The 83,724-nt window shown below is 69.8% G+C and carries 66 protein-coding genes and 4 pseudogenes (1 of these 70 cut by a window edge); 31 read left to right on the plus strand and 39 right to left on the minus strand.

Annotated features, from left to right (window positions below; translation table 11 throughout):
- A protein-coding gene (locus tag C503_RS0122140) for a tetratricopeptide repeat protein (protein ID WP_018684413.1) crosses the window boundary here: on the plus strand, positions 1–1,761 show its 3' portion. It extends 351 nt beyond the left edge of the window; the window shows 1,761 of its 2,112 coding nt (coding positions 352–2,112); the start codon falls outside the window, past its left edge; it ends in the stop codon at positions 1,759–1,761.
- 5 nt (positions 1,762–1,766) lie between these two features.
- Here the strand turns inward: C503_RS0122140 and C503_RS40335 are convergent, their stop codons facing one another.
- The 5 genes from C503_RS40335 to C503_RS40340 form a co-directional block, all read right to left on the minus strand.
- Positions 1,767–3,491: a TIR domain-containing protein gene (locus C503_RS40335; RefSeq protein ID WP_018684414.1), complete on the minus strand. Its 1,725-nt coding sequence runs from the start codon at positions 3,489–3,491 to the stop codon at positions 1,767–1,769.
- Between the two features lie 206 nt (positions 3,492–3,697).
- Positions 3,698–4,783 (minus strand): M20 family metallopeptidase, encoded by a 1,086-nt coding sequence (locus C503_RS0122150; protein WP_033400919.1) that lies wholly within the window; start codon positions 4,781–4,783, stop codon positions 3,698–3,700.
- 26 nt (positions 4,784–4,809) lie between these two features.
- Complete coding sequence (locus tag C503_RS0122155) at positions 4,810–6,318, minus strand: hypothetical protein (RefSeq protein WP_156893383.1); 1,509 nt, start codon at positions 6,316–6,318, stop codon at positions 4,810–4,812.
- 150 nt (positions 6,319–6,468) lie between these two features.
- Entirely contained in the window at positions 6,469–8,091 is a 1,623-nt protein-coding gene (locus tag C503_RS0122160) for a carbohydrate binding domain-containing protein (protein WP_026316574.1), read from the minus strand.
- A gap of 566 nt (positions 8,092–8,657) precedes the next feature.
- On the minus strand, positions 8,658–9,149 hold the full coding sequence (locus C503_RS40340; RefSeq protein ID WP_018684418.1) for a MarR family winged helix-turn-helix transcriptional regulator: 492 nt from the start codon (positions 9,147–9,149) through the stop codon (positions 8,658–8,660).
- Positions 9,150–9,209: 60 nt separating this feature from the next.
- On the opposite strand from C503_RS40340, the gene C503_RS0122170 reads away from it, so the two are divergent.
- Complete coding sequence (locus C503_RS0122170) at positions 9,210–10,421, plus strand: MFS transporter (protein ID WP_018684419.1); 1,212 nt, start codon at positions 9,210–9,212, stop codon at positions 10,419–10,421.
- A gap of 121 nt (positions 10,422–10,542) precedes the next feature.
- Here C503_RS0122170 and C503_RS0122175 read toward each other — a convergent pair whose 3' ends face one another.
- The 10 genes from C503_RS0122175 to C503_RS46880 all read right to left on the minus strand — a co-directional run bounded on the left by C503_RS0122175 (position 10,543) and on the right by C503_RS46880 (position 31,039).
- Positions 10,543–11,553: a Dyp-type peroxidase gene (locus tag C503_RS0122175; protein WP_018684420.1), complete on the minus strand. Its 1,011-nt coding sequence runs from the start codon at positions 11,551–11,553 to the stop codon at positions 10,543–10,545.
- Between the two features lie 218 nt (positions 11,554–11,771).
- Positions 11,772–15,548: a S8 family peptidase gene (locus C503_RS43485; RefSeq protein ID WP_084477256.1), complete on the minus strand. Its 3,777-nt coding sequence runs from the start codon at positions 15,546–15,548 to the stop codon at positions 11,772–11,774.
- A gap of 51 nt (positions 15,549–15,599) precedes the next feature.
- Positions 15,600–15,920 (minus strand): hypothetical protein, encoded by a 321-nt coding sequence (locus C503_RS0122185; protein ID WP_018684422.1) that lies wholly within the window; start codon positions 15,918–15,920, stop codon positions 15,600–15,602.
- The gene (locus C503_RS0122190; RefSeq protein ID WP_018684423.1) at positions 15,920–16,234 is read right to left on the minus strand and encodes a hypothetical protein; all 315 of its coding nucleotides are present in this window, start codon (positions 16,232–16,234) and stop codon (positions 15,920–15,922) included. Before C503_RS0122190 ends, C503_RS0122185 begins: the two co-directional genes overlap by 1 nt.
- The gene (locus C503_RS0122195) at positions 16,224–16,481 is read right to left on the minus strand and encodes a hypothetical protein (RefSeq protein WP_018684424.1); all 258 of its coding nucleotides are present in this window, start codon (positions 16,479–16,481) and stop codon (positions 16,224–16,226) included. The genes C503_RS0122190 and C503_RS0122195 overlap by 11 nt, the downstream gene beginning before the upstream one ends.
- A complete protein-coding gene (locus C503_RS43490; RefSeq protein ID WP_018684425.1) occupies positions 16,478–17,053 on the minus strand; it encodes a hypothetical protein in 576 nt (191 codons plus the stop codon). The genes C503_RS0122195 and C503_RS43490 overlap by 4 nt, the downstream gene beginning before the upstream one ends.
- Before the next feature lie 67 nt (positions 17,054–17,120).
- Positions 17,121–17,588 (minus strand): hypothetical protein, encoded by a 468-nt coding sequence (locus C503_RS0122205; RefSeq protein WP_018684426.1) that lies wholly within the window; start codon positions 17,586–17,588, stop codon positions 17,121–17,123.
- Positions 17,589–17,604: 16 nt separating this feature from the next.
- Positions 17,605–18,117, minus strand: a complete 513-nt coding sequence (locus tag C503_RS0122210; RefSeq protein WP_018684427.1) for a DUF4265 domain-containing protein — start codon at positions 18,115–18,117, stop codon at positions 17,605–17,607.
- 48 nt (positions 18,118–18,165) lie between these two features.
- On the minus strand, positions 18,166–30,492 hold the full coding sequence (locus C503_RS40355) for a DNRLRE domain-containing protein (RefSeq protein WP_020608208.1): 12,327 nt from the start codon (positions 30,490–30,492) through the stop codon (positions 18,166–18,168).
- Positions 30,493–30,667: 175 nt separating this feature from the next.
- Positions 30,668–31,039 (minus strand): hypothetical protein, encoded by a 372-nt coding sequence (locus tag C503_RS46880; protein WP_018684428.1) that lies wholly within the window; start codon positions 31,037–31,039, stop codon positions 30,668–30,670.
- A gap of 220 nt (positions 31,040–31,259) precedes the next feature.
- Between C503_RS46880 and C503_RS0122225 the strand changes: the two genes are divergently transcribed.
- From C503_RS0122225 to C503_RS0122250, 6 genes are all read left to right on the plus strand, one after another.
- On the plus strand, positions 31,260–33,281 hold the full coding sequence (locus C503_RS0122225; RefSeq protein ID WP_018684429.1) for a M28 family peptidase: 2,022 nt from the start codon (positions 31,260–31,262) through the stop codon (positions 33,279–33,281).
- Between the two features lie 325 nt (positions 33,282–33,606).
- The gene (locus tag C503_RS0122230) at positions 33,607–34,263 is read left to right on the plus strand and encodes a hypothetical protein (protein ID WP_156893385.1); all 657 of its coding nucleotides are present in this window, start codon (positions 33,607–33,609) and stop codon (positions 34,261–34,263) included.
- A gap of 138 nt (positions 34,264–34,401) precedes the next feature.
- Positions 34,402–34,833, plus strand: a complete 432-nt coding sequence (locus C503_RS0122235; protein ID WP_018684432.1) for a nitroreductase family deazaflavin-dependent oxidoreductase — start codon at positions 34,402–34,404, stop codon at positions 34,831–34,833.
- A gap of 57 nt (positions 34,834–34,890) precedes the next feature.
- Positions 34,891–35,421, plus strand: coding sequence for a pyridoxamine 5'-phosphate oxidase family protein (locus tag C503_RS0122240; protein ID WP_018684433.1), 531 nt, complete (start codon positions 34,891–34,893; stop codon positions 35,419–35,421).
- A 76-nt stretch (positions 35,422–35,497) separates the two neighbouring features.
- Entirely contained in the window at positions 35,498–36,100 is a 603-nt protein-coding gene (locus C503_RS0122245) for a ClpP family protease (protein WP_018684434.1), read from the plus strand.
- Positions 36,097–36,684, plus strand: coding sequence for a ClpP family protease (locus C503_RS0122250; protein WP_018684435.1), 588 nt, complete (start codon positions 36,097–36,099; stop codon positions 36,682–36,684). The genes C503_RS0122245 and C503_RS0122250 overlap by 4 nt, the downstream gene beginning before the upstream one ends.
- A gap of 55 nt (positions 36,685–36,739) precedes the next feature.
- On the opposite strand, the gene C503_RS40360 is transcribed toward C503_RS0122250, so the two are convergent.
- From C503_RS40360 to C503_RS0122270, 4 genes are all read right to left on the minus strand, one after another.
- Complete coding sequence (locus C503_RS40360) at positions 36,740–37,081, minus strand: helix-turn-helix domain-containing protein (RefSeq protein WP_051114907.1); 342 nt, start codon at positions 37,079–37,081, stop codon at positions 36,740–36,742.
- Positions 37,082–37,144: 63 nt separating this feature from the next.
- The gene (locus tag C503_RS0122260) at positions 37,145–38,335 is read right to left on the minus strand and encodes an ABC transporter permease (RefSeq protein ID WP_018684437.1); all 1,191 of its coding nucleotides are present in this window, start codon (positions 38,333–38,335) and stop codon (positions 37,145–37,147) included.
- Positions 38,332–39,003 (minus strand): ABC transporter ATP-binding protein, encoded by a 672-nt coding sequence (locus C503_RS0122265; RefSeq protein ID WP_018684438.1) that lies wholly within the window; start codon positions 39,001–39,003, stop codon positions 38,332–38,334. Before C503_RS0122265 ends, C503_RS0122260 begins: the two co-directional genes overlap by 4 nt.
- Positions 39,000–40,277 carry a peptidoglycan-binding protein gene (locus C503_RS0122270; RefSeq protein WP_018684439.1) on the minus strand — a complete coding sequence of 426 codons (1,278 nt, stop codon included), beginning with the start codon at positions 40,275–40,277 and terminating at the stop codon, positions 39,000–39,002. The genes C503_RS0122265 and C503_RS0122270 overlap by 4 nt, the downstream gene beginning before the upstream one ends.
- Positions 40,278–40,412: 135 nt before the next feature.
- On the opposite strand from C503_RS0122270, the gene C503_RS40365 reads away from it, so the two are divergent.
- Both C503_RS40365 and C503_RS0122280 read left to right on the plus strand, forming a co-directional pair.
- Complete coding sequence (locus tag C503_RS40365) at positions 40,413–40,832, plus strand: peptidase inhibitor family I36 protein (protein ID WP_018684440.1); 420 nt, start codon at positions 40,413–40,415, stop codon at positions 40,830–40,832.
- Positions 40,833–40,926: 94 nt separating this feature from the next.
- Positions 40,927–41,787, plus strand: coding sequence for a hypothetical protein (locus C503_RS0122280; RefSeq protein ID WP_018684441.1), 861 nt, complete (start codon positions 40,927–40,929; stop codon positions 41,785–41,787).
- A gap of 40 nt (positions 41,788–41,827) precedes the next feature.
- Here C503_RS0122280 and fusA read toward each other — a convergent pair whose 3' ends face one another.
- The 5 genes from fusA to C503_RS43495 form a co-directional block, all read right to left on the minus strand.
- On the minus strand, positions 41,828–43,858 hold the full coding sequence (fusA, locus tag C503_RS0122285; RefSeq protein WP_018684442.1) for an elongation factor G: 2,031 nt from the start codon (positions 43,856–43,858) through the stop codon (positions 41,828–41,830).
- 278 nt (positions 43,859–44,136) lie between these two features.
- Entirely contained in the window at positions 44,137–45,042 is a 906-nt protein-coding gene (locus tag C503_RS0122290; RefSeq protein ID WP_018684443.1) for a hypothetical protein, read from the minus strand.
- A 120-nt stretch (positions 45,043–45,162) separates the two neighbouring features.
- Positions 45,163–46,077: a hypothetical protein gene (locus C503_RS0122295; protein WP_018684444.1), complete on the minus strand. Its 915-nt coding sequence runs from the start codon at positions 46,075–46,077 to the stop codon at positions 45,163–45,165.
- 100 nt (positions 46,078–46,177) lie between these two features.
- On the minus strand, positions 46,178–52,246 hold the full coding sequence (locus C503_RS40370; RefSeq protein WP_051114908.1) for an RHS repeat-associated core domain-containing protein: 6,069 nt from the start codon (positions 52,244–52,246) through the stop codon (positions 46,178–46,180).
- A 19-nt stretch (positions 52,247–52,265) separates the two neighbouring features.
- Entirely contained in the window at positions 52,266–56,492 is a 4,227-nt protein-coding gene (locus C503_RS43495) for a LamG-like jellyroll fold domain-containing protein (RefSeq protein WP_018684445.1), read from the minus strand.
- A gap of 395 nt (positions 56,493–56,887) precedes the next feature.
- On the opposite strand from C503_RS43495, the gene C503_RS0122310 reads away from it, so the two are divergent.
- Positions 56,888–58,189, plus strand: a complete 1,302-nt coding sequence (locus tag C503_RS0122310) for a hypothetical protein (protein WP_156893387.1) — start codon at positions 56,888–56,890, stop codon at positions 58,187–58,189.
- Between the two features lie 215 nt (positions 58,190–58,404).
- A pseudogene (locus C503_RS48920) lies at positions 58,405–58,599 on the plus strand (histidine kinase dimerization/phosphoacceptor domain-containing protein); the annotation flags it as partial.
- Here C503_RS48920 and C503_RS48925 read toward each other — a convergent pair.
- The 3 genes from C503_RS48925 to C503_RS40385 are packed head-to-tail and all read right to left on the minus strand — an operon-like array spanning position 58,526 to position 59,991.
- Positions 58,526–58,801 (minus strand): MMPL family transporter, encoded by a 276-nt coding sequence (locus tag C503_RS48925; RefSeq protein ID WP_084477260.1) that lies wholly within the window; start codon positions 58,799–58,801, stop codon positions 58,526–58,528. The pseudogene C503_RS48920 and the gene C503_RS48925 sit on opposite strands and share 74 nt — an antisense overlap.
- 9 nt (positions 58,802–58,810) lie before the next feature.
- Positions 58,811–59,656: an NAD(P)H-binding protein gene (locus C503_RS40380; RefSeq protein WP_018684447.1), complete on the minus strand. Its 846-nt coding sequence runs from the start codon at positions 59,654–59,656 to the stop codon at positions 58,811–58,813.
- Entirely contained in the window at positions 59,653–59,991 is a 339-nt protein-coding gene (locus C503_RS40385; RefSeq protein WP_018684448.1) for a hypothetical protein, read from the minus strand. The genes C503_RS40380 and C503_RS40385 overlap by 4 nt, the downstream gene beginning before the upstream one ends.
- 145 nt (positions 59,992–60,136) lie before the next feature.
- On the opposite strand from C503_RS40385, the gene C503_RS0122325 reads away from it, so the two are divergent.
- The 9 genes from C503_RS0122325 (at position 60,137) to C503_RS0122360 (ending at position 68,441) form a co-directional block, all read left to right on the plus strand.
- Entirely contained in the window at positions 60,137–61,000 is an 864-nt protein-coding gene (locus tag C503_RS0122325; protein WP_033400929.1) for a LysR family transcriptional regulator, read from the plus strand.
- 103 nt (positions 61,001–61,103) lie between these two features.
- On the plus strand, positions 61,104–61,721 hold the full coding sequence (locus C503_RS40390; protein WP_018684450.1) for an FAD-dependent monooxygenase: 618 nt from the start codon (positions 61,104–61,106) through the stop codon (positions 61,719–61,721).
- Positions 61,718–62,035: a hypothetical protein gene (locus C503_RS0122335; protein ID WP_156893388.1), complete on the plus strand. Its 318-nt coding sequence runs from the start codon at positions 61,718–61,720 to the stop codon at positions 62,033–62,035. The genes C503_RS40390 and C503_RS0122335 overlap by 4 nt, the downstream gene beginning before the upstream one ends.
- Positions 62,036–62,213: 178 nt before the next feature.
- On the plus strand, positions 62,214–63,491 hold the full coding sequence (locus C503_RS48015) for a glycoside hydrolase domain-containing protein (protein ID WP_018684452.1): 1,278 nt from the start codon (positions 62,214–62,216) through the stop codon (positions 63,489–63,491).
- Positions 63,492–63,503: 12 nt separating this feature from the next.
- Positions 63,504–64,397, plus strand: coding sequence for a glycoside hydrolase family 25 domain-containing protein (locus tag C503_RS48020; RefSeq protein WP_018684453.1), 894 nt, complete (start codon positions 63,504–63,506; stop codon positions 64,395–64,397).
- Positions 64,398–64,413: 16 nt separating this feature from the next.
- Positions 64,414–65,019 (plus strand): hypothetical protein, encoded by a 606-nt coding sequence (locus tag C503_RS0122345; protein WP_018684454.1) that lies wholly within the window; start codon positions 64,414–64,416, stop codon positions 65,017–65,019.
- Between the two features lie 393 nt (positions 65,020–65,412).
- Entirely contained in the window at positions 65,413–66,162 is a 750-nt protein-coding gene (locus C503_RS0122350; protein ID WP_018684455.1) for a COG4705 family protein, read from the plus strand.
- 307 nt (positions 66,163–66,469) lie between these two features.
- On the plus strand, positions 66,470–67,522 hold the full coding sequence (locus C503_RS0122355; RefSeq protein WP_018684456.1) for a hypothetical protein: 1,053 nt from the start codon (positions 66,470–66,472) through the stop codon (positions 67,520–67,522).
- 136 nt (positions 67,523–67,658) lie between these two features.
- Positions 67,659–68,441 carry a hypothetical protein gene (locus C503_RS0122360; protein WP_018684457.1) on the plus strand — a complete coding sequence of 261 codons (783 nt, stop codon included), beginning with the start codon at positions 67,659–67,661 and terminating at the stop codon, positions 68,439–68,441.
- Positions 68,442–68,492: 51 nt separating this feature from the next.
- Here the strand turns inward: C503_RS0122360 and C503_RS0122365 are convergent, their stop codons facing one another.
- Together C503_RS0122365 and C503_RS0122370 are read right to left on the minus strand one after the other, a co-directional pair.
- Positions 68,493–69,143, minus strand: coding sequence for a response regulator (locus C503_RS0122365; protein ID WP_018684458.1), 651 nt, complete (start codon positions 69,141–69,143; stop codon positions 68,493–68,495).
- Positions 69,140–70,312, minus strand: a complete 1,173-nt coding sequence (locus C503_RS0122370; RefSeq protein WP_018684459.1) for a sensor histidine kinase — start codon at positions 70,310–70,312, stop codon at positions 69,140–69,142. The genes C503_RS0122365 and C503_RS0122370 overlap by 4 nt, the downstream gene beginning before the upstream one ends.
- A gap of 143 nt (positions 70,313–70,455) precedes the next feature.
- Between C503_RS0122370 and C503_RS0122375 the strand changes: the two genes are divergently transcribed.
- From C503_RS0122375 to C503_RS0122400, 6 genes are all read left to right on the plus strand, one after another.
- A complete protein-coding gene (locus C503_RS0122375; RefSeq protein WP_018684460.1) occupies positions 70,456–71,370 on the plus strand; it encodes an ATP-binding cassette domain-containing protein in 915 nt (304 codons plus the stop codon).
- Entirely contained in the window at positions 71,367–72,143 is a 777-nt protein-coding gene (locus C503_RS0122380; protein WP_018684461.1) for an ABC-2 transporter permease, read from the plus strand. The genes C503_RS0122375 and C503_RS0122380 overlap by 4 nt, the downstream gene beginning before the upstream one ends.
- Before the next feature lie 34 nt (positions 72,144–72,177).
- Positions 72,178–73,314 (plus strand): hypothetical protein, encoded by a 1,137-nt coding sequence (locus tag C503_RS0122385; RefSeq protein WP_156893389.1) that lies wholly within the window; start codon positions 72,178–72,180, stop codon positions 73,312–73,314.
- A 203-nt stretch (positions 73,315–73,517) separates the two neighbouring features.
- Positions 73,518–73,655: a hypothetical protein gene (locus tag C503_RS46120; RefSeq protein ID WP_156893390.1), complete on the plus strand. Its 138-nt coding sequence runs from the start codon at positions 73,518–73,520 to the stop codon at positions 73,653–73,655.
- Positions 73,643–74,404: a hypothetical protein gene (locus C503_RS0122395; protein ID WP_018684464.1), complete on the plus strand. Its 762-nt coding sequence runs from the start codon at positions 73,643–73,645 to the stop codon at positions 74,402–74,404. Before C503_RS46120 ends, C503_RS0122395 begins: the two co-directional genes overlap by 13 nt.
- A gap of 219 nt (positions 74,405–74,623) precedes the next feature.
- Positions 74,624–76,603: a methyl-accepting chemotaxis protein gene (locus C503_RS0122400; protein WP_018684465.1), complete on the plus strand. Its 1,980-nt coding sequence runs from the start codon at positions 74,624–74,626 to the stop codon at positions 76,601–76,603.
- Between the two features lie 36 nt (positions 76,604–76,639).
- On the opposite strand, the gene C503_RS42725 is transcribed toward C503_RS0122400, so the two are convergent.
- The 3 genes from C503_RS42725 to C503_RS46885 all read right to left on the minus strand — a co-directional run bounded on the left by C503_RS42725 (position 76,640) and on the right by C503_RS46885 (position 77,885).
- Positions 76,640–76,879, minus strand: a complete 240-nt coding sequence (locus C503_RS42725; RefSeq protein ID WP_156893391.1) for a hypothetical protein — start codon at positions 76,877–76,879, stop codon at positions 76,640–76,642.
- A gap of 123 nt (positions 76,880–77,002) precedes the next feature.
- Entirely contained in the window at positions 77,003–77,389 is a 387-nt protein-coding gene (locus C503_RS0122410; RefSeq protein ID WP_018684467.1) for a hypothetical protein, read from the minus strand.
- Between the two features lie 181 nt (positions 77,390–77,570).
- Complete coding sequence (locus tag C503_RS46885; RefSeq protein ID WP_018684468.1) at positions 77,571–77,885, minus strand: type VII secretion target; 315 nt, start codon at positions 77,883–77,885, stop codon at positions 77,571–77,573.
- Between the two features lie 81 nt (positions 77,886–77,966).
- Between C503_RS46885 and C503_RS0122420 the strand changes: the two genes are divergently transcribed.
- The 3 genes and pseudogenes from C503_RS0122420 to C503_RS48930 all read left to right on the plus strand — a co-directional run.
- Positions 77,967–78,308 carry a hypothetical protein gene (locus C503_RS0122420; RefSeq protein WP_018684469.1) on the plus strand — a complete coding sequence of 114 codons (342 nt, stop codon included), beginning with the start codon at positions 77,967–77,969 and terminating at the stop codon, positions 78,306–78,308.
- 62 nt (positions 78,309–78,370) lie between these two features.
- Positions 78,371–78,700, plus strand: a complete 330-nt coding sequence (locus C503_RS0122425) for a transposase (protein WP_169514595.1) — start codon at positions 78,371–78,373, stop codon at positions 78,698–78,700.
- An 80-nt stretch (positions 78,701–78,780) separates the two neighbouring features.
- Positions 78,781–78,996, plus strand: a pseudogene (locus tag C503_RS48930) (IS3 family transposase); the annotation flags it as partial.
- Between the two features lie 17 nt (positions 78,997–79,013).
- On the opposite strand, the gene C503_RS48025 reads toward C503_RS48930, so the two are convergent.
- The 4 genes and pseudogenes from C503_RS48025 to C503_RS40410 all read right to left on the minus strand — a co-directional run bounded on the left by C503_RS48025 (position 79,014) and on the right by C503_RS40410 (position 80,363).
- The gene (locus C503_RS48025; protein ID WP_026316579.1) at positions 79,014–79,292 is read right to left on the minus strand and encodes a hypothetical protein; all 279 of its coding nucleotides are present in this window, start codon (positions 79,290–79,292) and stop codon (positions 79,014–79,016) included.
- A gap of 59 nt (positions 79,293–79,351) precedes the next feature.
- Positions 79,352–79,603: pseudogene (locus C503_RS48030) on the minus strand (AfsR/SARP family transcriptional regulator); the annotation flags it as partial.
- Between the two features lie 75 nt (positions 79,604–79,678).
- Positions 79,679–79,855, minus strand: a complete 177-nt coding sequence (locus C503_RS48035; RefSeq protein WP_018684471.1) for a hypothetical protein — start codon at positions 79,853–79,855, stop codon at positions 79,679–79,681.
- Between the two features lie 91 nt (positions 79,856–79,946).
- Positions 79,947–80,363: a winged helix-turn-helix transcriptional regulator gene (locus C503_RS40410; protein ID WP_156893392.1), complete on the minus strand. Its 417-nt coding sequence runs from the start codon at positions 80,361–80,363 to the stop codon at positions 79,947–79,949.
- 181 nt (positions 80,364–80,544) lie between these two features.
- On the opposite strand from C503_RS40410, the gene C503_RS48595 reads away from it, so the two are divergent.
- Positions 80,545–80,676 carry a hypothetical protein gene (locus tag C503_RS48595; protein WP_281170528.1) on the plus strand — a complete coding sequence of 44 codons (132 nt, stop codon included), beginning with the start codon at positions 80,545–80,547 and terminating at the stop codon, positions 80,674–80,676.
- Positions 80,677–80,780: 104 nt separating this feature from the next.
- On the opposite strand, the gene C503_RS40415 is transcribed toward C503_RS48595, so the two are convergent.
- The 3 genes and pseudogenes from C503_RS40415 to C503_RS42730 form a co-directional block, all read right to left on the minus strand.
- Positions 80,781–82,358, minus strand: a complete 1,578-nt coding sequence (locus C503_RS40415; protein WP_018684474.1) for an MFS transporter — start codon at positions 82,356–82,358, stop codon at positions 80,781–80,783.
- A gap of 65 nt (positions 82,359–82,423) precedes the next feature.
- Complete coding sequence (gene dmpI, locus C503_RS0122455) at positions 82,424–82,612, minus strand: 4-oxalocrotonate tautomerase DmpI (protein ID WP_018684475.1); 189 nt, start codon at positions 82,610–82,612, stop codon at positions 82,424–82,426.
- 337 nt (positions 82,613–82,949) lie between these two features.
- Positions 82,950–83,721: pseudogene (locus C503_RS42730) on the minus strand (transposase).
- Positions 83,722–83,724: the final 3 nt, after the last annotated feature.

Consider the following 83,724-nt stretch of genomic DNA (forward strand, 5'->3'; position numbering starts at 1 on the left):
GACCGGATGTTGCCCGTGCTGCACGATTTCCTGATCGCGCTGGGGTTGGACCCGGCCGCCATGCCGCACAACGAGGAAGCGGCCAAGGCCATGTTCCGCAGCACCTTGGCCGATCGGGCCGCGCTCCTGGTGCTGGACAACGTGAGCAGGGTCGAGCAGGTGCGCGCTCTGATGCCGAATACGTCGTCCTGCGCGGTGCTGGTGACCAGCCGGGGTCATCTGTCCGGTTTGGACCTCCTGGGCGGGACCACGGTCCGCCTCGACCCGCTGGAAACCCCGACCGCCCAACAGGTCTTCGAGGCGTACCTGGGTGCCGACACGGTCAGCGCGGAACCCGAGGCGACGGAACAACTTCTCACGCACTGCGCCGGACTCCCCTTGGCGCTGGTCATCCTGGCCGCGCGCGCTGCCGAGTACCAGGCGAGCCCGCTGACCAGCCTCGCCGCCGAGCTGACCGATCCGACCAGGCTGGCGGCCTTCGAGACCTCCGACGGTGGTCTCAGCCTGCGCGCCGTCCTGGATTGCGCCGCCGCCGGTCTCGACGCCGACCAGGCACGCACGTACCGCCTTCTCGGTGGCGCGCCCACGGCCGAGGCGACGATCGAGTCCACCACAAGCCTTCTGGCCTCGTCCCCCCGCACCGCCCAGCGGCTTCTACACGCGTTGACGGCACGCAACCTGCTCGCCCAAACGACTCCCGGGCGGTTCCGCATGCACCCACTGGTGCGCGCGCACGCGAGCGAAGGGCTCCGGGACGAACCACCCGCGATCACCACCGAAGCCCTGCGTCGGCTGGTCGACCATTATGTGCACACCGCCTGCGCCGCCGACAGACTTCTCTTCGGCAACCGCTCCCACGCCCAACCGCCATCCCCGCCGACCGGCTGCGCCCCACTCACGTTCGCGGGCGCCGACCACGCGATGCACTGGTTCACGCAGGAACACCGCCAACTCATGGCCATGCTGGACGAGTCGGTACGCCGTGGTTGGCCGGAACCTGTCTGGTATTTGTCCCGCTTCCTCGACACCTACCACTACCGCCGTGGCCACCTGGAGGAGAACGTCAGCACGTCCCGGGCGGGCGTGGTCGCCGCGAGCGAACTCGACTCGCCTGGGTTGAAAGCGGCCGCGCTCCGCCAGCTCGGCCGGGCCTACACCCGCAACCACGAGTTCGACGAGGCGACGCACTGCCTGGACCGAGCGCTGGACCTGCTCACCGCGACCGGCGATCCCACGGAGCTGGCACACACCCACCACGACCTGGGCAGGCTGGCCGCGCGTCAAGGCAATCTCGACGGGGCGCTCCGCCATTCATCCGAGGCGGTCCGGCTATATCGGGCGGCGGGCAACGCGATCGGCGAGTCGCACGCGCTCAACGCGCTCGGCCGGGCGCAGGCGGAGCGGGGAGTCCACGCGGAGGCGGAAACGTGCTGCCGGACGGCGTTGCGGTTGAGCGAGGAGCACGACAACCCGTCCGGGCGGATGGTCGCGCTGGACAACCTGGGCTACCTGGCGTTGGGCACCGGCGCGCTCGACGACGCGGCCGACTACCACTCCCGGGCGGCGGAAGTGGCGGCCGTCCTCGGCGCTCGATCGTTCGAGGCCGAGGCCGTCGAGCATCTGGCGGACGCGCTCATCGCCCGCCGGGCGGATCACCCCGAGGCGGCGGACGCGTTGCGCCGCGCCCACGACCTCTATCTCGCACAGCACCGGGTCGGCGACGCACAGCGCTGTGCGGGCCGCCTCGCGGAACTGTCCTGACCGGCTCAGACGGGTTCCTTCTCCCGCTTCTCCGCCCACGCCCGCGCCTTCTCCGCACGCAGTTCCCGGAGCGCGCGCTTCCAGTTGCGCCTGCCGAACCAGCCGCAGAACCCCTGCCAGGTGGTCCACCGGCGGCCGCGACGGGCCAGCGCGACCCGCTCGGCCGGGTCGAAGCAGAGCCGTTCGATGGTGCGGATGTCGTTGCGGGACAGGCCGAGATCCCGGGGCGTGACCCGGATGCCCAGCCACTCGCTCTCCGCCGCCAACCGGGGCAGGCCGAGCGTGTCGAAGATCTTCTCCGCGGCGGCGGCGGAGACGCGCGCGGGCTGTCGCCGCCACCGGCGCCGGTTCGCGTGCAGCCGGGCGAGGGCGAGGTAGGCGCGGCCGAGCAGCTCGGCGAAGACCCGCTTGTCCACCCTGGGCTTGAGCGCTCGGAGCAAATGGTCCAGCCGGTCGGTCGCCGCCGGGTAGTCGCCCTCTTCTATGTCGATCCTGGCTCGGAGCAGGTTGGCCTCGTGGTGCTTGGCGAGCTGGGTGTCGGAGTAGCAGGCCAGCGCGCGGTCACCCAGCTCGTGGGCCCGCTGCAGGTCCTTGCTCCGACCTGACCGCTGGTAGGTGGTCAGGTGCACCTCGGCGAGCACCAGTTCGGTGGTGGCCCGTTCCTTGCTATCCGCGGCCGACCTGAAGAAGTCGAGCGCCTTGCCCGCGCAGTCCAGGGCGTTGCGCAGGTGCTCGTCGTGCCGGTCCTCCCCGGCGATCTCGGCCAGCACCCGGTGCACCCGGCCGAGCCTGCGCCGGGCGTCCGCCTCCAGGCCGAGGTCGTGCGCCTCGGTGGCCAGCGCCAGCCCGCGCTCGGCCGCGGCCAGCGCCTCCTCCTGCCGGTCCTGGTGGTAGCGGAGCCGGGCCAGGCCGCGGATCAGGTAGCGGGCCGTCGCCTGCTTGGTCTCGTCGTCGAGGTCCACCCGCGCCGCGGCGGCGAGGCAGACGTCGGTGACGTCGCCGAGCAGGTCGAGATCACCGGCGTGCCTGGCGATCACGTCGATCAGCGTGAACGCCCTGACGAACTCGGCGGTGTGCGGCACGTTCGCCGCCCGCGCGCTGTCGATCCAGGCCCGCGCCAGCCGGGGCGCGGTCGAGCAGGCCGGGTTCACCTGGCCGAGGCGGTCGAGCTGCTTGCGCACGGGTGAGGGCACCCGGATGCCCGGCCGGGTGTCGCGGCGCGGTCGGACCGGGGCGGCGCCGGTCTTGGCGGCCCGCGCGAACTCGTGCGCCTGCACGATCCGGGCGTGGATCACCTCGATGCCCTCCCCGGTGACCGGGTCGAACCTCCCGACCTCCAGGCCGCGCAGCGCGAACGGGACGTCGTCGGGGTCGAAGTTCGGCAGGCAGACCGGGATGACCGGGCAGCCAACGGCGCCCTCGTGCTGGTAGAGCTTGCGCAGGACCGCCCGCCACTCGAACGCCGTGCCGAGGTGGCCGTCCGGGTTGTCCGCGCACGCCTCGGTGAACGCCCTGGTCACCAGGCAGATCACGGTCGTGCTCTGCTCGATGCCGCTGCTCATCCACTGCGGCAGCGAGGCGGGGTTGCTCTGTTTGAGCACCGCGTCGTGAACCACGGTGACGCCGCGCTGGGCCAGCAGCTGGGCGAGCACCCGCACGGTCTTGCGGGTGGCCGGTTCGTGCAGCTGGCAGAGGAACACCGACGGTTCGTCGGGGGGAGTGTGTCGCACCGGAGCTCCAATCCAGAGGGGCCGATGGATGTCGCATCCCGCTACCTTCACTTAGCGAGATCGCAGACAGGACACATCATAGGGCCGCCAGCGTTTTGGGACATCCTGTCGCGCGGATACCAGATTGTGGACAAACATGTCGAAGTGAGCGGCGCTCAGCTCGGCCGTCGAATTCTGGAATTGCCAAAGAAATAGAACGGATCCAGTCAGCGGGCGGCCAGGTAGCGCATCAGGGCGCGGTAGTACGGCGCGATCGTGGTGAGGTCGGCGTATTCGTCTGGGCCGTGTTGCCCATCGCCGCCGATGCCGAATATCACGGCGTCGATTCCGCGTGCGGAGTAGAAGCGGGAATCGGCCGCGCCGTACTTGCGGAGGAGGGCGCCGGAATATCCCTCGGCCTGGGCCGCCGCGCGCAGCGTGTGGACGTCGGGGCTGTCCGGGTCGGCGTGGTGCGGGGGTTCGACACGGTCGACGTGCACTGTCGTCTTGTCCGGGCACAGGGCGGTGAGGTGTTCGGCGACCTCGTCCGGGGTGCGGTCGGTGAAGTCCTTGTCCTCGGACGGGAACCGGATGTCCAGCCAGGCGGTCGCCTCGGCGGGGACCTGGTTCAGCGCGGTGTCCCCGGTCACGAGGCGGGCGACGGTGACGGTGGTGCGCCAGGCCACCTCGGTGGCCACCGGGTAGGCGGCGAGGATGGCGTCGATGGCGCGCGTCAGGGTGTGGATCGCGTTGTCGCCGAGCCACTGGTAGGCGCTGTGCGCGGTGCGGCCGTGGGCGGTGACCCGGGCGGTGAGCAGGCCCTTGGACTCGGTGACGAGGCGCAGCGCGCTGTGTTCGCCGACCACCACGAAGTCGGCCGTCACGCCGTGCGCCAGCTGGTGCCGGGTGCCGTGGTGGCCGCCCACCTCCTCGTCGGTGACCAGCTGCAGGCCGACCGGTGCGGCCGGGGTGGCGTCCCGGAACGCCATGGCCTGGGCGAGGGCGGACAGCTTCATGTCCTGGGCGCCGCGGGCGTGCAGGCGGTCACCGGCGCGGCGCGGGCGGAACTGGTCGTCGGTGCCGGGAACGACGTCGAGATGGCCGTTGAGGATCACCCGGAAGTGTGGCCGCGCGTCGCCCCGGTACACCAGCGCGCTGGGTTTGCCGCCTGCCTCGAACCGCTCGATCGTGTACCCGGGGCCGACGGCGTCGAGCACGAACTCCAGCGCCCGCACGAGTTCCCGGGGTCGGTCGGCCGTCGAGCGGATGGCCAGCAGGTCCTCGGCGGCGGCCACGAACTCGTCGACGTCCATGCCGCCCATGCTCCCGCACCGGGCGCTCAGGTCACCAGGGCTCGCGCGCGTGCCCTGGTGTCGTGGTCCGGATCGATCCCGGCCAGTTCGGCGACGCCTGCCACGTGCTCGGTCGACCACGCGTCCCGGGGCCACGCCTCCAGCGTCTCCAGCGCCGCGCGGCGGTTGCGCACGAGCGGGCTGCGCAGCGCCGCCGACACCAGGTCCGCACCGAGACCGGGATGGTCACGCACGCCCCGCACCGCCAGTTCCAGCGCCGAGTGGGCGCGGTAGAGCGGACCGATGCCCAACTCGTCGGCCGGACCTGTGGTGATCTCGGCGAGCGGTAATGCCGTGCGCGCGAGGTCGACCAGCCGGGGCACCGAGGCGGCGTCCACCTGTTCCCAGGCCTCGTACCACCAGGACAGGCTCGACGGATCGCGCTCCAGTTGCCCGAACACCGTCTCCGCCACGTCCACGCCGATCTTGGCGGCGACCTGGACGGCGTGCCAGACCCGCTCCTGTCCGGCCACCGCGACCGCCACCCGGTCACGCCACCTGTCCGGGGCCAGCACTCGCTCGCAGGTCGCGATGAATGCCTCTTTCCCCGCCATCTCGGTGTCGGCACGCTTCAGGTACCGCTGGATGTCCCGCACGGCAAGGAAATCCGTCACCTCCTCGCCTTGGTGCTCCACCAATGCCAGATAGGCGGCCAGCGCTTCCGCGGCTTCCTCGTAGTGGCTCATGTCCTCGGCGGGCCCGCCTTGGGCCAGAGAACGCAGGATGTCGCCCGCGGCGGTCAGGAGATCCCTGTCGATGTCGGGCGCGCGCAGTGCCGCGAGCAGGCCGCCGGTGGTGGCGCCGATGTAGGCGAGGTATTCGTCCATGATGGAGTTACGAAAGCCGGAGCGAAGGATCCAATCGCGGATCTCGGGGTCGGCCGTGTCTTCGAGCCGTTCGACACAGGCGATCCGGCCCCAACCGTCCACGATCTTGGCCAGCTCCCACAGTTCCCGCTCCCCCAACTGGGCCAGTACCACTGCCGCGTACAGCGTGAACTCGTCGTGCGCGCCCAGGACGCGCACGACTTCACGCGGGAAGTCCTCGACCACATCCATCGTCGCGCCGAGCAGGGCGATCCCCAGTTTCACCGGGCCGCGGTCGGGCGCGGTGGTCGCCAACCACCAGCCGATCTCGTGCACGCTCATGGCGGGCGCACCGCCATCCGGCAGCAGCTCGATCAGCGTGTCGACGTAACTCACCACGTCGTCCTCGACCACCGCGGCGTAGAGCGCGCGCAACCGCTCCTCGGACGGCTCGCGACACGCCTCCGACAGGAGCCTCGCCACCTCGACGACCCGCGCGGTCTGCTCACTCGCCGCACCATGGCGACCGGGCACACCGTCCCGCGTGCCCGGTGCCCAGTGGATCTTCGTGGGGTCCCGCTCGTCGTCCGGCAGGTCGACGACCTCGACCAACCGACCGGACGCGTCCAGGAGCGACCGCAGGTGCTCGTAGATCGGTTCGCCGGGTGCGACGACTGGCAGTCCCCTCATGGCCACACGGTCCCACATCGACCGAATCCGAGCACACGGATATCCACAGGTGTCCGATGTGGACACGGCACCGCGCCCCGCCGGGGCTTGGGGCCGGCGGGGCGCGGTGGTCTGTGGGCTACCGGAACAGGTTTCCGGTCGGCTGTCGGGTCAGCCGGTGAAGCCCGCGGTGACCTTGGTGAAGTCCCAGTTCGGCCGGTCGCGGTTGACCGCCCAGAACGTGAACCGTCCGATGTGGTGCGAGTTGGACCAGTCGCGCAGCTGGGTCCAGATGGCCAGGGTGGTGACCTCGCCGGAGTCGCTGTTGCCGTTCATGCCGGAGATGCCGATGTGCGCGTAGGCCTGCGCGTCGGTGTAGCCGAACACGGACTGGACCTTGGCTCGCAGACCCTCGGTCGCCTTCACCGTGTACCCGTACATGTCCGAGCCGCCGCCGAAGTTGAACGGCATGATGGTGAAGTTGTCGATGTCCGCGTTGAGCGCCTTGGCCTGTTCGATCAGCCGGTTGCCCCACGAGTTGGGGCCGGTGTTGAGGGTGGGGAAGGTCAGGATCGTGTGGATCCCCGGGTTGCGCTGCTTGACGATCTTCAGCGCGCCCAGGATGCGGTCCTGCACCGCGTTGCTCTCGAACTCGTCGGTGTTCTCGATGTCGACATCGACCGCCTTGAGCTTGTAGGCGTCGATCACCTTCTGGTACGCCCCGGCCAGGGCCTCGGCGGACGAGCAGTTCGGGCCGAGCTTGTTGCCGCTCCAGCCGCCGATGGACGGGACGACGTCGCCGCCGTTGGCGCGCACGGCCTTGATGAAGGTCTCGTCGGCGCCGCCGATCAGCGGGCGCTGGCTGTCCCAGGCCGGGTTGCAGCCGTTCTGGGCCAGGATGAACGCCATGGTGAACCACTTGGCGCCGGACGGGCGCATCACCTCTGGCGCCGTGGGCGGGTTGCCCCAGCCCAGGTAGACGTAGGGCGCGGCCTGGATGAACCGGGGGCCGGGGTCGCCGCCGCCGCCCTCGGTGGTGGTCGCGCTGACCTGGGCCGAGTCGGGCGAGGCGTTGCCCGCGGCGTCCTTGGCCCGCACGGTGAAGCGGTAGGTGGTGCTGGCGGACAGGCCGCCGACGGTGGCGCTGGTGCCGGACACCGAGGTCACCTGGCCGTCGCGCACGACGTCGTAGCCGGTCACGCCGACGTTGTCGGTCGAGGCGTCCCAGGACAGCGAGACGCTGTTCGCGGACACGCCGGTGACCCGCACGTTGCCGGGCGCGGTGGGCGCCTGGGTGTCGTTGCCGCCACCGCCGCCGGGGCCGTCCAGGTTGACGTCGTCGGCGTTGTAGGTGCCCTGGCCGTACCAGCTGCTCAGGTAGACCTCGGCGGTGGTCTGCGACGCGCCGGTGGTGAAGCTGATGGTGATCTGGGCGTAGTCGCCGGACGAGCTGACCCAGCGCGACGTCCCGCCGGTCACGCCGAGGGTCACGTAGCTGCCGCGCACCCAGGCGGACAGGGTGTACGCGGTGCTCGGCTTGACGGTCGCCGTCTGCGTGCAGCGGGCGATGTCGCTGCCCGCCGCGTTGGCCGCCAGGGCCTTGCTGCCGCCGTGGACGGGGCTGGAGACCGCCGATCCGCTGTTGGCCGAGCACGCCCAGCCGGTGAGCCCGGACTCGAACCCGGGGTTGGTGAGCAGGTTGGCCGCGTCGGCGGCGCCCGGCACGGTGACCAGGCCGACCGCCGTGAGCACGGCGGTGCCCACTCCGGCGAGTACTCGATGTCGGGTACGCACTTGTCCTCCCGGGGCGCTGAATGCTGCAGGATCTGGGAATGCCACTGTGTCTGGGAATGTCGGCCGCCGTGGGACGGTGGTGGCCGTCGGTCCGCACCCCGCCGGTCGGTCGGCGAGAATTGGTCTGGACCAAATGCGGACCACCTGCGATTGAAGTCGGAACCACCCGAAGGTGTCAATAGCCGCGTCATTCACATATCTCGCGGTGGCAACGATCGGCCACACTTTCACCGGCAAGATGAACCGGGCTCATTACTCGACGCCGAAGTATCACGACGGACGACCGCCGACGTTCGATCGACCACTGTGGACTTTGTTGTCCGGCAACGGAAATCTGTGAACGCATTGAACCCGGCGTGGTCGGCGCGGCTCGAATCGTTCGCGCGCAGGGAAAACATTGCCGACCGGTGATACTTTCCGGCGAAGCCACCCGGGAAGCCCGCCATCGAGTGCCGCGAGTTCCTCGATCGCATACCGTCCGACGACGCCAAGGCCATCCGGGACGGGCCCTGCGGCGGACGCGGACAGGCAGCGTGCAGCCCGGGGCCTCTGGAGCTTATTTAGTATCAGTTGATACTATCTGGCCGAGGTTCTGCCGTCTGGTCGCGCACATGTCGTTCGAGCCGTTCGAGCATGTCGAGCAGCAGCATCTTCTCCGCGGCGCCGAGCACGGCGAAGGTGTGCTCGGCGTGGTCGCCGTGCAGGGCCTTGATCTCGGCGAGATGTTCGCGGCCCTTGTCGGTGATCGACAGCCGGGTCGAGCGCCGGTCGTCCGGATCACTCCGCCTGGCCAGCAGGCCCTCCTGCTCCAAGCCGTCGACCAGGGAGGTTATCGACCGCCCAGTGACGCCGAGCCGGGACTTGAGGTCGCCCATGCGGGGTGACCCGACCTCCTCGACGGCGAGCATCAGCAGCACCCGGGGCGTGGACCAGCCGCGTTGCAGGTAGGGCTGGCCCGCGTACCGGCGCAACGTGTGCGTGGCCCGCATGAGCGCGTTCGCCAGGTCGGCGCCGGTCGGGACCCGCTCGCCCCGGCCCGCCGCATTCCCGCTTGACATGCCGCCAGAATACAGTCAACCTCGATAGGCGTAATTGATACTATTTCCCTTGGGGGATCCTTGACCACCACCACCGCGGCCCCGCCCTGGCGGAGCCAGGAGTACCTGCTGCACCTGACCGGCACCGTCATCTCCACCCTGGGCACCGCCGCCGCCCCGGTGGCGCTGGCGTTCGCGATCCTCGACGCGGGCGGCTCCGGCTCGGCCCTGGGCCTCGTCACCGCGGCGGGCACCGCGCCCGCGGTCCTGTTCTTCCTGCTCGGCGGCGTCGTCGCGGACCGGCTGCCGCGCCACCTGGTGATGGTCGGCGCGGGTCTGGTCAGCGCGCTCGCACAGGCCCTGTTCGCCGTCGTGGTGTTCACGCACACCGTCCACGTGTGGGAGCTGGCCGTGTTCGCGGCGATGAACGGCCTGGCGATGGCGTTCTACATGCCCGCGGCGGAGGGCCTGCTGATGCGCGCGGTCGGCGCGGAGTGGGCGAGCACCGCGTTCGCCATCTTCCGGACCGCGCTCACCGGCGCCCAGGTGATCGGCGCCGCCTGCGGCGGCCTGCTGGTCGACGCGGTGGGCCCCGGCTGGGTACTGGTGATCGACGCGGCCTCGTTCGCGGTGGCCGCAGCGCTGCGGGCGTTCATCCGGGTCCAGGGCAACCTACGACCCCGGAGCAGTTTGCTCGCAGAACTCCGAGAGGGTTGGACCGAGTTCACCCGCCACCGCTGGCTCTGGCGCATGGTCATCCAGTTCGCCGTCGTCAACACCCTCAGCGTCGGCGCGTTCGGCGTCCTCGGGGCAATCGCCACCGACCGGGCCCACGGCGGCGCCCAGGCGTGGGGCCTGATCCTCGCCTGCGACGCAGCGGGCATGGTCCTCGGCGGTCTGCTCATGCTCCGGTTCCGCCCGCGCCGCCTGTTGGTCGCGGCCATCCTCGGCCTTACCCTGACCGCACTGCCGCTCGCCGGGTTGGCCGCCCCTGTCCCATTGCTCCTGGTATGCCTGTGCGCATTGCTCGGCGGAATCGGCGTCGAACTCTTCGGCGTGACCTGGATGACCGCCCTACGCCAGGAAATCCCCGCCGACAAGTTCTCCCGGGTCGCCGCCTACGAGACGATCGGGGCATTCGGCCTTACCCCACTCGGAGCAGCCCTGGCCGGACCCATCGCCGACCACCTCGGCGTGACCACCACCCTGTGGCTCGGCTCCGCCGTCATCCTGGCCGCGGGTATGTACGTATTGTCCACATCGGACGTCCGCCGCCTACGCCGAACGCAATAGACTCATTTCCTCCAACAGGCCCGGCACGCCGTGGGTCCGGCCGCCTGATTTCCACTGCTGCGCGAGGAAGGGGGCAGGCTGCGGCCCGCCCTCTTCGTCATCGACCAGACTTCCACGTAGGTCAGGCCAACAGTCCCCGGGTCACGTCGCCGCCGGGCAGCAGGAAGTAGTACCCGCCCCCGAACGGCAGCACGTACCGCTCCAACGCCTCCCCCGCCAACCGCTGCTGGATCGTCTCGAACCGGTCCAGGTCCCGCTGAAAACTGACGAAGATCTGCCCGACATCGTCTGCGGCACGTCGATAGGAATGACTACGCCGGAGAATCCGCTTGTCCCCTTGATTCGCCCGCCGGATATGCGAGTCGAACGGAAGCACCTTCCCATCCGGATCTCCCGCGTAGTCGGGCTCGTCATGCTCGTCCGCACGGCCCAACGGCGCCCCATCATCCTTGCGGCGCCCGAAAACCCGCTCCTGTCGCGCGGTCGACTCAGCGTCCCAAATGGGCATGGCGAGCCGGAACAGCCGAACGACCTGGTAACTACCGCCTACACACCACGCGGGCTCGTCATCCCCGGCATGCACCCAGACATGGCGCCCCTCATCGCTGGCGGCCGGATTCCCCGCCCCTTCCTTGAAGCCGAACAGATTGCGCGCCTGCCCGTCCGGATGGAACCCGGAGATCCGCCAGCGCGGCTCCAGACCAGGAACCGTCCGGGCCAACGCCGCCTCGATCAGCTCGGACTGGTCCGACCCCACCTGCACCAGTACATCGCCGTGGCACCAGGCGGGATCCAACACGTCATTCCGAAACGCGGGCATGGCCACCAACCGCTGCGGCGCCGTCAGCCCGAACCGCCGATCGAACAACGAGGCCCCGACGGCCACAGTCACCGTCGCCCCCGGAATGGGCTGTGCGACTGCCCGCAAGGCCGCCCCGACCCCGGCCCGATCCGACGCCGTCACATCGAACGCGACCAATGCCGTCCGCGCTTGAGCGGGCGACACGACACCGTCCTGGTGCTCACCTGACCGATCGGCCATCGCCTGCTCAGCCCCGCACCCCGCGACCCCGAGCACTCCCATCCCGGCCAGGAACGACCGCCTACCAACAGTCACAACACCCACCCCCATGCCCCGCTCCCACCCGTCCCGGCCTGGTCCGTGTCAAGCACGACGCCGCACCTGTGGACAGTTCACCGGGATGTGGACAACTCGGAGGGGTCCCCCTGATTCCATTCTACCGGGGTGTGACCAGGGCGTGCAGCGGTGTGGATCTTGCCTGTGGATGGACGGCCCCGGCCGGTCCGACGAGGGAGATGTCGGACCGGCCGGGGTGCAGGCGCCCTTGGTCATGGGGTTCGGGTGACGCCGATGGTGAGGGAGCCGGTGCCTGCGACGGCCGGGTCGATGATCAGCAGGTAGGGGCCCGCTGCGGGGAGGGTGGGCAGGTCGTAGACGGTCAGGTCGGTGCGGATGGCGCGGTCGACGAGGCGGGTGCCGTCCGGTTTCACGATCGACAGGGCGAAGGTCTTGTTCGTGAACGTGCTGTTCGCGAACGTCAGCCGGAATCGGTCGCCCACCGCGCCCGTGAAGGACAGGTGGCCGTCCTGGCCGGGGCGGGTCATCGGGAGTGTCAGGGCGGCGCCGCCGATCGTGGCCGTGCCCGCGTCGGCCGGGGTGGACAGGGTGACCGTGACCGAGCCCGTCACCGCTGTGTTGGCCGGGTTCACCACCAGCTCGTAGGTGCCGCCTGCAGGCAAGACCTCCAGTGCCACGCTGTCGGGGACGCCGGTCCAGGTCACGGGGCTCTTGGTGCCGTCGGGGCGGATCAGCTGGACGTGTTCGCCATCGAGGCCCCCGGATGGGCTAGAGAGGCCGACGCTAAGGCGTTGTCCTGCCGTGCCCGTGAACGTGTACCGGGTGTGTTGTCCGGGCTTGCTCGCGCTGGCGGTCCGACCTATACCCGTGGTGGTAAGCGCGCCGCCCGTGTTGTCCTGGGATAGCCATACCGCGAACGATCCCGTGCCGGTGCCCGCGTTCACGAGCAGTTCGTAGGTTCCGGTGCGGGGCAATGTAGGCACGGTGTATACCGAGCCGAGGCCGGTCGGAGTCAGTGCTGTCCCGGCGGGGTCGACGATCGCGTTCGGTGTGCCGGAGGTCAATGTCACGTTCGTATAGGACAGTCCGAGGTGCTGGCCCACGGTGCCGTCGAAGGTGAACCGGATCTGCCTGCCCGGACGGTCCACCGGCACCATGACACCGGACGACACGGTGCTGAGTCGGCCCGCGGCGAGTTCATTGGACAGCCACAGTTTGCCGGTGGCGGGTTCGCCGAAGTAGGTGCCGACCAGTACGCGGTGGCGGCCCGATACCGGCGCCTTGAAGCGGCCGATCGAGCCCGCGCCGAGGAACAGCAGCTGCGAGTCGCCGACGCGCCTGCCTTCCGGGTCGAAGATGTCGATCGAGCGGAACTGGCCGCCGGTGTGGTCGGTGAAGCCGAAGTCATACCAGGCGCCTGCCGCGGCCTCGAAGGAGAGGTCGGCGATCTTGCCTTCGGCGGGCAGATTGTAGGCGTAGCCCTGGTTCGCTGTGTCCGTTGTGCCGGAAAGGTTGCGGGACAACGAGATCGTCGCCGATCCCGTGCCCGCGCCATCGGGGTCGACGATCACCTGATAGGTGCCCGCGGTGGTCGCGGTCGGTAGTGGGATCGTGCGGCCGGAGTCGGTGATGGCGTAGGACGGCCCTTGGTTGGGTTCGAGGCTGAACGGCCTGCCCGTCGGGTCGATCACCCACAGGCGGGCGGACGGACTGATTGCGTTGGCCGCGACGCCGAGGCCGAGGCGGTCGCCTGCCGCCGCGGTGAAGGTGAAGCGGGCGGCCTTGTCGGCGGCGATGGTCGTGGGCACGCCCGCGCCGTCGATTGCCAGCACGCCCGCCTCGATGAGGCTCGCCGGGCCGTTGACGGTGAACGCGTAGGTGGTCGGGGATGACGCGGCGAGACCGTTGATCGCGCGGACGGTCAGCGTCCGAGTCCCGGCGGCGGGTGCGATGGTCACCGCGACGTTGCCGGTGCCCGCGATCTCCCTGGGCTGGGCGTCGGTGTCGAGCTGGTAGGTGTACTTGGTGATCGGTTGCGCGCCGCCGGGTTTGAAGGTGAACACGCCGGTACCGCTCGCCGCGCCATTGGGGTGGCCGTCGGCGGGATAGTCGAAAGAGGACACCAGCGGCGCGGGCGGTGCCTGGTCGGTCACCAGGAACTCGTATCGCACGGCCGCAGATGGGTCACCCGCGGCGTTGAACGCCCGCACGGCCAGTGCGCGCCGACCGCTGGTGGCGGGCGTGATCGTCACGGTCGCCTCGTTGCCGGTGGCCGGGACCTCGATCGGCGCGGCGGTGTCGAGCTGGTAGGAGAACTTGGTCACCGGAACGGAATCGCCTGCATGGAAGGTGAACGATCCGGGGGTTCCTGCGGCGCCGTGCGGTTGGCCGTCAGACGGGTACACAGTGGACGACACGACCGGCGACGCGGCCGAGGCGTCGACCAAGGTCAGCGACCAACCGAGCAGAGCGCCCTCGTCGAAGCCGAAGTTGTCCTGCACCACCAGCTTCCACGTGCCATTGGCATCCACAGTGGTCAGGTCACCGACCTGATAGGTCTGATCGAGGTCCACTGCGGAATCACCGCTGTCTGCTTCCTTCAGCACGCGTTCCGCGTCATTGGGTGCGATCAGCCGCAACGACAGGTCACCACGGCACGGGTGCTGGGCGCGCACCCGGACCCGCGCCGTGCCGGAAACCTTGCGGTCGCAAGCGGACACGTCCAAGGTCGCGGTGACCGCGCCCAAGTCCGGGATCGGCCGCCGGGTGTCGTCGGACACCGAGCACTGCCCGCGCGGCGGTGGCGCGGTGTAGAGGAGACGGTTGGGCGAGCCGGTGCGCAGCGTGTCGGCCTTGAGCACGCCCACCGTCGCGTTGTTGACCAGCGCGGCCGACACCTGGTCCGCCGTCAGGTTCGGCGACTCGCCGAGCAACAGCGCGGCCGCGCCCGCCACGTGCGGGGATGCCATGGAGGTGCCGCGCAGCGTGGCCGTGGCACTGTCGGTGGCACTGTGCGCGGACTTGATGGACTCGCCGGGGGCGAACAGGTCCACGCAACTACCGTAGTTGGACGCGCCGATGACACCGCCACCGGCGTCCTTCCAGTCGCGGGCCCGCTCGTCGACCGGGTTGCTCGCCCCGACCGTGACGGCCCGCGGCGTGCGCGCGGGGCTGACAAGGCAGGCGTCCCGGTCGTCGTTGCCCGCGGCCACGACGTAGGTGAACCCGGCGTCCATGGAGTTGTTCAGGGCGGCATCCTCCAAATCGGACACACCGCCGCCGAGGCTCATGTTTACCACACCCGGCGCCTGTCCGTGCGCGGTCACCCAGTCGACGCCCGCGATGATCTGGCTGACGGTGCCGAAGTCCTCACAGCCCAGCACGCGCACGGACACGATCCGCGCTTTCTTCGCCACGCCATAGGTTTTGCCCGCGATGGAGCCGGATACGTGCGTGCCGTGGCCGTTGATGCTGCAGTCGCCACCGTTCCAACCGTCGTCCACGGCGTCGAAGCCGACACTCGCGCGCCCCTCGAACTCGGTGTGGCCGACGCGGACACCGGTGTCGAGCACGTAGACCGTGACACCCGCGCCCGCGGTGTCGGCGTAACGGTAGTTGTCGTTGAGCACGGTGTCGCGCTGGTCGACCCGGTCGAGATCCCAGGGCGGCAACACCTGACTGCCCGTCGCCCGGACGATCGCGTCCGCCTCCACCCGCTCGACCTGCGGGTCGGCGGCCAGCTTCCGGGCCTGCTCCTCGTTGGCGGACAACGCGAACCCGTCGAACGCGGCCTGATAGGTCCGCTCGACCCGACCCCCGTACTTCGCCGCGACGGCCCCGGCCGCCGAGGTCAGGCCCGGACGGCCCTTCTTGAGCTTGACGATGTACTTGCCCGCCACCACCTGCACCCCGGCAGCCCGGTGCACGACACCCTCCGCCACGGCGGGCGCCGCCACCAAGAGACTCCCCGCGACCCCCAGCGCGACTCCCGCCGCGACCAGCCGCCGTAACCCTGTCCGGACCCGCATCACCACTCCCCAGTCATGGCTTCTCGTGTTCAGTTCCCGCGCAGACGCTTGTCAGTCACCCTCAAGGTGGAGCTCCATGGATTCGCCAGCCGCGCACCGCCGAGCGAGCCGCCGGATGTCGGCGAGCACCTCCCGATCCGGCTTGTCGGCATCGACGGCCACCGCGTCCAGGTCGGCGACGAGACCAGGCATGTCGGCCGCGGTGAGGACCAGGGTCCGGTACGGGTCGACGCGGTTCAGGGTCGGCCGGTCGGCTAGCGCGCAGCTCCGTGCGAACCGGTCCGAGCGATCCAGCACGATCTCGACCTGCGCGAACCGCCGCCGGTTCGTCCCGAGTCGCTCCACCAGTCTCAACACGACATCCACGCCCATCAGGTCTCATCGCCCGCAGTCACAGGGTTCCGGCCCCGGGCCAGTGCGTGGCAGGCGTGCAGCTCCTCGCCGATCGCGTTGAGGAGTCCAGGCCATTCGTCCCGGTCCGCGGCGCTGATGAGCAGCTCCTGCCGCGCCACCCGGCCGCCGACCCTGGTCAGCTCGAAGGTGGTGTAGGTGATGCGGCCGCTCGGCGGTCGGGTGACACCGAGCACCTGGAAGTGCTCGGCATCGGGCTTGCGCCACCCTCGGGACAGTTCACCGAGGTTGTTCTCGAAGTGCGCCAGGTAGCGGTCGGCGAGGTCAGTCACCATCGGCACTCCCGGTAGTGAACTCCGCCAGCCATTCCCAGTCGCCGGGTCTGCGGCGCAGTTGTGCGATCCCCTCGTCCAGGCACGCGGTCATGGTCAGCGACTCCACTCGGATGCCGCCGTCGTCGAGGCCGGACAGCACGAGGGTCCACGGGCGTCCGCCCACGGCCATCCGCTCGTGGTCGGCCTTGAGGAGCACGGTGACACCGGAGTTCGCCAGCAGGTCCATGAGCTGTTCGACGTCGATCACGGCAGCTCCAAGGCAGCCTGCCACTCGGCTTCCTCGTGCTCCCCGCAGGCGGCCGAAAACCGTTCCCGGCTCAGCGCTTGATCCTCGGCTCGTAGCCGCGCGAGCGCTGCGGGCGAGACTTCTCCCATCGCCAGCACCTCCCGCTGGCGCCCGAGTTCGGCGTCCGCCAAGGCGGCTCCCGCGATGTTGTTGTCGAGCAACCCCATCGCCGTCCAGACCACGTGGGCACACGCGGCCGCATGCTCCACGTCCCCGTCGACCCGGTAGGACAACGCGTAGTGCAGGGTCAGGGCGGCTTGGAAGGCGTCGATGTCGGTGTCGTCGGTCAGCTCTTCCTGCGAGACCAGTTCCGGTAGTGCGGCCACCGCCCCAGCGGTCGAGGCGAATCCGGCCTGACCGTCCCATAGCAGGTCGACGGCTCGTACGTACAGCTCGACATCGTCGGCACGCGACGGTATCCCGCCCCGCGAGCCGGTGAAGAACAGCGCCATTCGCTCCGCGCACCCGGCGACGAACGCAGGCCCGACCGCGTCCCGAGACCGCAGGGCGGCGGCGACATCGTCGACTACCACGCGAACCCCTTCCCCGCGTCGCTTGCCGAATCCGCAGGACATGCCCACTTGGCGTACCTGTGCCAGGTCACGGCAGTTCGATGACACCGACCACGTCTGCCAGATACTCGTTCATCTCGTGGAAGACCACGAGTTCGTGGATCGCGTCCCGTTTCTCGGGCGCCACCCCGTTGACGAAAGCCGCCACCGCGGCCGGGCTCGTCTTGGCCAGGGTCAACAGGACGACACCGCTCCGGTCCAGGGGAATGCTCAGCAACGCACCCGCCGCCTGCGCCGCCCCCGCGCCGAACACCTCCGGGGGAAACGACTCCAACGCCCCGTGAGTCGACTCGTAGGCGCCGTGGTCCTGCTCCGCACGCAAGGAGGAGATCAGCGCGACCACCGCCTCGGGCCCCTCGTCCCCGGTGACGGCGTCGACCAGCTCGACGTACCGGTTCCACCGCCGCTCACCCTCCTCCTGCGTTATCGACTCGTCCTCGAACTGCGGCAGGTCCCCCAGCTCGACGACCTCCGCCTTCCAGTCCTGTGTGGACATGCGACCCGGTTCCCGCTCAGTCCCCGGGGGCCCGGAACGGCTCCAGATCACTCCACTCCCAGAGCACCGAACCCGCGTCGATCTCGGCGCGCACCTGGTCGAAGACGACCATCGGGTCGGTGCCCGGCGGGATGTCGATGGCGACGAACCGGTCGCGGTTCCATTCCGCGAGCAAGCCGTTCGCCCGGACCGCCTCGACCACGGCGGGCCGTGCGTCCGGCAGACCGACGGGCGGACGCGGCTCGGTGAACAGCAGCCGCAGCACATGCCTGCCCGACTTCGAGCGGACACCGCGCACGAACCAGTTCTCGTCCAACTCGACCCGGTCCCCCAACGCCAGTCCCGGGGCCACGAACGGGACGCAGCACAGCTCGTACTCCCCCGCCTCGTCCCGGCGGAACCACAGCTGCTCGCGCTGGCCGTCGATCTCGAACGGGGCGAGCTCGACCATCGCCAGGAACGCGGGCTCCGGCCGCCACACCGGATCGGGATGGGAGATGTAGATGAACTCGTCCACCGGACCCGACACCAGGACCCCCAGGTTCGCTCGATCGGCGCTTCCTCCGCCGGACCGGGCTCAAGGGTAGACCCTGGGGTTGGCCACGGTCGCCTGCATGTTGGGCGGCCACCACGCAGGCGGGAACTGACCGGAGAAGTTGCCCGGCGGTGTCTTGGGCGCGTCCCGGTCCCGTTTGGAGCTGTTGCAGTAGGTGCAGGCCGGGGTCAGGTTGGCGTCTTCGAGGTTGCCCCCCTTGGAGCGCGGGTACACGTGGTCCACGGCCTGCGCGGTGTTGGCCCGGCAGTAGGAGCACATCGGGCTCGGCGTGGTGGAGTTGGCCTGCGCGCCGATGTTGTACGTCTTGAGCGTGGACTTCGGGATGCTGTTGTAGGCGGTGGGCCCGCCCATGGAGCCGACCGGGATGTCGTAGATCGGCTCGTTGTTGGGCCCGCAGACGCCCGGGATGGGCGTGTTGGTGTTGTGGACGAGGACCGGCTGCTTCCCCGCCACCACCAGGTAGGTGTGCGGGCCGTCGACGCTGAGGTTGTGCACCCGCAGCGCGGCGATCCGCTTGGCGACCGCGGTGACCTGGACGTAGGTGCCCGCCGAGGTGCGCAGCAGGTCGCCCGAGCGCAGCTCGCCCGCGTCCCGCCACTCGCCGGGGTTCCCGGTCCAGAACGGGTGCCCGTCGGTGGCCGTGATCGTGCTGTCACCGTGCCCGTCGCCGTCGGTGTCGACGGTGATCTCGGTCAGCCGCTTCTGGCCGTCGCCGACGATGGTCGCGGTGACCGTCTGCGTGGCGGTGCGGCCGGTGTCCGGGTCGGTGGCCAGCACCTGGTCACCCGGTCGGATCAGCGCGATCGCCCGGTCCGACCCGTCGGCCATGCGGACCGGGGTGTCGGCGGCGAAGCTGTTGGGGCCGCAGCTGTTGCTGTTGTTCGACGAGGCGGGCTTGAGGCCCATCGGGTCGGTCTGGGTCACCGGCTCGTTCCCGGTGTAGCCGTACCAGTTCGTCCCGCCCTCGAAACCGGCCGGGTCCTCGCTGATGAACCGTTGCAGTGCCGGGCTGTAGTAGCGGGCACGGTAGTGGTAAAGCCCGGTTCCGTCGTCCTCCCGACCGGTGTAGCGGTACGGGTTCCCGCCGTCCGCGCCCGCGACGTATGTGCGCCCGAACGGCTCGTAGGTGTAGGCCGCGCCCGCGCCCGAGCTGTCGACCAGCCCGATCACGCTGCCTTGCGCGTCGGTCAGGAACCTCCGGGCGGCCCCGCCGGACTCCCGGGTGTGGAATCCGTCCAGGCCTGCCGCGGTCAGGTTCGCGGACACCGCGCCGTTCACCTTCTCCTGCACGGGGTTCAGCCCGTCGTACAGGAAGTTGGTGGTGACGCCGTTGACCGTTCGGCCCTGCCTGCGCCCGTCTGCGGCGTAGCTGAAGCTCGCCGTGACGCCCGGGGCGGTCAAGCCCGACAGCTGGCCCCTGGCGTTCCAGGTGTAGGCGGCGACGCCGTCGGTGACGAGGTTGCCGTCCGGGTCGTGGGCCGCCGCGCGGCCGCCGACGCCGACGATCCGGTTGGCCGCGTCATAGGTCGCCGGGCCGAACTGCTCGGGCAGCATCGCTCGGGCGTACGAGCCGTCGACCCGGGTCGGCCTGCCCGCCCCGTCGTAGGTGTAACCCAACTCGCCCAGCACGTTCGTGCCGGACCGATAGGTGATCGACCTGGCCTGCCCGGCGTCGTCGTAGGCGTAGGTCTGCGAGATCCCGCCCGTGGGCGCGCCGACGCGCAGGGCGCGGCCGACCGCGTCCCGGCTGATCGTGGTGATCGTCGAACCGCCCTGCTGGACCTCCGAGAGCGCCCCGACCCCGTCGTAGACCTGGCGGACCGGCGCCTGGCCCGCGACCGTGACGGTCCGGTCGCGCCCGGCGGTGTCGTAGGCGTAGGTGACGCCGCCGTGCGGGGTCGTCTCGGCGGTGACCCGGTCGAGGCCGTCGTAGTCGGCCGTGACGACACCGGACGCCGAGTCATCGGTGCGGCGGAGCCGGTTGCCCGGGTCGTAGGTGTGGGCGACCGTGCTCTCCGCGCCGTAGCGGATCTGCGTCGTGCGGTCGAGCTCGTCGTGGGTGTACTCGGTGATGACATCGCGGCGGCTGGTCTGCCGCGCGAGGTTCCCGGCGAGGTCGTACTCCGCGCGGTCGGACCTGCCCAGCGGGTCGGTCACCCGCGCCAGCCGGTCCATGGTGTCGTACTCGTAGCCGGTCTCGGAGCCGCGGGCATCCACGACCCGGACCTGGTTCCCGTTCGGGTCGAACGCGTACCGCATGGTCCGGCCGAGCGGGTCGGAGGTGGACACGACCTGGTCCGCCGCGTCATAGCTCGCCTCGCTGGTCGCGCCGCGCGGGTCCGCGGTGCCGACCTGCCTGCCGATCGCGTCGAACCAGGCGCGTCCCACCCGCCCGAGCTGGTCGGTCGACCGGATCGGGTCGACACCCGCATAGTCGGTGGTGGTGAACTTGTTCGCGGGATCGGTCACCTTGGTGACCAGGCCGTTGTCGCCGACCTCGTAGGTGACCGTGCGGTTGGCGCCGTCGGTCACCGACCGCACCGCGCCCCGGGTGTCCAGGGTGTAGCGGGTCTCCTTGTTGTAGTTGTCGGTGTACTTGGTCAGCTCCGCATGCGGCCCGGCGCGTTCGAACTTCTCGGTGCGCTGCGCGGGCGTACCTGCCAGCACGGTGAGCTGGCTGACCTGGCCGTTCGCGTCGTAGGCGAACGTCGTCTTGCGGCCCAACGGGTCGGTGGTCGAGGTGAGACGGACCCCGTTGGGTTCGTATTCGTTGACGGTTTGGGCCGCCAGGGCGGTGCCGAAGGCGCGGGTGTCGGTGAGGACCTGGCCCTGGGCGTTGAAGGTAAAGCGGCGGACGTGGTTGAGCGGGTCGGTGATCCGGGTCTCGACGATGTTGTCGCCGGATTCCGTGTAGTCGAAGCGGGTGACCCCGTTGTCGGCCGCGGTCTGGGTCTTGATGCGGCCCTTCTCGTCGTACTCGTTGAGGAGGTAGCGGGTGTTGCGCGGGTCGGTGATGGTCTTGAGGCGGCCGTTCTCCCAGGTGTAGCGGGTGAGGCCGCCGCGGACGTCGGTGACGGTCTCCAGGTGGCCGGTGGGGTCGTAGGTGTAGGAGACGCGGCGGCCGATGTTGTCCTCGACCGAGGTGACGCGGGGTGGGTTGGCCTGGTCGTAGGTGAAGCGGACCCAGCGGCCGCTGGGTGAGGTGATCTGCGTGATCGGACCGTTGGCTCGGACCTTTCCGTCCGTGCCGGGCGGAGCGATCGCGCGGGTGATGGTCGTGGTATTGCCGAACTTGTCTCGGATCTCCTGGAGCGGTGCTTCCTCGCCGATCACCATCACGGTGCCGTCGCGCAGGGTCACGTCCCAGCCGCTGTCGATCCAGCGGACGATGGAACCGTCGTACTTGGTCGGGGTCGGGTCGGCCTTGAAGACCGCGCTGGCGTAGTCCTCACCGGGTGACGTTCGGCGGTAGTGGATGCGGCTGCCGTCCGGCTGGACCAGGTCGAACTCCTGGAACGTGAACTGCCCGATGACGCCCGGCGACCACGGGTACTGGCCATAGTTCAGGCTCGTGCCCACACCGAACGCGCGCACGTCCGGGTCGCCCTGCTGGTAGGTGCGCTTGATCTCGATCGGCGCGATGTCGTCCACGACCAGGTCGGTGGTCTCGTCCACGAGCAGGCCGGTGGACGGGTCGACCGGGTCGCCGACGCGGGCGCCGTTGGGGCGTGGGGCCAGCCGGGGCGGGTTCATGCCCGGCACGGCGGTCATGGCGCCGGTGAGGCGGTAGAAGCGGACGCTCGGGTCGGGGACGATCTGCCTGCCGTCGGCGGAGACGGTGCCGTGGCCGTAGATGTGCCAGCCCTGGCCGTCCGGGTCGTAGTTCCAGAACTCGGTGCGGGTGCCCGGGGCTTCCTTGGTGTAGTTCGGGTAGATGATCCGAGCGCCCTCGGGGAACAGGTAGCTGCCGCCCGGCTGCACGGTGAAGTACACCGGGACCTTGGTCGGGGGCAGCGGGAACGGCGGGCGGTCGATCGGGATCGGGGTCAGGCTCAGCTCGGTGGCCACGTTGCCCGCGCCGTCGCGGACCACGGTGCCCGCGGGCAGGCGTACCTCCAGGCCGGGGATGGCCTTGGTGGTCAGCACCGTCTCGTCGGCGGTCGGGCTCGGGATGCGCACCGCGCTCGCCGGGTCGATCTCCGGGAGGAAGACCGTGTACGGCAGGACGAGCGCCTTGCCCGCCTTGAGGTCGACGCCGAGGTCGAATGCCCCGAAGCGGCGGCCGAGTGCGTTGACCGTGCCGTCGACGCGAACCACGACGTGGCCGTCGGGGAGCCCCGGGAGGGCGAACGCGCCCTTGTCGTCGGTCAGGGCTCGGTGTTCTCCGACGCTGACCGGCACGCCCGCCAGCGGCTGGCCGCCGGTTGACTCGATCTTGCCGATCAGCGCGGTGAAGCCGAGGTCGAACTCCAGCGGCCGGTCCCGGGTGGGGGCCGGGTCGTAGCGGGTGGACCAGTCGGCGCCGTCGAGGTTGGCGTCGTCCGGCTGCCACGGGCAGGTCGTGGCGGGCGGCTCGGGCGCCGGTTCGGTCTCCGGCGCGGTGTCGCCCTGCGCCCGCGCGGGCTTGAGCCTGGGCTGGGGCGGGTCACCTGGCAGGCAGTGCGGGGTGACCGGCTTCGGCTCCTCGAACCGCTGCCCGGCCGCGGCCGCCGCTGCGGGCCTGCTGATCGCCGCGGTGATCGATCCGACGGACGCGGCCGCCGGGTCGAACACCAGCGTGTACGTGCCGGTCTCGGTCAGCGGGGCGAGCCGGAACGAGGAGGAGCTGACGAACAGGCGCCGCGGCGAGATCGTCCCGCTCGGGGCGACCAGGCTGTAGTACATGCCGTAGTTGTTGGGGAAGTCCGAGGTGACGGCCAGCTGCACGACGTCGTTGGTCGCGCCTGCGAAGGTGTACTTCGCGTTCTGCCCGACCCGGCCGATCGCCACCGCCCGCGCCGGGGCGCCGAGCGTCAGCAGGCCACCATCAGCCTCTGTGGACAGTGCGATGTTGACATCGCCGGTGGCGGGCAGACTGCTCCCGTCGATCGGCTCGATGGTGAAGGTGTACGTGCCTGCCACCGGCAGCGGCGACATGTCGTGGCCCGCCGGGCTCTGCAACGTCACCTGGGTGTCCAGAGTGGAGCCGTCCGGCTTGAGCACCTTGATCTTGACGAAGCCGATGCTCTCCGATGTGGTCACGCCGAGCGTCAGCCGCTGGCCGACCTGGCCGGTGAACCGGCCCACCACGGTCTGCCCGGTGATCCGCACCGGCACGTTCGCCACCGGCGCGTCCGGCTGGACCGTGCCAAGGTCGACCGGTTCGGTGACGGCCACCGTCACCTCGCCGGTGGTGGCATAGGTGGGGTCGACCTGGATCCGGTAGCGCCCGGTGTCCGGCAGCGCGGGCACATCGAGCTTGCCGTCGAGGCCGAGCGCGAACTGGGTGCCGTTGCTCGGCCGGAACAGGCGCAGGCTGACCGAGCCGGGCAGGCTGCGGTCGAACCCGGTGACCTTGAGCGGCCGACCGGCCACCCCGTCGTAGTCGAACCAGATGTCCCGGCCGGGCCGGTCGACGGTGACCCGGGTCTGCGAGTTGACCCCGACCAGGCCGCGCTGAGTGGGCGCGGTCAGCCAGATCCTGGCCGAGCCGACCGCCTCCCAACCGGTGAGGAACAGGTTGTGCTCGCCGTCCTTGACGACCGGCACGGTGGTGATGTCGACCGTGCGGCTGCGCAGCTCGACCTGCTTCTCGTCCGGCTCGCTGAGGATGCCGCCGAGCCGACCCGGCCTGCCGTTCTCCCGCAACGTGTTGTCGGTCAGCGCGTAGCGCAGCGACTTGCCCTTCACACCGGTGAAGGCGACCTTGAGCGACTGCCCCGGCCGGTTCACCTTCACCGGCACGCCCGGACCATCCACAGTGACCCGTCCGGCGTCGATCACACCGGACAGCCACACCTTGCCCGCGCCGAGCTGGCCCGGTCCGAAAGTGACACCGACGGTGAACGTGCCGGTCTGCTCGGCGCGGAACACCATGGTCGGGATGTAGAGGTTGAGCGAGGCCTTCCAGGTGTGCGTGGAACGGCCGTCCGGCGAGGTGACCTTCACGTCGAAGGTGTGGCCGGGCATGCTCAGGTCGGTCAGGCCGAAGCTGAGCCACTCGCCCTGGGTGGCGGTGAAGGTCATCTCCGCGCGCTGCTCGGCCACCGACACGGTGAACGGCACACCCGCGCCGTCCCGGGTGAGCTTGTCGCCGGTCAGGTTGTGCGAGGCGGTGACGCGCACCGAGCCCGCCGCGTCGTCGTCGGGGGCGACCACGATCGCGTAGGTGCCGTTGGCGCCGAACACCGGGATGTCCTGGCGCAGCGTGCTGCCCGCCCACAGGTCGAGCGGGTCGCCCATGGTGCGCCGGGCGAAGTCGCCGCCGTGCGGGGTGAACATCCACATCGCCGAGCGGACCGGGACGGTGTTGTTCTCCAGGTCGAGGTGGACCCGCTCGCCCGCCTTGCCGTCCACCAGCACCACGGCGTCCTTGCCCGCCGGGATGGTCAGGTCGAGCGGCTGGCCCAGCTGCAGGTGGCCGCCGTAGACGAGCTTGTCGATGCGAAACCCGCGCGGGGCCACCAGGAAGTCGCTCGGGCTGGTGGCGGTGCCGCCCGCTGTCCGCACGCTGACCCGGCCGGACGCCGACCCGGCCGGGACCTCCACGGTCAGGCTGGTCGGACCGGCCCGCAGCACGCGCGCGACGGTCTGGTGGAACAGCACCACGTTGTGCGTCGGGTCGGTGTCGAACCCGGTGCCGGTGATGGTGACGGTGTCGCCGGGGTCGGCCCGGTCTGTGGACACCGAGCCGAACGTCGGCGCGGGCGTGCCCTGGGTGACCACGAACGGGACGCGGCTGGTCGCGGTCTTGCCGCCCGCGACCACCTTGACCGCGCCCGGGCCCGTCCCGGCCGGGACCACGACCGTGAGCCGGTTTGCCGAGGCGGCGGTGACCTGCGCGGCGACGCCGTCGAAGGTGACCGCGTTGCCCGCCGGGGTGCCCGCGAACCCGGTGCCGCCGATCTCGACCGTGCCGCCGACCGGGCCGCGTGCCGGGACCAGGGCGAAGATCGAGGCGGTGTCGGTGCGGTAGCGGTCGGTGGCCTCCAGGTTCCCGGCCGCGTCGTACCGGTAGGCGGCCGCCTCGCCGGAGTTGTTGGTGACGCCGACGAGCTGGCCCGCCGCGTCGTAGAAGTAGTCGCGCGGGCCTGCTGGGGCGCCGACGACGAAGGTGTACTTGGCGGGCGCGGACAGCACGCCCGCGGCGGTCTTGGCCCAGACGGTCAGTGTGCGCTGGCCGGAGCGGACCGGGGTGAGGGTGATCGCCGCGGTGCCGGTGCCCGCGGGGGCCTCGGCGGGGGCGGCGTCGGTGTCGAGCTGGTAGCGGAACACGTCCGCGGCCACCGAACCCTGCGTGCGCAACGTGAACGTGCCCGCCTGGCCCAGGCTGCCGTGCGGCTGGCCGTCGGCGGGATAGTCCACGGCGGACACGAGCGGGGTCGACGGGGTCGGGGTCGGACCGGCGACGAGGAACGTGTAGGTCACCGGGGCTGACGCGTCGCCGCCGAGGCCGAGGGCCCAGACAGTCAGGGTGTGGGTACCGCCGGTGGGCGGGGTGATCCGGACGACGGTCTCACCGCTGCCGGGTACATCGGTGGTCGTGCCCTCGTCGAGCTTCCAGCGGAAACCGGAGACAGCCGTGGAACCGTTGGGGCGGAGGGTGAACGCGCCTTCCTGACCCGCGTTGCCGTGCGCCTGTCCGTCGGCCGGGTAGTCGACAGAGGACACCTGTGGCGCGTCCGGGCCCTGTCCACCCGCGACCTCGAAGACGTAGTTCGTGGGCGAGGAGACCAGACCGGCGGCGGTGTAGGTGCGCACGGCGAGCGTCTGCGGACCGGCGCGGGTCGGGGTGATCTTCACCAGGACCTTGCCGCTGCCCGCCACATCGGTGGTCGGGCCGCCGTTGAGCTGCCAGCGGTAGCCCGCGACCGCGACGGAACCGGTGGGCCGGAAGGTGAACGCGCCTTCCTTGCCGGGGCCGCCGTGCGGCGCGCCGCCCGCGGGGTAGTCCAGGGACAGCACCTGCGGGGCACCGGGCCCGTTCGGCGGGTCGGCGACGACGAACGCGTACGCGGTGGGCGCGGAGATCGTGCTCTCCGTACCGAGCGCCCGCGCGGTCAGCGTGTGCTGGCCGGGGGTGGTCGGCGTGACCCGGACCTGGACCTCGCCGGAGCCCGCCACGTCGGTGGCCGTGCCGTCGTCGAGCTGCCAGCGGAAACCGGTGACCGGGACGGCGCCGACCGGCTTGATCGTGAACACGCCCTCCTGGCCGGGCAGGCCGTGCGGCTGGCCGTCGGCCGGGTAGTCGGTGGACACGACCTGCGGTGCGGCGGGCGCCTGGGCGGGCGCGGCGACGACGAACGTGTAGACCGTCGGCGGCGACGCCAGCCCGCCCGGGGTGGCCGAGCGGACCGTCAGCGTCCGGGTGCCCGGGGCGGTGGGCGCGAGATTCACCGTGAGCTGTCCGGTGGCCGGGACCTCGGTCGGCAGCGGGTCCTTGTCGAACTGGTAGGTGTACTTGGCGATGCCGACCGCGTCACCGGGGCGGAAGACGAACGCGCCGGGTCGGCCGGGTGCGCCGTGCGGCTGACCGTCGGCCGGGTAGTCCACTGAGGACACCGGCGGCGCGGCGGGCGGGACCGGCGCGGGCGTGCCAGCACCGGCGGCGAACAGGCTCGGCCGGGGTACCTCGGTGCTCAGCGCGAAGTGCCCGTGCCACTGGGCCGCGGTGCCGAAGCGGGCGCCGTCGGAGGCGGCCACCAGGACCTTGCCGTCGGTGCCGCGGGTGTAGGTGGCGATGTCGAACTTGCCGTCGCCGGTGAAGTCGCCGACCCCGGTCAGCTCGCCCACCCCGGCGAAGGCCGCGTGCCACTGGCGAGCCGTGCCGAAGGCCGAGCCGGTGGAGGTCGCGGCGGTCACCTGGCCGTTGCCGAAGGACAGGATGTCGTCCTTGCCGTCGCCGTCGAGATCGCCGACGGCCGCCTTGGCCGCGTCGGGGGCGAAGGCGTCGTGCCACTTGACCGGGGTGGCGGCGAACCTGGTGCCGTCGGACAGGGCGACGAAGACGTCCGCGGACTCGCCGCCGGTGAAGTAGACGATGTCGTCCTTGTCGTCCCCGTTGACATCGCCGACCGCGGGCATCTCGGTCCCGTGCGCGAACGACGCCTGCCACTTGACCGGGGTCGGCGCGAACTTCGCGCCATCGGACAGAGCCACATAGACGGCGCCGTCCGTGTCGCGGGCGAAACTGGCGATGTCGTCGCGGCCGTCGCCGTCGAAGTCGCCGACCAGCGGGATCTCGGTGCCGGTGGCGAACCGGTTCTGCCAGACGCCCGCCGCGGCCGCGAACTTGGTGCCGTCGGACGGGGAGACGATGACCGTGCCGGACGAGCCGCGCAGGAAGGTGACCACATCGGACTTGCCGTCACCGGTGAAGTCGCCGGTCAGCGGGATCTCGTCGTTGATGCCGAAGTAGTCGTGCCACTTCACGCCGTCCTGGACGAACCGCCTGCCGTCCGAAAGGGACACGTAGACCGTGCCAGCGCTGCCGCGGACGAAGTCCACGACGTCGTCCTTGCCGTCACCGTTGAAGTCCGCCTTGGTCTTGCGGTGCCGTGGCGGCTCAGCGACCGAGAACGTGTACACGGCGGCGGGCGAGGACACACCGGTCGCGGTGAACGCGCGCACGGTCAGGGTCCGCGTGCCGGAGGCGGCCGGGGTCAGGTTGACCGTGACCGGACCGGTGCCCGCGACCTCGGTGGGGTTGGTGTCGGAGTCGAGCTGGTAGGTGTACTTCGCGATACCCACGCCGTTGCCCGGCGTGAGGGTGAACGCGCCCGCGCGCCCGGCACCGCCGTGCGGCTGGCCGTCGGCCGGATAGTCCACGGAGGACACGACCGGCGCGGCGGGCGGCGCGGGCGGGGTGCCCAGATAGGACACGGCGAGGTTCGGCCGCAGCATCGGCTCCGGCGCCTCATCGGAGAGCAGGATCGCGCGCTGCTGGCTGGCCGCCTCGTCCCGGGTCTTGATCTCGAAGCCGTTGTTGGTGGCCGGGTTGTTCACCCAGCCCTGCACCATGGCCGCGTTCTCCCAGATCAGCCAGGCGGGTCGGTCGGTGATGCCGGAGACGAAGTCCGAGCGGGTCGCGGCGATGTCACCGCCGGGCGCGGTCCACGCGGTGGCAGTGGACGCGCGGTTCCAGGTGGCCTGGTTCTCCACGAACGGGCGGGACAACGTGTGGCCGTCGAAGGACGCGCCGGAACCGTTGCTGTAGAAGGCCCACACGGACAGGTCCGCGTCCACGATGGTGGTTCCGGCCGGGATCGCGGTGAGACCGTCGAATCGCAGCAGGGCGCGGGTCTTGCCGTAGGTGGCGCCGTTGTTACCGATCTGGAGCCACGGCTGGCCGCCGATCACGTCCAGGTTGGTGTTGGCCTGCGCCGAGGACAGCGTGGTGTCGGCGGCGCCGCGGAAGATCTGCCGGACCTGCCCGGCCTTGGGGGTGCGGGTCAGCTGCGTGGCGCTCGGGATGAGCTGCCCGTCGCGGGTCTTGACGACGATCGAGTAGTAGTAGGCGTTCCAGTCGAGGTCCGGCGCGTTGTCCGGGGTGGCCTGCGCGGTCGTGTCCACGAACCGGGTGGCCTGCGCGCCGACCGAGGTGATCAGCGTGGCGGCCGACGGGGTGTAGACCTGCGAGACCGAGCGGTGCACCTGGTACTCGACGATGTCGTCGGCCGGGTCGCCAGGGTTCGGGTCCGCGTACGGGGTCCAGACCAGCTCGGCGCCGGTGGCATAGGTCTTGGTGATCGGCTGCAGCACCGCGCCGGGGCGGCCGTAGGTGAGCAGCAGCTTCGGGATGCTCTCGGTGTCGCCGTTGTAGTCGCCCTCGGCGGCCTGGTAGACGGCGCCGCCGCGGCGCAGGGTCTCGTCGGTGGCCTTGACCATCAGGCCGTGGTTGGCGGCCGAACCGGACACCCAGGACTGGGCGAGGTTGCGAACGTCCCATTCGGACCATGACTGGGTCGCGTTGGCCCGCTTCACGGCCGTGCCAAGGCCCGCCTCGGCGAAGCCGGCGTTGGCGTTGTTCCAGGTGACGCTGTTCTCCACCCAGGGCGCGGTGATCCGGCGCGCCTCGGTGGTGACGTCGTTGGCGTTGGTGTACAGCTCGTTGTCGTAGTACATCCGCAGCTTGGCCGCGGTGAGGCTGGTACCGGCGGGAACGACCGAGGTGTCGAACTTGACCAGGCTGCGGGCGACACCGGAATCGTCGGTTCCGACCGACAGCTGGTAGCTCGCGCCGTCGGCCCGGTCCGGGGTGTCCGACCAGATCTGCGCGTCCTGCGCGGTGACTGCGTTGGGCTCGATCTTGATGGTCGGGTCGATGACCACCGGGTAGTGCCGGGCCGGGTCGGCCAGCCAGGCCGGGTCGGCGGCGACGGTGATCGTCACGTCGGCGCCGTGTTGCTCGACGGTCTGGGTGACCTTGTCGCTCCACACCTTGTCGTGCGGGGACTTGGCGTCGGTGGTGGCGTCGGTCATGAACGGCCGGGGCAGCACGTAGAGCGGGGGGCCGTCGTCCTTGCCGTGGAAGGCGATGGAGCCGTCGGGGCGCGCGAGCGCGGTGACGCCGTCCAGGTGCAGGGTGAAGCGGTATGCCGGGTCGTCCTTGGGCGGCGCGGAAAGCGTGATCCGCTCCTTCAACGCGCCACGGGTGACCTGGTAGCTCAGCTCGGCGCCGGGGATGGCGTCCGGGTAACGGACGGTGCTGCCGTCCACGATCGCCTTCGCCGGCCGGTGCGCACCGGCGAGCCCCATGTCCACGCGCGTGCCGCCGAGCGCGAACCCGGCGAGCCTGCCGGTGTCGTCACCGAAGGAGCTGGTGAAAGCGTTGGTGTCGTTGGCATAGCGGTAGCCGTCGGCAGGCCGATCGCGCACCGAGGTGTCGATGTCCAGCCACTCGCCGTTCGCGGCGCGGTAATACTGCGGCCGCGCGGAGAGCTCGACCTCCTGCCTGCCGTCGGAGAGCTGGAAGACCTGTGTCGCCGCGGATCTCTGCTCGGTCAGCTCGCGGACCCGGACCGGCGGGCCGCCCGGTCTCGCGGCGCCCGCGGCCGCCCGGTCGCCGCCGCGCGGGAACGGCAGCGACGCGGGCAGGTCCACGGCGATGACCGTGAACACCAAGGCCAGGAGCAGAAAGCGTGAGAGCATGGCGAAACGACGCGGCACGCGCACTGGTCCCCCAAAGACCCCGTGACCCGCGCGCCGTCCCCCCAGACGTTCGACCCGGACGGCGCGTCGGGCTCCTACGTAAAGGCACCGTAACGGGTTCCGCCCGACCGGACATAGGGCCAAACAGTGGATTCCCGCCCGCGCGCGGAATCCGTCAGCCGGTGCCCGCCGCCGACTTGAGACAGTCGAGGATCGCCGCGCGGGCCTGCTGATCAGGCGCGACCCGCTCGATGTCCTGGGCGGCGGTCTCGCCGTCGAGGAAGGCGCGGATCTGTTCCGGCGTCGCATACTTCGTGTACCAGTCGGCGACACAGCCCACGACCCGGTCGGGCGCGCCCTGGGTGCGCGGGTCCTCCTTGAGCCTGGTGATGATGCGGTCGCGGTCGACCGGTTGCTCGGCCGCGCAGGCGTTGAGCGTGGCGGCGACGGCCAGGGCGGCGAGCGCGAGGCCGGTGATGCGTCGATAGTTCTTTGACGGTAGGGACTTCCTCGACGACCGTCCGGTCGTCCGCGCGGCGAACACCATGGGCACAGCGTAGGCGGATGGGCCCGGCGGTCGACCGCCGTCGGGTTGCGCCACCCGGATGGTCCATTGAGGATGGTTGACCCGCCGGTTACCGGAACCGACCCGGAAAACTGGGAACGGCCCCGACGATCAGTGGGTGGTGCTTCCCGGCGCTGCCCGCTTGACTGGCCGTATGCGAATCCTCACCCGTCGTAGTTCGAGGGTTGTCGCGGGTGCGTCGGTGGTGGGTCTGCTCACCACGCTGACCACCGTGCCCGCCGCCGCGCAGGACACCACCCTGCTCGGCTTCACCGCCGCCCATTCGGTCGCGCAGCGGCGGGTGGAACAGGACTTCATGGCCGCCATCGACCCGGCGCAGGCCCACGAGCTGAACACCACCATGTCGTCGCGGCCGCGGCTGGTCGGCACCCCGGGTAACGCGGCGGGCGCCGACTACGCGCTGGGCAAGCTCAAGGAGTGGGGGCTGCCCGCCCGGCACATGCGGTACTCGGTGTACGGGTCGGTCCCCAAGCACATCTCGGTGGACATGACCGCGCCGACAAAGCGCTCCCTGAGCGTGAAGGAGAAGCCGTACCCCGGGCAGCAGCACCTGGACGAGGCCGTCGTCGGCTACAACGCCTACTCGCCAGCCGGCGATGTCACCGGCAAGGTCGTGTACGCCAACTACGGCCTGCCCGACGACTACCAGCGCCTGACCGACCTGGGCGTGGACGTCCGCGGCAAGATCGTGCTGGTCCGCTACGGCGGCAGCTTCCGCGGGGTGAAGGCCGAGGTCGCGCAGGAGCACGGGGCCACCGGCGTGATCATCTACTCGGACCCGAAGGACGACGGCTTCGGCCGCGGCCCGGTCTACCCGGACGGCCCGTGGCGGCCCGCGGACTCGATCCAGCGGGGCAGCATCCAGTACATCTTCCAGTACCCCGGCGACCCGCTGACCCCGGGCGAGCCGTCCGTCCCCGGCACCCGCCGGATCGACCCGAAGGACGCGGACAATCTGCCGCGCATCCCCACCACGCCGATCTCCTACGGCGAGGCCGAGCACCTGCTGCGCGCGCTCGGCGGCCCGGCGGTGCCGACCGCCTGGCAGGGCGGGCTGGACTTCCCATACCACGTCGGCCCCGGTCCCACCGAGGCCCACCTGGACCTGGACATCGACTACCGGCAGCTGCCGATCGACAACATCGTCACCGAGATCAAGGGCCGGTCCCACCCGGACGAGAAGGTCATCGTCGGCGCCCACCACGACGCGTGGGTGTACGGCAGCACCGACAACACGAGCGGGTGGACCTCGGCCCTGCAGATCGCCTACGGCCTCTCCCGGCTGCTCAAGACCGGCTGGCGGCCCGAGCGGACCATCGTGATCGCGGGCTGGGACGGCGAGGAGTACGGCCTGCTCGGCTCGACCGAGTGGGCCGAGCAGCTGGCCCCCGAGCTACGCCGGGGCGCGGTCGCGTACCTGAACATGGACGGCACCGCGGGCCGCTCGTTCGGCACGTCGTCGGTCCCGGCCATGGACGACCTGATCACCGCGGTCACCAAGGACGTGCCCGACCCCGAGCACGGCACGGTCTACGCCAACTGGACCCAGCAGGGCCCGCGCACGCCGAGCAGGCTGGGCAGCGGCTCCGACTACACGACCTTCCTCGACCGCCTGGGCGTGGCGTCCGCGGACATCGGGTTCGGCTCGCCCAACGGCAACTACCACAGCACCATCGACGACCCGCAGTTCATGGACCGCTTCCTCGACCCGGGCTCCCGGTACCAGTCGGTCGCGGCCAGGACCACCGGGCTGGTCGCGCTGCGCCTGGCCCAGGCGGACGTCGTCCCGTTCAACTACTCCGACTACGCCCGCGAGACGCTCACCTACCTGGCGGACGCGGGCAAGCGCGGAGTCGACGTCACCGACGCCACGAAGGCGGCGCAGGACTGGCTGCGCGCGGCCACGGCACTGGAGGCGAAGCGCGACAAGCTGTTGCAGGACAAGAGCTTCGGCGGCGACCTTGCACGGCTCAACCGGGCGATCATCGAGCAGGAACGGGCATTGACCCAGCGTGCGGGCCTGCCGGGGCGGGACTGGTACCGGCACCAGATCTACGCGCCCGGCACGTACACGGGGTACGCGGTGAAGGTGCTGCCCGGCGTGAACGAGCCACTCGACAAGAACGACACGGCGACGGCCGTCCGGTGGCTGACGCTGCTGACCAAGTCGCTCCGGGACGCCGCCCGCACCGCCGATCACTGACCGGGTTCCTCCCCCAGGTGAAACGCTCGGCCGGTTCGCCGGTCGAGCGTTTCACCTGCCGGGTCGAATTGTCCGGACTCGCAAGTTGCCTCAATCGTGCCGAATTTCGATGACCGGAACTGTTAAGGGGACATTTCCGACTACCTCGATCACCGTGCCGATTCACATATCCCGGAACACGGGATCACACTTGCCGTTCAGGCCGCCATTGCACCATTGATCATGCCATCTACCAGCCACTTCCCTGATTTCCCGCCGGTCTGGGATGATGTCGAGGCCAATCGGGCGACGAGCATTGCCGGTATCGTGTGCTACTTTCCCGAGAATGCGCTTACCTTCGACGCACGGTCGTGCAAAGGTGGCCAAGACGCTCGCGGCATCCGCGTGCGTGTTGGCGGTTTCTCTTCTCGGTCAGGGCACGGTCGCGAACGCGTCGGCGCCTGGCGTTCCCCACGGGCACTCGCCCCAGCTGAACTGGACGTGCGCGTCCGCGTCGATCGACGGGTACCAGCAGTGGATCGCGTCCGGCGAGGGCACCACGATCCCGGCCAACGGCAGCATGCTGGTGCGCCGGGGCCGCGGCTACGAGGCCAAGATCCAGTTCGTCAACGCCGAGTGGCACGTGGCCGTGGTGTGGCTGGGCAACCAGTTCGAGGCCCAGGCCGACCTGTCCAGGTCCGGCGGCTTCTGGCTGACCTACAGCGCCACCGACGACCTCTACGTGCAGCTGCGCCCGGCCTCACACTGGAGCGGCGGCGACAAGTGGCTGACCAAGATCCCGTCCACCGGCGGCGCGGTCGTGGACAAGTACTTCAGCTTCGCCCCGGACCAGTGGACGTGGCTGCCCGAGCTGGGCCAGCCGTCCTACTCGTTCGCCTCCGCCATCGCCGAGGCGCGCGGCCTGGTCTTCGTCGGCAAGACCCCGAACAAGCTGGACTTCCGCAGCCTGCGCATCGACGGCTACCGGCCGCCCTGCAAGTAGGGCTCGCCCCGCGGCGCGCGTGGACGTTCGCGCGCCGCGGGCCTGTTCACCCACATCGGTGGTCCGCGGTGGTTCTCGGTGGTCGGGAACGAACGGCGGTGGGGAATGAACGGCAGTGGGGAAGCGTTGGCACCGAGCATGTCCGACGAGAGCGCGGCGTTCAGCCCCACCGACTGGGTGCGGAACCAGACGAAGCAGATCCTGGAGACCGGGACCACCGACGGTATCAAGATCCTCGGCTCCCCCATCGTCCTGCTGACCTTGCGCGGCGCGAGATCCGGCCAGCAGCGCTACACCCCGGTCATGCGGGTCGAGCACGACGGCAGGTACGCGGTGGTGGCGTCCAAGGGCGGCGCCCCCGAGCACCCGGTCTGGTACCACAACATCAAGGCCCACCCCGAGTTCCCGCTGCAGGACGGCACGGTCACCAAGACGTATGTCGCCCGCGAGGTGACCGGGGACGAACGCGCCGAGTGGTGGACCCGCGCCGTGGCCGCCTACCCGTCGTACGCCGAGTACCAGACCAAGACCGACCGCGAGATCCCGGTCTTCGTCCTCGACCCGAAGTGACTTCTCCGGCAGGCGGCGCCCCGCGTCGCCTGCCCGGATCGGGACTATCGTGACACGGTGTACGAGACTCCCGAAGAACTCGACGAGCTCCAGGTTCTGCTCGACGCCTCCCTGACCCGGTCGACCGGCCACCTCCGGTCGATCGTCTCCGGCCGTACGCTCACTGCCGCCCAGCTCACCCGGTTGCTCACCGGCATGTGCACGCTGGCCCTGTCCACGGTCACGGCGGGCGGTGAACCCCGTATCAGCGGCGTGGACGGCCACTTCCTGCACGGCAAGTGGCACTTCGGCACCGCCCGCACCGCCGCCAAGGCTCGCCACCTGGCCGCCCGCCCCGCCACCAGCGCCGCGCACATGCGCGACCAGGATCTGGGCGTCTTCACCCATGGCACGGTCGAGACCCTCAACCCGGCGACGGGCCCGCACGCCCCCGACTGGCCGGATCTCCTCGCCTACTTCAAGGACTGCTACGGCGAAGACCTGTTCGACTGGGACAACGAGGTCGTCTTCTACCGCCTGCACCCGCACTGGATGACCGTCTTCGCCCCCGACCTGGCGAAACTCAACGGAGCTGACAGTCCACAGTAGAGTGTTCTGCTGGGAGCAGCGCTGCTGACAGCAGAGAAAGCGGTGCGCGGCACGGACTCTGGGGCACAGTTGCCGCATGAGCGACACCGAGAAGCGGATATTCACCGACCGGGCCAGGCGTGAACTGTACGAGCGCCGAGTCCTCGTGCTGGACGGCCCGCTCGACGACGACAACGGCACCCTGCTCGCCACCCAGCTGATCGCGCTCGCGGCCGAGGACCCGGCGACGGATATCGCGCTGTGGATCCACTCGCCGGGCGGGTCGGTCCCGTCCATGCTGGCCATCCGCGACGTCATGCGGCTGGTGCCCTGTGACGTGTCCACACTGGTGCTGGGGATCGCCTACAGCGCTGGACAGTTCCTGCTCTCGTCCGGCGCCCCGGGGAAGCGGCGCGCGCTGCCGCACTCGCGCGTCCTGATGCACCAGGGGTCGGCCGGTATCGGCGGCAGCGCCGTCGACATCGAACTGCAGGCCGACGACCTGCGGCACACCCGGGACACCGTGCTCGGCCTGATCGCCCAGGACACCGGACAGCCGGTGGAACGGATCTTCGAGGACTCGCTGCACGACCGGTGGTACACCGCGCGGGAGGCGCTCGACTACGGCTTCATCGACACCATCGTCAGCGACTTCGCCGAGTTCGCCCCGCGCACCACCCCGGAAAGGGACGCCCGATGAGCACCTACACCATCCCCAACGTCATCGCGTCCAACCCCCGCGGCGAACGCATCATGGACGTCTACTCGCACCTGCTCACCGAGCGCGTCATCTATCTGGGCACGGGCATCGACACCGGCGTGGCGAACGCGCTCATCGCGCAGCTGCTGTACCTGGAGGCGGAGAACCCCGACCGCGACATCCAGCTCTACATCAACTGCGAGGGCGGCGACCCCAGCGCCATGCTCGCCATCTACGACACCATCCGCTACATCCGCCCCAAGGTCGCCACCACCTGCGTCGGCCAGGCCGTCGCCGTCGGCGCCGTCCTCCTCGCCGCCGGTGCCGAGGGCCACCGCGCCGCCCTCCCACACACCCGCGTCATCCTGCACCAACCGGTCGCCCAGGGCCGCGGCGCGATCCCCGACCTGATCCTGCAGGCCGACGAGGTCGTCCGCATCCGCGCCGACATCGAGTCCATCCTGTCCCGCCACACCGGCCAACCCGTCGACCGCCTCCGCGCCGACACCGACCACGACCACGTCTTCACCGCCACCGCCGCCCGCGACTACGGCCTCCTGGACGTCGTCATCGAACAGCACTGACGGGGGCGATCGACCGCCCTGCGGTGGCAGCCACGCTCCGGTGACTCGACCGGGCTCAGGCGGCCAGGGATAACGAGGCCCGGCAGGTCGGTCCCCGGCCGCCGCCGCTCCGCAGCCGCTCCGCGATGTCCAAGGTCAGATCGGCCAACGTCACACCCAGCGCGCCGGTGATCGCGGCGATCATCTCGCTGGAGGGCTCCTTGAGCCCCCGCTCGACCTCCGACAGGTACTGCGGCGACACCCCGGCCCGGGTTGCCGTGTCCCCCAACGTCTCGCGCCGGGCATGGCGGAGCTGCCGCAGGTGGCCGCCTAGCACGTTCCGCCACAGCGGCTCCGCACCACGCGCAGGCGCGACCTGCGCCCCACCCGAGACAAGTCGAAGACCCGGTTTGCCCATGGCACCAGCCTAAAACCCACCGCCACCACCCGGCCCGCATTTCCGCCGACAGCAGAAACCCGATCAGGACCGCAGCGCCGCCGCCGGTTCGACCCGCGTGGCCCGCCAGGCCGGATAGAGCCCACCGACAATGCCGGTGACCGTGCCCAGCAACGGCGCCGGGTAGACGAGCAGGGGGTCGAGGATCGGGGTCCACCGCTGCACCAAGGCCGCGACCAGCACCGTCACCAACCCCACCGCCGTACCCACCAGCCCGCCCAAAAGTCCGAGAAATGCGCTTTCCAGGAGGAACTGCGCGCCGATGTGGCGACGTCGGGCGCCCAGGGCGCGACGGAGGCCGATCTCCGAGACGCGTTCGAGGATGGCGACCAGGGAGGTGTTGGCGATGCTGACCGTCCCGATCACCAGGCAGACCAGCGCGAGCCCGAGGAACAGCACATCCAGGTCACCGGTGACCTGGTCGTGCAGGGCGTGTGGGTCCGGCGGCACGACGGCCCGGACCAGCTCCGGCGAGTCGGGCCGCGCGGCGACCGGTGCCTGACGGCCCACCTGCGCGGCGGCCCCGAGATCGGTCTCCACGAGCATCCTGGTCACTGTCCCCGACTTCGGCGGCCCCCACACCCGGCTCGCGGTCGCCGACGGCACCATCACCGACAGCAGCGCGTCCGACGCGCGGTCGACCGTGTCCACGATCCCGACCACGGTAAACGGCTCCGCCCCGATGAACACCGCGGGCTGGGCGTCCACACGGGACACACCCAGCCGCGCGGCAGCCGCCCGGCCGAGCACCACCACCCGTTCGGCGCGCTCCTCGTGGAACCGGTCCAACGGCACCCCGGCGGCCATCGTGGCGTGGATGGCGCGCAGGTAACCGGGCGTCACGGCGGTGACCGCGATGGCGTCCCCGCGATCGCCGGGCCGGGCCGTCACCCGGTCATCACCGACCGGGACGGTCCAGCTGACGCCGACCTCCCGCACACCGGGCAACGCGGCCACGGCGTCCTGCCCGACCTGGGGGAACGCGACCGGGTCCAGCGCGCCCAGGCTCATCCGCTCCAGCGTGACCTCGGTGGCCGCGAGCGCGGTGAACCGTTCGCTGACCTGCCCGCGCGCCGTGGCGGACAGTCCGAGCACGGCCACGAACGCGGCCACCCCCAACGCCGTCCCCAACCCGGTGAGCAGAGTCCGCCCGAACCGCTGCGTCAACCCCGCCACCACCTCGACCCCCAGGTCGACGGGTGTCAACCGGCTCATCCGCACACCAGCCCGTCACGGATGACCACCCGGCGGGGTGCAGCCGCGGCGACGTGCTCGTCGTGGGTCACGATGACGACGGTCTGGCCGTCGCGGTGGACGCCGTCGATCAGGTCCAGCACGCGCTCGGCGCTGCCGCTGTCGAGGTTGCCGGTCGGTTCGTCGCACAGCAGCAGGCTGGGCTCGGCGACCAGGGCACGCGCGATCGCGACCCGCTGCCGTTCACCGCCGGACAGCACGCCCGCCGCCGACTCCGCGCAAGCGGTGAGCCCGACTCGGTCGAGGACCGCCATGGCGGTACTACGGCGGTGGGCACGTTTGCCGCCCTGGTAGAGCAGTCCGAGCATGACGTTCTCCACCGCGCTGCGGTGCGCGAGCAGGTGGAACGACTGAAACACGAACCCGATCCGCCGCGACCGCAGTTCCGTACGCGCCGAGTCGGGCAGCTCCGCGGTGTTCACCCCATCCAACAGATAGTCACCCGTGGTGGGTCGGTCGAGAAGCCCGACGAGGTTCAACCACGTCGACTTCCCCGAACCCGACGGTCCCACGACCGAGACCCGCTCCCCACGTGCGATCACCAGATCGCACGGCCGCAACGCGACCACCTCCGGCGGCCCCTCGTACGTACGCCCGATACCGCGCAGCTCGACCACCGGCGCGGTCATCGGCCGACCACGACCCTGTCCCCCTTGGACAGTCCAGCCGCCACCGGGCGCACCTCGACGAACCCGCCACCGGACACACCCGGCATGACGACCACCCGGCTCTCCCGACCCTCGCTGATCACCACGACCTCCGCCTGCCCGTCCGCCCGCGCGGTCACCGCGGCCAGCGGTACGACCAACACCTCCCCCGCGGTGCTCGCGGCCACGACCGTTACCCGGACGTCCTGGCCTACCAACGTATCCGGGAGCGGCTGATCCGGGTGGACAAAAGCCTCCACCGTCGGGCTCGGCGCCGCTTCCCCCTCGGCGGGTGCGGCAGCGGGACCGATCGAGGTGACCCGGCCTGCGGCGGACACCGCCGTGACCTCGGAGTCCAACCGCGCCTGCATACCCACCCGAACCTGTTGCGCCTGCTGGGGATTGAGCGTTGCCCGCACGCTGAGCGCACCCGAGGACAAGGAGAGGAAGTCCCCGGTCACGTCCGCACCAACGGCCGCTTTCACCTGCTGCACCCGAGCGGGCAGGTCGGGAACGAACGCGACCTCACCCACCGGCACGACCGCACCTGTGCGCGCAACGAGGTCGTCATAGTCCGCCGTCGCATCGACCAACCGCTGCTGCGCGGCGGCCCGCTCCGGCTCCGCCGCGGTCGACACGGCCTGCCGCGCATCCCGCACCGCGCGCTCAGCCTGGAGCAGCTGCCGATCGTCGTCGGTACCAGTGTTCCGGGTCTGGTAGCCGCGCCCCTGATAGAGCTGCTTGACCGCGGCCTTGGTCCCGGACCCGTACTTCCCGGCCCGGTCCTTCCCGGTGCCGAAACCGAGCGCCCGCAGCGCCTCCTGCAACTGCGCCACGTCCGCCCCCTCCGCCCCGGGCACCAGGTCCCGGTACGCCGGACTCGCCCCCGGCAACGCGATGATCGGCCGCCCCGCGATCTCCGCGACGACCGCCCCAGCGGATACGGAATCACCGACGGCCAGCGGCAAACGGGTGACGACCGGCCGCGCACCGGAGTCACCGGCCCTGGGTGCGGTCAACCGCACGAGCCGCTCCGGCCCGACATTCCCACGCAACAACACGGTCGCACTGAGCACCCGCTGCTCGACCAAAGCGGTGACCGGCCCCGCCGCGGGCGGCCGCGCGTCAGCCGCCAGCTGCGCGGGCGAACGCACGAAGGACGCGGCCACCAATGCCCCGGCCCCGAACACGACCGACAGCACTACCACCGCGAACAATGCCCGCGTGCGCTTTCGCGCCAACACCCCCGTGCGCACCGAGTGGCCTCCGTCACGCCATTCCGATCGGAGAATTCCGGCCATCCCCCGCTCCCCACCGCAGTAGCATAGCGACCCGCTGCGATCTTCCGCAGCTGCTGGGGAAATACTCGACTGGTAGGGGGATTTGTTTCCATGCGCGCGAAATCGACCAGACGCAGGCTGGGCCAAGCGGCCCTGGTGCTGGCCGCCGTGACGACGGCATCGATCATCACGGTCCCACCTGCGTTCGCCGACGCGTCCTGCGACCGCGGCGAGTACTGCATCTACGAGGACGCCGGGTTCACCGGGGACGTGTACACGACCGCGGGCTACCTGGCCAACTACGGCAACATCCGGATGACCACCTCCGACTGGCACGGCATCGGCGCGCTCCTGAACAACAGCACGTCGAGCTGGATCAACAACGGCTACACCGGGGCGTACTCCCGGGTCCGGGTCTACCGTGAACCCAACAACGTCGGCGAGATGTGGAGCGGCGTGCCCGGCCAGACCTCGTCCTACGTGGGCAACGGCAACAACGACGACGCATCCTCGCACAGGTGGACCAACTGACGTCCCTGTCCCAGTCGATCGTGGTGGCGCCGCCGGGAGGCGGCGCCACCCGCCCTTGGAGAACTCAGTGACGAACAGGTCGACTGTCGGTGCCGTGCTGGTATCGGTCCTGCTGGTGAGCGGCTGCGCCGGGGGTGACGAGCCCGAGGGCGAGCCGACGCTCGGCACAATCCTCGTGGTGACCTCGGGGTCCGGCATCACGCTCCCCCTGGACTCCTACCGCGAGACACCGACTCAACTGGCCACAGTGGACAGTGCGCGCGACATCCTGGTACGCGACTGCATGGCGGGCTTCGGTTTCGACTGGCCCACCTTCCGGCACGAACCCGACCCAGATCTCGGCAGGCGGTACGGGATCATCGACCGTACCGAGGTGTCCCAGTACGGCTACCGGGTCCCGCCCGAGCTGCAAGGCGGCACGAACGCCCCCGCGCCCGGACTGAACGAGACCGCCGCCTCCCGGGCAGTCCTCTATGGACAGGGCCAGGCCGCGGGCAAGCCGGTCCCCGAGGGCGGCTGCGCGGCCGAGGCGGACCGGCAGCTGGGCTACCAGGTCAAGGTCCTCAAGGACGGGTACCGCGAGGTGCGTGACTTCGTGGGCGAGCTCGATCAGGAGGGGAGCGCGCAACACTACGCCGACTCCCGGGTGGCCGAAGCGAACGCGCGTTGGAGTGAGTGCATGAAGCAGGCCGGGTACGAGTACCGCACCTGGCGCGACGCCAACAACGACGAGCGGTTCTCCCAGGGCGCGGTGGCGGGGCCGGAGGAGCTGAAGGTCGCGACCGCCGATGTCGACTGCAAGACGCGCACCAACCTGCCCGGGGTCAGCCTCGCGGTCGAGACCGCCTACCAGAACCGGCTGATCGAGAAGAACGCGGAAGCGCTGGCGGACGTCAAGCGGCGTCTGGACGACCGCGTGCGCCACGCCACCGAGCTGGTATCCGGCGGGCATTGACGGTTGGCCCCGCCCGAATACGGGCGGGGCCAACCTCGGACTAACCGGCCGTGACGGTGGCCGGGGCCGGGGCGTAACCGGCCGGGCGGGTGGTGAAGGTGCCGCGGCCCTGGGTCCGGCTGCGCAGGCGGTTCGCGTAGCCGAACAGTTCCGCCAGGGGCACGGTCGCCGTGACGACCGCCGTCGCGGCGCGGACCACCGACGCGGCGACCTTGCCGCGGCGGGCGGCGACGTCGCCCAGGACGGTGCCCAGGGCGTCGTCCGGGACCGTCACGACGATCTCGACCACCGGTTCCAGCAGCTGCATCGTGCTGCCCCGCAGGGCCTCGCGCAGACCGAACCGGCCCGCCGCGCGGAACGCCATCTCCGACGAGTCCTTCACATGGATCGCCCCATCCGTGAGGACGACCCGCAGGCCGGTGACCGGGTGGCCGCCAAGCGGCCCCTCGGACAACGCGTCCCGACAGCCCGCCTCGACCGCGCGGACGTACTCGCGCGGTACCGCGCCACCGACCACAGTGGACTCGAACACGAAGTCCCCGGCGCACGGTTCGACGTCCAGCACGACATGCGCGAACTGGCCCGCGCCGCCGTCCTGCTTGACGTGCCGGTAGCGCAGGCCCGCCACGCCGCGCACGACCGTCTCCCGGTAGGCCACCTGCGGCCTGCCGACGGCGATCTCCAGCCCGCGGTTGCGGCGGACCTTCTCCACCGCGACCTCCAGGTGCAGCTCGCCCAGCCCGGACAGCACCGTCTGCCCGGTCTCCGGATCGGTCCGCAGCACCAGCGACGGGTCCTCCTCGACCAGCCCGGCCAACGCGGCCGTCAGCTTGCCGCCGTCACCGGAACGCCGGGACTCGACCGCCACCGAGACCACCGGGTCGGCCGTGACCGGAGGTTCCAGCAGCACGGGAGCCGACGGCAGGCACAGCGTCGCGCCCACCCGGGCCGACTTCGGCCCGGCCACCGCGACGATGTCGCCAGCGACCGCGATGTCCACTTCGGAGCGCCGGTCGGCCTGCACGCGCAGGATCCGGGCGATGCGTTCCGTACGCCGAGCGCCCACATCCCGCACCTCCTCTCCCTTGCGCAGCGTGCCCGAGTAGACCCGCAGGTACGTCAGCCGACCGGTGGCGGTCGCCTCGATCTTGAACACCAGGGCGGCGAACGGCGCGGACGGATCCGCTGAACGTTCCTGCTCCACACCGTCCACAATGCCCCGAACAGGCGGCACGTCCAAAGGCGACGGCAGGTACGCGACGACCGCGTCGAGCAAGGGTTCGATACCGCGGTTGCGATAAGCCGAACCACACAGCACGACCAGACCATCACCATTGGCCGTCAGATCCCGAAGCGCGGCCCGCAAAGTCTGCGCGGAAAGTGTCCCCTCCGCACAGAACTCGTCGAGCGCCGCCGAATGCAATTCCGACACCGCCTCGACCAACCGACTTCGACGCCGATGGGCTTCGTCGAGCAAGCCCTCCGGAACCGGTCCTTCCTGGAGAGAGTCATCCGTCCACACGAGAGCCCGGAACTCCACAAGGTCGACCACACCGGCGAACTCGTCCTCCCGCCCAATCGGCAGCTGGACGACCAACGGCACCGGGTGCAGCCGTCGCCTGATCGAGTCGACGGCGGTGTCCAGGTCGGCACCGACACGGTCGAGCTTGTTGACGAACGCGATACGCGGCACGCCGTGCCGGTCCGCCTGCCGCCACACCGACTCACTCTGCGGCTCGACCCCGGCCACCGCGTCGAACACCGCGACGGCGCCGTCGAGCACCCGCAGCGACCGCTCCACCTCATCGGCGAAGTCGACGTGCCCAGGCGTGTCGATGAGGTTGACGCGGTGCCCGTCCCAGGCACAGCTCACGGCCGCGGCGAAGATCGTGATCCCGCGGTCGCGCTCCTGGGAGTCGAAGTCGGTGACGGTGGTGCCGTCGTGGACCTCGCCGCGCTTGTAGGTGGTACCGGTGACATAGAGAACGCGTTCGGTGACAGTGGTCTTCCCCGCGTCGACGTGGGCGAGAATGCCCAGGTTGCGTACGACGGCGAGCGAGTTGGCACGCATGACTGAACCTTTGCTGACGATCCGGACAGGCAGGCGCGATTCAGCGACGAACAACCTTCCCCAGAACGGGTTCAGGCGCGCGTCACCACGTCCGGTGCGGCCGCGCGGCAGGCACCGGGCGCGGCCAAGACACCAGGATCACCTCGAAACGCGACGGGGAGATGACAGCACTGCACATGGCCGTCCCCCCTCACTCGTCACGTCGGTTCGTGGGGAAGGGTAATGCACCCCTCCCCACATCGGGAAGTGACTTTGGACGCCCCGGGGTCAGGCCCCCGTCAGCGGTAGTCCCCCGCGTTCACCCGCATGATCTTCTGCGGCGGCGGGAACCGGCGTTCCGGCCGAGGCTCCATGGCGGGCAACGCGGGCGCCACGGCCCGGAACACCTTCTCGACCTCCGGCATCCCGTACTCGTCATAGGTCCCGGTCGCCCGCAGCCAATACCCGCCATCCGGCAGCCGGTCGACCTCCAGAAAGGCACCGGTTTCCCGCAGCACCTCGGCCCCGCCGAGCCTGTCGCCGATTTCCCGGGGCAGCACGGTGATCCACCCGTACCCGCGCAGCACCTCGCGCACCTCACGAAGAGTCTCGCGGTGGTCGAGCAGGAACTCCTCCTCGAACTCCGTCCTGTGCAAAGTGGAGTGCGAACACTCCAGGAACACCGGGGTGTGTTCCTCCGCCCACCCGCGCATGAACTCGACCACGGCACCATTCGCGTCGACCTCGCGGAAGGTCTCCTCGTGGACCACGCTCTGCAGGAGCAGCCAACCACCGCCCCCATCGGCCTCATGGATCTCCTGATCCACGTGGACCGACGGCGCGCGCATGCTCATCCGGCCCTTCTCATCGAGGTAGTCGACGATGAACCGAGCGGCGTGCGGCGCGGTCTTCTCCGCCAGGAACTTCGCCCATTCCTTGCTCCCCACCGCCCGCCAGGTCTGCCGTTCCTTCCCATTCACCAACCGGGTGACGAACAACCTGCCGAACGCCGTCCCCGGCTCCCCGCACGGCAAGCTGCTCTTGCGCAACGGCGCGGAGTCACGAACCTCCACACCGAGCACGCTCTCCCGAAACTCGGCACCCAACGTGCGGAGACTGCCATCGAACCAGCCATGAACCGCGGCCGCCTCCGCCGCCCCGTCACCAGTCCGCTCGACCACACACTTCACCGCGACCAGTCTCACGCGAACTCCAACCGACCGAGGACGCCACTCAGGACACGACTCGCCCTTCCCCACGCGGACCGACGGCGCGCCTGCCCAGAGCACGTCCTCTACCGGGCCACCGTCGCCACGGGCCTACCCTCAGCGGTAGTTCGACGCGTCCTCACGGAAGATCTTGCGTGGCGGTTCGGTCCAATCCAGCGGGCCAGGCCCGCCCCGGGGCAGAGCGGGCGCCAGCACCCGGAACACCTTCTCCACCTCGGGCATCTGATACCCGTCGTAGGTCTCGGTCGCCCGCAGCCAATAGACCCCGTTGCGGAGCCGGGCGACCTCCACGAAGGCACCCGAGGCACGCAGCGCCTCGACCCCGCCCAACCGGTCCCCGATCTCCTGGGACACGACCGTGATCCACGAATAGCCGCGCAGCACCTCGCGGGCCTGCCCGAGCGACAACCGGTAGTCCCGCAGGAACTGGTGTTCGAACCCGGTCCGGTGCCCGACCGCGTAGGAGATCTCGGCGTACACCGGGGCGTGCTTCTCGGCGAACTCGCGGAGGAAACCCACCACCGCACCGTCCACATCCGCCTCGGCGAAGGTCTCCTCCAGGACCATGGACTCCAGCAGGACCCAGTCCTCCCGACCCGAACCCGGCTCGGACGGCTGCGTCTCCAGGTCGACGTGGACGAAGGGGCCACCCCGGTCGAACCGGCCGTCGTCACCCAGGTTGTCCACGACGAACAGCGCGGCATGCGGCACGGACTTCTCGGCGAGGAACTTCCGCCATTCCTTGCCGCCCACGGCCCGCCTGCTCTGCCGGGCCTTGCCGTTCGCCATCCGGGTGACGTAGAGCCGCCCGTACGGGGTGCCGGGCGGCCCGCACGGCGTGCGGTTGTCCCGCAGCGGAGCGGAGTCCCGGACCTCGACGGCGAGCAGCTCGTCGCGGAACCCGGCACCCAGCGTGCGCAGGCTGCCGTCGAACCAGTCCCGCGCCGCAGCCGCAGCCGCTGCCTCGTCGGCGGTCCGCTCGACCACGCACTTCACCGCGAACTTGCCCATCCGAGACCCTCCGTCCGATCGACCGTCATTTGTGGTGCGCCCCAGGACGTCGGCCGCGTCTCGACCCGCCGATACACGGCCGACGTCCTGGATCACACCACTAGGCGAGCAAACATATGCCGATGAAGGCGACGACCGTCAAGAATCCCACCCCTGCCGCCTCCCGTTGCTGCTCGGGGCTCATCCGCAGATCGGGAAGCGAGATCGAGGGCGGTGCGGGCGGCGCGGGCGTCTCCTTCGTCGGTTCCTCGGACGGCTGCCGTCCCGGCGTGCGCACCCTCGGCGGTCTGCCCTCACCGGGCGGCTCCTGGTCGTCCTTGTTGTCGGTGACCCGGTAGACCTCGATGCCGGGGGCCTTCCCGGTCCACGCGATCACCGTCCGTTTCGGGTTCGAGGGCAATGGCGCCGACTGCTCGACCTCGATGTCCGGCCCGTGCTGGACGACCGTCGGGTTGTACTCCGACTTCAACCTGATCTCCAGACCGTCGATGTAGCGCTGCAGCTGCGCCGGACCGTTCGCCTCCGCCTGGCCACCTGCGTGCTTGACCTCCCAGACGTAGACGATCCCCGGGACACAGTCCCAGCAGATGATGTCCGCGTAGCCCCCGTTGCCGTTGCCCTTCGCCGAGGCGCCCGGGATGTAGTTGTCGGAGGGTTTGGTGGTCACCTTCGGCACCCTCAGCTCACCGCCGAACGCCTTGCCGCCCCGGCGAGCGTATTTTATCCGGATCGCGGTCGCGCGCAGCTCGACGGTGACGTCGTGCGCCTCCTTGAAGAACTCCCACCAGCGCTTCTCCTCGTCCACGGACAACGACGGCGCGGTCTCGGCATTGCAGCGACCATCCGGACAGGCCGCGATCTGGCCGGAGGGGTCGCTGTAGGTGACCGGGCTGTTGTTCGCGTACGCGTAGGCGTTCCACTGGCGTGGGTCGCTCAGATCGATCAGCGGGTCGACGCTGATGAACCGACCGGTGGCCGGGTCGTACTGCCGGGCGCCGAGCTGCAGCAGCCCGGTCGGGTCCTTGGTGCCGCCGACGAAGGACTTCTCGCCGGGGACGGCGACCGCCGCGCCGCGGGTCCCGCCGAACGGGGTCTGCCTGCCGATCTGCACGGCCAGGGTGCTCGCGTCGATCAGGATCGACGGGCTGCCCTGGTGGTCGCCCAGCACCCACACCACACCCGCCGGGGTCCTGGTCGCGACCAGGGACGAGCCGAACGCGTAGTAGCGGGTGCCGGTGGTCGCGCCGGTCGACTTGGACCAGCGCATGTCCTGGGTGCCCAGGTACAGCGTGGTGCCGGTGGCGTCCCGGCGGAGCAGCCGGTTGCCGTTGGCGTCGAAGAGGAACTCGGTGACCGCGCCACCCGGTTCGGTGATCTTCGCGGGCCTGCCCTCGGCGTCCCACTCCAGGACCTGGTTCTGGCCCGCGAGCTTGCGGCTGGTGGTGTTGCCCGCGGCGTCGTAGCCGAAGTCGTCCGCGGTCGTGCCGGACGCCTTCGTCGTCGTCACCTTGGTGACCGCGTGCGGGCGGACCACGCCGTCGCCCTGGGTCGGGTAGGTGTAAGCGCGGCTGGTGTCGCCCGCGGCCGCGTGCTGGACCTCGGTCAGCCGGTTGCCCACGTTGTCGTAGGTGTAGGAGGACCAGAACGGGGCCGGGCCGCCGAGCGCGCCGGTGCTCGGGTCGGTCGAGCAGGGGGCCGTCGCCGGGGTCCACGCTTCGGTGATCCGGCCGAGGAAGTCGTACCGGAAGCACTGGTTGTCGCCGGTCTTGGTGTCCGAGATGGACGTGGCGTTGCCCGCCGGGTCGCGGACGTAGTTCACCTCCGACACGGTCGACGGCGCGGTCGAGCGAACGGTCGTCGACTTGTCGACCGCCCCGGTGGCGTCGTTGTAGACGTAGCCGCGCTGGGTGATCCCGGTGCCGGTCGACAGGGTGATGACCTCGGCCTGCCCGTACCGGGTGAACGCCGTGTCGGTGACGTAGGTGGTGCCCAGGCTGCGGAGCGTGGTCGGCATGCCGAGCGTGTTGTACCCGTGGCTCAGCGTCTCCGAGGCGAGCCCGCCACCGGCGGGCATCGTCGCGGTCGCCGGGCTGCCGTCACCGTTGTAGGTGGCGCGGAAGATGTAGGTCTTGCCGCCCACCCCGGCCTCCGACGCGGGGATGGTGAACTTGGTCCCGGTGGGCTGATTCAGGTCGGTGTAGCCGAGGAACTCCGTCTTGTACTCGTTGGTGCCGACCCACCGGCTGGTCGAGGTCAGCTGCCCCTTGGCCAGCGTGTCGTAGACCCACTCGGCCCGCTTGGCGCCTTGCTGGGTGCCGTCCCGCAGCGAGATCTTGCGGCCGAGGTCGTCGTAGACCATCGCGGTCGTCTGGTTGCGCGCGTCGGTCGTGGTGACCACCCGGTCGAGGTCGTCATAGGTCGAGCTGGTGACCCCCCGATCGGGGTCCTCCGCCCGGATGAGCCTGCCGCGCAGGTCGTAGGTGTTGCGCCAGGTGTTGCCCAGCGAGTCGACCATGGTGGCGAGCTTGTTGGCGGCGTTGTAGGTGTACCTGGTGGCCAGGTAGGTGCCGGTCGGCGTCGCCGCCTGGTACTGCCGCAGCTCGCTGGTCTGCCCGCGCACGTCGGTGTAGGTCGAGGTCGCGGTACCGCCCGCGGGCGGGGTGACATCGACGTGGTCACCGCCGTAGGCGTTCACCGACTTGGCCTTGACCAGGCCCTTCGACATCAGCGTCGTGGCGGCCACCCGGCCCGCCCCGTCGTAGCTGGTGCGGGTCTGCGACGGCAGCTGGTTCTCGTTGGACAGCATCGGTTCCACGAGCTGCATCTGCGGGGCCTGGTCGTTGTACCAGTTCGCGTTCGCCTTGTAGACGCGGCCGACCGAGTCGTAGACCTTGTCGGTGACCACCCGGCCGCCGCCGACCGCGGGGACCTGGGTCTGCCGCGGCCGCAGTAGCGAGTCGTACAGCTCGTAGGTCTCCGTGACGCCGTTGTCCGGCATGACCTTCTTGGTCTTGACGCCGCTGGTGCCGTCCTTGCGGATGGTGTACTCGAAGGCGTAGGTCGCGACGGCCGCGCGGTCCCGACCGGGCAGCCATACCCCGACGACGCGCCCGAGCGGGTCGTAGCGGGTGTCGGTGACCTTGCCGTTGGGGTCGGTCTCCGTGGTGGGCGACCCCCACTCCGCGGCGAAGGTCTTGGTCGTGGTGTGGCCGAGTGGGTTGGTCACCGTGGCCGAGGTGGGGATGCCGGTGGTCGGGGTGAACGCGGTGGTGGTCTTCTTCTCCAGCGCGTCGTACTGCTCGACCGTCCGGCCATACGCGTCGTAGACCGTCCGTCCCTTCGAGACGAATATCTGACTCGTCGGTGTCCACGAGGCCAAGGACTCCACCTTGGTCGGCTTGCCCCTGGTCGGCGCGGCGGTCCAGTCGGTGGCGCCGTCGTAGTAGTTGCGCACGACGTCGATCACCTGCGCCTCGGTGGTCGGCTGCGCGGCACACGGCAGCGTCTGGCTCTCCACCTTCGCGGGCGTGCTGATGATCCAGCTGGTGGTGTTGCGCGCGTAGGTGGTGCGGGTGCACTTGTCGTCCGCGCCGGTGGACAGGTCGCCCAGGTCCTCGACCTTCTCCGGCAGGCCGTAGGCGTCGAAGGTGGTCGTGCTGCTCGCGCGCCGCCAGCCGCGGCCGCCGTCGAGCTGCGTGCGCTCCCGCTTGGTGGCGACGTCGATGAACCGCGCGTAGGTCGTCGTGGACCCGATCGTGCGGGTGGCGACCGGCGTGGACAGCCACGGGTCGAAGGCGGTGGCCGACACGATCGCCTCGGACACCGCGTCCCGGGTGATCGTCTCCCGGACCGTGCCCTCCAGGCCCGCCGTGTCCTCCAGGGCGTTGCCCTCGGAGTCGGCGACGGACACCACGCGCGGCGTACCGCCGGGGCCGAGGTCGCCGTGCATGCCGCGGAAGTACGTGTTCTCGGTCAGGGTCTGCTCGCCGGCGTCGCCGACGCGGGTGCGGACCTTCTCGTACCCGCGCCACTGCGACCAGGTGCGTCGGGTGGCCGGGACGAGACCGTCATCGTCGTCGTGGTGCCAGGCGGGGTTGCCGAGGTACTCGTAGTCGGTGTAGGTCCGCTTGCCGCCGCCGGTGGTGTCGGTGAGCGACACGGCCTCCACGACGTACTTGTGGAACCAGTCGAGCACCGGCGCCTGGTAGCCCTCCGGCACCCAGTAGCTCGGGTAGCAGCGCAGCGTGTTGTTCTCGGGCGAGGCGGGCATGCGCTGGCCCGCGACGCAGTCGGGCTGGGAGTAGACGACCCCGATCTCGCCGCCGCTCTCCGTGGTGATCTTCGTGAGCCGCTGCCAGTTCATCGACGGCGAGTGGTCCGCGGTGTCGACCCGGTTGTGCATGGCGGCGCCGTCGAAGGTCACCTCCGGCATCGCCGCCGTGCCGCCGACCTTGCCGGTGTGCGTGATCCCGGCCAGCCACAGGCCTGCGCGGGTGCCGTCGCCCGGGTCCGGGTAGGTGTGCCGCAGGGTCCACTCGTCCACCGCGCTGCCCTGCATGTAGGTGGTGACCTTGGCCAGGCGCTTGGTGGTCCAGAACGTGGGCGCGTTCTTGGCGGTGCACGGCGCGGCCGCGCAGTCCCGGTCCCAGGGGGTGTCCGGCCAGTTGACGCCGTGGGTGGCGCAGTTGGTGTCGCAGCGGTCGGCGACGTCGAAGACGACCCTTGCGGGGGCGACGGCGTTGTCGGTGCGGGTGCCGTAGTCGATCTGCCGCAGGTAGCCGCCGCGGTGGTAGGTGGTGGCGTCGGCGGCGTTGTTGTTGCGGCCGTAAAGGTTGGTCTCGGCGACGTACTGGAACGACATGGTGTTGCCGTTCACGTCGATGACCTTGTCCAGGTTCCAGCGCCAGCCCTGCTGGCACCAGGACGCGGCGAAGGTGGCGGCGCGGCACGGTTCCCCGGGGTTGTTGCCGTAGACCGGGACCGTCCAGGTGGATGCGGCGGCGGGCACCGAGCCGAACAGGTACTGGGTGCCGTCGGACGAGGTCAGCTTCCAGTTCTCGCCGTTGTCGTCGCCGTTGGCCGTGCCGAACAGCTGCTCGATCCGGTCGCCGGACTCGTCGACCGCCTCCCAGCGGTTGCCCGCGCCCTTGATCAGCTCGACGGTGCGGCCGTTGAGCGAGAGCACGGCGTTGTCGGTGGACCAGCAGTCGTCGCCGGTCTTGGTCTGGCCGTTGTTGCCGCCCAGGTCCTCGGCGCAGGCCCGGTAGCGGCGCTCGACGAAGCCCGGCGTGTACTCGAAGCCCTCGCCGACGATCGACGGCTGGTTGTTCGACGCGGCGGTGTGGCCGTCGACGGACTGCGAGGAGTAGGACAGCGCGACGTTCGGCACCAGCGACCCTGGCACCGGCGGGACCTTCATCGGGTACGACCAGGTGAACGACCCCGTCGAACCACTCGTACCCCAGGTCGACGAGGCCGCCAGCGGGGAGGCGGTGTAGTCGCCCGCCGGGCCGCCCGCGTCGGCCTGTACGGCCAGCAGGGCCACGCCGTTGCTCGCGCGCTGGGTCTGGAACGCGACCGCGTTGCGGTTCACGTCGTTGTCCGTCGCGAGTGGGACCGGCCGGCATTCAGGTGCGTTCGGTGTGGACAGTGCGCAGTCCGGGAGCTGCTGCGCCCGTAGCCGCGATGCCCAGTCCGCGCCGTAAGCCGCGCGGAAGGACGAGTAGTCCACATCGACCTTGATGGGACCGGTGCCCGGTGCGGCCACACGCAGCAGCAGCCGGTTGTCCGAGCCGCGCGGCACGATCTCCACGCTGGCCTTGCCTGCTGTAACGCCCTCCGGCGCGGTCACCCGAACCGGCAGCGCGCCGACCGAGACAGCCGCCGTCCGGTCCGCCCGCCGGGCCGCGGAGGCCAGGTCGACCTCCGCGGTCCCGGCGGCTGGCCAGGCCACCGCGGCGGGCTTCGCCGGGGTGGGCTGGTCCGTTCGCGTACCGGTGGTGGGGACGGAGCGCGCCGGGATCGGCGGCTCGACCTTCTGTTTGATGGGTTGGAACGCGGATGGTGGCGCCGCGGCGGCGGTGACCGGCATCGCGACCATTGTGGACGCCAGTACCGACACGACGGCCGCGAGCGCGGTCAGCTTGCCGGAAGCGCGTTTCTCGAACATCAGGTCAGTCCCCAGACACTCAGGAAGCGGCGATCAGTTGGATGAGGTTCTGCGGCAACGCGCCGGTGTAGACGCGCACGTCGTCGACGTCACCGGCGAAGCGGCCGAACACGGCGCCGTCGCGCTTGGCGGTGCCCACGCTGAACTGGCCGGTGGTGTTAAACGTCGGCCGGTAGTCCACAGAGGTCTGTGGCGCGCCGTTGACGTAGAGCGTGAGCTTGCCCGTGGCGGCGTTGAACACACCGGCCAGGTGGGTCCACTGGCCGACCACCGGCGCGGCGGCCGACGAAGAGGAGACTCGCGACGCTCCACTTGTGTCCGAAGTGGACGTGGTGAAGGCCCACCGGTCGGTGCCCGGCACGTACTCCAGCACGAACCCGTGCGTCTGCGCGCCCGCCTGGGACACGATCGCCGCCGGGGACTGCTTGTTGTCCAGCTTCGCCCACGCCGTCACCGTGTAGGACTGGTCGGTGCGCACGGCGGGGCCCGCGGTCACCGGGCCGCGGACGGCCCCGTCGCCTGCGCCGAGGTTGCCGGTGGTCCAGGTGGCGCTCGGGATGAGCGTGCCGGAGCGGTCGTTGCCCGAGGAGTCGGACACCGTGTCACCGGCGCCGTCGTCGAACTCCCAGAACAGGGCCGGGTTCTCGGTGTCGCCCGCGGCCACGGTCTGCAGCTCGTCGGCGGCCACGACCCGGTCCCAGACCCGGACGTCGTCGATGTCGCCGTTGAAGAAGCTGCCGTAGGTGCCGTTCCACCACTTGTACTTACCGACCTGCAACGGTCCCGTGGCGTTCCACGCGGGCGAGTGCGGGATCGTGCCCTGCAACACACCGTTCACGTACAGGCTGATGGTGTGCGCGCCCGCGTCGTGCACGGCGGCCAGGTGGGTCCAGGCGCCGACCGTCGGCGGGGCGAGCGACTTGACGAACGCGCCGTTGTTGTTGGCCACGTCGGCGGTCGACATGCTGAACGTCCAGCGGTCGTCGGCCTGGCGGTACTGGAGGAAGAAGCTGCCGACGGTGTTGCCGTCCTTGCTCAGGACGCTGCCGGTGCCGTTCGTGGTCCCCAGCCGGGCCCACGCGGACACGGTGAAGCTCTTGCTCGTGTCCAAGGCCACATTGCTCGCCGCGGCGTTGCTGCTCGTGCCGTTGAACGTGGCCACGCCGTTGCCGACGGTGGCGCCGGACTGCAACGCCAGCGGGTGGTCGTTGCCGCTGCTGTCGGCGACGGACGTGCCGCCGTTCTCCGACATCCGCCACTGACCGGTCGGCGGCGTGGCCGACCCCGCGTTGAACGAGTACGCCTTCCGCGCCGAGACGTTGCCCGCCCGGTCGAGGGACTCGACGTACAAAGTGTTCAGTCCGAACCGGACCGGCGACACCGACACCGAAGTGGACGCTCCCGCCGCGACCGAGACCTCCGTGGTCGGCGGCGTCACCAGGCCGTAGCGGTACTTGACCACGTCACCCTGGCCCGCGGCACCCAGCGTGAAGGTGCCGGGGCGGCCGACACCGCCGTGGATCTCGCCGTCGGCCGGGTAGTCGGTCGACGTCACGGTCGGCGGCAGCGCGGGCGGCACACCGTCCAGTTCGAACTCGCACGCGGGCGACCAGTCCGCGCCCCACCAGCCCAGCGAGTCGCGGCCCGCGGCCTGCCAGGCGTAGCGCCTGCCATCGGCGAGCTCGGCCACGTCGGCGAACTGGTACAGGCCCGGGATCGGGGTGCGTGCGCCGGTGCCGTGGTAGAACCAGGCGGCGTTCGCGGAGGTCGCGCCCCAGTGGCCCATCATGTCCGCGGCGCCGTCACCGTCCACATCGGGCACCGCCTTGATCCACGCGGGCTGGTCCATCGGCCCGAACCCGGTGCCGAGCTGGTGCAGCGTCGGCGTTCCGGTGTACGGCGAGCGGGTGCCGGTGCCCGGGTACAGCCAGAGCACGTGGTACCCGTCCCGGGCGACCAGGTCGGGCTTGCCGTCCCGGTCCCAGTCGACGACACCGGCCAGGGTGTAGTTGCGGGCGGTGAACCCGGTGCCGATGGTCGACGGGGTCGGGTAGACCCACGCGCCCATGTCGGCGTTGCGGGTACCGGTGCCCGAGTAGATCCGGAGGATGCCGGACGCGTCGTCGGCCACGATGACGTCCTGCTTGCCGTCCAGGTCCCAGTCGGCGACGCCTGCGAAGCTCAGCCCGCCCCAACCGGTGCCGATCCGGACCCGCTCCTGCTGCGAGATGCCCATGATGCCCTGGCCGGGGTACAGGTACAGCTCGTTGTTGGTGTTCTGGCGGGTGATGATGTCCAGGTAGCCGTCACGGTCCCAATCGGCGATGCCCGCGATGGTGTACTCGCCCCAGCCGGAGCCGATGCGGTAGCCGCCGTTGAGGTGCACGACGTTCTGCGCGTCCCGGGTGATCGGCTGCGCCCAGATGTGCCCGCCGGGGGTCTTGACGATCGCGTCCGGGCGGCCGTCGTTGTCCCAGTCGCCCACGCCGACGACCATGTCGCCGTACTGCAGCTGGCCGGTCGTCAGCGTCATGTCCAGGTTCTGGCCGTTGAGCAGGCCGTCCTGGGTGTGGTAGCCGATCTGCGCGCCGACGGTGCCGTTGTTGGCGTTCATCTCGTGGAACTTGAGCCAGCCGGTGATCGTCTGCCCCGCGTCCGGGTCGTAGACGGTGGCGCGGGCACGCGGGGTCACCCCGGCGCCGAGGACGGCGCGCGCGTCACCGGTGGCGCAGGCCTTGCCGCTGATGTCGACGTTGGCGGGGATGCCGGGGATGGTGTTGTAGTTGACCGTGAGCTGCGGCGAGGTGTGCGAGTAGCGCTTCCACTCCAGCAGCTCGCCCTCGTTGACCGCACGCATGCCGATGGTCAGGGTGCTGACGTCGTTGGACCCGGCGGCCGCGGTGACCATGTTCTTGACGTCGAACTCCAGGTTGCCCGCGCCGAGGCAGCCGTAGGCGGCGTCGACCCGGCGGTTGCCGGGCGCGGTCGCGGTGTAGCTCTCGTTCCAGTACGGCTGCGCGTTCCAGGTCGTCCCGGGACCGATGTCACCGGTCATCCAGACCTTGGCGCTGGACACCGGGTTGCAGGTGGCCGCGTGCCGCTGCTCGACCCGGAACACCGCGGAGTTGATGATCTTGCCCTCGACCGCGGCGGTGTCCATCTTGAAGAACGAGCGCACGGTGAACTTGGTCGACGGCGTGCAGGAACTGGCGTTGCCGTTGTAGTTGTTGCAGGTCACACCCACCTTGGCCATGCCCTTGGTGGTGTCGCTGCTGGTGTCGGCCCGCTGCCAGTACGAGCCGTTCGGGTTGTTCGACCACACCGAGGTCCACGAGTTGCCCGCCAGGTAGCCGGTCCAGTCCGGGTCGATCTCGACCGGGTACTCGGTGGCCGGGTCGGCCAGCAGCGCGCGGTCCGGCACCAGGGTCAGCCCGGTCCGGTCCACCTCGACGCCCAGCCGGGCCCGCCGCTGCGGCTTGACCTTCACGACCTCGGGATTGGCCGCGACCAGCGCCCTCGCCGACGGGCTCGCCTTGGCCGCGGGGTTGTCCCACATCTCCGGCGCGGGCGCCGCGAACACGGCCTTGCCCGCCTCGTCGACGGCCTGGACCAGGCCGTTGTCCGCGGTGCGGATGGACACACCGGTGGCCGCGAACCCGAGCCGGAGCCTGCTCAGCCGCGGGTCGGCCGCCGCGACCCGGTCGCGCACGACCAGGACGTGCCGGAACCCGGCCGCGGAAACCTCGACCTTGAGGTCGACGCCGGGGAGAACACCGGGGTAGGTCGCGGTGTCACCGTCCAGCACCGGCGCGGGCAGCGCGCCATGCGGCCAGCTCCAGCTCAACGACCGAGATCCCCTGGTCATCGTGGCAAATGGCCCGGTCCCACCCCCGGAGAACTTCACCCCGATGGCCGTCGCACCGGGCACGACCGACCCGTCGGCCGCCTTCCGCAGCCCGGTGTCGACCGGCACCCAGCCGGAACCGGACCGGACCCGCACCGGCAGCACGTCCTGCTCGACGGTGAAACTCCCATCGGGATTGGCCAACACCCGGGAGTTCTCGGTGGTCTTGTCGGCGGCCTCCACGGCACTGCCCTGACGACGCGCCGCCGCACTCGCGGCCTGCTCGTCCGCCGCGGCCGCCACCGGGGTGACGGGCGGGGGCGCGGCCACCGCGGGCAACGGCACCACAGTGGACACCACGAGCCCACCGCTCACCAACAACCCCATCAGAACCGCGCGCATGCGGGCACGCGGCGATACACCGAATGTGTGCACAACTCCCCCAGAGCCGGGCGCTCCCGGACATCAACGACCAACTTCACGAAAACTTTGCCTCGGCGACAATAGAGACGAAATCGGCCGAATGGAACAACTTCTCTCCGTTACTGATCCATTCAGTTGATCACTGTGGACAGTCCATAGCAGCCACCGAGGTCGGGCTCAAGCCCCGCCGACCTGGACTGTGACCAATTGCTGCCACCGGCGCACTTGCCGGAGACTTCCCACCATCGGCGGTATCGCGACGCCCCAGCCGAAGGTGATCCACTTCGCGCGACCCCCGGGCGTAGACTCTGTACGCCATATCACTTCGCCCTTGTGGAAACACGAGAAGCAGGCGGTGGTCGATGCCCGGCAACATGCCCCGACAGAACCGCACCATCGGCCGGGCACTACGCGCGGTCGGATGGACGACACTCTTCCCGGCCGCCCTGATCGGTGTCAGCGGTGAACGCGACCTACGGCACCTGTGGGGCGACCCGGACAGCCTCGCCGCCCGGTACTGGTGGCTCGCCCCGGCCAAGGTGTCGGTGGCGAGCGCACTACTCCTGTTCTCCTGGTGGGCGATCCGCCGAGGCGGCAGGCACCTGACCCCGGTTCTCGACTCGATGTCGACGCTGACCGCGGACACACCGATCGTGCTGCTCCTGCGCGTGTTCCCGGACGACGAGCGCATCGCGGACGTCCCCGCCCGCGCAGGCCGCCGGTCCGGCTGGGGTGCGTTGCCCCGCACAGAGGAGGAACAACTCGCCGCCGCCCTGTCGCCGTTCGGCACCCTCGTCGCCCTCGCCGACCCCACCGAGGACCTCCCCCAGGTCGGCGCCCTGCGCACCCCCGCCGCCGACCACGAGTGGCGCGCGGTCGTGCGCGCCGGGATCACCCGAGCCCGCCTGGTGCTGATCGTGTGCGCCCCTGGCAGACATCTGCGGTGGGAGGCCGAACAGGCCGTGGCCCACGGCGACCCGACGAAACTGGTGCTGGTCGTCCCGGATGAAGCCCGCTACCAGGCGTTCCGCGAAGTCGTGGGCCCGGTGTTCCCCCAGCCACTGCCCGACCACCCGGGCGCCTCATCCGGCATCGAGTCCCGCAGCGTGGTGCGCGCGGCCGTCTGGTTCGAGCCGGACTGGACGCCTCGGCTCGGCGACCTCGACTTCCCCGGTTCCCTCGTGGGCGTGCTCGCCGCCTCCCGTACCCCGGTCCGCACCGGGTTCCCGCTGGCGATCCTCCCGGTGTTCCGGCGCGCCCACCTCACCCCGGTCGGCCTGCCCGACGGCCCACGCCCCCGACCCACCCTCGCCTTGGTCGCTGCGGCGACCGTGGCCGCGAGCTGGTCACCGGTCGTCTGGTGGATGGTCACGACCCGCTTAGGGGGCACCCCGACCGCCACGACGATCCTCGCCGCCACCACCGCTTCCGGCGCCGCCCTGCTGACCGCGCGAACCGCCATGGGCGGCTACCTCTCGCTCAAGATCGCCCGGTGGCTGGCGTCCACCCTGGCGTTGCTGATGCCGTTCGGGATCGTGGCCCGGGGAATCGGTCTGCCTGCCGTGCTGGTCTGGTCGGGTTTCATCATCAGCTTCCTACTGCTGCGCTGCCGCCCCATGCACCACTGGACCGTCAGCCGGTTGTTGTACCCGCCGGACAAACCCGCGCCGACATGACCATCCGGTGCAGTTCTTCGACTACATCGTGCCAGTCCGACCAATACCCCCGGTCCGTTTGGCCCTCGCCGACTCCTACGGCCACTACCCCGGCATCGCCTGATCGTCGCAAAGGCCGCCGCGCCCCGGCCGCCCCTGCGATACCTTGGTGACGTGCGGATCCACGTTCCCCGCCAGGCCACGCCGGATGTCGCCGCCGCCCTCGGTGTCGCCGTATTCCTCGTCGTGGGCAAGGAGTTCGTGCCCCGGGGCCCAGGCGTGGAGATCCCGTTGGACGCACCGGGCCGCACATCGCCCGGGAACTGCACGACAGTCTCACGCACGCGATCTCGCTGCTCAACGTCCAAATCGGACTCGCGGTCCACCTACTGGACCGAGATCCACTCGGATCACGCCACGCATTGAACTCGGCAAAAGAACAGCAGGCCCGGACCGCCGCAACGCCTCCCGCAACGCGTCGTGATGATCCTCGTGCACTGCCAGTTCCTCCCGATACCGGGAAACGAACAGCAGCGCATAGTCCGTCCCGGCACCGTAGGTCAACACCACCAACACAAACGCCGCACCCGAGGTGACCGTCAGCAGGCTATACCGAGCAATGGCGGTCGCCACCGCCTACCATCACCCCCGGATATTCGTTCCACTGTGGTCAGTCCCGAACGCCACCGCGTGCTGCCGCAGGAAGTCGTCCAGACGACGCGGCGGGCGGCCCAGGAGATGAGCGACCGTGTCGTTCGGGTGTTCCGGGTGGGTGATCGCCAAGCGTTGGATCTCCACGACGTGATCCACCAGCCAATCCGGCGCACCCCGCAGGTCCGCGCGCAACTCCTCCGCCGCGACGGCGACGCACCGGGTCGGCCTGCCCAGCGCCGTGAGCCGGGCCGCGACCTCGGGATACGAGACCGCCTCCGGGCCGGTCAGCAGGTGCGTGCCGGTGACCTTCCCTGCCAACGCGGCAACGGCCACGTCCGCCACATCCCGCGCGTCCACCATGTTCAACGGAGTATCACCGGTCATGGCCGGAAACGAGCCGGTGGCGCGGATGCGGTCGGCCTGGAACAACAGGTTCTGAAAGAACGCATACGGCCGCAGAAACGTATGCCCGATCCCCGACTCGCGCACGGCCTCCTCGACCCGGTGATGCAGCCGAGCGATCGCGACCGGCGAGTCGACAGGCCCAGGCGCCGACACCTTGACCAGATGGTCGACACCGGCACGCGCGGCCTCGGCGACCACCCCGAGTTCGATCTCCTCCTGACGCGGCCCATTCCCCATGGCCAGGAAAACCCTGGACACACCGGTCAACGCCGCACGCACTGCACCGAGGTCGCCTGCATCACCGACAACCCGTCCGACGCCCGGCGGCAGGTTGCCCGAACCACGGACGAGTGCCCGGGTCGGCACACCGCGAAGGGCCTGCAGGACAGCGCGACCAGTGGTACCGGTACCGCCGATGACGAGAATCATGATTCCTTCTTCCGATAGGTGCGAGCGGCCGTGATCACGCCACCGATCACGGCGGACGGCACGGCGTCGAGAAACAGGTCCGATCCGAACAGTCCGTTTTGGACCAGGAGGAAACTCACCGCGAAAGCCGAAGCCGCACAAAGCACAGCGGCGACAAGCATCCGGACCAGACGGCCGCCACCACGCGGCGTGAACGTGACGGCCAGCGCGGCGAGTGCGGAGGGAATCGCGATGGTGGTGAGCGAGGCCGCCGCCAACCGTTGGTCGTCCAGGGCCAGTGCGCTCGCGTAGCTCATGATGGCAGGCATGACGTAGGCCAGCACGACATTCACCACGGGGGTTGATCGTTGCACTGTTCGTGGCACGGGTGCGCTCCATGGGGTTGTTCCGTGTGACAGCTCCGACGCTACGAGCGTTGTCCCCGATGCACTAGTGAGCGGAATCTGAACGGACTGTTCCACCCATGGCACAATGGACATCATGGAAGAGCTGGGTGACGTGGCGATCTTCGTTCGGGTGGTCGAGGCAGGCAGTTTCTCCGCCGCCGCCCGAGCCCTGTGGATGCCGAAGTCCTCGGTGAGCCGCCGGGTCGCCCGCCTGGAGAACCGCCTGGGCGTGCGACTCCTGCACCGCACCACGCGGTCACTCGCCCTCACCGACGCAGGCCGCGCCTACCACGCGCGCGTCTCGGTCGCACTGGCCGAACTGGACTCGGCGGCAGGCGCGGCCACCGACAGTCGAGAGGCACCCCGAGGCGTGGTGCGGTTGGCCGCGCCACCGGACGTGGGCGCGGAGGTGCTCCCGGACCTCATGGCGGCATTCCTGGCCCGGTACCCGGAAGTGCGAGTCGAGGTATCCCTGTCTTCGCAAACAGACCTGGTGGAGGGCGGATTCGACCTGGCACTGCGCGGCGGCGCAGGCGGGCAAGGCTCGACCCAACTCCAGGACGCCCGATTCCGACTGTTCGCGTCCCCGGTTTACTTGGCACGCAGGGGAACCCCCCAACGACCGACAGACCTGACAACCCACCTATGCCTACGCTTCGGCGACACCGACCGATGGCTATTGCACGGTTCACGCGGGGAGATATCGGTAGACATAACCGGCCCATTGTCCGCCGACGACATGTCTTTCATCCGACGAGCGGCGATAGCCGGGGCGGGGATCGCCCTGCTGCCCGTACCCTCGGTCGCGCCATCGGTACGGTCCGGGCTGCTGGCACCGGTGCTACCGGACCACCACGCCAAGGGTCGACCACTACACCTGATAGTCCCCTCGAACCGACACCTGCCACTGCGGGTCGCGGTGCTACGGGACTTCCTGGTGGCCAACTTCCCCCACTGACCGGGGCCGACGCCTCCGAGTCCAGATCATCGAGGCGGCTGGTGCGACCATCGACGAAGCCTGGCAGGTATATCTGGGTTGGCTATCGACCTGAGAGGCTGACATGAGCACGGTCTTGATCTCCGGCGCAGGCATCGCGGGCCCCGCGCCGGCGTACTGGCTGCACCGCCACGGCTTCGACGTCACGGTCGTGGAGAAGGCGAGCGCCCTGCGCGGCGGCGGGTACCCCATCGACATCCGCGGCACGGCGCTGGACGTGGTCGAGCGGATGGGCCTGCTGCCGGACCTGCGGGCCGCCCACGTCGACACTCGCCGGATCACCTTCCTGGACCCCGACGGCGACCCGATCACCTCGATGCACCCGGACGGCCTCACCGGCAGCGTCGACGGCCGCGACCTGGAGGTGCGCCGCGGCGACCTCGCCAGGATCCTGCACACCGCGACCCGCGACGACATCGAGTTCCTCTTCGACGACACCATCACCGCGCTCGACGACCACGCGGGCGGTGTCGACGTGACCTTACGCGGCGGCGCGCAACGCACGTTCGACCACGTCATCGGCGCCGACGGCCCGCACTCCGGCTTCCCGTCTTCACCACTCTCGCCCGGTAAGGGACAAAGGGGACGGACGCGGCCGATCACCCGGGCCGTTTCCCCGTGGCGTCGGGCATCCTGGCAGACTTCGGGGTCAGGCGTCCGCGGGGGAAGGTGGTCGGCGTGACACGGTTTCGGGTCCAACTGAAGGTCTGCGCGGTGCTGCTCGCCGTCGCCGCGGTCGGGGCGTATGCGCTGGGGCTCCTGGACTTCCTGGTCAGCGAGGCCGACGAGGCGTGCGCGCGCGGCCTGGTGTACGAGGGCTCGGACTTCCGCGAGATGCGCACCGGCCTGCTGCCGCTGGAGAACACCTGCGTGTTCGTGGACGGCACAACCTACGACGACGTGCCGCCCTGGGTGAACCCGGTGTTCTTCGGCGGTCTCGCGGGCTCGGCGGCCTGTGTGGCGACCTTGGTATGGACCACCCGCAGAACGCGGTGATCCGGCAAAACGTTCACCCGATCGGTGCAGAATCCGGGCCTCCCCGCTCGGTACAGTGGTTGTGACTACTGGGGATCGGCCTGGAGCGCATGGCTCCGGCCGTCATGTTCTGGGGGCTACACGGTGAATGTCGTATTCGGCGCGCCCTGCGCCGCCGCCGAGCGGGCGGGCTGAGCACATGGTCGACGAGAAGGTCCTGCTGGCGCAGCGGTTCATCAACTCCTACAGCGTGGCGGGCATCCCCAAGGTGGAGGAGAACGGCAAGACCGGCTGGCCGGTCATGTACGCGCTCACCCGGATCCTGCAGTACGAGCTGGGCATCACCACCCTGTCCGACTCGTTCGGCCCCACCACACTGTCCACTTTGCAGCAACGGTTCCCGGTCATCGACGGCCGCAACACCTTCGCCGCCATCAACCGCGTCATCGGGTACGGCCTGTACTGCAAGGGCTATCCCGGCGGCGAGCTGAAAGGCGTCTACGACAGCGAGGTCTCGGCCTCGGTCACCCGGCTCAAGCAAGACATGGGTGTCGCGGGCGTCTACCCCGGCGACGGGGTGACCCCCAAGGTGTTCAAGGGTCTGCTGAACATGGACCCGTACGTCGTGGTCGGCAGCGGCAGCACCGAGATCCGCGCCGTGCAGCAGTGGCTCAACCAGAACTTCGTGGCCCGCCGCGACTTCTTCGTCATCCCCTGCGACGGCTACTTCTCCCGCGACGTGCAGAAGGCGCTCCTGCTGGCCATCCAGTTCGAGATCGGCATGAGCGACGACGTCGCCAACGGCAGGCTCGGCCCGGGTACCAAGGCGGGCCTGCGGGCCAACCCGCTCGCGGTCGGCTCGTCCGGGCGCTGGGTGCAGCTGTTCACCGCGGCCATGATCTTCAACCAGCGGCCCGCGGTGGCGTTCTCGCCGTCGTTCACCAGCGCGCTGTCCGCGCAGGTCCGCGACTTCCAGCGGTTCGTCGCGCTGCCCGAGACGGGCCAGGGCGACTACCAGACCTGGGCGTCGCTGCTGGTGTCGTACGGCGACGAGACCCGCAAGGGTACCGCGTGCGACACGGTCACCGAGGTGACCTCCGGCCGCGCCCAGACGCTGTGGAACGCCGGGTACCGGGTGGTCGGCCGATACCTGTGCAATGTCAGCGGTTCTCCGCTGGACAAGATGATCAAACCGTACGAACTGGACAACATCGTCGCCGCGGGCCTGCGGGTGTTCCCGATCTACCAGACCTACGGCGGCGAAGCGGCCTACTTCCGCCGCGAGCAGGGTGCGGCGGACGCGTTCGCGGCCATCTCCTGGGCCCGGCACCACGGGTTCAAGGCGGGCACCCGGATCTACTTCGCGGTCGACTTCGATGCGCTCGACTACCAGGTAACCGACAACGTCATCCCGCACTTCCAGGGGATCAAGGACATCCTGGACGAGCACGGCCCGGAGTACTCGCTCGGCATCTAAGGCGCGCGCAACGTGTGCAGCCGCGTCCGGGCCGCGGGCCTGACCACGGCCAGCTTCGTCTCCGACATGTCCAGCGGCTTCTCCGGCAACCTCGGCTTCCCGATGCCGGTGGACTGGGCGTTCGACCAGATCGCCACCACCACGGTCACCGGCGGCCCGCTCGGCGAGTCGTTCGACGTCGACAACAACATCTCCTCCGGCCGCGACGCGGGCCAGGACAGCTTCGCCCCGGTCGTCCAGTCCGGTGTGGACGTGCGCTTCGACACCACCTGGCGGGACGCCATGCTCCGCGACGTCCAGACCTACCTGGAGTCGATCAGTGTGCCGGAGACCGGCGGACCGGGCGGCGAGGCACTGACGCTGCGCTCCACCACCGAGTCGTTCACCATGACACTCAACGCCGACGTGTTCATCACCGACGTCGCCCGCAGCCTGGGCGTCCGCAAGGCACTCGTGCAGACCCCACTGATGTGGGAGATCCGCAAGCTCAATATCCTCGACCCGGGCGCCGACGAGGCCGTGGAGCAGGGCCTGAAGAACGACAGTAGCACCGGCCTCGGCCAGATCTTCGCCCAGACCGCCATCCGCGCCCGCAACTTCTGCGTCCGCCAGGGCATCATCGGCGGCCGGATCCTGGACTTCGGCAACGACACCGACCGCATGGATGTGTGGACCAGGCTCCGCCACGACGACATCTACAACATCAACACGGTGCCCCTGGTCCTCATCGAAGGCGCCAACGACGTCGGTCTGTCCCGTCCCAACCTCGACTACAGCGAGGCGGACACGCAACAGACCCTGGCCCGCTACAACGGAACCGGCGACGCCGCGGCGAACTACGGCAGGCAGCTGATCGGCCTGTACCGGGTGTTCGAGAAGTACAACAAGCTGCTGCGCGAGCAGTGAGTCCTCGGGGGAAGGCATGAAGATGGACAACACCCTGCACCGCCGCACAGTACTGCGCGCGGGCGTCGGCCTGGCTCTGGCAGCGGGAGTCACCCCGGCTTTCGCGGGCATCGCCCACGCCGATCCCGCCCGGGACAGGCTGGCCCAGGTCCGCCCGGGCCCGGTGAGCGCGAACGGCTGGCCGATCGAACGCGCCCCCGACGCGGGCGGTTCCGTGTGGACACGGGAGATCGAGGGAACGGGCCTCCTGGTGGCCACGGCCATCGGCGACGCCCGGACCGTCCTGACCCACGTCATCCGGCGCTACCACTACGAGATCGCCACCCTGAAACCGGGCGAGGTGATCGGCTTCCGCCCGTACGACCGCCTCCCGCGCGGCTACCAGACCAACCACGCCTCCGGCACCGCCATCGACATCCGCCCCAACGCCTTCCCCGAAGGCACCCGCGGCGGCTTCCTCCAGTCCGAACTGACCGTCATCCACTCCATCCTCGACGACTCCCACGGCGTCCTCTCCTGGGCCGGAGACCGGTCCGACGAGGCCCACTTCCACATCGCGGTCGGCCCGGACGACCCCCGCCTGCCCGCACTGGCAGCCGAACTCCGCCACTACAGGTACTGATCACTAGCCGACAAACATCCTGCAGGCATGCAACCCGATACCGCGCCAAGGAACCGGGGCCCCTGCCGTCTGACGGTGGGGGCCCAGTCCGCCCAGCAGGCACGACCGTGCCTGCCCACCGCGCCGAGGCCGCCCCGGCTGTCGAACGAGCGAGTACTACCCGATCGCAACGTCGACAATGTCTCGATTGACCCTTTATCGCCGGATTGACGGTTTCCTGGAAACACTCGATAGTATTGTCGAACTGGGAAATGGGAATCGGACACACTAGGGTCCGCCAGGGAGCTGGGAAATTCCCGAGCTTGTCCCGCGGCCGCACGGCCACCAGTATTGCGCTGATCTCGACCACCACCTCGGTGCCGTCGGGAGACGAGCGCGAGAGGAGCGGCGGTCATGTCGACGAAACTTCCCCGGATCACCCTGGTGTTCTGGATTCTGAAGATCGCCGCGACGACGCTCGGCGAGACCGGGGGTGATCTGATCGCGCAGACGCTCAACGTGGGTTATCTGACCAGTTTCCTGGTGCTGATCGGTATCTTCGCCGTCACCCTGGTCTGGCAGTTGAGCGTGCGCTCGTTCCAGCCGATCCTGTACTGGACGGTGATCCTGTCCACCAGCATGGCGGGCACCACGCTGTCGGATTTCATGGACCGCACCCTCGATCTCGGTTACCTTCTCGGCGCGGTCGTGCTGGTGAGCGCGTTGCTGATCGTCTTCGCGGTGTGGAAACTCAGCGGGCACCCGTTCCGCGTGACCGATATCGACTCCTTCGGCGGGGAACTGCTCTACTGGATTGCGATCCTGATCTCCAACACGCTGGGCACGGCGTTCGGCGACTTCCTGTCCGACACCTCCGGCCTGGGCTACGGCGGCAGCGCGCTGCTGGTGGCGAGCCTGATCGGGGTGCTGGCGCTGGCGATGAGGTTCACCCCGATCTCCAACGTCCTGCTGTTCTGGATCGCGTTCGTGCTGACCCGCCCGCTTGGCGCGACCGCAGGCGACCTGTTCAGCAAGCCGGTGGAGGCGGGCGGTCTCGGCTACGGCACCTACAGTTCGTCGATCGTGCTGCTCGCCCTGCTGGTCGGCCTGATCATCTTCAGCTACCGGCAGCGCGGCCGGGCGGCGGTCACCGCGCCTGCCTGACCAGCCCGCGCGAGTATTCCGTCGATTGTCGTGGGCCGCTTGCGCGGGCGAATGGACGGTTAGCCGACCATATGTCGGATATACCCGCCGGACCGGACATCGACTTTGAAATGCCGAGCTTGCGCGCCCGTTCTTGCCCTTGCTAGCGTCGAAACTCCCAAGTCGACTGTTGGGAGAGGTCATGAAATCACGACGCTCCATTGTTGCAACAGTTCTCATATTCGCCGGTCTCCTCCTCGCGAATACGATTTCCGCGGCTGCCTCAAGTACGGCGAGCACCGCCATCAAGTGGCATCCCGGTCACTACATGACCAGCGACTGGTGGCACAACGCGGCCACCCCGGCGAGCATGGCGAGTAGCGAGTTACAGGTCGTCAACACGTCACCGAATGTCCGGGGCTGGAAGGGCAACTACTACTGGGCCGCGCTCGAAACCGGCAAGGGTGTATACAACTTCTCGGTCATCGACGCGGAGTTGGCCAAGCTCAACCAGGGCAACCCCACCCCGCGCAAGAAGCTGATCATCGACATCTCCTCCAGCGGTTTCCTGCGCACGCACGACGAGGACCCGGGCGGTTTCCTCAACGCCGTGTTGCCGAGCTATCTGACGACCGACACCGCCACCTACGGGTCCGCGCCCAAGGCGGGCACCAGCGGCTGGTGGTACGGCGGCAGCGGGTTCGCCATCACCGCGGCCGTCTGGCGGCAGGCCGTGACCGACCGGTTCATCGCGCTGCTCCAGGCCGTGGGCGCGCGCTACAACGGCAATCCCGATGTCGAGGGCATCGTGTTGACCGAGACCGCTTCCCAGGTCGGCGAAGGCGGCGGCTACAACGACAACACGCTATTGAGCCAGTTGGAACGCATGCTGACCGCCGCGAAAGCCGCGCTTCCCAACACCAATGTCGTCGTCGAGAACAACTTCATGGGAAACCAGGCGAACACGAGCGCGCTGGTCCTTTTCCAGAACTCACACGCGATCGCGGAAAGCGGACCGGATCTGCTGGGCAAGACCGCGGCCGACAAGACCTCGCCGCCCAAGGAACTCACCTGGGGACAGCAGTGCGTGACGGGTTATCCCGGGACCGGGTGCCCCAACCTGACCGGCAGCATCGCCGTCATCCAGAACATCGACGAGCCCGAACTGCTCGGCACCCAGTTCCAGGGCGCGGGCGCGCCCTTCACCCCGCTCGACATCTACAACAACGGCGAGGACTACCTGCACGCCAGCCATCTCATGTGGACGTACCTGGTCGGTCGGCCGATCAACAACTGGCCCACCGTCGCCTCGATGATCAACGCCCATCCCATCCGCTACACCGCATGCCCGACGGGCTACCCGGGTTGTGACACGCGGTAAGCGAACCCGAGGGCTCCGGCGCGTGCCGGAGCCCTCGGCGGCAGGCCATACCGGACACCCCTCGGCAGCGCCCCGGGCTCCTCGGGAAGGATTCGCGTGTGGATAGTCCCCACCGAACCCGCTAGGAGCTCCACCCGTGAAGACCATCGCCTGGATCGTGCTGCTCATCGGCCTCGGCCTCACCGCCATGTACGTCGCCACCGGCCTGCAGGGCGGCGAGGTCGCCTGGCTCAACGGCTGGCTCGTCGGACCCATCGTGCTCGTGTTCATCGCGCCCACCCTGTTCACGCTGTCCGCCAAGCTCGGCGGCAGCCTCGCCCAACTGCGCGGCGTGCTGCCCTCGGGCTTCCAGGGCGCGCCGATCGGCATGGGCACCGTGCTCTCGGTGACGCGCACCGGCCTCACCGTGAACGACCAGCCGCAGCTGGCCATCGCACTGCGCGTCGACACCGCGGACGGTCGCACGTTCGACGCGACGACCCGCCAGATCATCGACCTCACCCAGTTGGGGACCGTCCAGTCCGGCGCGATGTTGCCGGTGCGATACCTGCCGGACAACAGCGTCACCCTGGCCGTCGACGCCACCCAGGCCGAGCTCCAGGCCGTGGTCAACCAGATCCAGCTGGCCAAGGGCCACATCACCGCAAAACAGCTGCACATCGCCGAACACGGCCTCGACGCCGCCGCGGTCGTGCTGGCCATGGTCCCCACCGGCGAGATCCGCGGCGACCGCGCCGTGGTCGACCTGACCCTGCGGGTCACCCGGGCCGACAACACGATGTTCGACCTGACCCAGCAGAAGGCGATCCCGCCCGCCCTGGTCCCGCGCGTCCAGCCGGGCTCGGTGGTCCAGGTCAAGTACCTGCCGCACGACGAAAGCGAGGTCACCATCATCACCGCGCTCCAGCAGGAACGCTGATCCACAAAACCGTCACTGCTTGATCGGGCGGGAACGACTTCGAAAGCTCGTTCAAGCAGTGACAAGCCCAGCCTGATACGCCAGGATCACCAGATGCACGCGGTCGCGCGCCCCCAGCTTCAGCATGAGGTGCGCGACATGGCTCTTCGCCGTCCCCGCCGTGATATGCAGCCGCAACCCGATCTCGGCATTCGATAATCCACCCGCGACCAGCGCAAGAACTTCCCGCTCCCGCACCGTGATCCCCGCGAGCAGATCCACCCGCGGCCGCAATGGCCCCGGCTGCGCCACGAACTCCGCGATGAGCCGTCGCGTCACGCCGGGAGCAAGCAGGCCGTCACCGGCCGCAACCACTCGAATCGCCGCGATCAGCTCAGCCGAAGGCGTGTCCTTCACAAGAAAGCCACTCGCACCGGCACGCAGAGCCGCGAACACATATTCGTCCAGGTCGAACGTCGTCAACACGAGTACCCGCACCCCGGGCAGTTCCGCACTGATCTGCCGAGTCGCCTCGATGCCATCCATCTCCGGCATCCGGATATCCATCGCCACGACATCGGGCCGGTACTCAGCCGCCAGCCGAACGGCCTCCGCGCCGTTCGCGGCCTCCCCCACGACCTCAAGGTCGTCAGCCCACCCGACGATCCCTCGGAACCCGGCCCGAACCAGCGCCTGATCATCAGCAATGAGTACCCGGATCACCGGCGTCCCCCGTCCGGCAGCCGCGCGACGACCTCGAACCCGCCCGGCACCGGCCCGGCACGCAACTCACCACCACAGAGCGCGGTCCGCTCCCGCATTCCCACCAGCCCGTGCCCGCCCGCACCCGGCACCCCACCGCGGCCGTCATCAGTGATCGTGAGCAGCACCGCGGTCTCCTCATAAACGATCGTGACGCGACACGTCGAGGTCCTCGCGTGCTTGACCACATTGGTCAGGGCCTCCTGCACGATCCGATACGCCGAGACATCGACCCCCGCGGCCAGCGGCCGTGGCGCACCAAGCAACACCACCTCGACATCGACTCCCGCTGCCCGCGTACGCGCAACCAGGTCATCCAGCCCGGCCAACCCCTGCACCGGCCCGAGCTGCCCTCGTGAGTCGTTGTCCCGCAACACACCCAGCATTCGCCGCAACTCCGTCAACGCCGCACGCCCGGTCGTCTCGATGACACCCAACGCCGCAGCCGCAGCCGCAGGCCTGCGATCGAGCACCAACCGGCCCATATCCGCCTGCACGGTAATCACACTCATACTGTGTGCGACCACATCGTGCAATTCCCGAGCGATCCGCAAGCGCTCATCGACGATCAACGTCTCACGCTCACGCTCTCGTTGCACAGCAAGGGTTTCCGCATAGACCCGATACTGTGCCCGCAGTCTCCCCGCGCCCCAACCAATCACCACGACAGCACCGGGAAGCAACACCGAAACCCACTGTCCATTCCATACTGTCGCAGCAGCAACGACGGCCAGGATCACCGCCAACGCCACGTAGGCACGCCGAGCACCCGCGACCGTATACGCGACCAAGGCCATCGGCACCGAAGCGAACGGCACCACCGGCACCACCGACGTCGCCAACGACATCCCGAACGCCGCGGCACCCAGCCAGAACGCCACCCACGGCAGACAACGGCGCAACACCAGCGGCCCGGCAAGAAGCGTGGCGCCGAGCAACCCCACCCACCGCGACACCGACGCCACATCGCTATGCCCGCCGAGCAATGGCCCCGCCCACACGAGCACGACCAGGACACCCGCGACACAGTCGAGCGCGAACCAGTGCCCCGGCCGCAGCCGCCGCAACACCGGTGTACGCACGTCGATCCCCATCTCCCGAACGTAGCCGAGCACGGCCACCACGCGCATCAGCCCACGGTCGTATGCCCACCGGCATACGCCCCAGGGCGCCCGCCCACACGCCGATGACGACATCACCCCCGCCGCGCCACGGTGGACCCGACAGAACAGTGGACCCGACACAACAGTGAACCCGACAGAAGGGAACGCCGATGATCGAAACCGCCGGCCTGACCAAGACCTACGGCCGCCGCCGCGCGGTGGACCGCCTGACCTTCCGCGTCCAACCCGGCCGGGTGACCGGGTTCCTCGGCCCCAACGGCGCGGGCAAGTCCACCACCATCCGGCTGCTCCTCGGCCTGGACGCGCCGACCCACGGCCGCGCGTTGATCGACGGACGCCCCTACCGCGAGCTGGACCATCCACTACGGCAGGTCGGCGCGCTGCTCGACGCGAACGCCGTCCACGTCGGCCGCCGCGCCCGCGACCACCTGCGCTGGCTCGCGCAGACCAACGACATCCCCCGCGGCCGGGTCACCGAGGTGCTGCGGCTCACCGGCCTGGCCGAGGCGGGACACCGGCGGGTCGGCGGGTTCTCGCTCGGCATGAAACAGCGGCTCGGGATCGCCGCTGCCCTGCTCGGCGACCCGGCGGTCCTGATCTTCGACGAGCCGGTCAACGGCCTCGACCCGGACGGCGTGCACTGGATCCGCGGCCTGATCCGGTCGCTGGCCGCCGAGGGCCGCACGGTGCTGATCTCCAGCCACCTGATGAGCGAGATGCAGCTGACCGCCGACCACCTGCTGATCCTCGCCCGCGGCAGGCTGCTGTCCGACTCCGGCATGGCCGAGCTGGTCGGCACCGGCGACATCCTGGTCCGCACCGCGGGCGACACCCCGCTCGCCGCGCTGCTCACCGCGCGCGGAGCGACGGTGTCGCCGCAACCCGGCCAGGCGTTGGCGGTGACCGGTCTCGATCCGGGCGAGATCGCCGCCGTGGCCGCCACGCACGGCATTGCACTGATTGAGCTGACACCGCGCGCGCCGTCGCTTGAGGAAGTCTTCCGCCGTATCACCGATCCCGAACTCCAGTATCGCGCCGAACCACACCCGGAGGATGCCCGATGACCCGGTCCAGCCTGATCGCGGCCGAGTGGACGAAACTCCGCTCGGTCCGCTCGACGCCGTCGATCCTCGCCGTGGCCACGGTCGCGACGATCGGGATCGCGGTACTCCAGGCCCACACGACCGTACGCTCGTGGGATGGCTGGGGACCGCGCGCCCGCGCCGAGTTCGACCCGGTGTTCTCGACGTTCTCCGGGTTCCAGCTCGCACAGCTCGCGTTCGGGCTGCTCGGTGTTCTCGCTGTCACAGCGGAATACGGCACCGGCACGATCCGCGCGACATTCACCGCGACGCCTCGGCGTGGCCGGGTGCTCGCGGCGAAACTGCTCGTCGTCGGCACGGTCGCGCTGGTGGCGGGCGAGGTACTGGCGTTCACCTCGTTCTTCACCGGTCAGTTCGTCCTGGCGGGCAAGCACCTGGACGTCGGGCTCGGCGATCCGAACGTCCTGCGCGCGGTGCTGGGCCAGGGCTTCTACGTGGCCACGGTGACGATTCTCGGTGCCGCGATCGGCACCCTGCTCCGGCACACCGCGGGCGCGACCGCTCTCACGACCGGCCTGTTGTTCCTGGCGACGACGGTGCTCAAAGCGGTTTCCCCGGACGACTCGACCACCTTGACACACTGGGCGCCGGGAGTGGCCGCGGAAGGCCTGACCTGGACCACGTTCCACGACCCCGAATGGCCGACCGCCGGTTTCGGGCTGTTCGTCTGCCTCACCTACCTCGCGGTGACCGTCGCGGCGGCAGCCTGGTCCCTGATCCGCCGTGACGTCTGAGCCCAAGTTGTAACTCCCACGGGTATCCCCTGGCATGACGACTGACACCGCCCCACGCACACGACGCGTGGCGCTCGCCGCCGCCTCCGCGATCGCGGCCACCGCCGCGCTGACGTCCACCGCGTCCGCCGCGACGACCCCGTGGACCATCGTGCCGAGCGCCAATGCCGCCACCGACACCGAGTTCCGCGCGGTGTCCATGGTGGACAACACGCACGGGTTCGCGGTGGGCGACGCGGCGGGCAAGGCCGTGGTGGAGACCTGGAACGGCAACGCATGGAGCCTGATGACCACCCCGAGCCCGGACTCCGCCGACTTCCTCAACGGCGTCGCGGCCATCTCGCCCACCGATGCCTGGGCGGTCGGCACCGCGTTCGTCAACAATGGACCGCAGAAGACGTTGATCGAGCACTTCGACGGGACCAAATGGATGGTCGTGCCCAGTCCGAGCATCGGCGTCAACAGCGCGCTGAACGCGGTCGCCGCCCGCGCGTCCGACGATGTCTGGGCGGTCGGCCAGGACGGCGTGAACGAGTCCAAGCCGATCATCGAGCACTGGAACGGTACCGCTTGGACAGTCGTCCAGGGCGTGCCCGCCCCGAACAACGGGATCGAGTTCCTCAAGGGCGTCACGATCACACCGGACGGCACTGTCTGGGCGGTCGGCACCGTGGGCAGGGCGCTCGCCCCGGAAGGCTTCCGCCTCACCGCGTTCATCGAGCGCTACACCGGCGGCACCTGGCAGTCCGTGCCGGTCCCGGCGACCAACCCGTCGTTCAGCGCCAATCTCAACGCGGTGTCGGCCACCTCGGCGAACGACGTGTGGGCGGTCGGCTCCACCGGCAGCCAGGCACTGGCCGAACACTGGAACGGCACCGCGTGGACCATCGTGCCGACCCCCGCGGTCACCGGCAAGAGCATCGTCCTGAAGGGCGTCAAGGCCATCGCCCCGAACGACGCCTGGTTCGTCGGCGACCAGTCCCTGGCGACCTTCTCGGCCCGGTCCGACGGCACCACGACCACGATCACGCCCACCCCGAGCGGCTCCCAGCGCGGTGACCTCTCCGGCGTCGCGGCGGTCGACCACACCCGCTACGCGGTCGGCTCGCAGACCAACGACGCCACCACCTTCCGGAAGCAGACCCTGGCCCTGATCGACAACGCAGGCTGACGTCCGTCCTCGCCACATCGGCGACAACCATCCACAAAGCCGATGCCCGCGCGCGGATTTCCGTGCGCGGGCATCGGCTTTCCCGTGGCGACGGCCGGAAGTCGCCCACCCGCACTGACGCATGCGGTCGCGACGCGCGGGACAACGGCCGCCGGGCACGATTGAATGGACCGGGGTGTCGGTGCATAGGGGGAGATGGCGAGATGGCGACCAGACGATCGGGCATGCCGCCGTGGGCCGGGCGGGCGACGGCGATGGTCGGCCGGTCGGCGCTGGTGGCGAGGCTGCAGGCGCTGCTAGTGGTGCGACCGGCCGCGGCGGCGGGCCGGTGCACCGGCTGATCACCTTGGGCGGCGCACCCGGCATCGGCAAGACCCGGGTCGCGCTCGAACTGCTCGACCACGCTGCCCGCCGACACCGTCGAACGGGGTTCGCCTACCTCGGAGAACTCGCGGGCGACAGCTCGGCGACCTTCGACGCCATGGACGAGGACATGGTCGCCACCGTGGCGCGCACGGTCCAGGAGGCGCTGGGGATCACCGACATCTCCACGGCCGACCCGATCGCCGTGCTGACCACCCACCTGAGCCCACGCCCGGCCGATCCCGGTCCGGACGAGCGCGGTCGGGCAGGCACGCTGCTGGTCATCGACAACTGCGAACGCGTCCGCGACGCGGTCGGCGACCTGGCCGCCATACTGCTGGCCGAGACCCCCGACGTGCAGGTGGTGACCACCTCGCGCGGTGAGCTCGGCATGCCGGGCGAGCTGTTCATCCCGCTGACCCCGCTGACGGTCCCGGCCGAGCGCTCCGAGGCGACCGCGCCCAAAATCCGGCACCGCCGCGCTGAAGACCGCGCCATCCCGCGCCACAGCCGCGATATCGGCAAACCTGGTCACCAACCAGAACCCGCCGTCACTTCGAGCCACCGGACACTTCCGCCGCAGAACCCCGAACAGCTCGTGGTCCACCCCCTCCCCGACGTGATCGAACTCCGCCGCCCGACGCTCCGCGTCCGTTCTCCCGGTGACCATGACGGCCACCCTTTTCCGCCGAACCCCATCACCGCAGTGGTGATCCCCCACCTGTGACCCGCTCCATATACGTACGTGTACTCCATTCGCCAGTACCACCCACGTACGTACCAACCGTCCTTTGTGGGTCCACGAACCACCGGTCGACCGCACTGTCAACACGAGGACGAATGCCTACCCGACCGAGTGAACAACCTCAGGACCGGCACCACCCGGCCGATACGAGGACATACGGAGAAAGTGCCGCTGTTACCCGCCTTGAGGGGGAGCGTCCACATGTCGAGTTTCCGGGGCCGTCTGCTCGCCGTGCTCGTCCCGGTCGTGGTCATCGGTCTGGCCGTGCTGTCGATCTTCGTCGTGGTCAGTGCCACGTCGCTGGAGGAGGACGCGCAGCGGGGACACGGCAGAGACGTCGCGGACAGCCTCGCCCGGCAGGTCGAGACCCAGATCGCCGCGGCTCGCGCGGCCGAGCGCTCGATCGTGGCAGCGGGCAGCGCCATGCCGACGGAGAACCGTCCGCTACTGGAGGAGGCGGTGCGCGGCGCGCTGGCGACCACGCCCGAGATCTACGACATGTACCTGTGCTTCGACGCCCCCGGCGACCCGCGCTACCCGAAGGCGGGCGTCTACCAGTACCTCTGGATCAAGGACGAGACCGGCAAGCCCGTACGCCAGGACCTGGACGACGCGGCGAACGCCGAGGCCATCAGCTACTCGTGGTACACCGAGCCGAAGCGCACCGGCGCGGAGAGCATCGTCGAGCCTTACTACGACGAGAACCTCAAGGCACTGATGACCTCGATCACCGCGCCCATGGTCCAGGACGGCCGCACGATCGGCGTCGCGGGCGTCGACGTCACCCTGGACCAGCTGTCCAAGAAGGTCAGCGCCACGAAGGTGTCCGACCACGGCTACGCGATCCTGCTCTCCCACGCGGGCACCCTCCTCGCCGCCCCCGACGCGAAGGTCGTGGGCGCCAAGACGCTGGAGCAGGCCGCGGCCGAGCCCGCGCGCGACACCGTCACCACCCTCATGCGCAGGCTGGCCGAGAGCGGCAGCGGCACCATGGACGGCGTCAACCCGCTGGCAGGCGATGGCGACGACGCGGTGCTGTCCTGGGCACCGGTCGAGGGAACGGGCTGGACACTGGCCACCGTGACCCCGATGAGCGACGTCCTCGCCCCGGTCGGCACGCTGCGCACCAAGCTGATCGCCTTCGCCGTCGTCATCGCCCTCGCCCTGCTCGCGACCGTGTGGTTCACCACCCGCAGGCTGACCGCCCGCATGCCGGTCCTGCGCACCGCCGCCCTCGACATCGCCCGCGGCCGCCTGGACGTCACCCTGCCCCCCGCGGGCCGCGACGAACTGGGCGAACTGGCAGGCGCGTTCGGCGAGATGGTGGCAACCCTCCGCCGCACCGCCGACCACCTCCGCCGAATCGCGTCCGGCGACCTGGCCGCCCCGGTGGAACCCGACGGCCCCGACGACGAGCTCGGCAACGCTCTCGTCGAGATGCAACGCGGCCTCACCACCTCGGTACGCGCCGTCGTCGACACCGCCGAAGCCCTCACCGGCTCGGCCGAGGCCCTGCGAACCCAGGCCGCCGAACTACGCGACAGCGCGACCGTGACCCACACCCAGTCCGCCGCGGCCAGCATCGGCGCCACCGAGTTCACCGCCAGCGTCGCCGAGATCGCCGCCACCATCACCCGCGGCTCCACCCTCGCCACCGACGCCGAGGACGCGGCCGCCACCATGACCGCCCAGCTGCACAGCCTCGCGGGCTCCTCGGCCGCCATCGCGGGCGTCGTCGACGTGATCACCAGGATCGCCGCCCAGACCCAGCTACTGGCCCTCAACGCCACCATCGAAGCCTCCCGGGCAGGCGACGCGGGCCGCGGCTTCGCCGTCGTCGCCACCGAGGTCAAGGGCCTGGCGGAATCCACCACCACCGCGACGGTCAGCGTCACCGAACGCATCGCGGCCATCCAGTCCGATGTGGACGGAACGGTCGAGGTGATCGACCAGATCAGCAACTCGATCCGGGACATGACCGCCCTGCAAGGAACCATCGTCGCCGCCGTCGAACAACAGTCGGCCGCCTCCCACGCGGTCCAGGAAAGCATCGGCCACGTCACCAACGTAGCCGCCCGAACCGAAACCAGCGTCCAATCCAGCCTCACCCTGGCCGACAACCTGGCCACCGCGGTCGAACGCCTGGAACAGGTAAGCAAGAGCTTCCGCCTACCGGACTGACCGGCTCAGGCCGTGATGGCACGGCGCAGCGAAACCTCACGGCTTCTTGCGATACACACCCTGGTGCACATCGTCGTCCTCATTCGGTGTCCCGGACTCACCGCGAAGACGCGCGAACTCGCGCTCGCCCTGCTCGGCCAGAGGAGCACGTTCGTCTTCGGACAGCTCCCGATATTGCCGGGCACCCTCCTCGACCTGCGCCAGGATCCCCCGGCTGAACACCTCGCTCGTCGCGGCCTGCCGCAAACTCGTCCGGCCCGCCAGCACGTCGTCCACCAACGTGCGGAATCCGTCGTCGGTGGCCGTGTCCCGCAACCGGTTCAGGAGGCACGCAGGAACCTCGATCGAGCGGCGTCGCCGCGGGCGATATCGAGGATCGGCTCGTCCGACTCAGCCATCTCACGCTCCCGGGTGATCGTAGGCGCCCTTGGGCAACGGATGTTCCTTGAGACCGTGCAGCGCGCCCAGCAGACCAGCGATCACACCGCTGAGCCCGATCGCGATGTTGTAGGCCCGGTCGTGCGCCTCGACGACCTGCTTCCAGATCGTCACCGCCTCCTTGATCTCCCAGGCCGCGGCGACCCCGCCGATGATGCCACCGATGATCGTCTCGCTGGTGGCGGCCGCCGCAGCGAGCGCGATCGCGGCCCCGATCAGCGCGTCGAGCAGACTTTCCAGCAGGCTGTCGAGGGTCTTGGCGACACCCCAGATGCCGAACGCGGCGGTCTTGATCTCTGCACCGATCTTCTGCAGCGCAGGCTGCTGCGCGCCGACCGCGGCCGCCAAGTCTGGCCGGGGTTGACACCACCGGTCACCAGCTCAATGGCTTTCATCACCCAATGACTGACGTTGAGCCAGTCCCCGACCGACAACACCTCGTCGATCACGCTGGGGATGTTCTGCTCCGCCTGTGGTTCGACCAGCTTGTCGACCGGACTTCCAGGCACGCGTACGTCTCCTCGCTCAGTTAGGTGTCGTCGAGCCGCGCGGCTTCGGCGGCATCGGTCCGGCGGTACATGGCAGCTGCCTTGCCCAACTCGGCGGCCGAGCCGGTACACAGTTCGTCGAGCTTGTCCAGGTTGGCCGCGACCGCGTCCCTCGCCTCGCCCATCCGACTGATCGCCGTCGCCCAGATCCCCTGGCCGACCGGCCCTTTCTCCCACATGGACAGGTTCAGGTGCTGATCCTGGTAGCCCTTGGCCCGCCCGATCTGACCGGAGAGCTCGGGCGAAAGCGTCTGCTGACAAACGTCCAGCTTCGTCGGTTCGACATGGAACGTCATGGCAACCTCCCGGTCGAGTCGAGTGTGCCAGGATGCTAGCAGCGGACGAACCGACGCGGGCAGATCAGGAAAGTGAGCAAAATGTCCGATCTGAATGGCGAAGACCCACAGCCCGCCACCCACGTCGCATTCCCGGGCACCTGGCGCTATCGTAATCTGCTGTTGCGAATCGCCATCATCATTCCCGCGCTGACACTCGCCCTCGCCGTGTCCACAGTGGTCACAGGGGCTGTTTTCGCCTGGGCCACGATCGCCCTCTGGACCTACCTGGACGTGCTCGTCTGGCGCCAGTGGCGACAGCTTTCCCTGGCAGACCATGACGCAGCCGCCATCTCGGTACTGCGGTCCGTCGGCATAGGCTTGGGCCTTTTCCTGCTAGGCGCGCTCTTCATTCTGCTCGACACCCTGTTCCATACCAGATAACGACAATGCCGATCGCCACCTAAAGGGATCGGCGGTGTGGGGTGCTTCGAAGTTTCCGGACGGTGGACCAAGTAGAATTAGGTTCTCTGGAAGGGGAAGATGGTGGCGCGTTCAGGAGGAGTTTCTCTCGGAAGTATCGGGAGGAGGCGGCGAAGTTGGTGATCGAGACCGGGCGTCCGATCGCGCAGGTGGCGAAAGAGTTGGGTGTCGACGAGGTCAGTCTGGGGAAGTGGGTCAAGGACTATCGCGCGGCGCATGACAGCGAGGAGTCGCCGTTAGGTGTGTCGGAGCGGGCGAGGTTGCGGGAGTTGGAGCGGGAGACGCGTGATCTGCGGTTGGAGAACGAGTTCCTGAAAAAAGCTGCCGCGTACTTTGCCAAGGATCATCGGTGAGCTACCGGTTCGAGTTCATCGACGCACAGCACGCCTCCACAACGGACCCGGATCCTTCGTCGTCGTTGCCGGTGACGCGAATGTGCCGGATTCTTGATGTCTCACGATCCGGGTTCTACGAATGGAGAGCTCGTCCGGTGTCGGCCACCGCGGCGCGCCGTGGTGATCTCTCACGATTGGTTGCCGGATTCTTCGAGGCGTCCGACGGCACGTATGGGTATCGGCGGATCCGCGCCGACCTCGTCACCCAGGGCGTGGAGTACGGACCGGAGCTGGTGCGCCAGATCATGCGTGAGCTGGGGCTCCGTCCGTGTCAGCTGCCCGTCGGGGAACTCCGCCCGGACCCGGTGCGCCCAATGCAGGCAAGCGCCGTCTTGCCGACGCCCGCGGTGCCGAACACCGCCGACACGACCACCGGCCGCGCGGCTTTACCTGGCAACAGGCCGTCCAGCCAGGCCAACGCGTCGCCACGTCCCACGAACGACGGCAGGGCGGGCGGAAGCTGGGCAGGCGTCGTGACGACCGGGGGCGTCGGAGCAGGCTCCAAGGATCGGTCATGGCGCAGGATGGCGGTGTGCAGGTCGCGCAGCACCGGCCGGGGCGCACTCCCAGCTCCTGGTCCAGCGTGCGTCGCAGCATGTCGTAGGTGGTGAGCGCGTCGGTCTGCCTACCCGCTCGGTACAACGCCGGCATCAGCAGCCTGCGCACGTGTTCATCCAGCGGATGTTGGCGGGCCAGGCTTTCCAGCTCCGGAACGAGCTCGGCGTGCAGGCCCAGGGCCAACCGAAGATCGGCGAGAGCCTGCTGAGCCTGCAACAACAGGCGGTCCAGAGCCCGCGCGTGGTCGGCGAACCACGTCAGCTCGGTGACATCGGCCAGCGGACGACCACGCCACAGCTCCACCGCACCACGCAACCACTCCGCACCCTGGCCCGGGTCGTCGGTCCGACCCGCCCGGCGAATCAGCAGCCGCGCGGCCTACACGTCAGTGGCCTGCTCGCCGGGAATGTCCAGCAGATATGCCGCGCGCACGTCGAGCGGGTCGGCGACGCCGACCGCCACAGCGGTGACCGTTTCCACCACCGCACGCTGCTGGTACGGCATGTCATCCAGGTGGACCAGCACCGCACCCGCCGGGGAATCGCCGGACAGCATCCCGCGATGCCTATTCGGCGAAACCGGTCGCGACGACGATCAGCTCGGACAATGTCCTGTCCCCATGTTCTCCGCGTGTTGTGCCGCGGCGTCAACCCACGTCGCGCATTTCGGCCGCGGCCGGGTGACCGCTGTCCAACCGAGCCGCGTAGGCTTGGCGTGCCTCCTCGATTTCCGGCATGTGGCCGTAGGCCCAGCCGCGCAGCACGTCGACCGCCGTGGCCAGGCTGTGCCCCAGCTGGGTCAGCGAGTACTTCACCGTGACCGGCACCGATGGGTAAACGGTGCGGGTGACCAGACCGTCAGACTCCAGACCGCGCAGGGTCTGCGTCAGCATCTTCTGCGAAATGCCCTCGATGCGATTCCGCAATTCGGAGAAGCGGAGCGTCCCGTCCTGCAACGAGATGATCACGAGCATGGTCCACTTGTTCGCGATGCGGTCGAGCACCTGCCTGGTCGGGCAGACAGACTTCATCATGTTCCAGCGCGACTCCCGGTACTCCGACATGCCTTTCATGCTATCCACCCGCGCCAGTTCCCCGCCGCGCTTCTTGATCTCCAGCGGTGACCTGTGGCACTCGGGCGAACGACGTGCGCGCCCTGACCCGTGGGTATACGCCGTGGTGACCACCGCACCCGCGAGTGCCGCCTTCCGGTGCTGGGCAGCGGTTCCCACTCTCGCCCGGAGCTTGTCGGCCGACTGCCGGGGCGAGCTGTTCGCCAGCCCGTTCGGCGCGGAGTACTTCGACGTGGTGCACCGGCTCGTCGGCGGGTTCGGCTCGACGACGGGACTCGGCGCGCAGCGGCTCACCGCGGTGTGACCGCACGATCCGATCGTCGAGACAGGACGACACGATCCGATACGGGAGAAGGGTTTGGGGCAGGCACCCCCAGGGTGCCTGCCCCAAACCCTTTGCACCACCAGCTATGCCGTCGCCCGCGCGGTGTCCGGGAGCGATTCCTCTTCCCCGCCGTCGGTCACCGCCTCAGGGGCCGGGCGGTCCAGCACCAGCAGGATGAGCGCGGCCAGCGCGCACAGCCCCGCCAGCGACCAGAGGACCAGGTGCAGCGCGTCGGTGTAGGCACCGCCGAGCAGGTCCTGGAAGGCCGCGCGCGCCTCGGGCCTGCCGACCGAGTTCACCGCGGTGGCCATGTCGCCCTGGTTGAGCAGGTTCGCCACGTCCTGCGGGCGATCGGCGTATGGGGTGCCGAAGCCGCCCAGCCGCCCAGCCAGCCTGGCACCGGTGATGCCCGCGAGCATAGTGCCGACCACGGCGATGCCGATCGCCTCTCCGCCCAGCCGGACGGTGTTGAACATGCCCGCCGCCATGCCGACCCGGCCCGGGTCGACCGCGCTCACCGCGGCGCCGTCCAGCACGCCGAACGAGATGCCGATCCCGATGCCGATCACCAGGTAGGGCCCGAGCACCGCCCAGGCGCTCGCGCCGGGGTGGATGACGGTCAGCCAGGCGACGCCGATGCCGGTCAGCACGACCGTCGAGAGCACCTGGATCCGCACCGGGACCCACTTCGCCAGATAGCCGGTGACCACCGGCATGACGAGCGTCGGGGCGGTCAGCATCATCAGGGTCAGACCGGCCTGCGCCGCACTGAAGCCGTCCACCGCGCTGTAGTAGGTGGGCAGGTAGACCAGCAGCGGCGTGAAGCCGAACACCAGCGCCAGCACCGTCAGGCACAGCCCGGCGTAGCGGCGCTGCCGCAGCAGCGACAGGTCGAACATCGGCTCCCGGACCCGGCTCTCCACCAGTCCGAACAGGCCGAGCAGCACGACCGCCGCCACCAGGCAGAGCAGCACCGCGCCGCTGGTCCAGCCGAGCTGCGGCCCCTCCAGCAGCCCCAGGATCAACGCGAACAGCGCCGCGGTGAACGTCGCCGTGCCCGCCCAGTCGATCCGACCAGCCCGCGGGTTGCGCGACTCGCCGATGGCGGAACTGCCCAGCAGCACCGCCAGCCCGACGGCGGCGGGCACGTAGAACACCGACCGCCAGCCGAACTGGGTGTTGAGCAGTCCACAGAGGAACGGCCCGAACGCCAAGCCGCAGCCGACCGCGGTGCCGAACACACCGAACGCCTTGGCCCGCGCGGCGGGGTTCTCGAACATCGCCGCGAGGCTGGCCACCCCGCAGGTGAGCACACCCGCGGCGCCGATCCCGGCGACACCACGCGCGAGGTCGAGCACCAGCATGCTCGGCGCCACAGCGGACACCGCCAGCGCCACGACGAACAGCGCCATGCCGAACCGGAACACCCGGCGCCTGCCCACCAGGTCGCCCAGGCTGCCGCAGGCGAGCATGAACGCGGCGAAGGTGAGGTCGTAGCCGTTGATCACCCACTGCACCGACGTCAGATCCGCGCGCAGGTGCTCGCCGATGGCGGGCAACGCGACCGACGGCCCGGCGAGCGACACCGGCAACAGGACACAGGCGACCGCGACGACGAACAGGCCGAGCCCGGGGCGGGTCGGCGCGGACTTCGTGGACACAGGACTTCCTCTCGCTCTCGCCGGGCGGCGGAGCCGGGCCCACACCCGGCTCGCCGCGCACCGGGCTACTTGGCCGTGTCGGCGATCAACTTGCCGGACGCGGCCCAGCTCTCCGCGGGCACCTCGGTGATCCACACCTGCACGGTCTCCGCCGGGACGCCGTAGGCCTCCACGAACGCGTCCGTGATCTTGCCGACAAGCTCCCGCTTGAGCTCGATATCGCGAGGCCCCTGCAGGACCGTCACCACCGGCATCGCAACCCCTCCATCACTGTTCCTCCCCGCGAACCGGGGGCGCGTCCCATGATGGGCGGCGGCCGTCGAACCGGGAAGACAGCACAAATTAGTGGCTAGGGCACCCCGAGGTGCCCAACGCTCGAAAAGAGAGCGGGGTCCGCGCACACCCTAGGAATACCCGATTCCGCCGGGCCGGGTCCTCGGTCAGCCCGCCGAGCACAGGCGCCGCCCCCCTGGCTCCATGGCCATAGGAACCGCTCCTCCACCACGGAATCACGCTAAAGGGTGTCCCGTAATGATCAAGGGTGTTGGTGGGGAGGGGGTGACAGTGGTGTCGCTTGCGGCCGGTGGTTGTTCAGCCGGTCATGGCGAGGTTGCGTATCTGGGCGATGTCTCGGGTGGCGTGCCGGACGCCGTCTCGTTTGCGTCGGCAGTTGCGCAGGATGTTCCAGGACTTCATGTGCGCAAGTGCGTGTTCGACTCGTGCGCGGACGCTTTTGGGGACGGTGTTGAGGTCTTCTTTCCAGTGCGGCAGCGGCGGTTGCCCTTTACGTGGTGTGCGGTAGGGCATGATCACGTCGGGGCTGCGCTGGTAGCGGCCGTCGGCCATCACGTTCGCGCCCCGGCACTGCCGGTCGACGCGCGAGTCGGTGTAGGCGCGGCAGTCGTTGCGGTTGCCAGGGGGTGGGGTCGCCGACCGCGACGATCAGGCGGGTGTCGGCGTCGATGACGACCTGCATGTTCACCGAGTACCGGTAGTTCTTCGACGACGCGGAGATGGTGCGGTCGTGGGTGGGCACCAGGGTGCCGTCCACGATCAGCACGGTGTCCGGGCTGTGCCGGCGGGCAACCGGCGCGAGCGCCGGCAGCGGCGCCAGGTGATCCACTACGCGGCCCGCTGCGGACTTCGAGATCCCGAACAGCAGCGCGACCTGCCGGAAGGTCAGATTCGTCCGGTAGTACACCGCCACCAGCATGACCCGATCCGCCAGCGGCAAGCCCCAGCGCCGGCCAGTGCCGGTCTGCTCGCCACCCCGGTGGGCCACGACCCGCACGCGCTTGCGGAACACCGGCACCGACAAGCCCGTGAACACCGGCACCCACTCCGGCCGGCCCGCCCTGATCACCTG

Source organism: Actinokineospora enzanensis DSM 44649 (genome assembly GCF_000374445.1).
Classification (GTDB): Bacteria; Actinomycetota; Actinomycetes; order Mycobacteriales; family Pseudonocardiaceae; genus Actinokineospora; species Actinokineospora enzanensis.

Bases quoted from the DNA above. Each gene is read 5' to 3' on its own strand.
- C503_RS0122150 (WP_033400919.1), bottom strand. From the start codon at position 4,783: ATGGACGTCGACGAGTTCGTGGCCGCCGCCGAGGACCTGCTGGCCATC.
- C503_RS0122155 (WP_156893383.1), bottom strand. From the start codon at position 6,318: ATGAGGGGACTGCCAGTCGTCGCACCCGGCGAACCGATCTACGAGCAC.
- C503_RS40340 (WP_018684418.1), bottom strand. From the start codon at position 9,149: ATGTCAAGCGGGAATGCGGCGGGCCGGGGCGAGCGGGTCCCGACCGGC.
- C503_RS0122175 (WP_018684420.1), bottom strand. From the start codon at position 11,553: ATGGGGGTGGGTGTTGTGACTGTTGGTAGGCGGTCGTTCCTGGCCGGG.
- C503_RS43485 (WP_084477256.1), bottom strand. From the start codon at position 15,548: ATGCGGGTCCGGACAGGGTTACGGCGGCTGGTCGCGGCGGGAGTCGCG.
- C503_RS0122185 (WP_018684422.1), bottom strand. From the start codon at position 15,920: ATGGGCGTGGATGTCGTGTTGAGACTGGTGGAGCGACTCGGGACGAAC.
- C503_RS0122190 (WP_018684423.1), bottom strand. From the start codon at position 16,234: ATGGTGACTGACCTCGCCGACCGCTACCTGGCGCACTTCGAGAACAAC.
- C503_RS0122205 (WP_018684426.1), bottom strand. From the start codon at position 17,588: ATGTCCACACAGGACTGGAAGGCGGAGGTCGTCGAGCTGGGGGACCTG.
- C503_RS40355 (WP_020608208.1), bottom strand. From the start codon at position 30,492: ATGCTCTCACGCTTTCTGCTCCTGGCCTTGGTGTTCACGGTCATCGCC.
- C503_RS46880 (WP_018684428.1), bottom strand. From the start codon at position 31,039: ATGGTGTTCGCCGCGCGGACGACCGGACGGTCGTCGAGGAAGTCCCTA.
- C503_RS0122230 (WP_156893385.1), top strand. From the start codon at position 33,607: ATGCGCTTACCTTCGACGCACGGTCGTGCAAAGGTGGCCAAGACGCTC.
- C503_RS0122235 (WP_018684432.1), top strand. From the start codon at position 34,402: ATGTCCGACGAGAGCGCGGCGTTCAGCCCCACCGACTGGGTGCGGAAC.
- C503_RS0122245 (WP_018684434.1), top strand. From the start codon at position 35,498: ATGAGCGACACCGAGAAGCGGATATTCACCGACCGGGCCAGGCGTGAA.
- C503_RS0122250 (WP_018684435.1), top strand. From the start codon at position 36,097: ATGAGCACCTACACCATCCCCAACGTCATCGCGTCCAACCCCCGCGGC.
- C503_RS40360 (WP_051114907.1), bottom strand. From the start codon at position 37,081: ATGGGCAAACCGGGTCTTCGACTTGTCTCGGGTGGGGCGCAGGTCGCG.
- C503_RS0122260 (WP_018684437.1), bottom strand. From the start codon at position 38,335: ATGAGCCGGTTGACACCCGTCGACCTGGGGGTCGAGGTGGTGGCGGGG.
- C503_RS0122265 (WP_018684438.1), bottom strand. From the start codon at position 39,003: ATGACCGCGCCGGTGGTCGAGCTGCGCGGTATCGGGCGTACGTACGAG.
- C503_RS40365 (WP_018684440.1), top strand. From the start codon at position 40,413: ATGCGCGCGAAATCGACCAGACGCAGGCTGGGCCAAGCGGCCCTGGTG.
- fusA (WP_018684442.1), bottom strand. From the start codon at position 43,858: ATGCGTGCCAACTCGCTCGCCGTCGTACGCAACCTGGGCATTCTCGCC.
- C503_RS0122295 (WP_018684444.1), bottom strand. From the start codon at position 46,077: ATGGGCAAGTTCGCGGTGAAGTGCGTGGTCGAGCGGACCGCCGACGAG.
- C503_RS40370 (WP_051114908.1), bottom strand. From the start codon at position 52,246: ATGTTCGAGAAACGCGCTTCCGGCAAGCTGACCGCGCTCGCGGCCGTC.
- C503_RS43495 (WP_018684445.1), bottom strand. From the start codon at position 56,492: ATGCGCGCGGTTCTGATGGGGTTGTTGGTGAGCGGTGGGCTCGTGGTG.
- C503_RS0122310 (WP_156893387.1), top strand. From the start codon at position 56,888: ATGCCCCGACAGAACCGCACCATCGGCCGGGCACTACGCGCGGTCGGA.
- C503_RS40380 (WP_018684447.1), bottom strand. From the start codon at position 59,656: ATGATTCTCGTCATCGGCGGTACCGGTACCACTGGTCGCGCTGTCCTG.
- C503_RS0122325 (WP_033400929.1), top strand. From the start codon at position 60,137: ATGGAAGAGCTGGGTGACGTGGCGATCTTCGTTCGGGTGGTCGAGGCA.
- C503_RS40390 (WP_018684450.1), top strand. From the start codon at position 61,104: ATGAGCACGGTCTTGATCTCCGGCGCAGGCATCGCGGGCCCCGCGCCG.
- C503_RS48015 (WP_018684452.1), top strand. From the start codon at position 62,214: ATGGTCGACGAGAAGGTCCTGCTGGCGCAGCGGTTCATCAACTCCTAC.
- C503_RS0122345 (WP_018684454.1), top strand. From the start codon at position 64,414: ATGAAGATGGACAACACCCTGCACCGCCGCACAGTACTGCGCGCGGGC.
- C503_RS0122350 (WP_018684455.1), top strand. From the start codon at position 65,413: ATGTCGACGAAACTTCCCCGGATCACCCTGGTGTTCTGGATTCTGAAG.
- C503_RS0122355 (WP_018684456.1), top strand. From the start codon at position 66,470: ATGACCAGCGACTGGTGGCACAACGCGGCCACCCCGGCGAGCATGGCG.
- C503_RS0122370 (WP_018684459.1), bottom strand. From the start codon at position 70,312: ATGCGCGTGGTGGCCGTGCTCGGCTACGTTCGGGAGATGGGGATCGAC.
- C503_RS0122375 (WP_018684460.1), top strand. From the start codon at position 70,456: ATGATCGAAACCGCCGGCCTGACCAAGACCTACGGCCGCCGCCGCGCG.
- C503_RS0122380 (WP_018684461.1), top strand. From the start codon at position 71,367: ATGACCCGGTCCAGCCTGATCGCGGCCGAGTGGACGAAACTCCGCTCG.
- C503_RS0122385 (WP_156893389.1), top strand. From the start codon at position 72,178: ATGACGACTGACACCGCCCCACGCACACGACGCGTGGCGCTCGCCGCC.
- C503_RS46120 (WP_156893390.1), top strand. From the start codon at position 73,518: ATGGCGACCAGACGATCGGGCATGCCGCCGTGGGCCGGGCGGGCGACG.
- C503_RS0122400 (WP_018684465.1), top strand. From the start codon at position 74,624: ATGTCGAGTTTCCGGGGCCGTCTGCTCGCCGTGCTCGTCCCGGTCGTG.
- C503_RS46885 (WP_018684468.1), bottom strand. From the start codon at position 77,885: ATGACGTTCCATGTCGAACCGACGAAGCTGGACGTTTGTCAGCAGACG.
- C503_RS0122420 (WP_018684469.1), top strand. From the start codon at position 77,967: ATGTCCGATCTGAATGGCGAAGACCCACAGCCCGCCACCCACGTCGCA.
- C503_RS48035 (WP_018684471.1), bottom strand. From the start codon at position 79,855: ATGCTGTCCGGCGATTCCCCGGCGGGTGCGGTGCTGGTCCACCTGGAT.
- C503_RS40410 (WP_156893392.1), bottom strand. From the start codon at position 80,363: ATGTCGGAGTACCGGGAGTCGCGCTGGAACATGATGAAGTCTGTCTGC.
- dmpI (WP_018684475.1), bottom strand. From the start codon at position 82,612: ATGCCGGTGGTGACGGTCCTGCAGGGGCCTCGCGATATCGAGCTCAAG.